131 protein-coding genes and 1 tRNA gene (1 of these 132 only partly in view) are annotated in these 113,103 nt (G+C 37.6%); 37 read left to right on the top strand and 95 right to left on the bottom strand.

The window, feature by feature from the left end; genetic code table 11:
- From ACI6PS_RS02630 to ACI6PS_RS02570, 13 genes are all read right to left on the bottom strand, one after another.
- Positions 1-555 carry the 5' portion of a phage tail tape measure protein gene (locus ACI6PS_RS02630; RefSeq protein WP_421010997.1) on the bottom strand. 3,738 nt of this gene lie to the left of the window's left edge, so only the first 555 of its 4,293 coding nucleotides appear in the window; its start codon is at positions 553-555; its stop codon lies off the left edge, out of view.
- 80 nt (positions 556-635) lie between these two features.
- Positions 636-950: a hypothetical protein gene (locus ACI6PS_RS02625; protein WP_421010996.1), complete on the bottom strand. Its 315-nt coding sequence runs from the start codon at positions 948-950 to the stop codon at positions 636-638.
- Between the two features lie 70 nt (positions 951-1,020).
- Positions 1,021-1,344 (bottom strand): hypothetical protein, encoded by a 324-nt coding sequence (locus ACI6PS_RS02620; RefSeq protein ID WP_421010995.1) that lies wholly within the window; start codon positions 1,342-1,344, stop codon positions 1,021-1,023.
- A 484-nt stretch (positions 1,345-1,828) separates the two neighbouring features.
- A complete protein-coding gene (locus ACI6PS_RS02615) occupies positions 1,829-1,978 on the bottom strand; it encodes a hypothetical protein (RefSeq protein WP_421010994.1) in 150 nt (49 codons plus the stop codon).
- A 115-nt stretch (positions 1,979-2,093) separates the two neighbouring features.
- Positions 2,094-2,486, bottom strand: coding sequence for a hypothetical protein (locus ACI6PS_RS02610; protein ID WP_421010993.1), 393 nt, complete (start codon positions 2,484-2,486; stop codon positions 2,094-2,096).
- Positions 2,476-2,661 (bottom strand): hypothetical protein, encoded by a 186-nt coding sequence (locus tag ACI6PS_RS02605; protein ID WP_421010992.1) that lies wholly within the window; start codon positions 2,659-2,661, stop codon positions 2,476-2,478. Before ACI6PS_RS02605 ends, ACI6PS_RS02610 begins: the two co-directional genes overlap by 11 nt.
- 2 nt (positions 2,662-2,663) lie before the next feature.
- Positions 2,664-2,975: a hypothetical protein gene (locus tag ACI6PS_RS02600; protein WP_421010991.1), complete on the bottom strand. Its 312-nt coding sequence runs from the start codon at positions 2,973-2,975 to the stop codon at positions 2,664-2,666.
- A 31-nt stretch (positions 2,976-3,006) separates the two neighbouring features.
- On the bottom strand, positions 3,007-3,465 hold the full coding sequence (locus ACI6PS_RS02595; protein ID WP_421010990.1) for a hypothetical protein: 459 nt from the start codon (positions 3,463-3,465) through the stop codon (positions 3,007-3,009).
- A complete protein-coding gene (locus ACI6PS_RS02590) occupies positions 3,462-4,334 on the bottom strand; it encodes a hypothetical protein (RefSeq protein WP_421010989.1) in 873 nt (290 codons plus the stop codon). Before ACI6PS_RS02590 ends, ACI6PS_RS02595 begins: the two co-directional genes overlap by 4 nt.
- On the bottom strand, positions 4,325-4,651 hold the full coding sequence (locus ACI6PS_RS02585) for a hypothetical protein (protein ID WP_421010988.1): 327 nt from the start codon (positions 4,649-4,651) through the stop codon (positions 4,325-4,327). The genes ACI6PS_RS02590 and ACI6PS_RS02585 overlap by 10 nt, the downstream gene beginning before the upstream one ends.
- 12 nt (positions 4,652-4,663) lie before the next feature.
- Positions 4,664-5,608: a DUF6712 family protein gene (locus ACI6PS_RS02580; RefSeq protein ID WP_421010987.1), complete on the bottom strand. Its 945-nt coding sequence runs from the start codon at positions 5,606-5,608 to the stop codon at positions 4,664-4,666.
- A gap of 2 nt (positions 5,609-5,610) precedes the next feature.
- Positions 5,611-6,972 carry a hypothetical protein gene (locus ACI6PS_RS02575; RefSeq protein ID WP_421010986.1) on the bottom strand — a complete coding sequence of 454 codons (1,362 nt, stop codon included), beginning with the start codon at positions 6,970-6,972 and terminating at the stop codon, positions 5,611-5,613.
- A complete protein-coding gene (locus ACI6PS_RS02570) occupies positions 6,969-7,256 on the bottom strand; it encodes a hypothetical protein (protein WP_421010985.1) in 288 nt (95 codons plus the stop codon). The genes ACI6PS_RS02575 and ACI6PS_RS02570 overlap by 4 nt, the downstream gene beginning before the upstream one ends.
- 447 nt (positions 7,257-7,703) lie before the next feature.
- On the opposite strand from ACI6PS_RS02570, the gene ACI6PS_RS02565 reads away from it, so the two are divergent.
- The 5 genes from ACI6PS_RS02565 (at position 7,704) to ACI6PS_RS02545 (ending at position 9,566) form a co-directional block, all read left to right on the top strand.
- The gene (locus tag ACI6PS_RS02565; RefSeq protein WP_421010984.1) at positions 7,704-8,135 is read left to right on the top strand and encodes a hypothetical protein; all 432 of its coding nucleotides are present in this window, start codon (positions 7,704-7,706) and stop codon (positions 8,133-8,135) included.
- Between the two features lie 63 nt (positions 8,136-8,198).
- On the top strand, positions 8,199-8,417 hold the full coding sequence (locus ACI6PS_RS02560; protein ID WP_421010983.1) for a hypothetical protein: 219 nt from the start codon (positions 8,199-8,201) through the stop codon (positions 8,415-8,417).
- Complete coding sequence (locus ACI6PS_RS02555; RefSeq protein WP_421010982.1) at positions 8,401-8,601, top strand: SymE family type I addiction module toxin; 201 nt, start codon at positions 8,401-8,403, stop codon at positions 8,599-8,601. The genes ACI6PS_RS02560 and ACI6PS_RS02555 overlap by 17 nt, the downstream gene beginning before the upstream one ends.
- Positions 8,582-8,923 carry a hypothetical protein gene (locus tag ACI6PS_RS02550; RefSeq protein ID WP_421010981.1) on the top strand — a complete coding sequence of 114 codons (342 nt, stop codon included), beginning with the start codon at positions 8,582-8,584 and terminating at the stop codon, positions 8,921-8,923. The genes ACI6PS_RS02555 and ACI6PS_RS02550 overlap by 20 nt, the downstream gene beginning before the upstream one ends.
- Positions 8,916-9,566, top strand: coding sequence for an N-6 DNA methylase (locus ACI6PS_RS02545; RefSeq protein ID WP_421010980.1), 651 nt, complete (start codon positions 8,916-8,918; stop codon positions 9,564-9,566). The genes ACI6PS_RS02550 and ACI6PS_RS02545 overlap by 8 nt, the downstream gene beginning before the upstream one ends.
- Before the next feature lie 101 nt (positions 9,567-9,667).
- Here the strand turns inward: ACI6PS_RS02545 and ACI6PS_RS02540 are convergent, their stop codons facing one another.
- The 18 genes from ACI6PS_RS02540 to ACI6PS_RS02455 form a co-directional block, all read right to left on the bottom strand.
- Positions 9,668-11,368, bottom strand: coding sequence for a hypothetical protein (locus tag ACI6PS_RS02540; protein WP_421010979.1), 1,701 nt, complete (start codon positions 11,366-11,368; stop codon positions 9,668-9,670).
- Positions 11,334-11,975, bottom strand: a complete 642-nt coding sequence (locus tag ACI6PS_RS02535; RefSeq protein WP_421010978.1) for a hypothetical protein — start codon at positions 11,973-11,975, stop codon at positions 11,334-11,336. Before ACI6PS_RS02535 ends, ACI6PS_RS02540 begins: the two co-directional genes overlap by 35 nt.
- A complete protein-coding gene (locus ACI6PS_RS02530; RefSeq protein ID WP_421010977.1) occupies positions 11,962-12,297 on the bottom strand; it encodes a hypothetical protein in 336 nt (111 codons plus the stop codon). The genes ACI6PS_RS02535 and ACI6PS_RS02530 overlap by 14 nt, the downstream gene beginning before the upstream one ends.
- Positions 12,269-12,577: a hypothetical protein gene (locus ACI6PS_RS02525; RefSeq protein ID WP_421010976.1), complete on the bottom strand. Its 309-nt coding sequence runs from the start codon at positions 12,575-12,577 to the stop codon at positions 12,269-12,271. The genes ACI6PS_RS02530 and ACI6PS_RS02525 overlap by 29 nt, the downstream gene beginning before the upstream one ends.
- On the bottom strand, positions 12,574-13,170 hold the full coding sequence (locus tag ACI6PS_RS02520) for a hypothetical protein (protein WP_421010975.1): 597 nt from the start codon (positions 13,168-13,170) through the stop codon (positions 12,574-12,576). The genes ACI6PS_RS02525 and ACI6PS_RS02520 overlap by 4 nt, the downstream gene beginning before the upstream one ends.
- On the bottom strand, positions 13,157-14,347 hold the full coding sequence (locus ACI6PS_RS02515; protein WP_421010974.1) for a hypothetical protein: 1,191 nt from the start codon (positions 14,345-14,347) through the stop codon (positions 13,157-13,159). Before ACI6PS_RS02515 ends, ACI6PS_RS02520 begins: the two co-directional genes overlap by 14 nt.
- Positions 14,348-14,456: 109 nt before the next feature.
- Positions 14,457-15,308, bottom strand: coding sequence for a hypothetical protein (locus tag ACI6PS_RS02510; protein ID WP_421010973.1), 852 nt, complete (start codon positions 15,306-15,308; stop codon positions 14,457-14,459).
- A 9-nt stretch (positions 15,309-15,317) separates the two neighbouring features.
- Entirely contained in the window at positions 15,318-17,465 is a 2,148-nt protein-coding gene (locus ACI6PS_RS02505) for a hypothetical protein (protein WP_421010972.1), read from the bottom strand.
- Between the two features lie 51 nt (positions 17,466-17,516).
- The gene (locus ACI6PS_RS02500) at positions 17,517-18,410 is read right to left on the bottom strand and encodes a S49 family peptidase (RefSeq protein ID WP_421010971.1); all 894 of its coding nucleotides are present in this window, start codon (positions 18,408-18,410) and stop codon (positions 17,517-17,519) included.
- Between the two features lie 6 nt (positions 18,411-18,416).
- On the bottom strand, positions 18,417-19,097 hold the full coding sequence (locus tag ACI6PS_RS02495; RefSeq protein WP_421010970.1) for a hypothetical protein: 681 nt from the start codon (positions 19,095-19,097) through the stop codon (positions 18,417-18,419).
- Positions 19,043-19,579 carry an N-acetylmuramoyl-L-alanine amidase gene (locus ACI6PS_RS02490; RefSeq protein ID WP_421010969.1) on the bottom strand — a complete coding sequence of 179 codons (537 nt, stop codon included), beginning with the start codon at positions 19,577-19,579 and terminating at the stop codon, positions 19,043-19,045. The genes ACI6PS_RS02495 and ACI6PS_RS02490 overlap by 55 nt, the downstream gene beginning before the upstream one ends.
- On the bottom strand, positions 19,569-19,781 hold the full coding sequence (locus tag ACI6PS_RS02485; RefSeq protein WP_421010968.1) for a hypothetical protein: 213 nt from the start codon (positions 19,779-19,781) through the stop codon (positions 19,569-19,571). Before ACI6PS_RS02485 ends, ACI6PS_RS02490 begins: the two co-directional genes overlap by 11 nt.
- Positions 19,778-20,095 carry a hypothetical protein gene (locus ACI6PS_RS02480; RefSeq protein ID WP_421010967.1) on the bottom strand — a complete coding sequence of 106 codons (318 nt, stop codon included), beginning with the start codon at positions 20,093-20,095 and terminating at the stop codon, positions 19,778-19,780. The genes ACI6PS_RS02485 and ACI6PS_RS02480 overlap by 4 nt, the downstream gene beginning before the upstream one ends.
- A gap of 65 nt (positions 20,096-20,160) precedes the next feature.
- Entirely contained in the window at positions 20,161-20,691 is a 531-nt protein-coding gene (locus tag ACI6PS_RS02475) for a hypothetical protein (RefSeq protein WP_421010966.1), read from the bottom strand.
- Between the two features lie 2 nt (positions 20,692-20,693).
- Positions 20,694-21,164 (bottom strand): hypothetical protein, encoded by a 471-nt coding sequence (locus ACI6PS_RS02470; RefSeq protein WP_421010965.1) that lies wholly within the window; start codon positions 21,162-21,164, stop codon positions 20,694-20,696.
- A gap of 2 nt (positions 21,165-21,166) precedes the next feature.
- Complete coding sequence (locus ACI6PS_RS02465; protein ID WP_421010964.1) at positions 21,167-21,742, bottom strand: hypothetical protein; 576 nt, start codon at positions 21,740-21,742, stop codon at positions 21,167-21,169.
- The gene (locus ACI6PS_RS02460) at positions 21,742-23,271 is read right to left on the bottom strand and encodes a hypothetical protein (protein WP_421010963.1); all 1,530 of its coding nucleotides are present in this window, start codon (positions 23,269-23,271) and stop codon (positions 21,742-21,744) included. Before ACI6PS_RS02460 ends, ACI6PS_RS02465 begins: the two co-directional genes overlap by 1 nt.
- On the bottom strand, positions 23,268-23,756 hold the full coding sequence (locus ACI6PS_RS02455; protein WP_421010962.1) for a hypothetical protein: 489 nt from the start codon (positions 23,754-23,756) through the stop codon (positions 23,268-23,270). The genes ACI6PS_RS02460 and ACI6PS_RS02455 overlap by 4 nt, the downstream gene beginning before the upstream one ends.
- 167 nt (positions 23,757-23,923) lie before the next feature.
- Here ACI6PS_RS02455 and ACI6PS_RS02450 point away from each other — a divergent pair, with 167 nt between their 5' ends.
- The gene (locus ACI6PS_RS02450; RefSeq protein ID WP_421010961.1) at positions 23,924-24,400 is read left to right on the top strand and encodes a hypothetical protein; all 477 of its coding nucleotides are present in this window, start codon (positions 23,924-23,926) and stop codon (positions 24,398-24,400) included.
- Here the strand turns inward: ACI6PS_RS02450 and ACI6PS_RS02445 are convergent.
- On the bottom strand, positions 24,392-25,021 hold the full coding sequence (locus tag ACI6PS_RS02445) for an SOS response-associated peptidase (RefSeq protein WP_421010960.1): 630 nt from the start codon (positions 25,019-25,021) through the stop codon (positions 24,392-24,394). The two genes, ACI6PS_RS02450 and ACI6PS_RS02445, sit on opposite strands and share 9 nt — an antisense overlap.
- 382 nt (positions 25,022-25,403) lie before the next feature.
- Here ACI6PS_RS02445 and ACI6PS_RS02440 point away from each other — a divergent pair, with 382 nt between their 5' ends.
- The 3 genes from ACI6PS_RS02440 to ACI6PS_RS02430 are packed head-to-tail and all read left to right on the top strand — an operon-like array spanning position 25,404 to position 27,622.
- On the top strand, positions 25,404-25,868 hold the full coding sequence (locus ACI6PS_RS02440; RefSeq protein ID WP_421010959.1) for a LexA family protein: 465 nt from the start codon (positions 25,404-25,406) through the stop codon (positions 25,866-25,868).
- Between the two features lie 2 nt (positions 25,869-25,870).
- Complete coding sequence (locus ACI6PS_RS02435; RefSeq protein WP_421010958.1) at positions 25,871-27,121, top strand: Y-family DNA polymerase; 1,251 nt, start codon at positions 25,871-25,873, stop codon at positions 27,119-27,121.
- A gap of 12 nt (positions 27,122-27,133) precedes the next feature.
- Positions 27,134-27,622, top strand: a complete 489-nt coding sequence (locus ACI6PS_RS02430) for a hypothetical protein (protein ID WP_421010957.1) — start codon at positions 27,134-27,136, stop codon at positions 27,620-27,622.
- 12 nt (positions 27,623-27,634) lie between these two features.
- Here ACI6PS_RS02430 and ACI6PS_RS02425 read toward each other — a convergent pair whose 3' ends face one another.
- From ACI6PS_RS02425 to ACI6PS_RS02350, 16 genes are all read right to left on the bottom strand, one after another.
- Positions 27,635-27,994: a hypothetical protein gene (locus tag ACI6PS_RS02425; RefSeq protein ID WP_421010956.1), complete on the bottom strand. Its 360-nt coding sequence runs from the start codon at positions 27,992-27,994 to the stop codon at positions 27,635-27,637.
- Entirely contained in the window at positions 27,966-28,733 is a 768-nt protein-coding gene (locus ACI6PS_RS02420) for a hypothetical protein (RefSeq protein WP_421010955.1), read from the bottom strand. The genes ACI6PS_RS02425 and ACI6PS_RS02420 overlap by 29 nt, the downstream gene beginning before the upstream one ends.
- A 1-nt stretch (position 28,734) precedes the next feature.
- Entirely contained in the window at positions 28,735-29,148 is a 414-nt protein-coding gene (locus ACI6PS_RS02415; RefSeq protein WP_421010954.1) for a hypothetical protein, read from the bottom strand.
- A 12-nt stretch (positions 29,149-29,160) separates the two neighbouring features.
- On the bottom strand, positions 29,161-29,385 hold the full coding sequence (locus ACI6PS_RS02410) for a hypothetical protein (RefSeq protein ID WP_421010953.1): 225 nt from the start codon (positions 29,383-29,385) through the stop codon (positions 29,161-29,163).
- Positions 29,386-29,525: 140 nt separating this feature from the next.
- Complete coding sequence (locus tag ACI6PS_RS02405; protein WP_421010952.1) at positions 29,526-30,182, bottom strand: hypothetical protein; 657 nt, start codon at positions 30,180-30,182, stop codon at positions 29,526-29,528.
- 2 nt (positions 30,183-30,184) lie between these two features.
- Positions 30,185-30,958 (bottom strand): hypothetical protein, encoded by a 774-nt coding sequence (locus ACI6PS_RS02400; RefSeq protein WP_421010951.1) that lies wholly within the window; start codon positions 30,956-30,958, stop codon positions 30,185-30,187.
- A gap of 24 nt (positions 30,959-30,982) precedes the next feature.
- Positions 30,983-31,237 carry a hypothetical protein gene (locus tag ACI6PS_RS02395; RefSeq protein WP_421010950.1) on the bottom strand — a complete coding sequence of 85 codons (255 nt, stop codon included), beginning with the start codon at positions 31,235-31,237 and terminating at the stop codon, positions 30,983-30,985.
- Complete coding sequence (locus ACI6PS_RS02390; protein ID WP_421010949.1) at positions 31,238-31,474, bottom strand: hypothetical protein; 237 nt, start codon at positions 31,472-31,474, stop codon at positions 31,238-31,240.
- A gap of 150 nt (positions 31,475-31,624) precedes the next feature.
- Complete coding sequence (locus ACI6PS_RS02385) at positions 31,625-32,047, bottom strand: hypothetical protein (protein WP_421010948.1); 423 nt, start codon at positions 32,045-32,047, stop codon at positions 31,625-31,627.
- A 19-nt stretch (positions 32,048-32,066) separates the two neighbouring features.
- Positions 32,067-32,255: a hypothetical protein gene (locus ACI6PS_RS02380; protein ID WP_421010947.1), complete on the bottom strand. Its 189-nt coding sequence runs from the start codon at positions 32,253-32,255 to the stop codon at positions 32,067-32,069.
- Positions 32,252-32,728: a hypothetical protein gene (locus tag ACI6PS_RS02375; protein WP_421010946.1), complete on the bottom strand. Its 477-nt coding sequence runs from the start codon at positions 32,726-32,728 to the stop codon at positions 32,252-32,254. Before ACI6PS_RS02375 ends, ACI6PS_RS02380 begins: the two co-directional genes overlap by 4 nt.
- A gap of 175 nt (positions 32,729-32,903) precedes the next feature.
- Positions 32,904-35,783 carry a primase-helicase family protein gene (locus tag ACI6PS_RS02370; RefSeq protein ID WP_421010945.1) on the bottom strand — a complete coding sequence of 960 codons (2,880 nt, stop codon included), beginning with the start codon at positions 35,781-35,783 and terminating at the stop codon, positions 32,904-32,906.
- Between the two features lie 27 nt (positions 35,784-35,810).
- Positions 35,811-36,059, bottom strand: coding sequence for a hypothetical protein (locus ACI6PS_RS02365; protein ID WP_421010944.1), 249 nt, complete (start codon positions 36,057-36,059; stop codon positions 35,811-35,813).
- Positions 36,060-36,163: 104 nt separating this feature from the next.
- On the bottom strand, positions 36,164-36,400 hold the full coding sequence (locus ACI6PS_RS02360) for a hypothetical protein (protein ID WP_421010943.1): 237 nt from the start codon (positions 36,398-36,400) through the stop codon (positions 36,164-36,166).
- Positions 36,401-36,490: 90 nt separating this feature from the next.
- Positions 36,491-37,057 carry a hypothetical protein gene (locus ACI6PS_RS02355; RefSeq protein ID WP_421010942.1) on the bottom strand — a complete coding sequence of 189 codons (567 nt, stop codon included), beginning with the start codon at positions 37,055-37,057 and terminating at the stop codon, positions 36,491-36,493.
- Between the two features lie 21 nt (positions 37,058-37,078).
- Positions 37,079-37,363 (bottom strand): hypothetical protein, encoded by a 285-nt coding sequence (locus tag ACI6PS_RS02350; protein WP_421010941.1) that lies wholly within the window; start codon positions 37,361-37,363, stop codon positions 37,079-37,081.
- A 109-nt stretch (positions 37,364-37,472) separates the two neighbouring features.
- Between ACI6PS_RS02350 and ACI6PS_RS02345 the strand changes: the two genes are divergently transcribed.
- Positions 37,473-37,784, top strand: coding sequence for a hypothetical protein (locus ACI6PS_RS02345; RefSeq protein WP_421010940.1), 312 nt, complete (start codon positions 37,473-37,475; stop codon positions 37,782-37,784).
- A gap of 248 nt (positions 37,785-38,032) precedes the next feature.
- On the opposite strand, the gene ACI6PS_RS02340 is transcribed toward ACI6PS_RS02345, so the two are convergent.
- Positions 38,033-39,031 (bottom strand): SDR family NAD(P)-dependent oxidoreductase, encoded by a 999-nt coding sequence (locus tag ACI6PS_RS02340; RefSeq protein ID WP_421010939.1) that lies wholly within the window; start codon positions 39,029-39,031, stop codon positions 38,033-38,035.
- A 313-nt stretch (positions 39,032-39,344) separates the two neighbouring features.
- Between ACI6PS_RS02340 and ACI6PS_RS02335 the strand changes: the two genes are divergently transcribed.
- Positions 39,345-39,758 carry a response regulator gene (locus ACI6PS_RS02335; RefSeq protein WP_421010938.1) on the top strand — a complete coding sequence of 138 codons (414 nt, stop codon included), beginning with the start codon at positions 39,345-39,347 and terminating at the stop codon, positions 39,756-39,758.
- Positions 39,759-40,130: 372 nt separating this feature from the next.
- Positions 40,131-40,604, top strand: coding sequence for a response regulator (locus tag ACI6PS_RS02330; protein WP_421010937.1), 474 nt, complete (start codon positions 40,131-40,133; stop codon positions 40,602-40,604).
- A 12-nt stretch (positions 40,605-40,616) separates the two neighbouring features.
- Here the strand turns inward: ACI6PS_RS02330 and ACI6PS_RS02325 are convergent, their stop codons facing one another.
- From ACI6PS_RS02325 to ACI6PS_RS02270, 12 genes are all read right to left on the bottom strand, one after another.
- Positions 40,617-42,242, bottom strand: a complete 1,626-nt coding sequence (locus ACI6PS_RS02325) for a sensor histidine kinase (RefSeq protein ID WP_421010936.1) — start codon at positions 42,240-42,242, stop codon at positions 40,617-40,619.
- A 1-nt stretch (position 42,243) separates the two neighbouring features.
- A complete protein-coding gene (locus ACI6PS_RS02320) occupies positions 42,244-43,260 on the bottom strand; it encodes a SpoIIE family protein phosphatase (RefSeq protein ID WP_421010935.1) in 1,017 nt (338 codons plus the stop codon).
- Positions 43,253-43,666 (bottom strand): anti-sigma regulatory factor, encoded by a 414-nt coding sequence (locus ACI6PS_RS02315; RefSeq protein ID WP_421010934.1) that lies wholly within the window; start codon positions 43,664-43,666, stop codon positions 43,253-43,255. The genes ACI6PS_RS02320 and ACI6PS_RS02315 overlap by 8 nt, the downstream gene beginning before the upstream one ends.
- Complete coding sequence (locus ACI6PS_RS02310; RefSeq protein WP_421010933.1) at positions 43,647-44,021, bottom strand: STAS domain-containing protein; 375 nt, start codon at positions 44,019-44,021, stop codon at positions 43,647-43,649. Before ACI6PS_RS02310 ends, ACI6PS_RS02315 begins: the two co-directional genes overlap by 20 nt.
- A 29-nt stretch (positions 44,022-44,050) precedes the next feature.
- Positions 44,051-44,893: an STAS domain-containing protein gene (locus tag ACI6PS_RS02305; protein WP_421010932.1), complete on the bottom strand. Its 843-nt coding sequence runs from the start codon at positions 44,891-44,893 to the stop codon at positions 44,051-44,053.
- Between the two features lie 309 nt (positions 44,894-45,202).
- Positions 45,203-45,961 carry a rhamnogalacturonan acetylesterase gene (locus ACI6PS_RS02300; protein ID WP_421010931.1) on the bottom strand — a complete coding sequence of 253 codons (759 nt, stop codon included), beginning with the start codon at positions 45,959-45,961 and terminating at the stop codon, positions 45,203-45,205.
- Complete coding sequence (locus ACI6PS_RS02295; protein WP_421010930.1) at positions 45,948-46,916, bottom strand: pectinesterase family protein; 969 nt, start codon at positions 46,914-46,916, stop codon at positions 45,948-45,950. Before ACI6PS_RS02295 ends, ACI6PS_RS02300 begins: the two co-directional genes overlap by 14 nt.
- Before the next feature lie 6 nt (positions 46,917-46,922).
- Positions 46,923-48,137, bottom strand: a complete 1,215-nt coding sequence (locus ACI6PS_RS02290) for a glycoside hydrolase family 88/105 protein (RefSeq protein ID WP_421010929.1) — start codon at positions 48,135-48,137, stop codon at positions 46,923-46,925.
- Position 48,138: 1 nt separating this feature from the next.
- Complete coding sequence (locus tag ACI6PS_RS02285; RefSeq protein ID WP_421010928.1) at positions 48,139-49,116, bottom strand: DUF4861 family protein; 978 nt, start codon at positions 49,114-49,116, stop codon at positions 48,139-48,141.
- Positions 49,117-49,228: 112 nt separating this feature from the next.
- Complete coding sequence (locus ACI6PS_RS02280) at positions 49,229-50,863, bottom strand: RagB/SusD family nutrient uptake outer membrane protein (protein ID WP_421010927.1); 1,635 nt, start codon at positions 50,861-50,863, stop codon at positions 49,229-49,231.
- 10 nt (positions 50,864-50,873) lie between these two features.
- A complete protein-coding gene (locus ACI6PS_RS02275) occupies positions 50,874-53,945 on the bottom strand; it encodes a SusC/RagA family TonB-linked outer membrane protein (protein WP_421010926.1) in 3,072 nt (1,023 codons plus the stop codon).
- A 114-nt stretch (positions 53,946-54,059) separates the two neighbouring features.
- Entirely contained in the window at positions 54,060-55,490 is a 1,431-nt protein-coding gene (locus ACI6PS_RS02270; RefSeq protein ID WP_421010925.1) for a glycoside hydrolase family 28 protein, read from the bottom strand.
- Between the two features lie 253 nt (positions 55,491-55,743).
- On the opposite strand from ACI6PS_RS02270, the gene ACI6PS_RS02265 reads away from it, so the two are divergent.
- On the top strand, positions 55,744-56,769 hold the full coding sequence (locus ACI6PS_RS02265; protein ID WP_421010924.1) for a LacI family DNA-binding transcriptional regulator: 1,026 nt from the start codon (positions 55,744-55,746) through the stop codon (positions 56,767-56,769).
- Between the two features lie 36 nt (positions 56,770-56,805).
- Here the strand turns inward: ACI6PS_RS02265 and ACI6PS_RS02260 are convergent, their stop codons facing one another.
- The 13 genes from ACI6PS_RS02260 to ACI6PS_RS02200 all read right to left on the bottom strand — a co-directional run bounded on the left by ACI6PS_RS02260 (position 56,806) and on the right by ACI6PS_RS02200 (position 69,344).
- Positions 56,806-58,413, bottom strand: coding sequence for a UxaA family hydrolase (locus ACI6PS_RS02260; RefSeq protein ID WP_421010923.1), 1,608 nt, complete (start codon positions 58,411-58,413; stop codon positions 56,806-56,808).
- Positions 58,414-58,424: 11 nt separating this feature from the next.
- A complete protein-coding gene (locus ACI6PS_RS02255) occupies positions 58,425-59,885 on the bottom strand; it encodes a tagaturonate reductase (protein WP_421010922.1) in 1,461 nt (486 codons plus the stop codon).
- A gap of 3 nt (positions 59,886-59,888) precedes the next feature.
- Positions 59,889-61,418 carry an MFS transporter gene (locus ACI6PS_RS02250; protein ID WP_421010921.1) on the bottom strand — a complete coding sequence of 510 codons (1,530 nt, stop codon included), beginning with the start codon at positions 61,416-61,418 and terminating at the stop codon, positions 59,889-59,891.
- 40 nt (positions 61,419-61,458) lie between these two features.
- Positions 61,459-62,127, bottom strand: coding sequence for a bifunctional 4-hydroxy-2-oxoglutarate aldolase/2-dehydro-3-deoxy-phosphogluconate aldolase (locus ACI6PS_RS02245; protein WP_421010920.1), 669 nt, complete (start codon positions 62,125-62,127; stop codon positions 61,459-61,461).
- 2 nt (positions 62,128-62,129) lie between these two features.
- Positions 62,130-62,645 (bottom strand): LacI family DNA-binding transcriptional regulator, encoded by a 516-nt coding sequence (locus ACI6PS_RS02240; RefSeq protein WP_421010919.1) that lies wholly within the window; start codon positions 62,643-62,645, stop codon positions 62,130-62,132.
- A gap of 16 nt (positions 62,646-62,661) precedes the next feature.
- A complete protein-coding gene (locus tag ACI6PS_RS02235; RefSeq protein ID WP_421010918.1) occupies positions 62,662-63,684 on the bottom strand; it encodes a PfkB family carbohydrate kinase in 1,023 nt (340 codons plus the stop codon).
- A 13-nt stretch (positions 63,685-63,697) separates the two neighbouring features.
- On the bottom strand, positions 63,698-64,051 hold the full coding sequence (locus tag ACI6PS_RS02230) for a cupin domain-containing protein (RefSeq protein ID WP_421010917.1): 354 nt from the start codon (positions 64,049-64,051) through the stop codon (positions 63,698-63,700).
- Complete coding sequence (gene uxaC / locus ACI6PS_RS02225; protein ID WP_421010916.1) at positions 64,026-65,426, bottom strand: glucuronate isomerase; 1,401 nt, start codon at positions 65,424-65,426, stop codon at positions 64,026-64,028. The genes ACI6PS_RS02230 and uxaC overlap by 26 nt, the downstream gene beginning before the upstream one ends.
- Before the next feature lie 11 nt (positions 65,427-65,437).
- On the bottom strand, positions 65,438-66,223 hold the full coding sequence (locus ACI6PS_RS02220) for a gluconate 5-dehydrogenase (protein ID WP_421010915.1): 786 nt from the start codon (positions 66,221-66,223) through the stop codon (positions 65,438-65,440).
- A 3-nt stretch (positions 66,224-66,226) separates the two neighbouring features.
- Positions 66,227-67,063 (bottom strand): 5-dehydro-4-deoxy-D-glucuronate isomerase, encoded by an 837-nt coding sequence (kduI, locus tag ACI6PS_RS02215; RefSeq protein WP_421010914.1) that lies wholly within the window; start codon positions 67,061-67,063, stop codon positions 66,227-66,229.
- 316 nt (positions 67,064-67,379) lie between these two features.
- On the bottom strand, positions 67,380-68,102 hold the full coding sequence (locus tag ACI6PS_RS02210) for a tRNA threonylcarbamoyladenosine dehydratase (RefSeq protein ID WP_421010913.1): 723 nt from the start codon (positions 68,100-68,102) through the stop codon (positions 67,380-67,382).
- Positions 68,086-68,742 carry a TatD family hydrolase gene (locus ACI6PS_RS02205; protein WP_421010912.1) on the bottom strand — a complete coding sequence of 219 codons (657 nt, stop codon included), beginning with the start codon at positions 68,740-68,742 and terminating at the stop codon, positions 68,086-68,088. Before ACI6PS_RS02205 ends, ACI6PS_RS02210 begins: the two co-directional genes overlap by 17 nt.
- A complete protein-coding gene (locus tag ACI6PS_RS02200) occupies positions 68,742-69,344 on the bottom strand; it encodes a DUF1684 domain-containing protein (protein WP_421010911.1) in 603 nt (200 codons plus the stop codon). The genes ACI6PS_RS02205 and ACI6PS_RS02200 overlap by 1 nt, the downstream gene beginning before the upstream one ends.
- A gap of 112 nt (positions 69,345-69,456) precedes the next feature.
- Between ACI6PS_RS02200 and ACI6PS_RS02195 the strand changes: the two genes are divergently transcribed.
- From ACI6PS_RS02195 to ACI6PS_RS02185, 3 genes are all read left to right on the top strand, one after another.
- Positions 69,457-70,686: an MDR family MFS transporter gene (locus ACI6PS_RS02195; protein WP_421010910.1), complete on the top strand. Its 1,230-nt coding sequence runs from the start codon at positions 69,457-69,459 to the stop codon at positions 70,684-70,686.
- Between the two features lie 80 nt (positions 70,687-70,766).
- The gene (locus tag ACI6PS_RS02190) at positions 70,767-71,126 is read left to right on the top strand and encodes a BlaI/MecI/CopY family transcriptional regulator (RefSeq protein ID WP_421010909.1); all 360 of its coding nucleotides are present in this window, start codon (positions 70,767-70,769) and stop codon (positions 71,124-71,126) included.
- Positions 71,127-71,132: 6 nt separating this feature from the next.
- A complete protein-coding gene (locus ACI6PS_RS02185) occupies positions 71,133-72,998 on the top strand; it encodes a M56 family metallopeptidase (protein WP_421010908.1) in 1,866 nt (621 codons plus the stop codon).
- A 39-nt stretch (positions 72,999-73,037) separates the two neighbouring features.
- Here the strand turns inward: ACI6PS_RS02185 and ACI6PS_RS02180 are convergent, their stop codons facing one another.
- On the bottom strand, positions 73,038-73,349 hold the full coding sequence (locus ACI6PS_RS02180; RefSeq protein WP_421011110.1) for a winged helix-turn-helix transcriptional regulator: 312 nt from the start codon (positions 73,347-73,349) through the stop codon (positions 73,038-73,040).
- Positions 73,350-73,555: 206 nt separating this feature from the next.
- On the opposite strand from ACI6PS_RS02180, the gene ACI6PS_RS02175 reads away from it, so the two are divergent.
- Positions 73,556-74,482: a ClpXP adapter SpxH family protein gene (locus tag ACI6PS_RS02175; protein ID WP_421011109.1), complete on the top strand. Its 927-nt coding sequence runs from the start codon at positions 73,556-73,558 to the stop codon at positions 74,480-74,482.
- A gap of 640 nt (positions 74,483-75,122) precedes the next feature.
- Here ACI6PS_RS02175 and ACI6PS_RS02170 read toward each other — a convergent pair.
- On the bottom strand, positions 75,123-75,806 hold the full coding sequence (locus ACI6PS_RS02170; RefSeq protein WP_421010907.1) for a hypothetical protein: 684 nt from the start codon (positions 75,804-75,806) through the stop codon (positions 75,123-75,125).
- 437 nt (positions 75,807-76,243) lie between these two features.
- Here ACI6PS_RS02170 and ACI6PS_RS02165 point away from each other — a divergent pair, with 437 nt between their 5' ends.
- The 7 genes from ACI6PS_RS02165 (at position 76,244) to ACI6PS_RS02135 (ending at position 81,456) form a co-directional block, all read left to right on the top strand.
- Positions 76,244-76,918: a hypothetical protein gene (locus tag ACI6PS_RS02165; protein WP_421010906.1), complete on the top strand. Its 675-nt coding sequence runs from the start codon at positions 76,244-76,246 to the stop codon at positions 76,916-76,918.
- 172 nt (positions 76,919-77,090) lie between these two features.
- On the top strand, positions 77,091-77,705 hold the full coding sequence (locus ACI6PS_RS02160; protein WP_421010905.1) for a phospholipase D-like domain-containing protein: 615 nt from the start codon (positions 77,091-77,093) through the stop codon (positions 77,703-77,705).
- 177 nt (positions 77,706-77,882) lie between these two features.
- Complete coding sequence (locus ACI6PS_RS02155; protein ID WP_421010904.1) at positions 77,883-78,281, top strand: hypothetical protein; 399 nt, start codon at positions 77,883-77,885, stop codon at positions 78,279-78,281.
- Between the two features lie 175 nt (positions 78,282-78,456).
- Positions 78,457-79,551 (top strand): DUF4238 domain-containing protein, encoded by a 1,095-nt coding sequence (locus ACI6PS_RS02150; RefSeq protein ID WP_421010903.1) that lies wholly within the window; start codon positions 78,457-78,459, stop codon positions 79,549-79,551.
- 167 nt (positions 79,552-79,718) lie between these two features.
- Positions 79,719-80,300 carry a hypothetical protein gene (locus tag ACI6PS_RS02145; protein WP_421010902.1) on the top strand — a complete coding sequence of 194 codons (582 nt, stop codon included), beginning with the start codon at positions 79,719-79,721 and terminating at the stop codon, positions 80,298-80,300.
- A gap of 158 nt (positions 80,301-80,458) precedes the next feature.
- Positions 80,459-80,815, top strand: coding sequence for a hypothetical protein (locus tag ACI6PS_RS02140; RefSeq protein WP_421010901.1), 357 nt, complete (start codon positions 80,459-80,461; stop codon positions 80,813-80,815).
- Positions 80,816-80,979: 164 nt separating this feature from the next.
- Complete coding sequence (locus tag ACI6PS_RS02135; protein ID WP_421010900.1) at positions 80,980-81,456, top strand: hypothetical protein; 477 nt, start codon at positions 80,980-80,982, stop codon at positions 81,454-81,456.
- 296 nt (positions 81,457-81,752) lie between these two features.
- Here the strand turns inward: ACI6PS_RS02135 and ACI6PS_RS02130 are convergent, their stop codons facing one another.
- The gene (locus ACI6PS_RS02130; protein WP_421010899.1) at positions 81,753-82,565 is read right to left on the bottom strand and encodes a sulfite exporter TauE/SafE family protein; all 813 of its coding nucleotides are present in this window, start codon (positions 82,563-82,565) and stop codon (positions 81,753-81,755) included.
- A 150-nt stretch (positions 82,566-82,715) separates the two neighbouring features.
- On the opposite strand from ACI6PS_RS02130, the gene ACI6PS_RS02125 reads away from it, so the two are divergent.
- Positions 82,716-85,559: a PAS domain S-box protein gene (locus ACI6PS_RS02125; RefSeq protein ID WP_421010898.1), complete on the top strand. Its 2,844-nt coding sequence runs from the start codon at positions 82,716-82,718 to the stop codon at positions 85,557-85,559.
- Here the strand turns inward: ACI6PS_RS02125 and ACI6PS_RS02120 are convergent, their stop codons facing one another.
- The 4 genes from ACI6PS_RS02120 to ACI6PS_RS02105 all read right to left on the bottom strand — a co-directional run bounded on the left by ACI6PS_RS02120 (position 85,560) and on the right by ACI6PS_RS02105 (position 87,764).
- Positions 85,560-86,015 (bottom strand): DUF1801 domain-containing protein, encoded by a 456-nt coding sequence (locus ACI6PS_RS02120; RefSeq protein WP_421010897.1) that lies wholly within the window; start codon positions 86,013-86,015, stop codon positions 85,560-85,562.
- Positions 86,016-86,027: 12 nt separating this feature from the next.
- Positions 86,028-86,471: a DUF6526 family protein gene (locus ACI6PS_RS02115; RefSeq protein WP_421010896.1), complete on the bottom strand. Its 444-nt coding sequence runs from the start codon at positions 86,469-86,471 to the stop codon at positions 86,028-86,030.
- Between the two features lie 395 nt (positions 86,472-86,866).
- The gene (locus ACI6PS_RS02110; protein ID WP_421010895.1) at positions 86,867-87,373 is read right to left on the bottom strand and encodes a pyridoxamine 5'-phosphate oxidase family protein; all 507 of its coding nucleotides are present in this window, start codon (positions 87,371-87,373) and stop codon (positions 86,867-86,869) included.
- Between the two features lie 16 nt (positions 87,374-87,389).
- Positions 87,390-87,764, bottom strand: a complete 375-nt coding sequence (locus tag ACI6PS_RS02105) for an STAS/SEC14 domain-containing protein (RefSeq protein WP_421010894.1) — start codon at positions 87,762-87,764, stop codon at positions 87,390-87,392.
- Between the two features lie 211 nt (positions 87,765-87,975).
- Here ACI6PS_RS02105 and ACI6PS_RS02100 point away from each other — a divergent pair, with 211 nt between their 5' ends.
- From ACI6PS_RS02100 to ACI6PS_RS02085, 4 genes are all read left to right on the top strand, one after another.
- On the top strand, positions 87,976-88,524 hold the full coding sequence (locus ACI6PS_RS02100; protein ID WP_421010893.1) for a type 1 glutamine amidotransferase domain-containing protein: 549 nt from the start codon (positions 87,976-87,978) through the stop codon (positions 88,522-88,524).
- 111 nt (positions 88,525-88,635) lie between these two features.
- Positions 88,636-89,397, top strand: a complete 762-nt coding sequence (locus ACI6PS_RS02095) for a dienelactone hydrolase family protein (protein ID WP_421010892.1) — start codon at positions 88,636-88,638, stop codon at positions 89,395-89,397.
- A 402-nt stretch (positions 89,398-89,799) separates the two neighbouring features.
- Positions 89,800-90,771 (top strand): DUF3667 domain-containing protein, encoded by a 972-nt coding sequence (locus tag ACI6PS_RS02090; RefSeq protein ID WP_421010891.1) that lies wholly within the window; start codon positions 89,800-89,802, stop codon positions 90,769-90,771.
- A gap of 13 nt (positions 90,772-90,784) precedes the next feature.
- Positions 90,785-91,816, top strand: coding sequence for a M28 family metallopeptidase (locus tag ACI6PS_RS02085; protein WP_421010890.1), 1,032 nt, complete (start codon positions 90,785-90,787; stop codon positions 91,814-91,816).
- A gap of 32 nt (positions 91,817-91,848) precedes the next feature.
- Here the strand turns inward: ACI6PS_RS02085 and ACI6PS_RS02080 are convergent, their stop codons facing one another.
- Positions 91,849-92,106, bottom strand: coding sequence for a hypothetical protein (locus ACI6PS_RS02080; protein ID WP_421010889.1), 258 nt, complete (start codon positions 92,104-92,106; stop codon positions 91,849-91,851).
- Between the two features lie 179 nt (positions 92,107-92,285).
- On the opposite strand from ACI6PS_RS02080, the gene ACI6PS_RS02075 reads away from it, so the two are divergent.
- Positions 92,286-92,663, top strand: coding sequence for a VOC family protein (locus ACI6PS_RS02075; protein WP_421010888.1), 378 nt, complete (start codon positions 92,286-92,288; stop codon positions 92,661-92,663).
- A 38-nt stretch (positions 92,664-92,701) separates the two neighbouring features.
- Entirely contained in the window at positions 92,702-93,142 is a 441-nt protein-coding gene (locus tag ACI6PS_RS02070) for a VOC family protein (protein WP_421010887.1), read from the top strand.
- A gap of 60 nt (positions 93,143-93,202) precedes the next feature.
- On the opposite strand, the gene ACI6PS_RS02065 is transcribed toward ACI6PS_RS02070, so the two are convergent.
- The 5 genes from ACI6PS_RS02065 to ACI6PS_RS02045 all read right to left on the bottom strand — a co-directional run bounded on the left by ACI6PS_RS02065 (position 93,203) and on the right by ACI6PS_RS02045 (position 96,030).
- On the bottom strand, positions 93,203-93,532 hold the full coding sequence (locus ACI6PS_RS02065) for a YegP family protein (protein ID WP_421010886.1): 330 nt from the start codon (positions 93,530-93,532) through the stop codon (positions 93,203-93,205).
- A 145-nt stretch (positions 93,533-93,677) separates the two neighbouring features.
- Positions 93,678-93,751: transfer RNA gene (locus ACI6PS_RS02060), tRNA-His, on the bottom strand.
- Positions 93,752-93,816: 65 nt separating this feature from the next.
- Positions 93,817-94,533: a bacillithiol biosynthesis deacetylase BshB1 gene (gene bshB1, locus ACI6PS_RS02055; RefSeq protein WP_421010885.1), complete on the bottom strand. Its 717-nt coding sequence runs from the start codon at positions 94,531-94,533 to the stop codon at positions 93,817-93,819.
- An 11-nt stretch (positions 94,534-94,544) separates the two neighbouring features.
- Entirely contained in the window at positions 94,545-95,603 is a 1,059-nt protein-coding gene (locus ACI6PS_RS02050) for an isochorismate synthase (RefSeq protein ID WP_421010884.1), read from the bottom strand.
- The gene (locus ACI6PS_RS02045; RefSeq protein WP_421010883.1) at positions 95,596-96,030 is read right to left on the bottom strand and encodes a PaaI family thioesterase; all 435 of its coding nucleotides are present in this window, start codon (positions 96,028-96,030) and stop codon (positions 95,596-95,598) included. The genes ACI6PS_RS02050 and ACI6PS_RS02045 overlap by 8 nt, the downstream gene beginning before the upstream one ends.
- A gap of 174 nt (positions 96,031-96,204) precedes the next feature.
- Between ACI6PS_RS02045 and ACI6PS_RS02040 the strand changes: the two genes are divergently transcribed.
- The 5 genes from ACI6PS_RS02040 (at position 96,205) to ACI6PS_RS02020 (ending at position 104,135) form a co-directional block, all read left to right on the top strand.
- Positions 96,205-97,779: a hypothetical protein gene (locus ACI6PS_RS02040; RefSeq protein ID WP_421010882.1), complete on the top strand. Its 1,575-nt coding sequence runs from the start codon at positions 96,205-96,207 to the stop codon at positions 97,777-97,779.
- A gap of 290 nt (positions 97,780-98,069) precedes the next feature.
- Positions 98,070-98,720, top strand: coding sequence for a DUF1579 domain-containing protein (locus ACI6PS_RS02035; protein ID WP_421010881.1), 651 nt, complete (start codon positions 98,070-98,072; stop codon positions 98,718-98,720).
- 159 nt (positions 98,721-98,879) lie between these two features.
- Positions 98,880-102,542, top strand: coding sequence for a phosphoribosylformylglycinamidine synthase (gene purL, locus ACI6PS_RS02030; protein WP_421010880.1), 3,663 nt, complete (start codon positions 98,880-98,882; stop codon positions 102,540-102,542).
- Between the two features lie 82 nt (positions 102,543-102,624).
- A complete protein-coding gene (locus ACI6PS_RS02025) occupies positions 102,625-103,383 on the top strand; it encodes a DUF3667 domain-containing protein (protein ID WP_421010879.1) in 759 nt (252 codons plus the stop codon).
- The gene (locus ACI6PS_RS02020; protein WP_421010878.1) at positions 103,380-104,135 is read left to right on the top strand and encodes a DUF3667 domain-containing protein; all 756 of its coding nucleotides are present in this window, start codon (positions 103,380-103,382) and stop codon (positions 104,133-104,135) included. Before ACI6PS_RS02025 ends, ACI6PS_RS02020 begins: the two co-directional genes overlap by 4 nt.
- Here the strand turns inward: ACI6PS_RS02020 and ACI6PS_RS02015 are convergent.
- The 8 genes from ACI6PS_RS02015 to ACI6PS_RS01980 form a co-directional block, all read right to left on the bottom strand.
- Entirely contained in the window at positions 104,104-105,174 is a 1,071-nt protein-coding gene (locus ACI6PS_RS02015; protein WP_421011108.1) for an o-succinylbenzoate synthase, read from the bottom strand. The two genes, ACI6PS_RS02020 and ACI6PS_RS02015, sit on opposite strands and share 32 nt — an antisense overlap.
- Before the next feature lie 25 nt (positions 105,175-105,199).
- Entirely contained in the window at positions 105,200-105,457 is a 258-nt protein-coding gene (locus tag ACI6PS_RS02010) for a hypothetical protein (protein ID WP_421010877.1), read from the bottom strand.
- 10 nt (positions 105,458-105,467) lie between these two features.
- Positions 105,468-106,676, bottom strand: a complete 1,209-nt coding sequence (locus tag ACI6PS_RS02005; RefSeq protein WP_421010876.1) for a tetratricopeptide repeat protein — start codon at positions 106,674-106,676, stop codon at positions 105,468-105,470.
- Between the two features lie 170 nt (positions 106,677-106,846).
- Positions 106,847-107,524: a metal-dependent hydrolase gene (locus tag ACI6PS_RS02000; RefSeq protein WP_421010875.1), complete on the bottom strand. Its 678-nt coding sequence runs from the start codon at positions 107,522-107,524 to the stop codon at positions 106,847-106,849.
- Positions 107,525-107,550: 26 nt separating this feature from the next.
- Positions 107,551-108,525, bottom strand: coding sequence for a 1,4-dihydroxy-2-naphthoate octaprenyltransferase (menA, locus tag ACI6PS_RS01995; protein WP_421010874.1), 975 nt, complete (start codon positions 108,523-108,525; stop codon positions 107,551-107,553).
- Positions 108,526-108,606: 81 nt separating this feature from the next.
- Positions 108,607-110,115, bottom strand: coding sequence for a PH domain-containing protein (locus ACI6PS_RS01990; RefSeq protein ID WP_421010873.1), 1,509 nt, complete (start codon positions 110,113-110,115; stop codon positions 108,607-108,609).
- Positions 110,112-110,627, bottom strand: coding sequence for a PH domain-containing protein (locus ACI6PS_RS01985; protein ID WP_421010872.1), 516 nt, complete (start codon positions 110,625-110,627; stop codon positions 110,112-110,114). Before ACI6PS_RS01985 ends, ACI6PS_RS01990 begins: the two co-directional genes overlap by 4 nt.
- A gap of 101 nt (positions 110,628-110,728) precedes the next feature.
- Positions 110,729-111,571 carry a 1,4-dihydroxy-2-naphthoyl-CoA synthase gene (locus ACI6PS_RS01980; protein WP_421010871.1) on the bottom strand — a complete coding sequence of 281 codons (843 nt, stop codon included), beginning with the start codon at positions 111,569-111,571 and terminating at the stop codon, positions 110,729-110,731.
- Positions 111,572-111,627: 56 nt separating this feature from the next.
- Here ACI6PS_RS01980 and ACI6PS_RS01975 point away from each other — a divergent pair, with 56 nt between their 5' ends.
- Positions 111,628-112,734 (top strand): C1 family peptidase, encoded by a 1,107-nt coding sequence (locus tag ACI6PS_RS01975; protein WP_421010870.1) that lies wholly within the window; start codon positions 111,628-111,630, stop codon positions 112,732-112,734.
- Positions 112,735-113,103: the final 369 nt, after the last annotated feature.

Below are 113,103 nucleotides of genomic sequence, written 5' to 3'. Positions count from 1 at the left end.
TAACTTGGCATTAAAATCTATTGCTTTTTGGAGCGATAAGACAACTCCGGTAAACATGGCAATTATAGAAGCGCCCAAAGCGGCATACCTGTTGAATCCATCGGCAATTGAGCCTATTGACACACCTGCACCTTCTGCCTCACTAGAAAGCTCACTTATACGGTTTTTGACTTCCTCAAGTTCTTTCTTGTATTTTTTGTAAGCCTCACCGTTGGGAATTGCATTTCGCAATTTCATTTTTAAAAGATTGGCACGATCACCGAGCTGCTTCATTGTTAATCCGGTTATCCCGATTTCCCTTTGAAGCTCAATCATACGTGCCTTATTGGCATTGATTGCTTTTGAGTTTTCCTTTATGGTGGCGGTAAGCTTCTTATACTCCTCAGTTTCTTCCTTACCTTGTTTCTGTAGTAGTTTTTTGCGAAGAAGAAGTGCTTTATTTTCTTCACTGAGCTTTCGAGTAGATTTTTCTAAATCTAATAATTCCTTTTGCGCATCATTACCATTGATAATAATGTTTAATTTAATATCCTCGTCAGTAATAACTTTGCCCATTGGTACATTTTTGCCCAATGTTACGAATGGAATATCGCGTTTTTAAGACATGAAAAAAGCCACTATAAAGTGGCTTTTCTTTAAACTTCAATCCAGTTATCGGAGTCGAAATCTGAAACATAATAATAATCATTGTCGAGGAGCTCTACCATCTTGCCTTTTTTTTTCCATAATGAACCGGAATCGATAATTGCCTTTCCCGCCTTCATCTGATGGTGGTTTCTAAAAATACCCTCGCATTCGGTTGCCTCTATTAAATCCTTTATTTCAATTTCACCCTTAAGATAAGCATTAAACAAATCTCTCTCTGCACAAAGCAATTTTCCTGTAGATGGTATTAGAATCTTAAGAGGCGTCAAATCCTTGTAAACTGTAGAATTCCATAAAAGTTCCATGATTGAAAAAAAAGGTTTATCCTTTATTGTGGTAACTTCCCCATTGAGAAATGTTACCACCACCGTTACCTTATTCACGGGTAGCGCTGACTTCGATTTGATTGACCATCTGCATCTGGATATTGGTAATATCGAGAGGCGTGATGTCTTTGGTCGATTTCTTTAGCGCTTCCAGCATCAGGATAATGCTTTGCATGTCTTTACGGTCATCGAGATCATCCATGTACTCGGTACTGAGCAAAACATTAAAATAGAATATCAACCTTTTGAGGTTCCGGTTGATTTCTTTTGGTGAATACTCATAGAAGAATGATAGCAACTGGACAGCATTCTCCCAATTTTCTTGAGGCACAGCATTTTTGCCGTTACCTTTTTTCTTTTTTCCTTTTTGCATGTCGAAAAAAATGTTTGTATGCGGAAGCGGCCTTTAGGGTTGCAAAAATACTCGGAGAGTAGACTTACAGCCTTTCGGTTTAATCTGCGACCTCTTAGGTAAATACCTTGGACCGCTTCCTATCGTTAAAATTTTTTTCTGGATTGCTCCAGAGTATTTTTGCACGACAAACGTACAAATATAAAATGGAAGGGCAAAAAAAAAGATGTGCATTTGCACATCTCTTAACCCTAAAGCACTTGAAATTATTTTGCCAATAAAAATAACCACCCTATCAGTCCTGCAATTATAAAGTAGAAAAAGAAAAGTACATTCATCCGAATGCTCCTGGTGTTGTTTGCAATTTCCCGTAACAAACTTTCTTCGTTTGTCAAGGGTGAATCTTTTTCTTTTCTTTCAAAGTACTCTTTTTCCGAATCAGTTTTTCCATACATATCTTTATAGTATTTTTGGTTATAAGAAATAAATATAAAAAAAAAGAGGCTTACACCTCTCTTTTCTTTGCTAAATTTTCAACGACCAATAATGCCGATTGGAAATCTTTGCGGTTATCGATATCGTCCATGTGCTCTGTTTCTAACAAAATTCGGTACCAGAACCTAAACACTTTTTTTGCTCTCTTGAGAGCTCTCATTTCAGGAGTTTTTACTTTCATATTTGTTTTTGTTTTATCGGAATATGATTAAACACAATATGTAGTATAAATATTATGGTTTTAGTCAAAATACTTTTGAAAGCCTCGTATTTCTTTATGAATTGTTATCTATTTCAAGTGATTTCATATCCTCAATAACCGTTTCAGTAAAACCAAATGACAGCTCCCGTACAAGATTGTTCAAACTACCGTAAACTTTCCTATTATGGGTCATTGAACTCTTCTTTCTTATTTTACCTTCCTTCGTATTCCTAGTTCTCATGTCGGCAAACCTATGTTGCTTTTTATGCCGGTACTCAAGATTGTTGCCGGAACCGATTATGGTCATGCTCTTATCTTTCCAAAAGTCCGAGGAATAACCTCCCGCAGAAATTGTTTGATCAATGCGTTTGTTTAATTCAGCGCTTTCTCTCTCGAGAACAGATCTTATAAACCTCCCTTCAAGAACAGCTCGAGCAGTTTCATTTCTATTTTGCCTAAGATTCATTCTTAACTACCTTTATTGCACCAATTTTCATTAAAAAAACTATTTTCTCCCCAACAGATAAGCGCGGGCGGTTTCTATAATTATAGATTACCTGCGTGGTGATACCGGCTTTTTTCTCAATACCCTTAATTTGAATTTGTTCTTGGAACAAAATGTCGATTTCTTGTTCGTTCATTATCATAAAAAACAATAATAACCATAGTTGGCCGTTAAAAGATTTCCTCTGTTTTCTAAATCATAAACCACCTCATATCTGTGCAACAAAAATGGCTTTCCATGTACTGAATAAATTCGTTCTTTATGCTCAATATTATCAATTACAGAACAATTTTCTTTGACGAAGCTTTCGAGTTCGCTATTATCTTGAAATTCAAACCCTTTTCTTTTTAATCCTTCTATTGCTATTTCATCAAATGTTTTAGACATTTTTGAAATTAATGTTTCTGCAAACATTCTGTTTAACGATTCAATGGCATTTAGTGAGCTCATATTTTTTTTATATAAACAAAAATACGATAAATTAGTACAATCCGGTTTTAAGTGAGTAGTTTATTTCATATCCATCACATCCATTTAGGGACCAAACAGGATCGGCTTTTATTGTTGGTATTTGAAGAAACTTCATAATTCCGCAACTACCGCCAAAGCCTGGTTTATCTTCCAGCATCTGTTTTATTACATCCTTGGTGATTTTTTGCGCGAGCTTCATCTTTATCATAAAATGGTCGGTGCCCTCATTCCTGTCAATCTTATTAAGCACAAGCCAAAGCATGTGGTCAGAACTCATGGCGTTATCAGCATTTGTGCCATCTAATTGGTGTGAGGGGATGAAACCCACCAGAAAACAATCTCCGATAGAGAAATCAGCCAAGCATTTTGAAAGCTGCGTATCGTCAATTACAATTAACGTGCTGGTTATTTCCGGTATTTTAGATTTCAATTCTTCGGCATACGCCTCTACTTTTGCTATATCTATCATTTTGTATTTTCATTTGCCTTCTGATCGGCGTTACGTTTGACAATATCATATAATCTTAGAAGCACATCCCACATTGATGCTTTTCGGGTTTCTTCTAAATTTCCAAATATTCCACTTTCAGCCATCGAAAATAAAACAGACCTCATTCCTAAGCCAGGTAATTTACTTTCCTTCTGTTTCTGTCCATCATTTGAAAAAAGGACCGATAAATCAATTTCCTTTCCTTCGATATAAAGGATAGCGGTAGCTAAGTATTTTTGAAAAGAAGCAAACCAAAGGTAGCAACCGTAAATTATTCCTTTGTCCTGGAATCGTATAGCCCTCATTCTTCTTTCTACTTTTTTAGGATCGTAATCCTGCCTGATGTCAAAGTCCTTTTTAAAAAGAACCCTTTTTCTATAAAGAATCGCAAGCAATCTTAATAGATAATCGGTTTCTCCAGTATCATTAAAATCATTAAAAGCCTCCAAAGCATCAAAATATTCACCAAACGAAACATTATTGAATTCGTCTGCAGGACCGTAATAATAACGAAGACATCCTCGAAATTTAGGTATGGGATTATGGATGTAATGCTGTTTTATCTTTTTTTCTTTTGTTCTGGTATCTTCTTCGAAGAAAGTATCGATGAGCTGTGAATATTGGTTTATATTGGAAAATTTTTCTAAATCATACTTACCTATATTCACTGCTTTCATTTCAAGAAGTCTGTAAAAAGCCGTTATTCGAAAGTCCTTATAGCTAAGCCCCTCAAATTGATACTGAAATATCAAGGAAGACATTTCAATGTATTGAGTGGTGTCACATTCCGACAGTTCTGCCGGAATATACTTTCGGATCCCTTTTTCTGCAAATTCTATTATATGCATACCAATCTTAGGTCTTCGGTTAATGTCATATCAAGTTTATCCATTCGGAACTTAAACTTAATATGGATTTTATTCCTTAAATCTGCATTATTATATCCTGATTTTGGTATAAATTTCGAATCTGAATCGTAGCCTAGCCTTTCCAGCATGTACTTATCGATTTCTTCCTTAAGCTTTTTTTGATCATTCTTTTTCTTATCGACTAAAGGTGCCAATTTTTCAATAGCGTCATCGTAAACCTCCTGACGCTTTTTAAACTCTTTTCGTCTGAAGAATCTTAATATCCAATTTTTGAATAGCTTGAACGGGTTTTTCATTGTAGTTTGGTTTTAGCAGGAGACGAAATTATCTCCAGGATTAAAGTTTGGTTTTATTGGTTTAATATCAACTGCCGGCACTATTTCCGCCTTAAGATGATTCTCTATTTTTAAGTAAGCCTTAGCTGCATCCTCTTCGAATCTTTGCGCCAAAGCTTCCGCTGTATTTTTAATCGCTGCAGTTCTTGCAGCTGTGGTTAATCTCGATGCATCAGATACCTGAAGAACCCCTTCAGGGAACAGCTGGGCACTCATACGAGGAATCGCCCAGGACAATGACTCATAAACCAAAGCTTCGCGAATAAATGAAAGCAGCTGCTGATCCAACCCAGTTGCATTTTCTTTTAACCCTTCCTTCAACGTTAAAAATGCTTCTTTACCTATTCTTGGGAGGATTTCTTCTGTTTCGGCTTTCTTAATTCCCGGAGCCAATTTGATAAATAGAAGCCTGGAAGAATCAATAATAAATGATTCTTCAAATTCAGCCACCGTACGGATGAATAAGTTGTGAGTAAGTTTGTAAGCATCGGAACTTTTCCAACCGCTTACCTTTTTATCCATGAAATTGATTAATGCATCAATTGATCGATAGTATTTTCGCTCCAAATCACGATCCGACCGGTCTATCTGCCATTCAAAAGCAATCTTTTGATGCTCTTCTATCCGATTATTCCTTCCGTTGGGTGTATGGCCTAAATCACCTCCTTTGGCCGAATTACGATAAGCATCTAAAGCTATAGTGTATTGAACGCGTTCAAGAAAAAACTTGTCGTCTTCACTGGATGAATCAGATTCAAAAATACCTACCAGACTATCATAAATTGGGTCACCAATAATCTTGACAAGATCTTCAGTCGCAGTAATTAAATTTTGCTTCAACGCCTTGAAAGGATAATCGCCATCGAGAAATCCTAAAATGTCCCTAAACTTTGTCGTTTCATTAAATAATAATTTCATAACTATTGCTCTTTTAGACGATTAGACGGTGATATATCTGATTCTTTTTGCGTAGTGGTTTGGTGGAATCCAATCTTTAATTTTTTATTAGGAAAATTAACTTTCAAGGCATAGTTGATTGCTTTACAGATTATGTACTCTGGAATTTCAGTTCCTGAATTGACAAAATTCTGATAGGCATACAATTGTTCAGATCCGGAATCGCTTTTCCCTGAATCTCCAACATTGCCAATTGATCCATGAACTCCAAAATTAGTACTCAAGGCTCTGTCAGCTCTTTGAGAAATCAATATTTGAGAAGACACGAAGTCTTTTATCTTCTGGTCAATTACAGTAATTTTCCAGCCGTGTTCCAAAATATTATTGCCTTGGACTTCAAGAATCTTACGCGTATGCCATACTTTTCCAGTATTCTCTTCCGAGGCAAGTACTTTAAGTAAATCACGCATGAATGCAGTACGATAATCTACAAGCATTTGCTCTTCATAAGTTTCGCCCTTTGCCTTGCAATTGTTTTTTATTCTTTCCTCTTCTTGATCCCAGAACTCTTGCGGGCTTTCGACATGGTACTTGATGTTGATGGCATTCTTTGATAACGCCTTAAAGATTATCGGGATGGCTGTAGATCTCTTAAGCCATTCGAGCGAGCCGAATATTGGAGGTGTGGTGTAATGCTTATTTCCAAAAGAATATTGATTCGAGTAATATGCTGACGTAGGATGTTTGAATGGATCTAGTAAATCAAAAATTGGATAAACCTTCATATTCGTGATCGAATGCAGTTCCTGAAGGCTGAAGTCAGTTACAATGATGTGAGTAGGTACTTTATCTACAGCATCAGTACGCCTGGCCAATCGAGCCTCTTTCATCTCTATATGCTCAAGCTTTACAATCTTTCCGTCACCCCCTACGCGTGGTGCTCTATTCCTATGGAACTTTGTGAAATGCCCTTTCATATAGTCGTAATCCACACAACACTTCATTAGGTAATCCTCGTAGAACCATGAGTCTAACCACTTCTGTACCTCTGTATCTTCAACCAAAGTTTTAATTGGTTGATTGTCCTTAATCTCTTGTCTGTATAAGAATGGTCCTTGACCATAAACCATCATCATCTTCTTTTCCAACATACCAGGTGCAGTTGGATTCTCCTGTACTGTCTTCTGGATGATATCTGGCAAATTGTCGTTGCTACCATATGTCATTATAGTCCACTCACCGATATGATAGGTAGTGTCCTCGTAATCCTGTTCCTCACGCTTTTCTTTGAAAGTATCGAACTCCCTTGGGTTAGACGATATCTGATAAGTTAAAGCACAATATTCATCAGATACTATTCCTTCTCTTACATCTAGCTCTCTCATGGTATAACTTGGAATTCATTGAAGGTCATCAAAAGCGCAACATTGAATTGTCTATTCGATTCCTTGTTATCAAAATTAGTATAGGCAATCAGTCTCTCACTGTAAACTGATTGATCACTTCTATAACCTGGACGAAGCAGTCCTTGGCTTACTTGCTTGTATCCATCAGATGATTGATTCTCTTCTGAGTAGCTAATAAACGTGAAAGAGAAGGGAACATTGATTTCTGTTAACTGTCGCATTCTTTTTAATGCGTCCCTTAGCTTGATGGTGGGTCTTGACATGTTTACTTTTTTAATTGCACGTACAAGATTACACAACAACAACTATTGGTTTAAGACATGAGAAGTATTCAGCTATATCAAGGTATACCAACCGTTGGTTGGTTGTGCTAGATGGTTGAAAACACTGTCGCTCACGTCCAAATTCTGTCATATATCCCTTTTTTATCGCCCTTTGCACGTGCAACAACGCGGTTGAGCGTGGCGGGATTCGGTGACACACCAAAAATCAATAAAAAAAACCTTTTAAGGTTTGTTTATTGATTTTGAGCGCTTTACCTTTTTATATATTTTTTTAAAGCCTTGAAACCTCCCTTTTAGAAAGTATCTTCTACCTATTTAAAATGGTTCTTAATTACTAAAATTAATGAAAATCGTTAGTAAAAAAGTCGTCATTTTGTTTACTTTTTTGTATCTTTAAGTATTGATAATCACTTAAATAAGTACAAAATGAACACAAAAAACACAATCCAAAAAGAGGAGAAAACACAAAAAAATGAAAGCTTGCACATAGTGGCAAAAGAGCAAAAACCTACCGAAGTTGTACAGAAATCTCCCGAAGTTAAAAAAGAGGAAGTTTTTAAAATGATTGAGGGATTTAAACCCGAACCGCTAACAGCTGAGGAACGCATTCAAAGGATTCCACTGTTTGAAGAACTTTCAAAAAGATTTAAGCACCTTAAAGAGAAATCGAACGATTTAAAACTCTTCAAGGCAGGAAACGACAAGACAAATGCAAAAATCACTTTTCAAAATTCCCAGGGTTTCAATTTTGAGATTAAAAACTCCCACGTAATTGAAAGATTGACAAAGGAAGCACAGGAAGAACTTGACATTTTATTAGCTGAAGCCAATGCAGAAATTTTGGCTTTTGAAATGTAATCAAACAAAAAGCCCTATCTGGTCGAGGGATAGGGCTTAATCACTTAAATAAACGCCACGCAAATGACACTTACTTACAGCAAAGGTAACGCTTATAAATTGAGCGACCAAGTTAAAACATTACTACACGAAAAAGGACTTTCCGCAGTCTTCAATTATGAAGATTTTAAATACTTCAAAGGGAAAGCAAAAACGGCATTCAATAAGGCTCAAGCCATAACAGAGCTATTTATTGAGGAAAACATTAACGTAAATTCTGATTTTGATGAGTACGTTTTTTAGCTCCCGAAAATTGACCGTATCTGCCTTTTTAGCAAAGGCACAATTTAAAAGAAGCCTAAAACCAAAACTTACTATTTCGGGGGATTGGATGCAAAAGGCAGGTTTCGGAATCGGCGAAAAGGTAAAAATTGAAGTATTTGAAAATAAACTAATAATTACAAAAAATGAGCAGCGAAGCATATAGAGAAAAAAGAAAGGTTTTAAGAGGATTATCCGAAGCGGCGAGAGAACTGCAGGAAAGTGAACATTCCGAAATGACAATAAACGAAATACTAATCGAGTATTTCTACACCACAAAAGAGCATCAAATATTTGAAACGCTTTTCAATTGGAATCGCAAAGGCTACAAAGTTAAAAAGGGTGAAACCGCATTTGTGATTTGGGGAAGCAAAAAACAAGCTGCAAAAGCAGATGAAAAAAAGGAGGATATCGAAGAAAATGAAAATGACTTCTACCCGCTTTGCTATCTATTTTCTAACGCTCAAGTAATAAAAAAAGATGCTTAAAACGAGAGATGTTCCACAGGCGTTGAAAGAGTTCAACGCCTTATTTTATGCTTTGGATAAGCACCATTTAAGCACTGTCTTTGATGATTTGCTCACAATGATCATTTGCGCAATGGGCAGAGGAACTGCAGAAAGCCTATATTTTGAAACCATCAAACGATATGACCGCAAGGAACTTGATATTTTTTGCAGATTGTTTGCCGAGCTCGTGAGCATATACCGCCAAGGAACAAAAGAAAACGGCATTTGCGACCCTTTAGGCGATTACTACGAATGTTTAGCCAGCAACTACAAAAAATCGAATTTTGGGCAATTTTTCACTCCTTTTCCAATCTGCAAACTTATTGCAGGACTGACCAACACCGAAAAAGATTTTGGTTTAAAGATAAATGAACCTTGCAGCGGTAGCGGCCGTATGGTTTTGGCGATGAATCAAATTGCAAAGGGCAATTATTATATTTGTGAAGATTTGGACCCGATTTGCTGCAAGATGACCGCAATTAATTTATGCTTTCACGAAATTAAAGCCGAAATACATTGCCGAGATACTTTAAAGCAGACAGAACCACGCTTTTCGATGGCTACAAATTACGAATTTTGGAAGAACAACATCAATACCATTTTTTATTATCCAAGCGCTTAAAACGTCTTATTTAAAGGCGTTTTTCGTTTTAAAAAAAAATCCGCCCAGCTGGGCGGATTTGGAGTTTCTTTTTCTTTTTGTGGATTTATTTTATAAATCTTCTAGATTCCTTCAGGAGCTGTCGAAGAAGTACGCTTTTTACGTTTAGATGAGATTTTTACCCATCCTGGTCTGAAGAAAAAGTATTTTCCTGCATCGCTCATATTGGTCGAAAACATAGGAAGACGAGCTTTAGGAATCTTCTCGGAAGTTTTATCCTTATGGATCTTCTTATTTCCATCCTTGTCTGTTTTTACTAATGTTTTTGCTACTCCCATCGAGCTTTTCAATTCCCGGCATCCAAACTGACATATCTTTACATTTGGAAGTTCCGGATTATCTCCAGCCAATAAATTTTTCATAAGATTGTATTCTTCTTCCTGGTAAATATTCTGCTGACCCTTGCTTTTAAGATTCACGGTCCAACCAGTAGATACTCCTTCATAGTATTCAATATGGCTTTGCAATTCCGTAGCCCAATCTTTTCTAATTTCTGCATAATTATTTCCAGACCGGTCAAAATACATCTCTAGCGTTTTGGTTGGATGATGCTCATAAAAGTCTAAAAATTGCTTCGCCAATTCCTTTGTGCTTTCCGGAGGGAGAGTGTAGAAATTTTTAAACAAGTAAACCGAATCACCTTGATCCTGTCCTGTGACCATAGAACACATGTTTCCAAAATCGACTCCACACTCTATTGCCCTAAAATTGTCAATATACCTTTGAGCCAGGGAACTTTCCTTTACTGCCTCCCCAATTGCATATCGCTTGTAGAATTCTGTATTAATTCCATTTTCATAAAAATGGTGATCACCCAGATTGATATAAAACTTGTCTCCTTTTTTAAGCGTAGGCTGGAAAGAACCTATTGCCGTCTTGAATTCTTCAGGACCAAGAGCCATATAAGAATCTGCAAAATAATCTTCGGTAAGAAAATCAACATTTACATAGGAAGATACAATCTTGAAAAAAGTACTGTTTTTTCTGGCCTTTTCCCATCGTTTTTCCCAACGCTCAATCTGTTTCTGAAGATTCCTAACCTTTTTCGTATCTCCAGCTTTCTGCTCATTCATCATTTCGATCCTGAGCTCATTCAAAACAAATCCTGCTCTTAAAGCCAATCTGATTTGCTCAAGATCCATGTCCTTTTCTCGGTCTAGAATCCAATCGTATTCACCATCGGCAATATTTGGCATATCCGTAGTGAAAGTCATTCCTCGATAGAATACTGATTTTGCAAACTTCTTGTAACCCCTTAAAGCCGGTGTCAATTTTTTTACTTTGTCAAAATCCAGGTACTTTGTTTCATCCCCAAAAATATGCTGATAGGAGTTACCAGCAGAACCCGAAGGCTGATCCATTGATATCAGATTGACAAAACAGCCATTGAATACCGATATCGTATGCTTATAACTCTGAGGTGGCTTATAAGGTTTTGCAAAATGCGAAGGCGGAGCTTTGTCTACTACATAGTGAATTCCTTCAATCCATCCTTTTCGTTCCAATCCCTCTATGAGTGCCGGCACAATGTTTTTTAAGGCATTTACATAGGTATCTGAAACAAAAGCAAGATAGGCACCTGGCATATCATGACAGACATCAATAAATCTTTCCGCAATGATATCGGAAGTCTTAGAAGTTGCACGCCCGGCAACTAGCCAGAGAAATTTTGGAGCAATGAGGTCAATTGCCATCTTTATCCAGGTGGCAAATCTTTTTTCAATACGTTTATCGTTCTTGTCTACGCTTGTTTTCCGACTCATCAGGAAGAAGTGTTATTTGGGTGATTGCTGCGTCTTGTTTCAGGATTTCCTTTTCGATTACGGAAAGATCCTCGAGCTCGTCGATTTGTTTAGCCAATGAAATTCTATTGATTTTTGTTTCTCCCAAAAATTCAGGATCCATTGCATAAACCTTGATAGGCTTTTCGAACAATTCTTTTGGAAACACTGGTGGTTCTGGAACATCTAGCTGACGCATCGCACCGGCCCTTTGCGTCATTCTTGTAATTTTATCCAGGTCTGCAACATCCTTGGCCATCAAAGTCGCAGCTGTGGCCAGATTATCAATTTTACTTGCATAGATATTTCTCCATGCATTTTTGGATATTTTTGAATCACGATAAAAATACTCTAGCGCTTCATCGTAAATCAATGATGCCTTGTATCTGGTAAGATCCTCCGTAAGAATTAAATGTTTGATAATACTTTCACGGGTTCCAAAATCTAAAATTCGGAGGTGCATGCCATGAATCTTATCCAAAAGTTCAAGATAACGGACAACATCTTCCGGAGCATCCTTAACATTTCCGGTCTGCATAAATTCATAGATATCCTGGATATCTATTTCGTCAATATTAATCTTCGCCATATAATATTCTACGTTTTATCGACTCAACATCATTTTTCTCTCGAGCTTGATTAAAAATCATAACTGCAGTAAGATTACCGGTCTTGGCATTCTGAAGCACTTTTTCATTCACCAAAAAATCAGACTCTAACTTTCCTTTGTTTATATGGAATTGGATGATACTGTTAGAGACTGACATAGCCCTTAGAAATCTAACTGGGTCCTGGTCTAAAAAAGTGGCCATCTGCAGAGGAGTATAATTCAATCCAGCCAAATGCTCGATCGATTCCAATTCTTCTTGAGAAAAGCCAATATTATCTATTAGAGCTAAGTTTCTTTCCATTTCTAACCATAAAATAAATTCCTAGAATAAAAATGAAATCAGAAGCAAATATCAAAGTATCTCTATCCAAACTCACCGGAGCATAACCAAGAAATATCTTGATTATTTGAGAAAGCAGCAGTAATGTAAGGGCAAATTTCAATTTGCTAGATTTTATGAGAATACCAACAGTAAACAGACACAAGGCCATTATTAAAATAATTGAAAATGCAGACAAGAATATTGAGACAGCAATTCCCAACATAAAAAAAGCAACAATAATCCCTATAAAATTCTTCATTTGTTTCTAAGTTTTGAATGAGTAAATAATTCTTTTCTAAATTCGTAAGCATGTTTTGAATTGATAAACAGATATTGTTCAATCAAGGCGTTTTCCGACCAGTTTCCAGAGCCTTCGACAACATAATGTGCAAATTCAGTTTTCATCAGACAGACCTTGCTGTGGTTCCAACTGAAGAGGATATTTATGTTTGGCCGAGTGCTCGCAAGTGAGCTGATCAAATCTATCGTCGTCGGATTTCGCTTTATCATGCTGTCACTAATCATCAATGTAATCTGCTCTACAATTCCCTGATCATGAAGCGTAACCAGTGCTTCAATAACTCTTATATTTATTGAATAGGTAGAAGCATATAATTCTTTTATTCCTTGGTGTTTAGCTATCAGAGGTATGAACGTAAAAGCGTTAAACGACGATTCTGTCTGTAAAAAGAAAATCTCCTCTTCTGTTGGCAATCTCACTAAATCCTCTGGGAGCGATTTTATCTTCTGATAGTGCATCGAAAGATATTTTGAGATGAACAACTCCGAGGAGTTTTCTTCAGTATCGGCTGATTCCTCAACCGGCACTTGAAAATATTTATTTCGGAGCAACGTTGCCAAGTTTCACATTCACCAAGGCGAGCTCATATTCCCAATCCAAAACCTTATCTGCAAATTTGGTTTTATCCGCATCTGTCTTAGCTTTTTCTCCATTTGCCCTATCTCTTCGGATATAGTTTTCAAGATTACCTGCTCTTTTAGCCAATTCACCAGCAGTCATAAGATTAACTGATTCTTGCACCTTTCTTTGCTTGAAAATTGGATGCGCTCCAAGAACCTTGTTATTTTCCTTGTAGTAAACAAATTCATCCCGGATCAATTGGTCCATTTCAAAATTCACAACTGCCTTTTTAGCCAGGGCGAAAATTTCTTCATTGCTCAATACTTTGTCCTGGATTTGATTCCCTTGTGGATCCACTAAATGAGAAAGTGATTTGTGCGTTTCTGCAAAAGCATGATAGTGGGAAAATTTATCCGTAACCAATTGCTTAAGTTCTGGAGCCAAATTAGGATCATTGATAAACGGAAACTCATCCCTGAATCTGATTTCATTTTTCACTTCGTCCGAAGCAGTCTCGAAAGCCTGAAATACTTTTTCGGATGCAATTTCAATTTCTTGTGATAAATCTATTGAATCTGTCACAACAGTATTCAAATTTTCATCTACTGGATTTGGCCCGATTGAAGCCCTAAGATTAATTATCTCCTGCGCCATACCTTCTGGATAATCCAAAACAGCTAATTCTTCCTTGAACGAATTTTCAAATTCTTCCGGAGTAGGTTTTCCAACTTTTTCAATAAAATCAAAAAACAACTTTCCAGTATGAGTGATGTATTCCTTGATGGTATCACTTTTAGCTTCTTCAGGCGCATAATCAAATTCAGTCATAAACTTGAAAAATACCAGGATAGAATTGCGGACAGCAACATCTAGTTCCGAAAATGCTTCACGTAAAGAATTTACTGAGTTGATTACTTTTGCAGTTGCTCCTTCTGAATGCTTTTCTTTTCTGATATCTCGATCGGAAATTGAATGAAGTTTCTTGAGCTCGTAAATCAATGAATTCAAAGTTGTCGGGGTATTGCCTGATTTATTGAAATGGTTCAATAGATTGGGATTATTGTTGGCTGATTTATTGTATAAATCAAAAGCAACATTAAACTGTTCCTGTGAGGAAGATGGAAGATTGGCTAAAAACGCCAAAACTTGTTCTTTTTTAGTTTTCATAAATATCTTTTAAAAGTTACCCAAAGATTGCACGTGCAAAATTTTAATTTAAGACATGAAAAAAAGGCCTGCTTTCGCAGACCTTTCTCACCAAACTAAACAAAACAAACTACGATCTAGAAACTTCAATTAAATGATATGGATTTGGCGCTCCAGGTGTATGCAGGATTCTAAAATTAATCACCGCATCTTTTAAGGCAATCCAAGGCGCACCGCCCTTAAGAAGTATCTGAGCCCCAGTTACAGCTTCAATACTCTCAATAGACGCTGGTTCAGTTCCTCCATTTCCTCTAACAGTAATCACTTTGTTGTACAGCTCATCAGAACCGGCACTTACAGTGATTGTTATTGGAGTATCCGCTACTGCCGATTCCGGCAATTGATAAATAGCTCCAGAAGCATTCAAAACCGGAACTGCAAAATTCGCCACGTCTGTAACCAGTGCGGTAGGCACGACACCATCATAAACTTTCGCAACCAATTTATCCCTTCTTCTTTGAGAGAATGTTATTAAATGGTTTAATCCATCCTTATCGTCTTTGAATTCGGCACCAGTAACGTATAAAGGATTACATTTTGTACCTAAAATTTTATGCCTTAAACCATCACAATCTATAGGATAAAGAATAATGAAAGGTTCTCCCAATGAATTTTGAAGCCATTCATTAACATCTATTTCATCACCAGGATGCGAAGCCTCCATCTTTTTCAAGAAGCCTTCAGCATCTGGATCACCCTCAAGCGCATGAGAAGGCTTGATTGTATCATCCGTTGCATAGAAGTCAACAGGAGCCATACCAGGCTTTAGGATAATATTTCCCTCAGTCTTTACTCCATTTTCATCTGAAGCAGGAAAAACAAGTAAATCATCAACATAGATTACTTTCAATATTGGACTTTTCCCTCTCGGGGCCCCAGCGCCAGGACCTGGCTTTGGGACTGATTTTCTTAAATTTGACATATTCTTATATTATGAAGTTACACTTATAGTTTTTCTCCAAATCCCATCTACTTTCACAAGCTCGATGTAATGCGCTGATGTTCCCAGAACCACGCTTGTTCCTACAACAATTTGATCTGCAACGTTAGCTACAGTGAAATCGACACCTGAAGCATCGGTTCCATAAATTCTGATAACCTTCCCTTCTGAACCACCGGAAATTGAATCAAGCGTTTCGCTTGCGCCACCCGTATATCTGAATAGATTTCCTAAAGAAGCATTGATATCATCTGAGGAAAAATCAATATCACTAGTTGTAGCACCTGCAGGCAAACCTTTTCTTGATAGTTCCAGCAATGTGAAATCAGCTTTAACATAGAAAGTAATGGTTCCTCCGTCTTTCAAGTCAAAAGCACCGCCAGTCAATGTGATTTTTGAACCAGAAGAAATATTTTTAGAAGCTATCATTCCCACATTTCCTCTAACCTTGATAGTTTGACCAGCTTTCAGATTCGTAAATTCAGTGATATTGGTAGCCCATTCTTCATCAACTTGGATGTTTTTGTAATCGACGCTCACTTTGCCTGTTGTATTGTCAAAAACCGGAATAAACTTATCCTCCAAGAAAATTGGCTGATCATTGGACCAAACTGATTGCACTTTGAATTCTTCAGGATCGTTTGGATTTACCTCACGTCCAATGTGAATGATTCTCACGCCCAATTTATAATCTGCCAACATATAGATCATTCTTAAAAGAGTCTGGAATCTGAAAGCGGCTTTTTCGGATGGAATGTTTTCCAAAATTTCAATGTTGTCATCAAAAGTTGCGAAGAAGAAAGATGGATTTTCTTGATCCACAAAAGTTTCAACCCTCACATTTGGATAATTTTCAAAATGATCTGGCAATCCCTTATAATCCATATTGGTGCCATTCAATTGCTTATATTTAGCTTTGTACCAGTCCCAAACTTTATAATGCAGGTAAACCACCAAATTTGGAGATTTGACTACATCTTGAGGCAACCTTTTCAATACACCCAAATTAGCTTCATCATCAGAATGAAAATAGTCATACACATTTGTTGGAGAAATCTCACCCATTTCAAAGGCACGGAATTTTTTATTTACATCCCTTGCTTTCCATAATTGATAAAATACCCCATTTTGTCTATTGATGTATCTACCCGCCTTTTTTGCTCCTTTTGGTGTTTGGACAAAAATTCCATTCAAAGTTGAAATTCTATCCTCGATACGAGCTCTCTTCATTAATTCTCCCACCAAGAATTTCACGAATGACATTTTCTCTGGTTGAGAACCTTCCTTATTTAAATAGTTTAACCAAGACGCTTCAATTTCCTGTAATTGAGCACCATTCCATTCGGCGTCAATTTGTACTGGATAAATTTTTCCTTCTTCAGCTTCAATTTCTTGAATGTTTTTAGGCAACCATCCAAACTTTCTGCCTTGTGTAATTTCAGCCGTCAAGATGGTTCCGGAAGCAACCTTATCATCAACATTTAGACGCTTTGGCCAAAAATCGGGTAAATTAAAATTATCCCTGTGCAAGGATTTCAATTCAGTAGGATTTTCACGGAAATACAACGTCGCATCACCATTAAGTCTATTGACCGTTACTGGGTCAGTGTAGTCAACTGAAGAGACAGAAAGACCTTTCGCCGCGGCAGCATTCCAACCTCTATCATTATCAATTGCATCATACTCTTTTTTAGACCCAAAAAGATGTGTTGCCGTATGTTTCCATTTTGCTCCCATAGCTGTCTTCTTTAAAATTTCTTCTGGTGTATCATCTTCAGCACTTTCGAGTAATTGTTGAATTTTTGCTTTCTGAGCTACCATTTTGGATTCAATTGCCTGTAATACTGCTAAAGTATCTTCCTTTCCTTCTTTCTTGGCGTCGGCCAAAATCTGATCCAGTTCTTCCGCTGAAATATCCGTCTCAGCCAAAAGGGCTTCAATAGAAGCTTTAATTTCTCCAGCAGTAGTTTCTTCGGCCAGATCCTTATTAAAAGCTTCGATAAGCTTTGTAGCCGTCGCCTCTGTTAAGTGGTCCTTTAACTTGGTCGACTGTGCGTCGTCCAAGCTAACCTTGCCATCTGCAATGGGCATTTCGGACAACCCTAAAAAGGTCATCACCATTGCAGCAGCTTGTTGCATTTTTGCACTTTTAAATTTCATAATGAATTAAAAATTAAGTTAGTATATAGATTAAATTAAACTCTTTATTTTATATTGGTCTGCAAATTGACGGGCTTTTTCCATAGCCAAATCGACACCTCCTATTGCATCGATCATTCCAAGACCCAAAGCCTTATCAGCATAAAAAGTCTTACCAGTAAGCACCCCAATCTCTTCTTTCAAATTTGGTCTACCCGCCCTTACACCTGCTTGAAATTTCAAGGCCATTGGAGATAATTGTTCCGTCTTGATCAATTCATATTTTCCTTGGCGAGCTAATTTGTATACATCATTTTTATGCTCGCTTTCGTCAGGATATATCTCGTGAAATTTTATACCCAGCTTTTCCAACGCTTCTTGGTTATCCCTGAAAGAACAAACAACGCCAACAGAACCAAATCGGGCTGAAACATCATTTGCTGCGATTATATAATCACACACGGAAACAGCAGTCCAATAGTGAAGTGATAAAGCATCTTCAACTAACCCGATGATTGGTTTTCTTTTTCTATTCTTTGCAAAATCCTGAAAAGGACCGATTGCTTTGACAGTCCCTCCTGGTCCATCAATCTTAAAAATCGTAGCATCCACATTGCTTAATGACTGGGCCGCATCTAATTGTTCTACCACTTCATCTGCACCTGTAATACACCAATCACCATATCTGGCGATTTCTCCAATCATCTTAACTTGAGCTATACTATTTTCAGGTACTTGCAAAGGTTGACCGGATGTAGACCTTAGCGGATTGCCCCTATCGTCTAGGATTTGAAGTGCCGTAGGTTCTGGTTGATATTTCGAATCGAACTGCATTTTTTTACCATTGTACAAACCTTCGATGATTGGATAATAATTCTCAATTGAATTATGATCCAATAGCCAGTGGCCTCTAAAAATTTCCGATAAAAATGGATTAACCTTCATGGTGATTTATTTTGAAGCTAAATTATTTGGACCGGAAAATAGATTTAAGACATGCTTTTTAATATTGGCAAATGACTTAAAGCGATTCTTTAAGTAGATTATGAAACTAACTGCGATAACAATTAGTATCAGCCAAAACCAACCGCAGAATCCAAGATTAAAACCTGTTTTATTTTTTTCTACTGAAGACTTTGCGCTGGAGTAATTTTCCGCCGAAACTTTACCAACCGAAGTTTGGGACCAGGAATCGAAATCGTAATACTGCAGGGATTCTTTTTTAATTGCTGAAGACTTTTCAGTTTCTTTAATTTTCACTTTTCCTTTTCCTTTGATTACCGTCTGAGAAAGGATCTTCCCGTCTTGTCCTTTTTGCGTAATTGCGATTGAATCGCCCTCGCATCCATCGTATTCAATTTCTAAATGCTTTGAATTTTGCTTGGTTTCTTCAGACGATACGGCATCATTCTTAATGTTTGTTTTTGAAGCGACAACTGAATCAGAAGAAACTTCTTTTTTCGATTCAATTTTCTCTCTCGATGCGCTCTTCTTTTTAGATCCGCATCCAACAAATAATAACACCAAACCTATTGTAAAAGCCAAGAGCATTAGTCTGGCCACTATCCTTGTAAATCTCATGCTGCTCTGTTTTTTGGAAGTTTTAATAAATGATAATTCTTGTTGTTGCAATCCATCAAATGCGTGTACTCTTTGTAAGCATCGAACGATGGGCAAAGCTTGATTCTTTCCCATTCTTCAATCGCACCGTTCTTATTTTTATCGTTTGAAAAATGATAATGACCTATAATCATGACATCCTGAAGATCGTTTCCATTCTCAAAAAGCCAATTGATCATTAATAGAATTTCTTTAATCAGAGCATCTTTCTGAGCCTGTGTACGCGTATCTTTTGCTTTATTTACATTATCATGCTCTACACCGCCACGATAGCTAATATGAAGCGCTTCATTATTAAATCCTGCAACTCCATTAGTAATTGCATTGTAATCGGCTAATCGATGAGGCGTACCGTCGTAATCTATCCAGGTGTTGTAACCAGGAGAATTCCATTTTAAAGAATTTTTCCAGAACGCCTGCATACTTTGCAAAGTGCCATGACCCGCTTGACAGTGGACCACTATGTATTTAATTTTTTTTGCCCTATTGTTCATCTTGTAGCGGAGTTGAGATTATACTATCAATTGCAAGCTCATATTCGATTTTATCGATTGTGCGATTAATGGCTTCTTTTTGCAGAGCAATTTCCCTTCGTTGCTCCAGAACTGGAGGCGGTGGATATTTCTTAGGTGTAACCGGAGCCATCACCAATGCACTAAATGCGAAGACTGCTAATACAGAGAATATCGTTTTCATTTTTCTGAATTTATTTTTTCCGATCCCTTATCCGACAGGATAAGTTTCTCAAGAAGATTATTGAATTTGTCCGTATAAAACTCCAGCGATTTTTTATAGCCCTCCTGCTCTTTGGCACGCAAATCATTAACAGTGTCAACTCGAGCAGAAAGGATATTATAATTATCACGGTGCCGTTTATCATTGTAGTATGCTGCTGCTATTATCGCGACAAGAAGCACGATGTAATTGAATTGAATTCTTTTAAGCTGTGGTAAGCGAAAATACCAGTCAAACAACTGAGGTATCTTTTCGAAGTATGCTAGTATTTTCATCAGAGCGTAATAAAAAATTATGCTCCAAACCTACAGCTTCAGAAAAGCATGTTTAAGACATGGTTTTAATACCCAAATACTCTGTTGGATATTTTATTTTGAAGTCGAGACATTTTGAATTTATCACCGCGATTAAGTATGCGGCGAAGGCTTTCCAAATCGAATCCGGATTCATCCAATTCGTATTCTACCATAAATTCTGATATTGCATCACGAACAAGTAGGTCCGGCGATGCTTTGAGCATTCCACGAGTATGAAATACAAATGCAATTCTAAATTGATCCTCTATCAGATTATTGATTTTGATATTTACTTCTTCCGGAACCCTGAGGAAGTGGTTCCGACCTTTCTCGACCTTGTAGATCTTCGCTTCGGTTTGCGTATCAGAGAAAGTGATGTAAACATAATATTTATCCGGTTTGATTGGATTTTCAGTTTTTTGAAGTGATGTAAGGAGCATAAATCCCAATGAAGACTCAGCTGTAATCTTACAGGCCTTGACTTTCATATTTAGATATTGACCATCAACGCCTTCAAACTCTTTCAAAAAGAAAGGTATCAAATGCTGACGAATCTTCACTGGGACAATGTTCATTATCAACTCTTAATTAAAATATTATAATCAATCTGAATTCTATCTTTATTTTCTCGAGTAATTTTTCCTCGTTTAATTAGCGCATAAGGAACAAATCCGATACCAACCAGGGTAAGCCCCACAAAACGAGAAAAAGAGCTGTACTGGCCTTTTCCTTTGCGCTCCTGTCCTTTTGCATAGATCCAATCGGATTTCCATTTTGTGATGAAATTTGTCGCAGCTTGATAATTTAAATAATGATAATCGTGCAACATCGCATCGAGATCCAAGCCAGGTAAATCAGTCAAATCTTTCACGATTGTAGCGCCATCAAACTTTGATGGACTATTACAGAAATAATCGAATGCTTTGATGTAAATCCGTGCTTCTTCTAACGTGTATCCTTTTAGCGACAGATACTCAACAAGATTTTTTCTTATTACAAATAATTCTCCTGGAGAACGATGAAAGTAATGTGATTTTGAGCCCAGCATAATTATAAATTTAAAATGTTAGCCATAAGTTCCGGTGCTTGTGCCTGATCGTTCAGAGTATCAATTAAAGCAAAGGCTTGGTCAACTTTTGTCCAATTTGCATTTTCAATCAACGTCTGGATGAAAGTCCTACATCTCTCGATCATAAACAAAAACACCTGATATTGTGATTCGGCGCTTTCATACATGTAAATAATCAACTCCTGGAATTGTTGCAAACTCATTTCAACTCCAATAGAAAGACCAAATTCAACAGCTTCTTCAGATAAAAGCTGAAGCATGTATGAATCATTTATTAATCCCATAGCAAGCCTATATTTAAGTTCATACATTTCAACTTGTGCAAAAATGTAATCACGCTCACCTTTTTTTCCAATGGCGGCGGCCTTTGCCCTGATCCTAAGGTCGGTTGAATAATACTGAAGACGTTGTATGTAATTATTTGTAATCTCAATATTCTCATCCTCAATTTCGATTTCATACTCTAAAACTTCCCATCCTTCAGGTATATCTTCAATTTTAAATGATTCACTTGACCCTCCATCCGGATTGATACCTTTGTAAACTATTTTTTTCATTAGAAATATTTTAAGTAATGTGGCTTTTTTGGATATGTTGCGAATCTACCTATCTGCACTAAATTGTCAGCAGAAGCGATTGTGGTTACTGCACCTAGATACAATCTTAATTGCGCCCATTTAGAGCCAGTAACACTAATAGGTAAATTTGTACTTAGAGCTTGATTAAAAACTAAAGGACCGTTTAATCCTAATCTTACTTTACATCTTATTGAAGTTGCGCTTTCAACCTCAATCATGACATATAACCATTGAGGCGATGTTATTGTGTAGGCTATAGTTGTACTTACATTCGAGTCTGAAGCTTTAAAAGTCAATTGGTCGTTATTTATTTCTATGCAAATAGCAGTTGAACCAACTAAACTATTCAAAGGAGATACAACGTTACTAATTAGTCCATATCTTTGAATTGTATTTGTTAACCTTAATGGGTTAATAACCATAAATAATGTGGATTCTAGATACATCGGGTTTTGGCTTGAATATCCAACCATATAACCAGAGTTCGCATTTGCAGCACTTCCTCTCAACGTCCAGCATTCTCCAATATCACTAGGTCTATCATATCTTAATCCTACTGGGGATAAACTATCAGATTGAGTTATTATCGTCCCTCCAGATATTGCAGTATTTGAAAATCCAGCAACAGAAGTTGTGTTAAATTTAAAATCAATTAAATTTTCTTGCTTGTAATCATCCATTTTTTGTGATGCAGAAACGAACCGCAATAAATTGTTTGGGACATCCCACATAAAGATTAAAATATAATCTTGATATACGATGAAATCCTTCTTATCCGGAAAGAAGAACTTTGTCCCACTTCCCACCAGCGTATCATTATGCTTGATTAAGAAAGAACCTGGTTGCAAAGATTGGACAATGAAAGGTTGTCCGTCATGAAAATCGGATGAATAAATTTTTGAAATACCAGAAAGTTGAGTAATACTGGCGGTAAATGATATACAAAGTCGGCTTTGCTTGGTATTCATACCAACTATACCAACAACTCCTGAAGTATTTAAAATCCTTGCGGAACGCTCTTCTTTTTCAATATAATTTGTAACCGGAACCGGCACTGTCGGCGTATCTATACTATTATCCCTCACAATGTAACTTGAAAGTGCAATTGTATTCATCGGAATATCTGGAAAGGCAGTAACAGTTGAACTCTCAGGAGCGGCAATTCTTATAAATGTATTTTCTGTCGTTGCCACAATTGTTTCTCCACGCGTTTTACCCGTTGCGGCAAAAGGAACATTCAATGTCACCTGCATCACATTTGAATAAGGTATTTGATCAATAATCCATTTGAACAGAGGTTCAATAACATAATTGTTACCTGTAAATCCGTGATTTTTCTTTACCACAAACCCATTGTTATCAATTGACTTACCTAGATAATTAATTGCGTCACGAAAAGAATTCAGCTCTTCTGCAGTTACAAATGTTTCGGGGCCGAATTGTTGCAGGTATGCCAACAAAGCCGGACTGTTAACCTTGTCTTCAAAATTTATCAAATTAGTGCTCATAGTTCTACTGGAATTAATGATGGTAGGCCAAAGCTCGCTGACGGAACATAACCCGATGGTGTTATACTGGAAGATTCTATCGAAACTTCACAAAGATGATGGTCGGTTTTTATTGTGATTTTAGGAGCCGTATTTTGGAAGAAATCATTTCGCCCGACAACTATGCTTAATCCGGAAGTTAGATTAAGCTTTACGAATTTTGTCTTTTTCAGCAATACCAATCTTTCAGCCCGATACTGATCTGTTGCCGGAAAGCGAAAAACTATCTTTTGCTTGTAGCTGTCACCTGCGGCAGATTCTACTGATTCTTCTGCAAAATCCAAGGTTGACAGTGTGGAATAGATTTTTTCGAAGTCCGTGTCTTCAAATGTGGAATTATAAAACGGTTGCCACCCTTCGATTGCTGACGGAATTGAAGTACCGCTAAACGCAATTTCGACAGAACAGATGTTGGATCTTGTTTTGACTTTATCGAGGATTCCCATTACAATTTTGTTTGCAACGAAATTATGCAAAAGTTTTAGTAAATGCTATAACTTTTCAAATAATGTTTTATTTAATACTATAACTTTAATTATTTGATTACAAGAAGAGTTATCTATTGGATACTGAAGTTTTAAATTTGCTTATTTTTAAGCAAAAATATACTCTCATGGAAACTGCTTTGGAAGGCTATAAGGTACAATTTAAGATTTTAAAAAAGAATTTTCCCAAATTTAAGGATGAAGAATTACAGATCGACGCTGTAAAAAAAATGATCATGTCGGGAAAAGCGGACATGACACTTTTGGAGCAAACAGATGATTATTTTGAATATCCCGAGGGAAAAGGAAATTTTCCTGGATGGAACAATAAAATAAATGTGGATCTATTGATTGAATTTGAAATGCTCCTCACCAAAGAATCTGCAGTTGATCCGGAGGTAATCCGTGAAAAGGCCGTAAAAAAGATCACTGAATCAAATATGATTGACTATTTATATGAGGATGAAGCTGGACGCCATATTGCATTCAATTATTTGAGTGTGGCCGGAATAGATTATAAGGTTCCTGTATCTAAGATCAAAATTCACGACGAAACTTCTAAAAAGACGATGGATCTATTCAATAAAAAAGGAAAATCAAAATAGTTGCAAAGGTAAATCGTCCAGAGGTTTCGCTAAAAGTTCAATTCCTTTCCTATTATGGTATATTTCAAATGGTTCGCCTTTAAGCCACAATTCCTCTTCTTCCTTTTGGAGTATTACAGGCATACGCTTTTTGCTATTATGAATAGTTGCCATCAGCTCATTTGCTTCTGTTGTAAGTATTGTATAGGTTACTTTATCTTCAAATTCCGCGTACAACCCCGCCATTGCAAAAAGTTCGTCTCCAGTAGCAGATATTTGATGTTTTATTTTCAATTTACCTTTTGCATCATTCCACTTCCATTCATAGAAACTAGAAGCAATCACTAGGCATCTATTATCGACGTAGTTCCTAAATGACGGCAATTTTTCTACCGTTTCAATCTTCGCATTCAACAAATTAGTTTTATTACGGAAACTATTTACATCCTTCACAAATGAAGGAAGCAAGCCCCACTCAGCTTTTTTTATAAGTCCTAGATTATCATTCATAATAATGGGAGTAAGGGGATGTGCGAATCCATTATATGATTCAGGCAAAAAATCATCAAGATCTTCTAATGTTGCATTAAATCGTAACTGAACCTGTTTTGAATTTTTATGTTGTTGAAAATGGTAGCACATAATTGTCTTTTTAGGAAGAAAACTATCTCTAAGTTAATTCAAAAAACACAAAAAACGTACTTTAAAAATGTAATAATGTAATTTCAATCGAAATTAGATCGTGAAGGCTTATAAATTCTGGTTTTTTTTATTACAGTCATTTTGTAATTGATGGACTTTTAAAATTTTCAATTTTGTACGCTTCTTTTTAATTACATTTTTTTTGTAATTATTATTACAATATTAAAGTAAAAATGTAATTAAATATCCTAAGAATTTCGCCACCTTACGGCGTATATTACAAAATTACACTTTTAAAGTGACTTTCAGTAAATGAGGGGGTAGGGAGAAAATATGTACCTTTGCGGGAGGCCTGCCTGCAGGTTCGCTAAAAGAAAGAATTATGATAGAGAAAAGCGTGGCCAAAGACGGCCAATTTAAAGAACTGGAACTGTTTCAACCTGAAATCAACCCAACAGAGCTTCCATTGATTGAAGATGGTATACAGGCTGGATTTCCTTCCCCGGCCACCGACCACCTCGAGAGACTGTTGGATATTAATGAATATCTTATAAAAAATCGCCCCGCCACCTTTTACGCAAGGGTGAAAGGGAAATCGATGTTAGGCGCTGGTTTCAACGTTGGGGATATAATGGTTATTGATCGTAGCCTGGAACCGGGAGACGGAAAAATAGCAATATGTTATCTTGATGGGGAATTTACTGTGAAACGGCTCAAGGTAGAAAAGAAAAGGAACCTTGTATGGCTTATGCCGGAGAATGAAGAATTTGAACCCATATTGATAACACCGGAGAATGAAGGATTCCTGGTATGGGGAATTGTTACTTTCATAATAAAAAAAGTATAATTATGTACGCGTTAATTGACGGCAATAATTTTTTCGCAAGTTGTGAAAGAGTGGGCAATCCTGGATTAGTCGGAAAGCCGGTCATTGTTTTGTCAAATAACGACGGTAATGCTATTGCAAGAAGCAATGAAGCTAAAGCGATAGGTATAAAAATGGGCGATCCCCTTTTTAAAATTAAAGATATTGTAAAGCAACACGATGTTAAGGTATATTCTTCAAATTATGGATTGTATGGAGACATGAGCAATCGAATGCTCGATATCATCCGGATGCAAATTCCGTATGTTGAGCCCTATTCAATTGACGAAGCCTTCGGTATGATGCATGGAATCAGTAAACAATACGAAATCTGCGTACAGCTCAGGCACAACATTTATAAGTGGATTGGAATCCCAACAAGTATTGGTTTAGCACCAACAAAATCCCTGGCTAAAGTGGCCAACAAGATTGCTAAAAAATTTCCGGAACGGACCGGAAGCGTATACGCCATAGATTCTGAGGAAAAAAGAATCAAAGCTTTGAAGTGGACTGAAATTGATGACGTCTGGGGAATCGGCAGGGCTTATGCCAATAAACTAAAGAGCAAGGGTATCTTTACTGCTTATGACTTTGTTACGAAAGTCTCCGGCGACTGGGTTAAGAAAAACATGACGATAGTTGGCTATAGATTGCAACTTGACCTGCAGGGAATTTCGACGCTTTTTTTTGAAGACATTCAGGACAAGCAGAACATAGCCTGTACAAGGTCTTTCGAAAGAAACATTCAAGACAAAAAATACCTGGAGGAAAGAATCTGTACCTTTTCTGCAAACGTGGCCGAGAAGCTTCGTGGCCAGAAAACACATTGTTCGATGATTTATGTTTTTCTAAACACCAACAGGTTCCGGCCAGACCTCCCCTCCTATAATCCTGGTGTTTATTTTGCAACCGATTATCCAACCAATTCAACTTTTGAAATTACACGAGCGGCGCTCAAAGGGTTGAGCTCTATCTTCAGGGAAGGATTCGATTATAAAAAGGCGGGAATAATCGTTTCCGGAATTACACCGGAAAGCAGCTATCAATTAAGTTTTTTTGGAAGTGAAAAACCAAAAGACCAGGACGCGATGAAGGCCATTGACCTATTGAATAAAAAATACGGCCGACATAAAATCGCATTTGGAGGCCAGGACATAACAAGAATTATGAAAATGAGACAACATAATGTTTCAAGAAACTTTGCAGGAAATTGGAATGAACTAATAGAACTATAAATTATGGCTGATTTGACACAATTACAAATACGAATCCTAGAGGATTTGAAAACCAAATTCAACATTAAAGAATTGGATACAAAGACTAACGATAAAATATTATTGTTAGACAGTTTGATACTTTATTTATATCAGCAGTTTTTTTCTCCAAAAACCGATGAGCTGGACTTGTTTGAGATTATCGATAATGTGCAGTATTATATACTGCAGAATATGAATGAAGCTTTTACTGGAGAAAAAGCAATCGATACGCTTTTTGATTACGCCAACAAGCTTGCAGGAACCGACTCTTTAGCATCATTGGAACCGATAGCTTTAAAAAACTATTTGTCATTGATTACTGAAGGGATGAAATTTTATCACGGGTTTGGTTTTGGCGATGAAATTTCAGAAGAAGAAGGCTTGGATTGGCAGATGGATATCGTCAACTTTTCAAATAAAAAATTAAAGCTTCAGGGTTATGAAATTTCTTGGGATTTGGTTATAAAAAAAGCCGACTAGTGTCGGCTTTTTCTATTCTTTTAATGATTTTTCCCAATCTCGAAATTCTTTTTCAAAAACTAATTTACCAAGATTAGCCATACAATCTCCTACGTTCGTAAAGCCTTTGTAAATAGAAAACTCTACTTTTCTTTGATAAGCATCTTCAGGAAGTTCCGGAGTATTTCCCTGATGTAATACACCAAACATTTTTGCTTGAGCTCCGAAACCACGAGTAGCTTTAAAAGCATCGAGTTGAACCTTGGCATTATTAATTATTGTTCCTGCTATTTCATTTATAGCTTTAGCGTCTTCGCGCTTGATATCTCCTTTTGATAGACGATCTAAGGTATCAAAAAGTTTATCATTTAGTGAATTCAGATTTGTTTCCATTTTCTATTTGTTTTTTTATTTTATTAATTAACCTGGTTGCTTTTCTTATATCATCAGGGTATTGCATTCTTCTTTCAAGATTTCTTCTTTGGTGTTCCAATCTATCAATAATCTCTAGGTCCTGGAGTAAATAAAGATTTTTATACTCTGTGCCGATTTTTACCACTACATATTCATTCGAAGATAAAACACCAAATTCCTGTTCCCAAAGCCACCGATAATAAGGAAGATAACCAATTACTGTTTTAATATATGGTACCTTATTATCTGGGTACTTTTTTGATTGTCTCCAAAAAACTATTGTTCCAATTGGATTACTTCCCACAGCCTCCCACCTTTTGACGGGACAATCTTTAAATCGACCGTTTTCAAGATTGCGCTGAAATATTAATTGGATTTCATTTACAGATCGTTTCAACTTAAGATATTTCCTTTTTTTCTCAATATGCTTTAATGTCCATTTTTTATTTTTTGGCCACTTGCTTTCAAAAATCTCTGCTAGCTCTACATCACCAATTTGTTGAAAATTATCCTTCAGAAAATTTACTTGTTCAACTGTCCAATACGCGAGCTCCATTCTTTTTAATCCCATAGAATAAAGCAACTGCCTGGTTACATTAAGATGAATACCAAAGTGAGATGCAATCTCTCTATTTGTCATTTTATCATAATTTGCACGAATGAATTTTTCTTCTTCAGGTGTAAATATGATTTTCGCATGTTTACCTAATACTGGCATATCAATCAGAATTATTGAAATTATCGGAAATTTCTGGAATTATTTGGGGAGACGAAACCAAACTTTTTATTCTCAAACGTTCCAATTTTTGAAATTCAGGCATTAGCGTAATAATATCTGAAGGTGAAAGATTAACCAACTCTACAATTTTCGCTATAATGTTTGAAGCTTCAACTTTGTTTTGGGGAAATACGATCGACATTTGATTCAGGATTGAATTTGGACGATCATGCGGAATTAAAACAGGTCGAGGTCCATCGGAATTATCGGAATTCCGATAATTCCGGCCCATCTTTATCTGGAACTCCGACCTGTTCAATAACAGATCGGTTTCCTGAAGCTCATTACTTGAGCATGCATTTAGAAATTGCTCTGGAGTAATTTCTAATTTGAAGTATTTGTTTAGTTCTGGCATAGGATCTCTTTTTTATTTCACCAATTCTAGGTCTTCGTGAGATACACGATATACATGTATTCTATCTTTACTTACTACATCGAAGTAAACTTTGAGTTCTCGAGATTTACATATAATTGTTACCTCGCTACCGGAACATATTTTTTCATCTGCTCCATTTACCAATTCTCTTAATGTTATTGCTTTCTTTTCTTTAAAAAAGCTATTCGGCTTATTGTATGCAAAATTGAATTCCATAATTTTTTATTTAAAATGATTAAAAAGAAAGAAAATAATACCGCCTCCGGAAACCAACCCAATGCAGAACCACAAGATCCTGGCAACACGCAGATTCATTTTATGCTCCAACCTGCACTCGTAAACACACACTTTGTTTTTCATGATAAGAAGTTTTCTGGTTGCTCTATTTTTTCAAACTTGATTACCCACACCCAAGGATTTTTTAGCCAGGATCCACGTCCGTAAATTGATTCCCAAAGTGTCCCAAAACTCCAAACGGCATCAATATCAGTAACCGCCTCATGTGGACTTAGGTAATTAACATATCCTGTAGATCCATAATCAGAATGCTTTACAACTCCTTCGGCTATTGCGTCTTCTTCAGTAATGTTTTGTAATCTTTCTACATGAATGCTTGTTATTTTATAGAAGAGACGTGCAGCTTCTTTTGGCATGTGGATAGAAGGTTTCCATCTGTCATAGTCAGTAAGCAAAGTTCCATTTGGCGCTTTGTACACATAATTTCCTTCGAAACCTTCTTCGTAGAAAGTTTCTCTTACCCAGAGCACATCTCCTACTTCTCCGTAGGGGCATTTAATTACATCGAAAATTTCATAGCGTTCCTCTACAGTTTCCAATCTTGATCGGGAAATCCATTTTCCTTCGAAAGGAAATTGATTGTCCTTAACAATTTCGTTAGCTCTTGGATCAATATTTTCTAATCCCTGCAGACGACGGGTTTGAGACTTTCTATTTTCGAGTAATGATTGCACTACCGAAGTAGCGCAAATCATTGGGATGAATTTAAAGCTCATAGCTAGTACCTTTTTATGTAGAAATAATCTTCACCATCGTAAGCAACTTCTTCTCCATGAATTTTGGAAAAAAGATCTACAATTAAACTAAAATCAAAAACATCTGGATCCGCATCACAATTATAAATAGTCCTTGATACTTCCATGTATTCTTCAACATTGTTTACCAATTGCTCAAGGAAACCTCTATTGACTGAAATTGATACATCAAACGTATTAAAACCATCTTTTGCCCGAATGAAATCTAATATGCCAGAATCCCGCATTATTATTTCGTTCATCACACCAACAAGCTGTGATTTATGCTCAATAACAGCATTGGTTAAGAGTTCAGCATTTTTAATTACCGGTTTTACCTGAAGCTCCACAGATGGTTTGCCGTCCATCTTTGAACGAACTTTATCATGAGAAAGACTAGCGTAATGGTCCAGGTTCTTACCACGGTTCAAAGCAATGATGTTTAGGTAGTACAAAACATCTGCAACCTCTAAATCGAATTTTTCAAAACTTTCATCGTTTACGTAAACTTGATAATCTTTTTCAGGATTTTTACGCAGTTTCTTTTTCAGATCATCAATCATCTCCGCTGAATTGATCGCGATACCGAAAAGATTCTGTTGAATTGGAACAAATTCCTCCCTTGTATGGATGAAGGTCTCATTAAGCACTTCTCCAGCTTCACCGAAAAGTCCTAGTAATGCGACTGGAGAAATTTCTGTATTCTCCTTGTATCCTAATTCTTTTTGTAATTGTGTTAATTGTTCAATTGCGTTCATAATGCGTATTTATTTAAGTGATTATTAATTTTTTTTCTTTGATGCTTTAAGCCTGATTTCGAAATTTCTATTGCCAAGCATTACAGGCTTGCTTTCCAAACCTTCGTAAACTTTAATTTTGAATTCCTCAAATTGGTCCATTCTATCCGGACCGACAACCTCTTTTAATTTAGCTTCAAGAAGTTCCGTGAATATTTCTTCTGAAACTTTTTCGAAGTTGAATACGAAATTAAAACCTTGACTTTTTGCCGCTTTTGCAACGTGATATGATTTTTCCATTTAATTATTAGTTAGTGATTTATACTCCAATCCAAAAACAACTTCTACACCAGCTCTAAACTTAAGAGAAGCTGCATCAAAACCATAGACTGCAACATCCTGATTCTGACTGATTTTTGAGAATGTTATGTAAATTGCTTTACATGCCTTGAATTGGGAATTAAGCTCATTGATATCCTCAATGATTTTATTTTTAAATTTTTCAATTTCAGAAGCCGGAAAAATAATCCGATCCATCTTTTTGAAATATTCCAGGACCGCTTTCTGGAGTCGGTTCTTGGTTGAATAAGTGTGCTCGACCGCGAAGAGATAATGTGAGTGATTCATATGCGTATTTATTTAAGAGACTAAAAATTTAAATTTATCTTCTTACTTCAGTTGTATTTTTTAAGATTTCAAATCAATCAAATTGCCATCTTCATCAAGAGCTTGAGTAATTGGTTTTATTGAACTCAAGACTTCACAATCAATTAGATTTGATTCAATAGAAATTATCTCATTACGCTTGCACATAAAAGGATGGTATTTCAAATCTGATTCTGAAAATTTAGTTTTAATTTCAGAGTCCATTAATGACAAAGCTTCAAATCCAAGTGACAGAATAGAATTAATATCGGCACCCAATCCCATCGCGAATGAAGGATGAATAGTTACTGGTTTATCTGTTCCATTGGCCGTGAGATTTTTGTAAGCAAAGAGATGCTCATAATTATCATCTCCTGCATATTCACACAAAAATTTTAGTTGCTGCTCTGAAAGGTCGATTTCAATATTGAATCTATATTTTTCTCCTTCAATGATGGTTTTCATTTTCGTGTTTTTAAGTGATTTATAATTGTTCCACATCCTGTGGATGGTATTTTTCTGGTTTATCAGTTCCTTTAATTTGCACCAGGATCAGATAAACAAATCTTTGTCCGGCTAAAACATAATCACGAGTTCCGGTTATGGTACCTTCCTGAAGCAATGCCAGAACCCGGGTTCCCTTTTTCATCCAAGGTTGTTTTCTTAAACTCATGCTGATTTTAATATTTTATATATTTCGAAAGTCTGCTGCCTATTCGGCACGTATAGTATTCCATCGGCCAATCCTTTGTTTATTGCTTCCATATCTGAACTACTACTTAAAATCAAAGGGCCTGTTATAGTATCTGGCGTGTTTTTTGAATAGTAGACCACATCATCCTTCAGCATTCTGGGATTCCAAAAAAGGTCGTAATCATCTGCAGGGCGGAGAATTAATTCAAAAGTAAAGCCCCCTTCGTCATGGGTCTCTGATAACCGATATAAGAACTTTTCATAAAGGGCTACAGCTAGATAATAAGTTGCATACATGCTCGTAGAATTTATCACATGAGTGCTTGTGAATTTTCCAGTGAGCATATCTCTAATGAATAAGATTTTGTTTTCCCTTGGAATTTCATCCTGAGTAAAAACATCATTCTTTGAGGCTCTAACCAACGTTGCTTTAACTTTAATTAATTTTTCCATAATTGAGATTTTTAGATCACTCTCCGGAATGCAAGATGACTTGCTACATAAAGTATTTTTGAACGCTGTATGAATTTGTAATCAATGAGCCAGGCGAAAATGCTCGCTATCTGATACAGCTCCTCAAGCGTTTTTACTTCGGAGAATATTTTTAATCTTTCTTTATTTGTATACATTAGTCCCTGTCAAATACTGTTAAACCATCGTCTTCTTTTACTTCTTCTTGGATAATTTTCTCAACCAATCCTGTCTGTTGTGACTTTTGGGTATCGATATAAATTACTTCCTGGCTTTTATTATTTATTGTCTTTATGATCCTGTTAGCCGAATTGAGCATATCCTTGGGATTCATGACCCAACCGTTCCATTTACAATAAGCTTTTATACATTTTTTGAACTTTGTGGTGGTCCATTTTGTAACCTTGGCATCTTTTTGGAACAGATCGAAGGCATCTTCTTTTGAAAAATCCTTGTCCAGGTACAGATATTCTCCAAAAACATCTCTCTGCAGGAAGAAAGCATCCGCCCATCCAATAAAAGCTTCACCCATTTCAGCCTGCAATGTCCTTTTAGTAACATTATCCATTGGAGGATTTATCTTTTCTTCGGTTGACAAGTAGAACTGCAGACATTGAGCACAGAAATTGTAATAATGATTGTACTGGTCCCATCCGAAATCAGTGAAAAGATTTTGTCCATCGAAATCGTCTGAAACTTTTCTGACTTGCTTATATTCTTCCTCATTCAAACCGTGATAGTAATCTGAAAACACTGTTATCAGAAGCCGTCGAGCTGTCGATGGATCGACATTTCTTAAAGCAAAGTTTGAGGTGAAAATAAACTTTGGCGACTTTTCGAAAGGAATTTCAAAAGGCGACCCATTTTTAGGATTTACTTTCAGTGAACCTGTTATTTCAGAAAAGAAGAAATCAAAATTTAAATGCTGTGTGGCATCATCAATCAGGATATAATCAGTATCCTCAGATACCTCATGATAGATGAAGTCGTTTGTTGTAAGCTTTGGGTCACGACCCTTTAGGTATACCCTTCTTTTCAGTATTTTGTTTAAGAACCCATAACCAAGAGACTTACCAGAACCACCATGGCTTTCTCCTAAATCAGAAACTTTATTGTCCATTGCAAAAATGGCCCAAGGCTTATTGTAATTCTTATACTTATGGAGTGCATAGCCAATTGAAAACATCTTATTTATTAAGTGAAGTTTCTGCTCCAAAATTTCATCTGCAGATAAATTCTCACCATCAATTTTGAATTTATTTGCTTTGAAATATTCTTCCTCTTCCTTCGGAGGTCGACCTTCAAAATGATCTTCAAGTTCTTTTTTCCAATGTACTCTCGAGGTGTTAATCAGATAGTTGAAAAACATATTGTCTTTTCTATGAATTTCTATATCAAAATCGCCATCGCTATCTTTAGATATTGTAAAATGAGGTTCCTCTTTTTTAATATCAAAATCGATAATCTTATCTTCCCACACATATTTTTCAACGTCACCTTGCTTGTACTCGATGATTTCATTGCCAGTTATTTTCCAAACTTTTTTTGTAAAAAATAAATATTGGGAATTTCTATCTGCAGACTGAAAATCTATTTTAACACTTGGAAGCTTTGATAAACTTCTTTCACCTAATTGTGGCGATTTGTATATGTAATCTCTTAAATCCGGACTCATTCCTCGTTCCTCAAGAAATGAATGAACAAAGTTTTCGATTTGATATGGCTCCAAGATTCTTATAATTGAACCTTCCTTTTTAATGAAAATATACCCTTCCTTTTCTGTTTCACTTTCATAACGTCCAAAACCTAGCATCGACAAAAAATGATATAACCTGGTATTTGAGAGGTTGTAATTTAATTTCCCTTGTGCATTTGTATATTCGGTCCAGAATTGAAGAGGCAATGCATTGGCGACAAGTTTTTTGAAGCCGTTGATAAAAGACATATTGTCTTCTTTATTGAAAACCTCCACATAATCTTTAAAATCCTTTCTGGGATTTCCTCTTTTGTCCCTGTACTCTTTCAGCTTTTCTGGAAGCCAAAGCATTTTTATATCAAGGTATTTTAGGCCTACACTAAGGGCTTGTTTTACTCCAGTTGAATCTAGATCGGCGATGTAGATGATTTCTTTCGCACATTTCTTTAATTCCTTGTAATCGTCCCAAGTCAAATGCTCACTTTCAGAATTGAACCAGACTCCATAATATCCAAATGACCTTAAATTCAAGCCATCACTACCGCCGGAAACCATAAATACTCTTTCCAGCCTTGGATCAGTTTTTTTCCTCTTACTTTTTTTCCCATCTTCTTCATCATCTTCTTCGTAATCATCATATCCATCTTCTTCCTGTTTCTTCTTAATTTTCTTAAATTCCTTTTGGATAATATCCAATCCCCAAACGTGATGCTTTGGTTTGTCTCCGGCATAACGGAATCTATATTGTTTTTCATAAGACATTGGCTGATAAATCTTTTGCCAGTCTCCGAAATCAAACACGAATATTGGATAGTCTTCGGTAGCAATAGTAGTTACTGCTTCATTTTCTTTGAAAAATGTAAAGCTTTTACAGTTTTTTAATTTGTATTCCGTACAATGAACTTCGTTGATTCTTGGGCCAAGCATTTTTAATTGATCATGGGTGAAAACTTTGAAATATTCAAATTTGTATTTTCCTTTTTCTTCATCGTTTTCAAGAGGCCGTTTCTCAATGATAGGCATATGAACCTGAAATTTTGCACCCTTAATTTTATATTTTGCACCTAGAAAAGTGCAAGCTTTTCCATAATCTAATCCTTCTTCAAGCATACAAACTTGGATGCCGTTTCTGGAAACCTGATCACCTCCAAAATCAGTCACTACCCAAATACCATCCTTTAATTGTTTGATAGATGCTGAAGCGGTCTTTTCGCTTTCTCGAATTTTAAATTGTTTTGCCGACTTTTCTAAGACATTTCGAGCATTCGGGTAATAATCTAAGATAATGTCTAAGCCTCCATTTGTGGCATCAAATATATCAGTGTCTTTTACGTAACTCATTTATGTTTTGAGTGTTTTTGGTTTTGGTTACATTTTATCTTTTCTGTCTTCAGGGAATGTTGACCGAATTGCTCCAGCAATTGCAGCTTCAAATTTTGAGATAATCTTTTCGGGATTATTTACCTCGATATCTGCTTTCTGCAGAAGTAACTGCTCCAGTTCCAGTTCTGCCTTTGGTAGCAGTTTCTGCCTATCGGCTTCAGTAAAAAGTTCTGAATCTTTCAACTGCTGAATTCGGGCTTCAGCTGCATTGATTTTTGATTGTAGTGGATCCATAATTTTGAATGTATTACCAATGTTTTTTGAGAATGTTTTTATTGCTGAAGACCAATGCTATCCTAAAAATTAAATTTCTAATTTTCGTATTGGTGGCTCTTCGCCTATTCATTTACTTTATTTTGAAACTTGACATTCACACCATTTCCGGAACGCTTCATAGTGTAATTGAGTCCTGTTAGCTCTAATTGATAAATATCGTCTCGAGTAATTTCTCTATTGACTACAGCTGAGACTGATAACACGTTACCGCTCATTCCGTTTTTTACTATTGGATTTTGTTTGAAAACGGTCTGTAAGGTTGCTGAGGCCAAATTGCCTTCGTTTTTTGTAAAATTCATAATGTTTAAAGTATTGGTTAAAAACCACCCACGGCTGGGTGGTTTGTGAAGCATGTGTAAGCACACATAAAAAAGGGTAAGAACGTATATCTAGTCTTTCGACCAAATGAGGGAGAAACGGATTCCAATCTTGGTAAGCTCCTGCTTAGTCTGGACGGCAACCTTTTCGTGTAAATATTTTTTAAGCTGATGGAAAGTGCCCAGGGCAAGATTCATTTCTTCAGCAATAACTTCGTTTGTCTTGTTCGTTGCAGATAGCTGAATGAGCTTCACCTCGTTCATGTTTAATCTTTGACCATTGATTATGGGCAACTTGCAAAGTATTCCTTCGTGTTTGCAGAAACCGTGATTAGGACATGGCCAATATTCACCATCCTGCAATACATTGTCTTTAATATCTGGCTGAAAGTCCAAACCACCGAATCTACATTTGGCAAACTGCTCAATTCTTTTAATTCTTGAGTTGGGATGCATTTCAGTCAGGGCATTTTCAATTTCGGAATGATTCGCAATGTGCTCTTCTAACAGCTGGCTGACTTGGTATGGGATCTCGTTGAAATTTTTGACGGACCCATTCTGGATTATTTTGAATTCATTGTCCAGGAGAAAAAATTCCAATCCGTGACAATTCATTCCAGGATAAATTCTAATGTTCATTTGCGTAATTGTTTAAGTGATTTACTCAGATAAGTTTTCTATCAGCTTTTCTTTTTGCAGTTTATTATGTTTGGCTACCTCGACCATAGCGTTTACAATTGCAAAATGATTAGATCTGATTTCCTCCGGCTTTTTAATTCGGACGTTTCGAATTACGTTAGCGGAAAATTTGTCGCCAGAAGCCGTTAGTTTTTCCTTCACCAAAGCCACGTAACTTTCAGGAAGATGCTCTTCGATAATCTCGAAAGCTTTGACGATATGTAAACGCATATCGCTCTTGTTCTTTTTTTCTGTTATATTTGTCATAGTTTCTTATTTCTGTGTCAAACTTAATAAAAGTTTAAGTACCTGATTAAACTTTTAATCATAAAGTTTAAGTGTTTACTTTAATTTATACTCATTATAAATAATAATTATGGGATTTTCGGCTAAAATAAAGGCCTTTTTTGAAGCCAAAGGCTTAAATAACAGGGATGTAAGCAAGATAATGGACGGCTATAGCGAAGTCATGATCTCAAATTATAATAATTCGGATAATTGGAAAGACAATTATATTAAGCGTTTACTAAAACACTTTCCGGATATGGATTTGAACGCCCTACTGAAAGACGAAGAAGATCTACAGGTAGTTTCTGATATGAGAAATGAGCATAAAAAAGAAAGCCTCCAAATCATAGAAGATCTAGAGGCGAAATTAAAATCACTTAAAGAGAATTTGTCACAATAGTGACACAAGTATATATTTTAACCAGTCATAACGGGTGTGTTTGAATCCAGTCGAGGTCACAAATTTAAATCCTTAAACTCTTTATTATAAAGGTTTAAGGATTTTTTTTTGTCTAATAATTTTAGCTTCCTCCAGATAGCTTCATTAATGTTAACATTATTAAATAAACAGTTGACATTGAAATTACAATAATTATCCGTCAAAGAGATATTTTCTTTAACTAAAAAATTCCCGATTAAGGCTGGTGTTTAATCACTGCTGCGTGATAATTTCCCCACCGCCGTAAGCACCAATCCAATCCCCAATCCTGCCAATACTGCGATTCCTATATTCCTGTTCCGTGCGGGCATCTTCTCATTTCCATAGACACGCATTAGTCCTTTTGAGTTATCCAGAACATTTCCAGGATTGCCATCCTTATCCAAATTGGCTTTCATTTTTATCCTTACGGCAGCGGATGCCGTATTGATGATGGGTTTCGGAAACAGCCTGTAGATATTGGCAAGGGTGGCCGCCCTGTAATCGGGAAACAGGTCCTTTTGTGGCTGCAAAGCCAGCTCAACCATCTTTGCCGCGGTATCCCGTGGGTCGGATGCGATGGGCGGAATTGACATCGAAAAGCCCGAATACTTGGCCGAGTGAAGGTTGCCGGTAGAGTTCTGCAACTGCGGATAAAGATTGCAAATGTGTATATCCCTCCTATTTGAAATTTCCCCCTGCAGGCATTCCATCATCCCCCTTATGCCATATTTCGTAGCGGAATATACCGCGCTGTAAGGCGCCGGCATGAAGCCGCCAATGGATACATTGTTGATCAGGATGCCTTTATCCTGCGCCTTGAAAATCCTGAGCGCATTGTATGCGCCGTGCATGTACCCGAAGAGATTGGTCCTTATGACCTGCTCGTGGATCTCCATTGGAATCTCTTCGAATTTCCCGCTGGCCATTACGCCCGCATTGTTGACCCAAACGTCAATCCTGCCATTGATCCTCTGGGCTTCCCCAGCCACCCTTTGCACATCTTCGGCTACCGACATGTCCGCCCGTATTCCAACGGCCGTAACATTGAACGCCTGGCAACGCGATACCGCTTCCCTTATACCTGCCTCTCCCCTGGCAACTATCACTACGTTCGCTCCCTCTTGGGCGAATGCCTCAGCAGCCGCAAGTCCTACGCCGCTGCTTGCTCCGGTAATGACAATGGTCTTGCCCTGCAGGCGCTTTTCTTCGTTTTCACTAATTTTCACGGATAAATTCTTTAAGTTAGCAATTCTTTTTATTTATAGGGTGTCTATAATTTAGACCTACCCAGTTGGTACAACAGTTTAAATTACTAATAATTATAGCTCCGAGGCTTGACTTTAGTAAAATTTTAGGACACTGCCACCGCTCGAATAGATCCGCAAAACGAAGATCCTCATGATAACAGCCTTTTTGCTGATTCAAGAAAATGCAATTGACGTTGCGCACCACAGATAGAAATTGCGTAAGTTCAAATTGCAATTGTATAAGGAGTTTATAGAACACATTTTGGAAATTTACTGACCGTAACATCCTAAAATGAAAACAAGCAAACCCTTAAAGATCATCATCGCAGACGACGATACCGATGACCTACAGTATCTAAATTTCCTGTTCAAAAACCACAAGGGATTTGAGATCATCGGATGCCTCACTTCTGGAAAGTCGGTTCTGGATACAATTGAACATTCCGGTAATGTGCCGGATGTATTATTGGTCGACATGCACATGCCAATCATGACAGGGTCGGAAGTAGCAAATATACTCCTGGACGACTCAACCTTTTCAAACATGGCCATCTTCATTATTTCCGGTGTGATAAACCGTACCGAAGAAGAGCGACTGAAAGGCAGGGTTCACTTCCTGGAAAAGCCCACTACGCTGGTCCAAATTACCGACCTCCCTGAAGTCATATTGGAAAAAATGAAGGTCGGAAATGTAAACTGGATCTAGGCAAATCCGTATTCCAGTAGTTCCCTTAAAATTATTTCTCAACTATTTTTCCCATCACTTTAGGGAACTGAATATGCTTTTTTAACGCATTCCAAAAAGAATCATTTAGCTTATTACGATTGCAAATGAGGCCACGGAAAGAAACGCTCTACCTTTCAGCGGAAGGATACAGCAAGCTGTTTCCAAAAAAAAAAAAATTGGAAGCAACAAGCGCAACATATCAAGCAATTGAAATCTGCAAATTCGCATTGCCGAAATTGTGACTATTTAAGCCAATAGGACTCCATCAGTGCATTTGAAATCATCATACTTCGTCCATTCCCACAAGAAAACAAGATACTTTTAAGTTCCACGCCAGCATTTTTTCTATATTTGACGAAATTTTATAATATGATGCCGGAACACAAGCGAAAATTTAAGATTGCGATAGCGGATGATGATGCGGAGGACCGCGAATTCTTTCAGGAAGTACTTGAAACCATTACTTCTGAAGTAGAGCTGTCTGTATATATGAATGGAATGGAATTATTGAAGGGCCTTCTAGACAGCAAAGATGATCTACCCGACCTGGTGTTCCTTGACCTCAATATGCCTGTAATGAACGGTATTGCAGCCTTAACTGAAATTCGCAATATTGATGTCTTCAAAAAAATTCCAGTAATCGCTATCTATTCGACCTCCACATCCCCTAAAGACCAGATTGATACTTTTAACCTAGGTGCGGATGCCTACATCAGCAAGCCTAACGATTATGGAGTCCTAAAGAGGGTACTACAGAAAGTACTCGAGATTGATTGGACTACCTGGAACAAGGATAAGGATAATTTCATCATCGATAGCAACTAGGACGTATCCTGCTTAAGAAACCGGAAGATAGATCTTAAAGGTGGTACCTTCGCCAGGAACACTCGTAAAGTCAATGAAACCATTATGGTTTTCGATGATCCTTTTGCAAAGTGCCAATCCAATACCATTTCCTTCAAAATGCTCACGTGCGTGCAGGCGTTGGAACATCTCAAAGATACGACCGGAATAATCCGCATCCATGCCGATACCATTGTCGGTCACTTCTATCAGGTGGAAGTCACCTGCGCGATTGACCATGGCGGGACTTTGCCTGTCGGATACCGTTTTGGCGGTGATTGTAATTACAGGCGTATTGGCATTGAATTTTAGTGCGTTGCTAATTAGATTATAAAACAGTTGCTGCAACTGCGTTTCAAGTCCGTTTAATTTTGGAAGCTCATCGGAAAGTACAACCGCCCCTTTCTCTTCAATTATAAAACTGAGATCCGACTGGGCTTGCATAAGAACATCATTCAAGTCAATTTCTTTGCGCAGCAGTGCATTGTAATCTGCACGGGAGTAATTTAACAAATCTGCAATGAGGGCTGACAATCGCTGTGCAGACGCGGAGATCCGTCCAAAATAATAGCGCTCCCTCTCCTCTTCGCTCAGGTGTTCGCCCGCACGCGAAAGCATGATCATTATCTTCCGCAATGGTTCTTGCAGATCATGACTTGCCACATACGCAAACTGTTCCAATTCCTTATTTTTAAAAGAAAGCTTTGCATTACTGCCTTCCAATTCGCGCTGTATCCTTTTAAGTTCGGAATTGTCCTTCAGGGTGGCCTCCACTATCTTTTGCGCATTGATGTCAAAAAATGATACCAGCCAATTTGAAAAGCTGCCGTCTTCCAGCTTATTGGGTACGATCGATACAATGTGCCACACATAGTCGGCCTTATGCTTGATGCGGAGCTCACCATGATAGCTGGATGCGGATTTTTTTGCCATATCCCAACCGGTGAGCAGACGATCCAGATCTTCAGGAGCAATGAAACCTGACAGTACACTCCGATCAAATGCAAGCAATGGAAGACCCACATAGTTTTTCAACCAATCATTGGTCAGCAATACCTTATTGCGGTCATCCACCACGCAAATCAATACCGGCAGCGTATTCGAAAGCTGGCGGTAGCGGTTTTCACTTTCACCCAACTTCTCCGAAAGCGCAATCAACTCGATATTCTTCTTACGGATCTCATCATAAGGCGATAGCGGCGGTTCAAATTTGAAGTAGTCGACCAGCCCTTTCATCTTTTGCTCCGACAGCAGGCCCGGCTGCAAGATTGATTGGGTGAGCTGTGTGGTAGACTGATTATTGGAATAATCATAGGAAATTGTTCCTGAAATTTTTGATGCATACCGATACGCTTCGGGACTGCATTGCTTCAGATCAATTGCATCGGTCAGCACCGCTGTGATTTCTTTATGGGTTGGCCGGATAGTCGTTATCCCCAAGACCAGCACACTGTCCTTCCCGTTCGCGATACAGCATCTTGCAATTTCAGAAACGGCAGTTGAAAAACGCGTCTGTGCAGAGGAGGGCAGCCCGCACATCTCCGCAATCTTCATTGACCGCTTATGCGCCAATATGAGATCCATCTCATTATCCAGATTTATCTTGACTATTTCCCTCATATTATTGATTTAATTTGGCCACCATTATCGTAGCGTCATCATTTCCCCTCCAATTATCCTTATAAAGTGCCGCCGCTACCAGAGCCGAGTCCTGCTTGATGATGGATTTGAGGTCATTTAAGTTCCATCGTGTGCGGAGCCCGTCACTGTGCATGATGAGGATTTGGTGCCTGCTGTAGGGGACTGTCGTATTGTTGAGCGTGCGGGGTATGTTGTGGCCGATGATGCCGTTGTAAGGCGTATAGGTCTTATTTTCCATACCCATGTAAAGTCTTGTGCTGATGTTGCCCACCCCGCAGATGGTCCAAATTCCGGATGCATAATCTACCGAAGCCACCGTGGCCACCAGACCGCGGGTCTTCTTCACCCTTTCGTGTATTTCCCTGATGATGGCCGTTGGGTCTTTTTCCATCGAACCCTTGAAGACGCTTATTGCGTTTTGTACCGCTTCGAACGCATTCGGTCCATGTCCCAGGCCATCCCCTACAAAAATCTGAAGTCCGCCCGGCAAGTATTTTATATGATACCCATCGCCACAGACCTTTTCTCCAGGGCAATTGGTTGCAATGACCGCATGTGGAAGAAGCTGGGTAACTACTGGTGGTTCGCTGGTCACGCTTTCACAAATTTCTACATATTGAACGGTACCCCACCCTTTCATCGAGTAGATCTGGAACGTATTACTGAGCCGCCTGATGGCTCCCAATCCCTGACCCAATGTGTTACTGGAGGAATAGCCGTCATGCATAATCTTTGCAATGTTGTCGATTCCAATTCCTTTGTCCAGCACATAGAGTTCTATTTTCCATTTCCCTTGATGAGGGACCGCCCTGTAAAGCAGCTCCCCGCTTCCGGCAAACTTAATAAGGTTTGAAGCCAGCTCTGCTATGATTATGTCGGTTTCTCCGGCCCTGTGCGCTGTAAAACCGCACTGTAGGGCCAAATTATGGATTTCCCGTTTTATAAAAGCAACCAGGCTTCGGTCTTCAATACGGTAGGAAGTAAATGTCTTATCCATTCTTCCATTTTGTTATAGTCACTGTTGTACCCACTCCCAGTTCAGATTGCAGATCAAATTCATTCACAAGGCGCTTGGTTCCCGGCAGGCCAAGACCAAGGCTCCGTCCTGTGCTGTAACCGTCCTTCATGGCAAGGCTGAGATCGGCAATTCCTGGCCCCTTATCTATAAAGGTCAGGCGCACGCCATTATCCCTGCCGTTGTTCACTGATTCCAGAATCACAATTCCGCCACCGCCATATTTAAGCAGGTTACGGACTAGCTCGCTGCATGCCGTAATCAATTTGGTCTGATTCAATATGCTCATGCCAAGCTGTACGCCATAATCGCGCACGCGGTTACGCAATGGTACCACGTCCTGTTCACGAACAACAGCTATTTCCTCTTTATTCGTTATCGTAATCATCTACTTGCTCCTCCGTTCCGCCATTATACATTTTTGCACGGAGCAGGTCCATCCCACGCTCTACGTTAAGAGCACTGATGACACCATTCAGGGGAAGGCCGAGTTCAACCAAGGTGATGGCAACAGCGGGCTGCATGCCTACCACGACGGTCTGGGCGTCCATGATTTTTGACATTATTGCAATATTTCCTAAAATTCGACCCATAAATGAATCGATGATCGATACGGCAGAAATGTCAATCAGCACACCTTTCGAGCTGTGTTTCTTGATCGTATGGATCAGATCTGATTCCAGATTTTCTGCAAGCTGATCATACAGATCAACCTGTATGGTCACCAATAGAAAATCGCCCATCTTGAGTATAGGTATCCTATCCATCCTATTTACTGGTTACCTATTAATTTCTTTTTAACCACCGTCAGTTGGAGCATTGCAAAGGCTGTCTGAAGGGCACTTGCCAATGATGCTTTAGTGATTATGCCATTAAGGTCGATTCCCAAATGTACAACGGTTTGTGCAATCTCTGGACGAATGCCACTGATGATGCATTCCGCGCCCATCAGTCGGGTAGCGCTTACCGTCTTGATCAGATGCTGAGCAACCAACGAATCTACCGCCGGAACCCCCGAGATATCAAGTATGGCAATAGAACTTCCTGTGTCTACAATTTGCTGCAACAGGTTTTCCATCACGACCTGGGTCCTGGAGCTGTCCAACGTTCCGATGATCGGCAAAGCCACCACTCCCTCCCATACTTGTATGACTGGAGTCGATATTTCACTTATTTCATCTGTCTGCCTGTTGATGATATCTTCCCTGCTTTTCATATACGCTTCAAAAGTCATGATGCTCATCTCATCCACCATACTGCTTAATTTGAGATTGGCATTGTAAAGCTGTATAGGATCCTTCTCTGCCTTCGATATCAACTGGCTGGCCGCTTCCTTGAAAAAAAGCAAGTATTGTGCATTCTCACGAGGAGAAAATCCACGTTTTGCCCTAGAGCTTGAAATTCCAACTAAAAGTTCTTTGACCTTCTCGAATTCGGCACGTTGTCCATCAGGTTGTTCATTGGTCAAAGCCTCTAGAAAAAGAGTTGAAAATTCCTTCGATTCCCTTTCCTCTGTAAGACTGTCGGTTGCTCCACTGTTGGCCAACAGATTAGACCAAATCGAAAGCAATTCCGATTCGTTACTTTTCAAGTTATTAAAAACTGCGTGTTGCATGAAATATTTTTTTAAATTTGTTAAACAAATGTAATTAAAACTATTCGAAGTAAACTAATGTTTGAAACGAAATAAAATGTCAATAATGCAACACGGAGAGTATTAAAAAATAAAGCCTTGCTGTCTGGGGTTCGAAGAGCTTATGGAAGATAAGAAAGTTATTAAATTATTACGAATGTAGTCTGTGACGAGTTGCTTTTTGTTAGCTTTTTAGAGGCTCACATAGCTGTTTCTATAAAAACACCTAGTCTGCTACACTAACAAACTAATCGCCAATTAATGGGCAGAAATTTGATTCCAAATAAATTTCTATTTTAAATATTTCGCCAGCGGATGATTTTGTCTCTTTAACTCCTGAACAAAAATCTTAGAAATTTCTGTCGCTCCTAAAATTGACAAATGCGTATTATCATCGATTCCTTTTGGGATGTAAGCATTTTCATTTGGAGCAAAGTGTAAATGTAGTTTAGCGGAACCTTCTTTTCCATAAGATTCTTCCAGAAGCTCCGTCAAGTACTGCATATCAAAGAAAGGAACGTTCATTTCTTGCGCAACCAAACGAGCCTGCAAGGTGTAATTTCCATGGGAATCCAATAAAACGCCCTGTTCATTAAATTTTCTTCTGGCGATTGAGGAGAACAAAATTGGGATGGCGCCTTTTGAACGAGTTTCTTCCACATAACGAATTAGATTGTGACGGTAAGCCGTCTGTGGATTAGTGTATCGTGTGGGATCAGTATCCTTTCCGTCGTTATGGCCAAACTGGATAAAGACATAATTTCCGGGTTTCAAAGAATCTAAAACCAGTTGCCAATGCTTTAAATCCCTGAAACTTCTCGTACTTCTTCCGTTTACTGCGTGGTTTTTAATCGTCACCTTATCGTTGAAAAATGGCGAGAGCACTTGTACCCAGCCTCTTTCTGGATTTTCATTCGGATTTGGCTTGTTTGCCATTGTCGAATCTCCGATGGTGTAAATTACGACAGGATTATTTCCGTCGGCTGTTTGGGCACTTTTGCATCCAAAAGCTAAAATTAAAACTAAAAATAAAGCCTTATAAATTTTCATACCAATGTATTTTTGATTTGGATTTTTCACCTAAAATATTTTTTTTCGTATAACTCTTCGCTTCTTTTTTTGAAAGCTGGTGCGACCATTTTACTCTTGAATTTGCATTTGAGCCTTCTCCTGTACTTTGAAATTCTCCATAAAATGCCGATTTTTCTGCTTCTGGTTTTGACCAATTATGCCAGCCTTCCGGGAGAATATGTTTTCCTAAATCGCAGTTCAAGAAAACGGTTTTGGCATAAATCCGCCAAGGTCTTCCGAGATAGACTTTTGAAGCTTTATCATTTGAAGTTAGCTTACATTTATCGAAAACAAACCCAAATTCTACATCTTTCGGTGTAGAAGAAGCTGTAATAAACGAGTCGCTTTTACTGTGAAGCTGGCAATTTTCAAAGTAGGCCGTTGCGCTACCGAAGATAAAATCAACGGTTCCTTCGATGTAACAATCCTTGTAAAACTGTTTCCCAATTCCTGATGCATAAAGCGTGTCTTGGTTTCCCAAAAGTTTGCAATTTACGACGGAAACTCGCGTTGAAGTAACCGAAAGTGCAATTGCCTGCCCAACTTCTCCTAAAGAATTTTCGATCGTGAGGTTTTTCAACAGCACATCATTTGCTTCCACCAACATTGTGTAGGTAAAAAAAGTGCTGTTTCTTCCTAAGTTTATTTTCTTGAAGTGATCGTCAAAAGTAATAATCGTTTTTTCTTGGCTTTCGCCGATTAATTGCAGGTTGGAATTCCACTCGTGGACTTTAATTTTCTCTTTATAGACTCCGTTTTTGATGAAAATCGTAAATTTTTCATACGGAAAAGACTGGCATTGATTGATGGCTTCCTGGATCGATTTAAAATCTCCAGAACCATCCAAAGCGACTGTAAATGTTGACTTTTCAGAAGTAACCGCATTTGGATTTAATCCAAAAACCAGAATTGAAAGAAAAATTAAAAGTCTCATTAATTCTTATTTATTTAATTCCAAAGCCGCCAAAATAAAAGGTCCTGTGGCTTTCGGGTCATTGTCTTTTTTACGTTCGTTGATGTAATATTCAAACGAACCATCACGATTTTCTTTCCCGCCCAAACCAGCAACGGCGCAAGCTTCGGTGATAATCACATAACCTTCTGGAGTTACTTTTACCAAATCTCTTGTCAATCCGTTGAAGGCTTTTTCTGCTAAAGTTTTGTAGCTTTTTGGAAGATAACCTTTGTTTGCTCCTTTTGCAAAAGCATACGCAAACATAGCAGAACCAGAAGCTTCTAGGTAATTTCCCTCTCTGTTTCCTTGGTCCGTGACTTGATACCACAATCCTGACGAATGTTGGTATTTTGCCAAAGCTTCTGATAATTGGTTTAAATACGTCACCAATTCTTTGTGTTTTGGATGATTTTCTGGCATGTAATCTAATACATCGACTAACGCCATTGCATACCAACCCAATGATCTGGACCAGAAATTTGGTGATGTTCCTGTTTGTTTATTGGCCCAAGCCATTTGCTTGCTTTCGTCCCAACCGTGGTATAAAAGTCCCGTTTTTTTATCCAGCAAGTGCTTTTGAATCAACTCAAATTGTTTCGCCACATCGTTCAGATTTTTTCCGTTTTCAAATTTTACAGTGTAATGTGCGTAAAATGGCGAGCCCATGTACAATCCGTCCAGCCACATTTGGTTCGGATAGATTTTCTTGTGCCAGAATCCGCCTTCGGTAGTTCTTGGATGGGTTTCCAATTGTCCTTTCAAGACTTGCATTGCTTTTAAATACTTCTCGTCTTTTGTTTTTTCATACAGATAAAACAGTGAATTTCCGGCTGGAATCATGTCAATATTATAGCTATCTACCTTAAAACTTGGAATGCTTCCGTCTGATTGAATTGTCGTATCTGCATATCCTTTGAAATAATCGTAATAGGCTTTATTATTTGTTTTTTTGTACAATTCTTCGAAAGATGTCATCACCAAACCGTGAACATAGTCCCATTTTGGTTCGGTTTTATCGTCAATTTGATAAGCTTCCGGATGCTTGATCATCAGCGTTTGCGCCAATCTTTCTGACCATTTTAATTTATCTGAAACTTCTAATTTTGAAGTACTTTTTACTTCTTTACTCGATTTACAACTTGTAAATAAAATTGCAGCCGAAAAGAATAAAACACCAATGTTTTTTAGCTTCTTTTTCATCTTATTTCAATTCATTATTTTGGTTCAGCTTGTTCAAATTAGCATCTAAATATCGGATAAATTCTTCTTTGTTTTTGATTCCGTTTGGTTCTTTTTCCCAAGCTCCTAAAAAGTAAAACGTAATTTTATCTTTAGAAGGCTTGAATTGTATCAAATGATCGTGCGGACCTTCAAATGGTTTTTCAGCCGTTTCTACTTCATAAAATACGGCCATTCCCAGATTGTCTTTGAACAAAGTTTGCTCGCCATAAGTGGCAATATAGCCCCATTTTTTGTTTTCGCTTACTTTTTCAATGACTGGTAGGTTGTTTAATTTTACGATTCCGGTACAGATTCCATCCAACAATTCAGAAGATTGGATGATATGCTTTGTATAACGCTCGTCAGGAAAAATGGTCAGATTTGACTCTAAATTCGTTTTCTGATTGTTCGTTTTCCAGCCCGTGTAATTTACTTTTACTTCCGATCTGTCCTTGTGGTTGGAGACTTTGGCATTGGTAGCTTCGACTTCCTTGAAATGATACATTTCATTGTTGATGATTCTTCCGATGGAACCGACGCCCATTCCCTTAGCCACTTTCAAGATATCAGCACCCCAATTGTCCATCTTGTGATAAGAATCAAATCCGTCTTGGCCCACTTGCGGCAAAACCAAAGTATCCGTCAGTTTTCCGTAGATATCGATGGCGTTTCTCCAATCCAAGTACAATCTGTAACCAACTTTGTTGCTTTCCCAACCTGGACCTTCGTAACGGATGTACCACGAATGATCAGTGTGATTTGCAGGAACATTCAAACTTTCGACGTTTTTAAAAGTGCCGCCTTCGTATTTTCTTCCGTTCCATTTTCCGCCTTCCTTTATTGAAATTTCGGCGTATGTTTTTTGATTTTTGGATTGCAGACTTGAAAGTTTCGCGGAACTGCAACTTGCCAAAAGACAAACTGATGCTGTGACTAAAAGTGATTTTGATAAATTCATATTCCTTTTTTTATTCTGGTTTTATAACTTAATTCTTAATGAAAAAATAGGCTCGATATACCATCAAGCCTATTTAAACTAACTAAACCAAACTATTATATAAACTCTAAAATTAATTGTATGCTGGGTTTTGTGGGAAATCCCTGTTTTGATTCAAATCGATAGCCGCTTGAGGGATAGGTCTTAAAATTTTAAGCTGTCCGTTTGCTCCATTGAAGTTTGCTTCATCAATCAAATAATTATGTGCAGAAGCTCTTTCTACCAACTTTCCTGTACGCTTCAAATCAAACCATCTATGGTATTCCCCGAATAATTCCCTTGCTCTCTCGTCCAATAAAACATCGATGTTATAAGAAGTCAGTGGCGTTGTGATTCCTGCTCTGGTTCTTACTGCATTCAATCTCTCCAAACCTAAGGCTGGATTTGAGTTTAGATAAGCTTCGGCTGCAATCAAATACGTTTCAGAAAGTCTTGACAATATAATATCCCTTGAGCTTGGACCACCTGAATTTCCTCCTCCTGTTACAAAAGCGGCCTTTGGATCATCAAACTTCTTCGTTGGAATTGTTTGGAAATCGGCACTTACCACACCTGCACCATAAGTTCCCCAAGCGTGCGTGACAACACCTGGATGTGCCGCTACATAAGCAGCAGTTTCTGCCGGCGTTTCCCACTGCGGTACATAATAATGCTTTACTGTCAGGTTTCCGTGATTGGCAACGGGAACATCAAAAAAGTCATAATACCTATCGAAAACCTGATACATGAAAGTAGCATTGTAGCGCTGGTCTTCTTCTGTAAACAATCCCAAAGCGAACTGCGTAGGCAACAATGTGTAGCTTCTCCATGGTGCCTTACCCGCAACTTCTGGCCCTCCCAAATATGAGCTGTACCAGTTTGCCTGCTTGTTCCCCGTATTTCTTGGATCAAAGCTTATAGATCCTGGTGAATACTGTACGGAAAAAATAGTTTCCGGATTCATTTCGCTTCCCGGTTTCCATAAATCTGCAAAAGGGATTGTCAATGCCTGTCCAGCTATAGCCTCATCTGCATAAGTTGCCGCTGTTGCAAAATCTGTAGCGCCACCAAAAGTTTCATAAGCTCTTGTCAAATGTACTTTTGCCAATAAATGCTGTACTGCTCTTTTGTTTACCCTTCCGTTGTAATTTCCAGTTCCAACAGCATTCAAGGCATCCTCAAGATCCGCGATGATAAAGTCATAAACTTCTTCAGCAGAATTCCTGTCGAAACTCAATTTAGGCCCTTGGATGTATTCATCAACAATACTTACCCCTCCAAACGATTGCACCAAAACAAAATAAGCATTGGCTCTAAGGTATTTTACTTCCCCTACCAATTGAGGTAGATTAGGAGTCTGTTCTGTTAAATCAGCGTAATAAATGGCCATGTTGGCTTTCTGAATCGCCTCATAACAGCTGGCATACAATTCTTCAATTCCTCCATCGGATGCTGGATTCAATTGAGAATACCTCGACAGACCTTCCGGTTCTGTACCCCTGCCCGAACCTACGGCATATAAATCAGTACCTGCACAAAATACATAAGCATCACCACCGTAAATACTTCTCAACAATGAGTAATTTGAATTGACCAACAAATTAAAGCCAGAAGCGGTTTTATAGGTTGTTTCAGCATCTGCATTTCCTAGATTTTCTTCTTCAATAAAATTATCTGAACAAGAGGCCATGGCAACTACCATCAGCCCCAATAAAACTATTTTTTTCATGTTGCTTTTTTTATAAATTTAAACTTAAACCAAACTGATATGTAATTGAACTCACACGACCAGTGCTGAACGGAGCCGTAGCCCATTCTGGATCATATCCATCATAATCCGTAAATACGAATGGATTCAATACGTTGGCATAAATTCTTAATTTCTTGATTTTTAATCTTTCTGTCAATTCCTTGTTGAATGTATATCCAACTGAAATATTTTTCACTTTCACGAAAGATGCATCTCTGTACATACCCATTTTTTGACCTTGAGCATTTCCTGCAGTGTTCCAAAAAGCACCTTCGTTTCTTGGCATCGGATAAGTATTTGAAGCCTGTGCTGGAATACCTGCACTGTTTTCTGGAATATACCAATTGGCAATATCCAATCTTTGACGTCCACGGTCTTGCAAATCAAGAAAGTTTTCGTGGAAAGGGCTGTACGCCATAGCGCCTTGGCTGGTAAAAACTGAGAATGAAAAATCAAAATCGCCAACTGTCAAGGTAGAATTCACACTTCCAGTCCAATCTGGATCAGAATTTCCAATTACCTGCCTGTCGTTTACAGCATCAATAGCACCATCACCATTCAAGTCTTTTACTCTTGCCTGACCTGGAGTCTGATTGTAAGTTGCCGCCTCAGCTCTTTCACTTTCCTGCCAAACACCATCAAAAACATAGTTGTAATAGGAATTCAAGCTCTGTCCCAGATGTAAGTTATTACCAACATCACTCACATCACTCTGACCATAAATAGATTCTAATTTATTAGTGTTTTTTGAAAATACAAAAGTTGTTGACCAGGAAACTTTCTCCCCTACAATATTTTTCGTCGTCAAGCCAACTTCTACTCCTTTGTTGCTTACGGAACCAACATTTGAATAAATTCTTGGCCAGCCTGATTCAAGAGGCATTCTTTGTTCATATAGCAAATCTTTTGACAATCTATCGTATACATCTATGGTTCCTGAAATTCTGTTATTGAAGAATCCAAAATCCAAACCAACGTTTAATTCTCTTGTTTTTTCCCATGTTAACTCTTTATTGGCCAAGGTAGCTGGTACGAAACCATTTGCTGTTGTCGCATTAAAATCATAATACAACTGACTATTAAGTCCGTTTAATGTAGTGTAAGGCTGTACATTACTATTTCCTGTATAACCAAAACTTACCCTTGGTTTAAGTACGCTTACCACTTTACTGTCTTTCAAGAAGTTTTCCTGATCTAATTTCCAAGCAAATGCTGCCGAAGGAAATGATTCCCATTTATTGCCTTCAGCCAAAACAGATGATCCATCCCATCTGATAGAAGCTGTCAATAAATATTTGTCTTTAAAGGTATAATTCAAACGTGCTGCGTATGAATTTAATGTTCTCTTAGTATAAGTTGAATTTACATTAAATGTACTTTGAGGACCTGAACCAATATTGTGAAATCCTGTATCAAACGGTTGCAAACGAGAGTTTAACTCACTGGTTTCAAATGTATTTATGTTGATACTTTGCAGTCCTAAGAAGCTAAAAGCGTGGTTTTCATTTTGAAAATTCACATTTACCTGGTTGTCCCAAGTCTGATCATATCCATCTGTATTTACCAATGATGAAGAAGGAAGCTGTGGATTTCCTCCGGTAGCATTCGCTACACCTGTGTTCGTTAAAGCACCCCAGTATTTTCCTCTTTTTGATGTATTGAAATTTCCAGAGTAAGATGTTCTAAAAGACAACCACTCATAAGGATCGTATTGAAAATAAACATTTCCAATAGCTCTCCATCTTTTGATTTGATCTGATGTATTGGCAATTTCTAGCAATGGATTGTAAGTACTGGTTTTGTCAGTAGCAGCAGTACCGTTTGGATAAAATAATTTACCAGGAACTGGAGCCAAATCGCCCACAATTTCGTTACCATCTGCATCTATTTTCCAAGGTGACAAGAATGGATTTAATCTGAAAGCATCCCTCATTGCCACATCACTTCCCAATTGCTCGTCTGTCTTTACAACGGTCAAATTAACACCTGTAGAGAATTTGTCGCTCACCTTATGGTTAAGCCCTGCTTTCAAAGTGTACTTATCGAGCGATTCATTTTCTATTGTACCTGTTTCATTTTGAACACCCAAACCTAAGTTGTACGACATCCCACCTTCGGAACGCCCTGTTATGTTCAAATAATTATTTTGCTGGATACCATTCTGCAAAACAGCATCGTACCAATCAAATGTCTTACCGCTGTTCACCCTTTCCATAAAAACAGGATTGGCTGCATTTCCTACTGCTCCTTGGATCTGTTCAGGTGTCGTAGTTGTATAATTACCTCCGTTTACAGTGGCAAGGAAAGCCGATTGATGGTAGTAGAACCATTTATCTCCATTCATCATTTTTGGCAGACGCGCTACTTCTTTTGTTCCGAAGGATGATTCAAAATTTACATTGAATCCTGACTTGGAAGCTGATCCACTTTTTGTAGTAATGATTACCACTCCACTTGCTCCTCTCGATCCGTAGATTGCCGCTGAAGAAGCATCTTTCAACACGTCCATCCTTTCGATATCCTGAGGATTTAGGAAACTGATATCATCAACAGGCGCTCCATCTACAATAAACAAAGGTTTTGAATCCAATAAGATAGAGTTCTTACCACGGATCGTGATATTAAATCCATCTCCCAATCTACCAGAGTTCGAACTGATCTGTACCCCGGCAACATTTCCTTGAATTGCTTCCAAGGCACTGGTTGTATTCCTTTCGGTAACATCTTTTGCACTGATGGTACTTACGGTTCCTGTCAAATCTCTTTTTTTAACGGTTCCATATCCAACAACTACAACTTCTTCCAATGTCTTTTCATCGGCAGCCATTACAACAGTTAATGTTTGTTTTCCATTTAATGGAATCTCTTGTGTTTGATAGCCCATTGAACTGATAACGATTACTGCATTAGGACCAGCCACTCTTAACGAGAAACTACCATCAATATCAGTAGATGTTCCATTTGTTGTTCCTTTCTCCATTACAGTCACGCCTGGAATAGACATACTGTCTGAAGCATCGGTTACTACACCTGTTATATTTGTTCCGCCTTGTGCATACATATTTTGCCCTTGAAACAGGGACAAAAACAGAAATAGAGTAAAAATAAATTTTAGCCTACTTAAAATTAAACATTTGATTTTCATAATTACATTGTTTGTTAAGATTGGTTTGTTTTAAGGTTGTGCAACTTTTTCATTATTAATATATGTATCGATTACCTGAAGATTTGAAACATCCTTCAATTTGAATGCTTGCTTTACTTTGTCAATTTTTATGTTCTTAAAAATTATATTGTCAATTTTTGATTTTTCCAAGCCATCAGCAAAAATGGCATAGTCACCTGCATCTTTGACTGTGAAGTTTTCCAAAAAGACATTACGGATTTGCGGAATGAAGTTTCCAGTTTGGTTTCCGTAAACAGAATAATGCATTGTGATGTGCAAAACTGCTTCCTTTACTTTTCCAACTTTGATATTTCGAACATACACTCCATCGACTACACCGCCTCTTTTACTGTTTGTTTTAAGCCTGATTGCTCGGTCTAAATTCGGACTGTCCATCGTACAATCTTCTACAAAAACGTTCTTTACTCCAGCCGACATTTCACTGCCAATCACAACACCACCGTGACCATCAATCATGTGACAGTTTCTCACGATGATGTTTTCGCTCATGATCCCTACTCTTCTACCTTCATCATCACGTCCAGCCTTGATTGCAATACAATCATCACCTGTGTTGAAAGTACAATTCTTGATCAGGACATTTTTGGAATATTCAGGATCACAGCCGTCATTATTTGGTCCATGGCTTTGAATATTTACACCATCCACAATTACATTAGTACATTTAATAGGATGAAGAATCCAGAAAGGCGCGTCCACAATCTTTACGCCTTGAATCATTACATTCGTACATCCAAAAGGCTCAAAGAAATTAGGTCTCAAGTAATGTCCTTTTCCAAAAACTCTTTTTTCAATCGGCACATCTTTTTCGGCCATATCCATCAATGCCGGAAGATTTCCTTTGTCTTTTTGAGACGGCTGTCCTTCCACAAAACCATAAATATGTCCTTCAGAAGTACTTCCTTTCCACGGCCACCAATTGGTTTCATTTGCCTGACCGTTTAAAATTCCTTTTCCTGTTACCGCAATATTTGTCTTTTTGTAAGCATATATTAAAGGAGAGTAATTCATCAATTCCAAACCTTCAAATGAAGTATGAACAATTGGATAATCTTCTGGATTTGTACTGAAAAGAATTTCTGCACCTTCTTCCAAATGGAGGTTTACATTATCTTCCAAATGAATAGCTCCTGTCAAATATTTACCTTTTGGGACAATTACTTTTCCTCCACCTTCTTTTGAACAAGTTTCGATGGCTCTTTTGAAATTTTGTGTACAGTAGGTCTTCCCATCTGCCACAGCTCCAAAAGCTATAACGTTATAGTTTGCTTTTCTAAAAAAAGGCTCTTTAATAGCCTGCTCAATTTGTTTTAGATTTTCCCAAGGTTCCTTCATTTGCTTGGAGAGAACTGCGTTTTGCTCCGTTTTGCAAGAAGTCAAAACCAGTGCTCCAATCAAGAGCGTCCACTTGGCTTTCATAATACATTTTAGGTAATTTGACATTTTAAAAACTTTAAATTAATGTAATCGATTACCAAAAATAATTAATCTTATAATAATAGCAAAGTTTTTTTTCAGAAACTTTAAAAAAAACTTAAAAAAAATATGCATATCATAGTTTAGAACTAAAATAATCCTAATAAAACAAGGGAATTACTGGCCAATTATAAAATAAAAAAGTATACATTTGTGCAACAAAATGCAACTCGATTAATTTCACCTGAATACCTTTATGCGAAAGAAAATTACCATTTATGACATTGCTACCAAGCTGAATATCACGGCTGCAACTGTTTCCAGAGCATTAAACAACAATCCAAATATCAGCAGTTCTACCAAAGAGCTTGTTCTTGAAACAGCTGAAAAAATGGGCTATGAGCAGAATAAATTGGCGCTAGCTTTAAAAAGTGGCAAGAGCAATAATGTAGGAGTTGTAGTTCCAAGGATTGATACTAATTTCTTTGGATCAGTAATCAGAGGAATTGAAGAAGAACTGACTCCTTTTGGTTACCATGTAATCATTTGCCAGACAAATAATGACCAAGAAAAGGAAAATGCCAATATTGATGCGCTTTTAAACTCGCAAGTAGATGGTATCTTTATATCCACTTCAAGCAATGATATTAAGTCGTTTGAAAGAATTTTAAAGAAAGATGTCCCACTGATATTTTTCGATAGAAAAAAGACGATGAACAACGTCAGTTCAGTAACCATCAATGATTTCGAAGGAGGATATAAGGCAACACAGCATTTAATAGATAACGGATGTGAACGAATTGCACACTTTTCGGGTGACTTAAATATTGAAATTTTTAGCGATCGTTTTGCAGGTTACAAGCAAGCCTTGAGCGATAATGGAATCGATTACATTGAAGAGTATGTCATAAAGACCCGAAGTAATATTGAAGATGGAAAAAAAGCAATAAAAAAGCTATTGAAGTTAAAGAATCCGCCCGATGCCATCTTCTCTTCAAGTGACTGGGATGCTTTGGGAGCCATTCAAGAATTAAAATCAAAAAACCTTAAAGTACCCGAAGATGTTTCTGTAATCGGTTTCAGTAACGAACCCTTTACAAAGTTCATGGAATTGTCCATCAGTACAATCGACCAGTTTCCTTTAGAAATGGGAAGAATCGCTGCAAAAGTATTCTTGGAACAGGTCAATAATTCGGAGAAAGTCAAGATTGAAAAGAAAGTGGTTCTTGATCCTGAGCTCATCATCAGAAAATCAACAAAGAAGACAACTTCGAAAGTATAAAAAAAACCGTTTAGAAATTCTAAACGGTTTTTTGTTTTACAATGATACTCCCCTTTTCCACGGAATAAAATCATCTTGCTCGAGCAGATCGGCTTTCGTTTTGATCCTTCCGCTGGCTACCTCAATGATATAATCAATAATGTCTTCGCCAACTTCAGCAATCGTTTTGGTTCCGCTGATTACATCTCCTGCATCAATATCAATGATATCGCTCATTTTCTGAGCCAAATGCGTATTTGAAGAAATCTTTACAACCGGTGCAATCGGATTCCCCATCGGCGTTCCCAAACCTGTTGTAAACAAAACAACCGTTGCTCCTGAACCTACCAAACCTGTCGTACATTCTGCGTCGTTTCCTGGTGTATTCAATAAATTCAAACCTGGTTTTGTAACGTATTCGGCATAATCCAATACGTCTGAAACGGGTGCCGCACCTCCCTTTTTAGAGGCTCCGGCCGATTTCATAGCGTCCGTAATCAAGCCGTCCTTGATATTTCCCGGTGACGGGTTCATGTCAAACCCCGAACCTGCATCAACCACAGATTTTTCAAAAGCCTTCATCAACGAAAGGAATTTGTTGGCTTTTTCTTCGTCCACACAACGGTTCATCAGCTCCTGCTCTACACCGCAAAGTTCTGGGAATTCAGCCAAGATCGTCTTTCCGCCCAAAGCCACCATAATATCCGAAACCACGCCAAGTGCTGGATTTGCAGAGATTCCAGAAAAACCATCAGAACCTCCGCATTCCAAACCAACAACTAATTTTGACAATGGCGCAGGCTTTCTTTCAATGGCATTGGCTTTTAAAATAGCCGCATACGAATCTTTGATAATCGTTCGTAACATATTGTCAACCGTTCCCATCTGCTGTTGCTCATAAATCAGGATTTCTTTGTTGAAATCTGGATTCATATCCTTCAAAACCTTCTTGAAAATATCAATCTGTAGATTTTGACAACCCAAACTCAAAACCGTAGCTCCAGCCACATTCGGATTGTTTACATATCCTGCCAAAAGCTTCGCCAACACTTCAGAATCCTGACGGATACCGCCACAACCGCCCGCGTGCGTGATAAATTTTACTTCTATATTGTTTAATTCCGGCCTTCCGTCAGTTGATTTTGGAGCTTCCACTTCCTCATTTCCCATCAACGAACGCAAAAGCATCTGATAATCGTCCTGCTTTTTTGGAAGCAATTCGTTTTCAAAAACTTCTTTTAGCTTTTCAATGTTCTTGTTTTCACAGAAAACCAATGGAAAAAACAGCCATACATTTTCAGTTCCCACTTGCCCATCTTCCCTGTGGTATCCCATGAACGTCTTGTCGTCCCATTTTGAAACATCAGGCGCCGTCCAAGGCAAAGTCATCGTCTTGTGGCTAACTTCTTCGCTTTGATGCTTTACGTTTACGGTTGTCAGCACTTCGCCTTTTTGAATGAACTGCGTTGCTTTTCCAACCAGGACACCATACATATTGATGCTGTCGCCTATATTCAAATCATGCTCTGCAATCTTGTGCTTCGCCTTGACATCTGTGGCAAGAATAACGGTATTTCCTTCGAATTCCACACGGTCTCCTTGTACCAGATCGGTCAAAGCTACAATCACATTATCTGCAGGATTTACTTTTATTAGTTTTTTCATCTCAATTTTAATTAAAATTGTTTTTTAAAATTCTCGAAACCTTTTTCAATTCCGTTGGATTCAATTTCATTCAAGGCCAAAATCACAGCTTCTGTCAGACCTTTTACTTCGTTCAAATCTTCATCCCAGAATTCTGTATTGGCTAATATTTCCTTCGTTACTTTTTCAGAATTATTTGAACTCCAAGCTTCTTTGAAAGCATCCGCAATCTCTTGGTTGTCTTTTATCGGAAGTGCATTCCCATTCCATTCTCCTTGGTAGAAACGAATCGTACAAGCCAAAGAAAACGTCAAATAAATTGGGAGTTTTTGGTTCAATTCTACATATTTCAGTAAACTTGGCAATACACGTACTTTGAACTTTGAAATTGAATTCAGTGCAATATCAGACAGTTGGTGCTTGATAAACGGATTCCTGAAACGGTCTAAAACTTCTTCTGCAAATTGATTCAATTCTGATTGATCCATATCCAAAGTCGGATTGATTTCGTCAAAAATTACCTTGTTTACAAAATCACCAGTAAACTCATCGTCAACACTTTCCTTTACCGTTTCATTTCCGTATAAGATTGAAAACGGAACCATAGCCGTGTGTGCTCCGTTTAGAATTCGCACTTTTCGGGTACGATACGGTTGCATGTCGGAAACGATTTTTACATCCAGATTGGTCTTATCGAAAGGCAATTTTGCTTTCAATTTTTCATCGCCTTCAATCACCCAAAGGAAAAATGGCTCGGCTGTCACAATCAGATTATCTTCATAATCAATCTTGCTGTTATATTCTTCAATTTCATTTCTCGGATAACCCGGAACGATCCTGTCCACCAATGTGTTATGGAACGTACAAGCTGTTTCTAGCCAATTTTTAAAACCTTCCTCCAACTTCCATAAATCAGCATATTGCAACAGAATCGATTTTAAAGTATCAGCATTATAATTGATCAATTCGCACGGAATGATTGTCAATCCTTTAGCATTATCTCCGTTAAAATGATGGTAACGCTCGTGCAATAAAACAGCCAATCGCGCTGGAAAAGCCTTTGGAGGCGTCATATCCATAGTATCAGAATCAATGAATTCAATTCCAGCTTCTGTTGTATTTGAAATCACAAATTCCAATTCTTCTTCTTTGGCCAATGCCAGAAATTGGTCGAATTCTGTATAAGGATTGATTCCTTTTACAATATTATCAATGACTTCAATCTCTTGGATCTTTTCACCTTTTTTAATTCCGTTTAAGAACAAAGTATACAATCCGTCCTGTTCGTTCAGCAGGTGGACCAGACCGCCTTCAAGCGGTTGCACAACGGCAACTCCTGCATTAAAATCTACTTTTTTATTCAATACTTGGAAAGCATAATCTACGAAAGCACGCAAAAAATTCCCCTCTCCAAATTGCACTACTTTTATAGGCAACTTTGCTCCTTTTCCTAGATTCTCCCTATTTAATTTTTGTTTTGTCTGAGTACTCATTTCTTAATTTTTGATGACTTTATAAGTTGGAACCAACGATTTCATAACTGCCCACGCAATCAAATACGCAACAGCACAAACCGAAAAAATAATCATATATCCTTTGTCAATACCGTCTACAACAACGGCTCCTGATTTTTCTAATTCTGCAAAGAAGCCTTCCGGCAAACGCTCATTTACAAACTGTGGGAATTTTTCCAAAAACGGAACGCCGTCAACCGTAGTCCATGTCTTATGTGAATAATCGAATAAAACTCCAGAACTTTTGTTGATGATGAAAGAACCGATTCCTCCTGCCATTCCGCCTATTCCTGTGATGGTTGCAATGGCCCTTTTTGGAAACATATCGCCCACCGTCGAGAAAATATTCGCCGACCAGGCCTGATGCGCCGCTCCTGCAACTCCAATAATCAATACCGGAATCCAATAGCTGATTTCACCTCCAGGTTGTGCCAACAAAGCCAACAGCGGGAAAAAGGCAAAAATCAACATCGCTCGCATCCTTCCAGCATAAGGATTCATTCCCTTGCTGTCCACGAAATATCTTGGCAACCAGCCTCCAATGATTGATAAAAGTGTAATCACATACAACACAACCAATGGAATTGCGCTTTCCGTACTGTCCATTCCGTAAACGGAACTCAAATAGGCCGGTGTCCAGAATAGATAGAACCACCAAACTCCGTCGGTCATGAACTTTCCGAAAATGAATGCCCATGTCTGTCTGTATTTAAAGCATTGTTTTAAGGTGAATTTTGTATCTACTCCGGTTGTGGCGTTTACTACAGAATCTTCGATATCTTGCTGAATATAAGCCAATTCCTCTGCGTTTACTTTTGGATGCGCTTCGGGTTTTTTATAGTAGAAAATCCACAATCCCATCCACACAAATCCCAAACCACCGATAATGATAAAGGCCATTTCCCAACCCATTGCCTTTGCAATAAACGGAATCGTAAGTGGTGCCGCCAAGGCTCCAACGGTTGCTCCGGCATTGAAAATACTGGTTGACAACGCCCTGTCCTTTTTAGGAAAATATTCAGCCGTAGCCTTGATGGCTGCAGGAAAGTTTCCTGCTTCTCCAACTGCCAAAACAAAACGGGCAAAAATGAACAACGTAACACTGGTGCTGATTACAAGCGAAACATCGTTGATATTACTGATAATTTCCTTAGATTCTTCAAAACCTACAAACCAATTTCCTGTGATGATTCCTGATGTTGCAATACCGCAAAAAGCGTGTAAAACCGCACCAATCGACCAAATGAAGATTGCCCAAAGGAAACCTTTTTTGGTATCCATCCAATCGACAAATTTTCCTGCGAAAAGCATGCTTACCGCATAAAAAATGGAGAATAGTGCCGTGATGTTTCCGTAATCATTGTTGTTCCAATGGAATTCCGGCTGTATGTAATCTTTCCAAGTAAGTGAAAGTACTTGACGATCCAGGTAGTTTATGGTCGTGGCAATGAAGAGTAATCCGCAGATGCTCCACCTGAAATTGGTTGCCTTTTTTGGTGTTTCTTGATTCATATTTTAATGGTTTCTTGGTTGGTTTTGGTTGATCAGAAAATTACTTTCTAACCGATTTGATAATAGATAGGGCTTTTTGGGTGTCTGAAGTCAAAGCCGAGAAATTCTTTTCTGAAATGATTTTCTCACTGATCAATTTGCTTCCCATTCCTACACAGACAACGCCTGCATCAAACCATTGCTTCAGGCTTTCTTCGGTTGGAGAAACACCACCCGTTGGCATGATTGACGTCCACGGCTGTGGTGCCAAGACCCCTTTTACAAATTGTGGTCCGTACACATCGCCTGGAAATAATTTTATGATTTCACAGCCCATTTCTTCTGCTTTTGCAATTTCTGTCAATGAACCGCAACCTGGCGACCATAGCACTTTTCTTCGGTTGCAAACGATTGCGATGTCTTCCCTAAAAACAGGCGTCACAATGAAATTGGCTCCCAATTGCAAGTATAACGAAGCCGCTGCCGCATCTGTAACAGAACCTACGCCCAAAATCATTTCTGGCATTTCCTTGATCGAATATTTCACCAATTCGGCAAAAACCTCGTGGGCAAAATCGCCTCTTGCCGTGAATTCAAAAAGTCTTGCACCACCGTCATAACAAGCTTTCACAACATTTTTGCACAATTCAATATCTTGATTGTAATACAAAGGAACCAATCCGGTTTCCTTCATTTTTTGTGCGACTTCTATTCTTGTAAATTGTGCCATTCCTAATTAATTTGGTTTAATAGATTTCCGAAAATTGCCATACAATCTGCTTTCAAGACATCTAAATTCTGACTTTTTGTAATCTGCACAGACTCGATCGGAATCGTATTTATTTTATTATAATTTGCTTTAAATTCATTTCTGTTTGTAGAAAGGACAATGGCTCCGTCCACACTTCCGTCGTTGATTTCGTCTAAATAAACGACCTCTTTTGCGGTACTTTCAAACGATTGGAAAAACATGATCCGGTAACCCGACTTGGATGCCATTTTCTGGATGTTGCACAATGTTTCACTGTAGAAAGCATCGTTTACTTGAGGTAGAATCACTGCAATGATAAACGATTTGCTTTTTCGCAATGAAATGGCATTCTTGTTTGGAACGTAATTTCTCTGGTAGGCAAATTCCTGAATCCTTTTCTTGGTTTCCACATTGATGTCCTGCTTGTTGTTCAAGGCTTTGGAAACCGTTGAAACCGAGAAACCAGTCAGATGCGATATTTTTTTCAATGTTATCATACTCTAAAATTCACTATTATCTCGAAACTTTTCCGGAAGAATCTCCGCTAACAATATTTTCTATTTCTTGCAAAGTCGCCAAATTATAATCGCCCACAATTGTGTGTTTCAAGCAACAGGCGGCCACTGCAAAATCAATGTTTCGTTGTAAATTATCAGGTGTTGTAATCAGGCTGTAAACCAATCCGCCCATAAAGGCATCGCCCGTCCCTACCCGATCCACAACCGGAGTTACTTCTTTTACAACTGCCTTATAGATTGAATTTCCATCGTATAAAACACCGCCAATTCTTTGGTGCGAAGCACTCACCGAATAGCGTAAAGTGGTTGCCGCGATTTTCAAGTTTGGACTCCTTTCAAATAGCTTTGAATAAAATCCTTTCAAGGCCACTTCATCCGTATAATCTGGATCTACCTTTTCCATTCCCAGCATGAAATTAGCCGTATCGATATCACCTAAGATTACATTGCAATAGCTTAACATTTCCGGCATGACCTCGCTTGGCTGTTTGCCGTATTTCCATAATTTAGAACGGTAATTCAAATCGCAGGAAATGGTCAAGCCCAGTTTATGTGCAGTTTTTATCGCAATCAGACATTCTTCGGCCGCATTTTCTGAAATCGCCGCCGTAATACCGCTGAAATGGAACCACGTTTTTCCTTCGAAGATTTTTTCCCAGTCAAACGCTCCTTTTTCAATCGATGCAATCGCACTGTTGGAACGGTCGTAAACCACATTGCTTCCTCTGTTTCCAGAACCTGTCTCCAAGAAATAAATCCCCAAACGGTCACCACCAAAAATCACATTATTGGTATTGACTTTCATTTTTCGCATTTCCTTCAAGGCACATTCTCCAATTTCATTTTCTGGCAAACGCGTTACAAATTCGGCTTCGATGCCATAATTTGCAAGAGAAACCGCGACATTGAATTCGCCTCCGCCATAAGTTGCCGAGAAGTTTTTCGACTGTGAAAAACGCAAATATTTTTCGGTCGAAAGACGCAACATGATTTCTCCAAAAGTGACTACCTTACTCATTATTTTTCTTGTATTATTTTATAAAATCTTCGCGCATCGGACTGAACGATTCAATCAAAGTACCTTCTTCCAGACAAACAACGCCGTGCATTAAATTGGTTGGAATAAAAAACGAATCACCTGTCTTTAATACTCTTTTTTCTTCTTCAATCTGAACTTCAAATGATCCGGAGGCAATGTAAGCGACCTGGGAATGGATATGCTGATGAAGATAGCCGATACCACCTTTTTTGAAACGCACAATCGTCAGCATCAGCGAGGCATCAAAACCAACGACTGCCCGGTCTAAATTCTCATCGATTTTTTCCCAATTGTAATTGCTGCTTTCTAAAAACATCTGACTAAAACTTAAAGTATTCTTTTGCATTGTTGTAACTGATGTCGGTAACCATTTTTCCGATCCATTCCATATCGTTTGGCAATTCGCCACGCTTGATTTCATCTCCCAAAAGATTGCACAAAACACGTCTGAAATATTCGTGTCTAGGAAACGATAAAAAACTTCTTGAATCGGTCAACATTCCGATAAAACAACTGATCAATCCCATATTTGACAGGGCATTCATCTGTTTTGTCATTCCGTCTTTCTGGTCTAAAAACCACCATCCTGATCCAAACTGTACTTTTCCTTTGATGCTTCCATCGTTGAAGTTTCCAATCATCGTCGCCATCACTTCATTATCCGCAGGATTCAAGTTGTAAATGATGGTCTTTGTCAATTTATCTTTGGTATCCAAAGCATTTAAAAACGCAGACAGGTTCTTAGCTTGAGAAAAATCTCCAATGGAATCCCAACCTGTATCTGGCCCTAAAATACTGTGCATTCTCGCGTTATTGTTACGAAGAGCACCTAAATGAAATTGTTGTACCCAACCAAATTGGTGATACGCTTCCGATAAAAACAACAAAATGGCACTTTGAAATTTTAAAGCTTCCAAAGGCGTAATTCCTTCTTTTTTTCTTTTTCTCTTAAAAATCGATTTGATTTCGCTTTCTGTAAAATCTTCGAAATAAATCTGATCCAAGCCATGATCAGAAAGCTTGCATCCGTTTTCATTGAAATATGCAATTCTCTTGGAAAGTGCCTGGCGTAAATCATCATACGTATTGATTTCCAAATCAGCTGCTTTAGCCAATGAATCGATGTAGTCGTTATACGTTTCGCTTGAAATCAAAATCGCTTTATCAGGACGGAAAGCCGTACTCACTTTCACTGAAAAATCACTGTTTTTTAGCGCTTGGTGGTATTCTAAATTATCTATTGGATCTTCCGTCGTGCACACCAACTCAGCATTTGCCTTCTTTAATAGATTCTGGCAAGAGAACTCCGGAGTGGCCAATTTTCGGGAAGTTTCTTCGTAAATCGCTTCCGCCGATTTTTCATTCAATAAATCATAAATGTCAAAATAACGCGCCAATTCCAAGTGTGTCCAATGGTACAAAGGATTTCGCATCGTGTACGGAACTGTTTTTCCCCATTGTAAAAACTTGTCCTTATCTGAAGCATCGCCTGTAATAAATTTTTCTTTTACACCCAGCGTTCGCATTGCTCTCCATTTGTAATGGTCGCCGTTGATCCAAACATCCGTAATATTCTTAAAGATGTTGTTTTCTGCGATTAACTTTGGAGATAAATGATTATGGTAATCTATAATAGGCTGGTTTTTAGAATAGTTGTGATACAATTCTTCAGCATATTTATTTTCTAATAAAAAGTTGTCGTGGATAAATGTCGTACTCATCTTTATCGTTTTTATTCTTCGTTTGAAGGTTTTCCGATGGTTGCCAAAATTCCTCCATCGACATAAATTATCTGTCCGTTTACAAAATCGCTTGCTTTTGAAGCCAAGAACACTGCAGTTCCAGCCAAATCTTCAGGATCTCCCCAACGTGCCGCTGGTGTTCTGCTGATGATAAACTCATTGAAAGGATGACCGTCAATCCTGATCGGTTCTGTTTGTGAAGTTGCAAAATATCCCGGACCGATTCCGTTGACTTGAATGTTGTGTTTTGCCCATTCCGTCGCCAGGTTTTTCGTCAGCATTTTCAAGCCCCCTTTTGCTGCTGCATAAGCCGAAACACTGATTCTGCCCAATTCGCTCATCATGGAACAGATGTTGATGATTTTTCCTTCCTTGCGTTCAATCATTTGTTTTGCAACCAATTGCGACATAATAAAAGGTCCAACCAAATCCACATCAATGACTTTTCTGAAATCGGCAACCGGCATTGTGATAGCCAATTCTCTTTTGATGATTCCGGCGTTGTTTACCAAGATGTGGATATCGCCTACTTCTTTTGTAATTTTTGCTATGTTTTCTGCAGCCGCATTTTCATCGGTTACATCAAACAGATAGCCTTTTACCTGATAGCCTTTTGAAGTATAGTAAGCAATCGCTTCCTCCATTTTTGAAGGCGTTGTTCCCGTAATGATCAATTGTGCTCCGGCACTTGCCAAACCTTCGGCGATTGCCATCCCCAAACCGTGCGTTCCACCAGTTATCAGGGCATTCTTATTGGTTAAATTGAATAATTGCATAGCTTATCTTAATTCGTTTGGTGGACAAATATCCATGTCGCTGTAATCTAAATTTTCACCCGCCATTCCCCAAATAAAGGAATAGTTGGCCGTTCCTGCTCCTGAATGGATTGACCATTCTGGCGATAAAACTGCCTGATGGTTCTGCATAAAGATGTGTCTTGTATTTTGCGGTTCGCCCATGAAATGACAGATGGTCTGCCCTTCTTCCAAATCAAAGTAGAAATAGGCTTCCATCCTTCTGTTGTGTGTGTGTGCTGGCATGGTGTTCCAGATGTTTCCAGGCAAAAGCTCAGTCAATCCCATCTGCAATTGGCATGTTTCAACAACACTGTTTACAATCAATTTATTGATGATCCTTTTGTTGGCATATTTATCTTCCCCTAAATGCACGATTTCTGCATTTTCTTTCGTCACTTTCTTATTTGGAAAATGCGAATGTGCCGGAGCCGAATTGATGTAAAACAAAGCCGAATTTTCTTCCATGCTAGAGAAAAATACTTCTTTAGCACCGCTTCCTACGTACAGCGCTTCCTTTTTGCTCAATTCAAAAATTTCTCCATCAACGCTTACCTGGCCTTTTCCGCCAACATTGATGATCCCCAATTCCCTTCTGTCCAAAAAGTTTTCTGATTTCAAGTAAGGAATGGTTTCTAATTTCAATTTCTCTTTCACTGGCATAATTCCCCCCACGATGTAACGATCGTACATGGAATAAACCAAATGAATGTCTTCTGGAGTGAATAATTGGTCAATTAAAAAGTTCTCCCTAATTTTTTGCGTATCATACCCAACTACGTCGGAAGGATTTGTTGCGTAACGGAAACTGAAATGTATCATGTTGTAATTTTATTGTAATCGATTACACAAATGTAATAATTATTTTTTACCAAACTATAATATACATAATTTTTATAGCATAAAAATAAGGAATATGAAAAAAAGACAGGATTTTAATCCATTTATGAAGGACAAATTGCACTATTTGGTATCGAATAAAGTACCCAAATTTAACCTAGCTGCATTTAAAGGATTTGAAGTTCCTGTTAACTTCTAGAGTCAGCAATCAAAAAAAAGCGGACCTCGATGAATGATCGGGTCCGCTTTTTACTATTGAAATAAATCTATTTTGTTTGAAGAAGATAAGTTACAATTATTACTCCTTATCTTTTAAGAGATGCCTTATTACGGTTTCGGCTGCATAGAGACCGAAAAGACCCGGCATATAACTGTTTGTTCCGTAGAAGGATTTCTTGAAGTTTTTTCCATCCGTAGTTTTCAAGCTGCTTTCGTCCTGGATTTCGGTAGAATATACCACTTTCACTCCCTTGTCAATTTTCACTTCTCTCAGACGTTTTCTGATGACTCTTGCAAGGAAACAGCTCTTGGTATTACTGATATCGTCCACTTTTACTTTGGAAGCCTCCATCTTGCCTCCTGCTCCCATACAGCTGATGATTTTTACCTTCTTACGCTTTGCTCCTACAATCAGATTGAACTTTGGGGTAACACTGTCTATACAATCCATTACATAATCAAACTCATCGGTAACAATTTCGAAGGCTCTTTCTGGCGAAAGAAACTCCTTGATTCTTGTAAGCTTTAATTCTGGGTTGATGTCCATCAAACGGTTGCCTACTACGTCTATTTTTGGCATTCCAACGGTTGAGTGCAATGCTGGCAATTGTCGGTTGATGTTGGTTATATCGACAACATCACCATCCACTATGGTCATCTTTCCAACACCCGCCCTTGTGATGAATTCGGCTGCAAACGAGCCAACGCCACCCAATCCGATGATTAATACATTTGCATTTTTCAATTTATTCAAGCCTTCTTCTTTAAATAAAAGTGCGGCTCTTTCAGTCCATTCTGCCATTTTTAAAAACGATATTAAAATTTTGTATGATTGTATTCTTTAATTCTTCTTGACTTATATTTTTATACTTTCCCGCCAACTCGTAAACCTTCTTGATCCCTTCGCTTATGGTATCGGTCTCCAAGAAAAAACGGTCGTTAGGAATGGTTTTAAGAACTGCTTCCAATTCTGGTTTTTGCATTAAATATTTTCCGAAGGAGATATAAAAACCATTGTCCAGCAGTTGTTTTGCCAACTGTTGGTTCTTCGAAAATCCGTGGATGATCATCGGGACTTTTATGTCCAGCCTTTTTTTTATTTCGATTAGTTCCTGAAATGCGGCAACACAATGCAGCACAACGGGAAGCTTTTGTTTTTCGGCCAAGGCCAATTGCTTTTCGAATACTTCAACCTGCAAATCAAAAGGCACTTCTATTCGCTTATCCAACCCGCATTCGCCAATTGCAAGACAATCTTTCAGTTGTATCTTGTCTTCTATAATCCTTAATTCTTCCTCAATATCTTCTTCCTTAATGTACCAGGGATGAATTCCAACAGAAAAACAAGGAATGGCATCGTCAAACGATTTTGGATATTGATTGACCAATTCCAATACCTCATCATCATTGGTAAACCTGTGCGTATGGAGATTGAAGTACATTAATCGTGGAATTTTTTCACTCCTGCCTTGATCTCAATGTTTAAATCATTCTGCAAAGGTACAATTGGGCAGGAATATTTATAATTATAGGCACAATAAGGGTTGTATGCTTTATTGAAATCAATCAAGACCGTCTTTCCTTTTGGTTTTTTCATATCGATGTATCTTCCGCCGATGTAACTATCGCTACCAGACGTAAGGTCGGAAAAAGGCAAAAACAAATGATCCTTGAAGCCTTTCTTCTTGATTAAATCCAAATTTTGGAATACATCCAATTTAAACGCTTTCCCTTCAATTGTAAAATGGAGTTCACCATATTTTATATATAAAGGTAATCTTTCGGTGGTGGTTTTCATCTCAAATGACTTTTCTCCTTTTGACTTTACAAACGTTGCCGTTACTGCCAATGCTTCGTTTATCGGGAAAAAATCAAGTGTTTTAAATTCTTTTCTGTCTTCCTCCATCAGCGGTGAATGTTCCGGATCTGCAAACTTGGTGTTGAGTTCCTGCTGGAAGGCTTCAACCGAAGAACGGTCGAAGGATTCTTGTGCGAAACCAGTATAAAAAACAAAAAGGGATATAAATGCGGATAGGAATTTCATCTGAAAAAATTTTTTGTAAAAATAATAAAATTATAATGGATGGATTATCGTTAGAAACACAGATTTTTAAGAACTTTGTAACCACTCACTGCTCATTTTACACCAATAACAAATGCTTTCAGCTGCCTTCAACCGCTACATCAATAATTTCAGAGGTTTTTCGAGAGAAATCTGGATCCTGACGCTTATCACTTTTATCAATCGGGCGGGAATGATGGTACTGCCTTTCCTATCCAAATATTTAAAGGAAGATTTGCACTTCACCTATAACCAAGTGGGATGGGTTATGGTATGTTTTGGTTTGGGTTCGATGGCTGGGTCGTGGCTTGGAGGGAAGTTATCCGACAAGATAGGCTTCTACAAAATTATGATCTTTAGTCTCTTCACGAGTGGATTGATGCTGTTCTTCATTCAATACATCACCACCTTCTGGGGATTGTGTTTGGCGATGTTTTCGATCATGACCATTGCCGATATGTTTCGTCCTGCCATGTTTGTATCGTTAGGCACTTATGCAAAGCCTGAAAACAGAGCCCGTGCCTTTACTTTAGTTCGATTGGCCGTGAATCTAGGTTTTGCGGCGGGTCCTGCACTTGGTGGTTTGATTATTATGGGAATCGGCTATCAGGGATTGTTTTGGGTAGATGGTTCTTCGTGCATAGTGTCCATCTTAATTTTTGCGATGCTGGTAAAGGAGAAAAAGAAACCCGTACTCGAAGGCATGCAAGAGCATCAGGAAATGGTAGTAACCTCTGTGTTCAAAGACCGTATCTTTTGGCTGTTCTTGTTTGTAAGTTTTGCCACCGCCATGATCTTCTTCCAGATCTTTACAACCCTTCCTATTTACCACAGTGAGATGTATGGTCTAACGGAATTCCAAACAGGATTACTAATGACAATGAACGGTCTGCTGATATTCTTTTTAGAAATGCCCCTTGTGAGCATCTTCGAACGGAACAGTGTCAACAAGATCAAGCTTATCTTTTGGGGCTCGCTGATGATGATGTTTAGTTTTGTGGTTCTGTTGATGAACGCATGGGTGGGCGTTTTAATAATCAGCATGATTTTGATGACGTTTGGGGAAATCTTTATCTTCCCTTTCTCCAATTCGTTTGCATTGAGCAGGGCTCCAAAGGGTCATGAAGGCCGTTATATGGGTTTCTTTACGATGAGTTTTAGCCTCGCCCATATTGGCAGTTCAAAAGTGGGGATGGAAATTATTGCCCGCTTTGGCTATCAGAATAACTGGATCTTTATGGGGAGTTTGGGTGCTTTCGCGGTTCTATGCTGTATCTATCTTCAAAAACTTTTACGAAAAGAAGCCAGTAAAATCAGCTACTAACTAATTTTATCGTTATTAAACTGCTTTTTTAGTTGCGTAACTAAAAAACTAGTTGTATGTTTGCTTCAAAGATTACAACTATGCAAAAGTTAACCAATAAGGAAGAAGAAATCATGCATATTTTATGGAAGCTTGAAAAAGCATTCGTAAAAGAAGTCATGGCAGAAATTACCGATGAGCAACCGCACTATAACACGCTCTCGACAACCATTAGGAATCTTGAAGAAAAAGGTTTCGTGTCCCACAATGCTTTTGGGAACACCCATCAATATTTTCCTATTGTTAAGAAGGAAGACTACCGTAAAAAATTTATGAATACGGCCATCGACAATTATTTTAATAGCTCGTATAAGAATATGGTATCCTTTTTTGCAAAAGAGGAAAAGATTTCTGCCGATGAGTTAAGGGAAATTCTGGACATGATCGAAAAAAATAAATAACCTACTATGGAACCAATCATTTTATACTTCATCAAGTCGGGGGCATTGATCGTATTGTTCCTGTCGGCCTATTATTTCTTCTTAAGAAAAGAAACTTTTTTTAAAAGTAACCGATGGTTTCTATTATTTGGATTAGTTATCTCCGTGTTATTGCCTGTGGTTACTTTTAAAAAAACAGTCTGGGTAGAGCCTACCCCGATAGTGGAATATACACCAGCTCCTAGCTCAAACGTGGTTCCTGCGTATGCCTACCAAGCGGGTGACTCCCCTGCCGAAGCCATTGTAACTGTGGTTCCCGAAAAAAGTTTTGAAATCGATTGGTTTTGGGTTGGTTTAGCGGTCTATGCACTTGGCATCTTGGCTTTGCTTGTGAAATTTGCACTGGATTATTATGCGCTCAAGAAAGTCTTGAAAGGAAAGGCCATCTATCAGCAAGAAGACTATAAGTTTGTGAACGTTGAGGACAACATTGCTCCTTTCTCCTACTTTAATTATATTGTTTACAACCCACAGCTGTACAGCGCGACCGAAATGGAAAACATTTTGGAGCACGAAAAGGTACATTGTGCCCAAAACCATACACTAGACGTATTGATCGCACGTGTGTTTTGTATTGTTTTTTGGTGGAATCCCTTTGTTTGGTTCTACAAGAAGGCCATCGTACAGAATTTAGAGTTTATTGCAGACAGCGATGCCTCTAAAAATATCTCCGATAAGAAGGCGTATCAGTTTACGCTCTTGAAAATAACAACACACGAGAGCTGTGTTGCCATCAGTAATCATTTTTTTCAATCATTAATCAAAAAACGAATCGTTATGTTAAACAAAAATCAATCGAAGCGATGGAACTCCTGGAAGTATGCCATCATTGTTCCTGCATTGGCCGTATTCATGTGGCAGTTTCAGGTAAAAGTTGTAGCACAGGAGAAGAAGAACTCCATTGTAGAGCAATCTACCTCAACAACCATCCGTAAAGAAGTTACCGCCAAGACTACGGATGCTGAACTAAAGGAACTGGAAACCTTGTTCAAGGAACAGCACAATGCAACACTAAAATTTTCCAAAGTAAAACGAAACAAGGCCGGAGAAATCATTTCGCTTAAAGCGGTAATGGAATCCAAAGGAAAAAGCAACAACGAAGCTGTGTTTCAGGTTTCGGGGAATGATCCTATTAAGGCGTTTACCATAATCAAGTACAACGACTCTAATGGAAAGGAACTTATAGCTTTTGGAGAATCAAATAAAGCTGTGGTAACGCAAGTTCGCACTAACACTGATGACGACGAAGTTGCGGTTGTAGCAGAAGAAATTGAAGGTGTTGCCTATGCAACCGCATACAGCAACCACGACATTACACCGCCTACGCCGCCAACCCCACCGATGCCACCAGCAGTTCCTAACTATCCTACGCCGCCAAATGTACCAAATTTCCCTACTCCGCCTATGCCTCCAGCAGTTCCGAATACGGAAGGGAACAAAAAGGCTTGGAAAAAATTTGAAGAGCAGATGAAGAAGTTTGAAGAGAAGATGAACTCTGCTGAAATGAAGAAATGGCAGCAGGATATGGAGGAATACGGCAAAAAAATGGACGGCATGAATCCTGAAAGCGTAGCTTTTGACAAGGAAATGCAGGCCTTTGACAAGGAAATGCAAGCTTTTGATGCCGAAATGAAGGTGTTTGAAAAAGAGATGCAGGAGTTTACACGACAAATACAGGAGGAAGTTCGCGAGGACCTGCAAACAGAGCGTGAAGAGTTCAAAAAAGAGCGTGAAGCTGCACAAAAAGAGCGCGCACTGGAAAGAGAGCGAGCGAAGAAAGAAAGAGAAAAGGCAAAAAAGGAACGCGACGCCGCAATCAAGAATAAAAAATAATTTACACTACAAAAACCGGTCTAATCAGCCGGTTTTTTTTTAGGACAATCCCTCCAATTGTTTGAATACCGTTATCAAAGCTTTCCCCTTGTCCGTCAGATAATATTCGATGTGCAGGGGTTTTTGTTTGATGGTTACCTTCTCCAGCAACCCCACCTCTTCGAGTTCCCTTAGCGCTACCGATAACGACTGCTTGTTGGCTTCGGGAATCTGCCGCAACAGAGTGTTGAAGCGCAGGGGGGCTTCGGTGGCCAAACGGAATAGCTCGGGTTTCCATTTGCCTGAGAGCATTTTCAAGAGGCCTTGTGCAGGGCAGGTTTCGTTTTCTTCGGGTGTCTTTTGGGTGGTCATATATTTCTGACTTATTGTGCAAAACAAAATTAGGTTGCAAATTTGTACAAAAATAAACATTAATTGCCGTAAACGAAACCGAACCTTGCAGTTCGCTCTATCGGCAGGACGGTACATCCTTAATAATGAAACAACTCACAATTTATACACTAATCACGTTCCTGACACTCATTGAAGGCTGTCAGGGGCAAACAAACAATCGAGATATGAACAACGATGCCTCAAAAAACAATCCGCTATTGTGTGATCCTGCCGAAGGAGCCTGTGCGATTCCCGACGGAACCTCTGCCGGCAAGGTGGTGCTTCAAAAAAATGAAAAACCTATAAAGGTAATCTACTTTACTGACCCTATCTGTTCCTCCTGCTGGGGTATCGAACCGCAGTTGCGCAAACTGAAGCTCGAATACGGCAACAGCATCGAGATTGAATATAGAATGGGCGGCTTATTGCCCAATTGGAGCTACAACAGTGGCGGTATCAGCAAGCCATCGGACGTGGCACACCACTGGGACGAGGTGAGCGGGTATTATGACATGCCTATTGATGGCGATGTATGGCTCGAAGATCCGTTGGACTCCTCCTACCCGCCTTCTATTGCCTTCAAGGCGGCGCAACTGCAGGACAAGGAAAAGGCGGTGCTGTTTATGAGGGAAATTAGGGAGATGGTGTTTTTACAGAAGAAAAACATCACCAAATGGGAACATTTGGAAACGGCGGCACATACTGTTGGACTCAACACCGTACAACTCAAGGCTGATTATGAAAGCAAAGCAAAGGTTTTGTTTGAAGAAGATTTGGCACTGGCCAGACAAATGGGCGTTAGGGGCTTCCCTACCATGATTTTCATGGATGGCGCAGGAAAACAGGAAACCGTTTATGGTTCCAAGCCCTATGCGTTTTATGAAGTTTCGGTATTGAACCTCAACGATAAGGCTGTAAAGCAGGAATATGCCAAGAATTGGGAAATGCTCTTTGCAAAATACAATTCGCTTACGGCAAAAGAGTTTTCGGTGCTTTCTGGTATGGGAAGAAAAGAAAGTGAGGAATTGCTTAACTCTTTATCCAATAAAAAGTCGTTGGGAAAATACAGGAGTAAGAATGGTTCGATTTGGAGGTTGAAGGTTGGGAATTGATTCTTATTTTTTATTATTATTTCTGCTTGATTGTAAAAGAAACTGGATGAATTGTCCGGTTTTTTTTTTTACCACTGATGTAACAGGTTTTACGGATTTTTTTATAGCTGTTTTTGGTTGGAATGGCGTATTTAGTGACGGGGAAAGGCGTTAAGCGTTCGGGAAGGACGTTAAGCGATTGCAATTTGAAATTAAGCGTTCGGAAAAGGCATTAAGCGTTCGGGAAGGACGTTAAGCGATTGCGATTTGAAATTAAGCGTTCGGGAAAGGCGTTAAGCGTTCGGGAAGGACGTTAAGTGATTGCAATTTGAAATTAAGCGTTCGGGAAAGGCATTAAGTGTTCGGGAAGGACGTTAAGTGATTGCAATTTGAAATTAAGCGTTCGGGAAGAGCATTTTGGTTTTGAGATTGGGGATTTTTTAAAGGTTTTGGCCTTTTGATTGAGGATATGGATTGCTGTCCCTCGACTGCGCTCGGGATGACACCTAGATTGGGGATATGGATTGGGGATATGGATTGGGGAGTTTGATTGGGGAGTTTGATTGGGATTCCTTGACTGCGCTCGGAATGACAACAGGATTGGGGAAGGTGGTTGGGGTATTATATGTATTAAAAAGCCCAGATGTACTGGGCTTTTGGTTTATTCTGGTGTGTCGTTATCATCGTCTTTCTTTCCTTGATTGAAGGACCGCATCCTTTGGACTAGATCGGACATGGTGTAGTGTTTTCTTCGTTTGTCTTCGAAAGTTAGTCTTCCTGCATTCATGATGTAGCTGATCATTTTTCGGAGTTTCTTGTACTCTTTTTGGTTTGCCTCGGTTAGTTTTTCGCCTTGGGTGATTAGGCTGTTTTGGACACCATTTAGAAATAAGAGCTTTTCGGCTTCGTCGGTAATGGCATCTGGGAAGTCATTTTGCACTCCTACTGGGCCAAGGACTTCGATGTTGTCCTTTACGAATTTTGCAAGGTTTAGAAGGTCTTGATGTGCTCCTTCCATATCGAGGTTATGTAGTTTTTTCTTGATTGTGGTGATGAGCCCGGTTTGTACTCCTGCCCTTTTGCATTTTAGGCTGAGGACGTTTAATTGTTTGTGTATTCCATCGGAATGGTTGTAGAGTTTTTGTGAAGCGGCGGTTTGCTGTTTGGTTTTGGCATACTTGCTGTCGAGTTTCTTTACTGTTGCGGTTTGGGCAATGAAGTCGGTTTCATACTTTTTGTTGATTTCTGGAAAGAGTACTTCGATTTCGGCTCTGTCGTTTACTAAATCGTTTGTGATAAACGTTGCTGCTGTGATGAGTTCGTCATCTTTTAATCTGTAGTTCATGATAATGGTTTTTAATGTTAGTAATTGGCTCTTATTGGGGATCAAGCACGTTTTTCTTTTTATTTTTGTTTTTTAAAGGTTAATGATTCTTTTATTTTTTTTAAACTTAACATTGACTAAATTAATATTTTTAACAATACGGTGGTTTATTTGGTATATTTTTTTTTAATTTTTTTTTGGATAGGTTTGTTTTTTTAAGGTTTGCTCAAGAACTTTAGTTTTATAGTGGTATTAACACGACAGAGATTTATATGCATGTTAGTAAAACATATAGCAGCTTAGGAGTCTATTTTGAGGATTTGTAAACTTTTTGATTATATTTGGCTGTAATCAATTTGTATGGTTTTATGATACATATCTATCTGTTTTTAGGTGTGTATGTATTGTTTTATGATACATATAATGAGTTAGCAGACATTGAACCAAAAGACACCGATATGAAAAATAAAACCCTATTGATTTTGATGTGGTCATCAAGTTTTTTAATAATTGTCGCAACTGCGTTAGCATATATCCTAAAGTTTTTTGAAAAAGAAGCATCCAATGATCCTGAAAAATGGGGACAATTTGGTGATTATTTTGGAGGAATTTGTAATCCATTATTGTCAATGATTAACCTAATAATTTTAGCTTACATTTCTATTCGTTTAGCTAAAATTGATGACGATCGTAATCATTTTACATTGCAAGAATTAGCAAGACCGTTCGGCGATTTAGGATATGATACGCACACAAATAAAGTCACGCTAACATTATACAATCATGGATTAGGACCAATGGTAGTTAAGAGTATAAAAATATTAAATAATCGTGGCGACATTTATAAAGATTTTATTCCACTTATCAAGACGAATGACAGTTCAATAAAATTTTCAGTAAGAGGTTTTCATATTATTGGAGAATATTGCGTTATCGGTAAAGAAAAATCGTTAGAAATTTTTTCTCTTGAAGGTGAACAAGATGATCCAAAATACATGATGCATTTCGAAAAATGCCGGAGAAAAATATCAGAATTTTCAATAGAAATTGAATATAGTGATATGTATGGTCGAGTTATGCCGAAGTTATCAGAAAAATTGAATATAATTGATATAGCCGCTGAGTTTGATTGAAAATTAATATTTATAACGAGTCACAACGTCTGCTAACAGCGGCTTCGATGCAATTGCTACTTTCATTGTAAAATGTTACAGCTTTTTCCATAACTTCGTTCTGTCCAGCCGAGAGTACTCAGTTCCATAAGCCACAACTGACGTGAAGCCGCCGGACGTTAGCAGTCATTTTATGAAAACACACTTCTTAAAACCAGGCGATAATAAAATAATAATAGAAAACTTATCAAATTTATTTTTGGAAGATTCTGACTTACATATTGCTGTCGCATATTTTAATAGTGAATACTTTGCTGACTTAATAATTGAGAGAGCTAAAAAAAAGCAAAAAACCTTATTAATATTAAATACATCTGACTTAATAAGACCAAAAGAAGCTGGTAAATCTGAAATCGTCATAAGCAAAGCTCTTATTAAAATATTAAAGCATGAAGGAAATTATATTTTTTGCAAATCTTTAGGTTTAAGAGTACTTGGAAATTATCAAAACATGCATCATAAATTTATATTTACTAAAAATAAATTGTTTTTTGGCTCATTAAATTTAACTGATGCCGCAATTAATAGAAATTTCGAATCTCTTTTAGAAACAGATAATAAATTCCTTATAAAAGATTTTTATTCTGAATTTGGAAAATTATGGAATATTGGTTCAGAACTTTACAGCGATAGAGATGGAAAATTACGAAGTATAATGTGTCCAAAATGCGAAAATAGTGACGGTGTTGATTTTGAAAGCTTTGGCCCAATCTGTCATATGTGTGGCTATAATTTTATTGTCGACTAAAAATAAAAACGTCTGCTAACAGGCGTTTGGCAAGATTGCGAATTTTGTAGTAAATTCACGTTTATTTCTCTCAAGAAATTTTATCTTTAACAGAAAATAATTAGTTCCGAAGTTCGCAACCTCGCCAAGCGCCGGAACGTTAGCGGTAAGCCTGCTCCACAAAAAAACTTAAAAATTATGCCTTTAATTAGAATTACAAACAGAAACTTTCACATCGACATTCCACCTAGACCAGGTATTTACAGAATCTACTCATTAGACGAAAATGATAATCCAAGACATTTACAAAGATTACTTGGAATTGACGAAGAGGGTGTTTTATATATTGGAAAATCGGAAAATCTTAATGATAGAGTTAGAATGCTTTGGAGAGTTTTACAACCAACTTATAGAGCTACAGCACATACATTTGGAGTGAATTATAAATCATTACAAGTTATTCAAGACGCTTTCCCATTAGATACTTTAGCAATTGAGTTTGAAGAAAACGCTACGGCAAAAATTTATGAGAGATCATTAATTGAAAATTACAGACAATTATACGGAGAAGTTCCACCGCTAAATGGAAGTAAATAAAAGGCCTACCGCTAACAACGCTACAAGCAATTTGGGCATTTGGCTTAATGGAAAGATTGGTTTGTATTTGGAAGATTTGGCAAATCCGAAGAATAGGCTTAATTTAATCCCAAACTGCTTGTAGCGCCAGAACGTTGGTTGCAATTCGTAACCGTACGGAATATCTACATCAAATATGAAGAAACCACACCAACATTTTATTCCTCAAACATACCTGAGAAAATTTGCTCATACCAAAGATGACAAAAATTATTTTGTAGCAGTTTACGATAAGCAAGCTGGAAAATATATTTCGGATATTAATGTTTCAAAAATTTGTGCGGAATCTGATTTTTATACATTAAAACATTTAGAAGGAGACGAGCAATATTCCATAGAAAACTTTTTTGCGGATAACATAGAAAATAGATATAACGAAATTTATAGCTTACTTGTTGAAAAGAGAAAACAAATTATAACTCCAGAAGAAAAAACATTCATTTTATACAATACACTTAGTATGTATTTTAGGACTCCTAAAGTATTAAATCAATTTGTAGAGTTTACAGGACAATTACTTCTTGATGTTCAACAAAATACTAATGAAAAAACAATTGATTTTTTGGGGTATAAAATTTCGTTAGAAGAAAAATCATTTAAAGATATTAAGAAAGAAATTAGAGAAACCAATAGAGTAAATTATATTTCTACACAATTAGCTTTGCTAGATGAATTTGTAAAATATAAATTTCTTGATGGATTAGTTGTAATTGAACTTGTTGGAGAACAAGAATTTATAACAAGTGATAATCCTGTAGAAATTAGAAATTCTACTGAAAATGGATTTAATTTATTTAGTAATAGTAATGTAATTTATATTCCTTTAGATCCAAAACATGCTTTATTTATTGCGCCTAAAAATAATGGTTCAATAGTAAATGAAATATTTTACCAAAAAGATAATTTCGTTCAACATATTACATCTAATTATGTTTCTTACGAAAATGCAGAACGCTGGATTATTGGAACAAAAAAAGGTGTTGAGCAGTCACTCTTGGATTACAAAAATTATACAGAAGCTGTTGAAGATAATCATCCACTACTTTTAAAATTTAGAATAAAGCTTGAGTTGATGCAGGAAATATTAAACTTTGCAGAAAAGGGAGTTACTAATTCAAATTCAGAATTAATCGAAAGCTTAAAAGCATTAAAATCTCATGAGTATTTTGAAGAAAGTGCTGATCTTGTAGAAATGTATAATAAGTTTAAAAGCGCTGGTCTAAATTTATAAAAACTCTCGAACTGCATCCAACAGCGGTTTGGCGCAATTGCTATTTCAGTTGTAAAAGTTCGTTTTTATTTTCATAACTTCGTTTTATCCGGCCGAGCGAACTCAGTTCCAATTTCCGCAACTGTCGCCAAGCCACAGGACGTTACCTGCTATATCACATAACCAAAATGAGAAAAACACTTCTAAAATTTCATATAATTTCAGTTTCGTTCTTAATTGTAAATTTTTTATGTGGAATTACTTTTGACATAAGCTTAAATTATAGAATAACATTACTTGTCAAAATATTATTTTATTTATCCGGAATAGTTTTGTTTTTCCTTTATCTTAAACCATTTAAGAAGATTGCGCTTTATTTTTTATTTTATCTCATTTCTCCCCTTTTACTTTTTCTTTCAATACTAATTGATGGAATTCTTGGCGGAATTTTGATTTCATTTTTTGTGTTTTTCATCTCACCGCCTGACGTTAGATTTCAAGATGAAAATATTAAAATTTATAAAGTTCATAGTGGATTGCTAGCAGGTTGTTGTCAATATGAAATTACTCAAAATGAATTCTTGCTTTTTGAGAAAAAAATTGGAGAATTTAGATTTGAGGAAAACCTACAATTCGAAAAGAGCAAAATAAACTATAACGACAAAAAACTAACTATAAAAATGTTACTGAAAGAATACAACGTAGAAACTGAAAATTACTATGCTAAAGATTCTGTAATTAACATTCCGTTGAAAAGATACAGCAGGTAACAGCTACTACAACGGATTTGGGCAATAGGCTTAATGGAAAGTTGGTTTTGTACTTGGGATGATTTGGCAAATCCGAAAATAGAGCTTAATTTAGTCCCAAACCCGCTGTAGTACCAGAACGTTAGAAGCAAGTTTTTAAATCCGTACTTAAAAAACAAATGAAGAAAAAAGTAATCTATATTTTTATTGTCCTATTAGGGATTTATGTATTCAATAGTTTTTTTACTAACTCAATGGTCACAGGTGTTTATGTAAATAGAAATTATGAAAATGATTTTATAGCTGAAAATCCTCATGTTGCTGATACATTAATCATAAAAGAAAATTATCAAATAGAAAGCTCATATTGGGGAAATGGAAGTTATAAATTAGAATATACTCCTGAAGGAACAAACATCACTTTAAAAGGTAACGGTAATAGCATTCACACATATATTAGACGCAAATACTTTTTTGGAAATCCAAAGATTATACTTTTTGAAGATTTAGATCAGTATTACGAAAAGATTGAATAAAAACCAGCCACTAACAGCACCTACCCAAAAGTGGCGGTTCAGTGTTTAAATCAAGCTTTGTGCATCTATCAAAGTTCGTGCTTGGCTGACAGTGAAGTGCCCCGAAATCGCCACCTTCGGGTAGCTTCAAACCGTTAGCTGTAACTTTGTTTAAATCCTAAATCATGAGAGCGTTTTTTATAATATTGGTTTCATTCACTTTGATTTGTTGCAATGATAGAGGCAAAGAATTTGAATATTTTGAGATAAGTTATGCCAATGGTTGGTTAGGAGATTATTCATTTGCAATCAAAAAAAATCGCGAGTATTATTTAGAAAAAGAAATGAAAGTTTTAAAAGGGAAATTGTCCGAGGAAGAATTTGAAAAACTTAATGAGCAAATTTTTGAAATTGAGAACGCAAACTTAAAATCTTATGAAGCTTGTTGTGATGTAAATGCTTTTTGTATAATTATTAAAAAGGATTCCAAAACTATAAGAATTGTTCAGCAAGGAGAAGTAGATAATAGAATTCTTGAATTGTCAAAAAATGTAAAAGAAATACTTTCATATGATTCTAATCAAGCATCGGATTCTTTGTACCATTTTAAAACCAAATCCGGCGTAATTGCGATGCCTAAATACGTACCAATTTCCAAATAAAGCTACAGCTAACAGCGGTTTTGCGTGATTGCTGTTTTTGTTATAAAAGTTCGTTCAGTTTTTCATAACTTCGTTCTGTCCAGCCGAGAGTACGCAGTTCCAATTTCCGCAACCAGCGCAAAGCCACAGGACGTTTTTCCCTATAACCAACCTGTTTCTTTCAAAGGTTATTTATTATTTATTTATAAAAGGAATAACAAATAATATATTGAATATTATAGGGTTGAAGTATTTCTAGTTGACTGGGAAACTCAGCGAGTTTTATCAGCCTAAACTAAAAAAAATGATTTGATTTTTTACTCCTCTTTTAAAAACAACTCCTTTACAATAATATAAATCCCCATCACCAAAACAAACCATCCGAAACCTTTTTTGAGTTTATCTCCTGATATCTTTTTGGAAAGATAGGTTCCGATAAAGATGCCCATTACAGAACACAATGTAAAAAGTATCAATAGATTCCAATCCATTGCATCGTTTTGAAGCAAGTCGCCAACGAACCCAATAAGCGATTGCAAGGCAACAATAAAGAGTGAGGTGCCAATGGCAATTTTCATAGGCATCCTTACCAATAAAACCAGCGCAGGAATAATCAAGAATCCTCCTCCTGCCCCAACGGTTCCGGCTACAAGACCTATGATCAAACCTTGAAAGACAATCTTTAGATATTTGTATCTGATGGTAGCTGTCTGTTCCTTTTTTTCACCACTGACCTGAATCATCTTTAGTGCCGACATGATCATTACGATGGCAAAAAGCAACATGATAGCAATTGGTTTTGTTACCACAAATGTCCGTATTGAGAACAAAACTTCTGGAATATTAGGTACCAAATAGCTTCTTGTTAGGAAAACTGCTATGATGGATGGAATTCCAAAAATGAATACCGTCTTGAAATTAACTTCTTTAATGACTGCTTTTTTTATACCCCCAATTAAAGCCGACGTGCCTACTATGAACAACGAATAGGCTGTTGCAAATATTGGGTTTACCGCCATAATATAGACCAAAATGGGTACAGAAAGTATTGAACCCCCGCTTCCTATCAATCCTAAAGAAATACCAACCAACACTGCCAGGCAATAACCTACAATTTCGAGAACCTCCATCTAACAAAATTAAGAGCATAAAAGTACAACTAATATCAGAAATGATTTGGAATAAAATTCAATTGGCTTTTAAAATAATGTAGGCTTTTTTATAAATAAAGTATTAAAATGCTACCTTTATTGCGAATACTCTTGTACCCCAAATCAAAGATGAAATTCAAAAATAACTACGCCAACCTAACTGGTTGGTTTTTAGAAAATCCTAAAAGGACGGGTTATCTCGTGTTCCTTTGTTTGTTCTTGGTCTGTCTTTTCATTTTTAACCTCAACTATCGCATCAATAAAGAGGAGCAAAAACGTGAAATGGTATCGACATTGAGCAATGTTCGAAAAAATATTGAACAGACTCTAAAAAACAGCCATACCACGGCACTGACATTGGCACTGACCATCAATGATAATGGTATTCCAGAAAATTTCGATTCCATCGCGAATCAACTTATTCGGAATAATCAAGATATTGATGTTGTACAATTGGTTCCTGATGGCATCATCAAATATGTCTATCCTCTTGAGGGAAATGAAGCAATTATTGGCTATGATGTTTTGAACAACAATCAACTGCATCAGGAAACGCAAAGAGCTGTAGTTTTAAACACCATGTATTTTGCAGGGCCTATAAATCTAAAACAAGGCGGTGTTGGCATCGTTGGAAGATATCCTGTATACCAAAAAAATAAGTTTTGGGGATTCTCGGCTGTTGTATTAAAAATGAAAACTTTTCTTGAAGCTTCGGGAATTAATGCCGCCGACAATCCTTTGTATTATTTTCAATTTTCCAAGATTAATCCAGACACTCACAAAGAAGATTTTTTCCTTTCTGGAAATAAAGAATTTGCCGATAAGGAATTTGAAGAAGCTTCTTTTCCCGAAGGAAACTGGAAACTCTACCTTATTGAAAAAGATAATTATCATGTGCTTAAAGGACTCATCCCCTATTCTCTCTTAAGCTTTTCTTCGTGTATCTTAATTTCTTTATTGATTACGATAATTTTAAAAAGGCCCTCGGAGTTGGAATCTTTAACAAAAAGGCAAGCACACAATCTTGTTAGAAGTGAGGTGAAATACAAAACCATTTTTAATCAGGCGGCTGTAGGGATTGCCAAAATCAACTTCCATACAAACGAATATGTAGAAGTAAACGATCAATATTGCAAGCTTTTAGGTTATACTTATGAAGAACTGTCAGGAATAAATTTTAAAATCATCACGCATCCTGATGATCTGCAAGAAACCGTTGAAGGACTTAAAAAAGTTATATCTGGAGAAGTAAAAAAAATTGTTTTAGAAAAACGATACATTCACAAAAATGGCGAAACAGTGTGGGCAAGGGTAACGGTTTCTCCTCTTTGGATCGCTGGTGAAAAGCCTAGAACCGTAATTTCAGTAGTAGAAGATATCACCGAAAAAAAGAAGGCTGAGGAAACAATTAAAAAAAGTGAACAACAATACAAAACTCTTTTTAACGACTCTCCTATTGCCTTATGGGAAGAAGATCTATCGGCAGTAAAAGATTATTTGTCAGAACTTGGACTTTTCAATAAGGAAAAAAGCTATGTGATCAATTATTTGATGGGAAAGCCTGAAGTTATTGACAAGTGTATTGAATTGATTAAGATTATAAACGTCAACAAGGAATGCCTTATTCTTCACAATGCAAAAAGCAAGGAAGAACTCATTGCTAATTTTCCCGATATCATCAGGTATGGATCTTTTGATGCCATTGTTGATATCATCATTGGCGTTACACAACAAAAAAAGAAAGGCAAAATTGAAAGCAGAATTATTTTTCCGAATGGCAAAAGCAAAAATATTTCGCTTACTTGGAATATCATCAAGGAATTTGAAAATACTCTCGAGCGTGTAATCGTTTCAACAGAAGACATCACCCAGCGAAAGGAAGCTCAACGGAAAATTATTGATTCTCAAACACGAATCGAATCGCTTATCAACACCATTGATGGTATTGTTTGGGAATGCGATGCTAGAACTTTTGTTTTCTCATTCGTAAGTAAAAAAGTAGAGGATATTTTAGGCTACACACCAGAAGAATGGATTGCGAGCAATACTTTCTGGGCTGATCATATTCATCCGGACGATCGGGAATTTGCCATAGAGCATTGTGCGGCACAAAGTCTAGACAAAAAGCAACATGATTTTGAATACCGCATGATTGCCAAAGACGGCAGGACTGTTTGGCTTCGTGACATTGTAAACTTAATTACCCAAGCAGATGGGTCAGCCAGCTTAAGGGGAATTATGATTGACATTACCGAGATGAAGGATACTGAAATTGCCCTGAATAATTCCTTTTCGTTGGTAACCGAACAAAATAAACGCCTTCTTAACTTTTCGTATATTATTTCGCACAACCTCCGTTCTCATACAAGCAACCTGCAATCACTATCTACATTGATTCAAAATGCAGAATCAAATAAAGAAAGGGAAGAACTCCTGCCTTTGTTGGGTTCTGTTTCAAATGCATTAAACGAAACGATGCATAATTTGAATGAAGTTGTGAACATACAATCCAACATAAACTTGAATGTACAACCCTTGAATCTTAGAAAATATATTGAGAAGACACTATCAGACCTTCATAATGAAATACGCCAACGAAATATTACGATAAATTGTCATGTAAAGAAAGATACTACCGTAATTTACAATCCTGCCTATCTCGAAAACATTCTCATCAATTGTATTTCAAACGGAATCCGTTATAGTGATCCCGAAAAAGACTCCTATATCAATATTGACAGTTATGTAGAAAATTCCAAGACCGTTCTAGAAATTTCAGATAATGGAATTGGAATTGATATGCAGAAAAACAAAGACAAGATTTTTGGGATGTACAAAACATTCCATGACAATCCCGATGCTAAGGGTGTAGGGCTTTTTATCACCAAAAATCAAATTGATGCAATGGGTGGCCAAATTACCGTAGATAGCGAACTCAATGAAGGCTCTACCTTCAAGATTTATTTCAAATAATTATTTGCTAAAAGCTGTTTCATAAGTTGATATCCAATCCTGGACTGTCATCTTCGTAGCCAAGTCTGCCAACAGTTCATACGGAATATCATTCATCTTCTTGAATCGGATGCAACTTTTTCCCATGTCTAATTTTGCCTTGCAATGCTTTGGATATTCTGCTACAAACCAATCAAAGAGTTCCTTATTTGCATAAATTCCCATGTGGTAAACCGCGATGAAATTCTTTTGGGAAGCTATTGCTAAAAAAGGCAATGGCTGTTTTGGATCGCAATGATAGCCTTTTGGATAAATTGAATGCGGAACATTAAACCCCATCATTCCATACCCCATTCCTTCCACAAAACCTTCTGGAAGATTTTCTAAAAAATTTGCTCTTAATTTTGACATTACTTCCTTCCTGTCCTCTGGAAGTGAATCAATATATACCTGTACTGATTTAGCTTTATCCTGCATTTTACAATGATTTTAAACCCTGTTGTTATCAGGTATCCAATTTACAATGCTTTTTTTGATTCTCCTGCTTGACAAGCCTTCTTTTATAGCACGGTGCACTAATTGTGGTAATTCTTCATCCGATGCAAAGCGCAAGGCAAAGATTTGGCTGTCTCGTAAGTGATGTTCAATCAACTCAAGACGCTCATTTGTCAAAACAAAATAACGATAACGTACTTCCAACCTTATGATTCTATTTTGGAGGATTAGGGAGTAATGCTGTCTTAACATATAGCTCACCCATATTATCAATACTATTATTGCCGCTATAAATCCCCACAGCAATTTATCTTCTTGTATGAAAACCATACTAATACTTAAAATCAGTAGCAATATTGCCAACGGATAGAACACAAAATGGTGTGCCGGATAAAATTGTATATGATTTGTATAACTCTGTCTTTTTTTAGTATTCATATTTAATAATTTAATTTGTCAGAAGTTAAATATCAGTTAATTAGAATTCAATTCTAACTGATAATAATTCATTTTTGTATCTTTATACTAGTTCTAAAATACAATATATTTTATAATTTTAAAGGTTAGATACTAAGGCAAAAAGAAGCTAAATTAGGAATTCAGCATCCTTCTTTTTAAACGTAAACCTTTTTCATAGGTTTGTTTTTTTTGTTTTAGTAAATGTGAGAGGTCTTACTGTAAAGTGGGACCTCTTTTTTTGCCTTAATTTGGAAGTGGGGGTAGTAAAAATAGTTTTTATTTTCAATAAATAAAATCTTTAAGAACTTTTTCAGCATAAAAAAAGCTTCCTATTAAAGAAGCTTTTCAAACAATTTCATAAAACCTATTGTGTCTTAAACAGATAGCTTGCCCTCTACTCCTCCATCCATTGTTTTTCCAATGATGGCGCCCACGGCAATTTTTAACATCGTCACCATCTTTCCGTTTTTGGTATCCCAATAGTAAACATACTCTGGTTGTACTCTCAAAACCGTCAAATTTGGATCATCCTTGCCTTCCGTAAACCAAGTTTTTGCCATCGGGCTCCACTTTTCTTCAATAGTAGTTCTGTCTTTGTAGATAAAAGCTTTCCCATAGACACTCAGGTATTCCGCATCGCCTACATTGGAAAAAAGCAATTGCGCTTGTTCATCTTGGCGAATTTCGAAATTCTTATTACTGTCAGACGAACTCAAAAACCAAAGATTTCCTTCTTCATCAACTTCCTGAACACTCATTGGTCGGGTTGAAAAGGGCGTATGCGACAAATCGGTACAAAACATACAAATCCTGGTAGCCTCAGCAATCTTTTTCAGTTTTGCAACAGCTTCTTCATTGGTTAAATTCTTTAAATCTCCCATAGCATTTTATTTTTTATTATTCGATGTTTACTTTTTCAGATGTCCAATTTATGGCCGTTTGATAATCGGCTTTTGGGAATACTTTAAATTCTCCCGGCATCAGCACGCTGAATACTTTCGTGAAATTATCCACCATATCCGAATCGGAAATGATAGCGGCACGGTTCCATTTTGTCAAGTTTTTAATTCCTAATAACGCATCTTGTGCCCACGCTCCTAATGTAAAGTCAGCTGGAGAATTCTCCAAATACAATAGATAATTGAGCTTATCTGTTTCTTCGACCAACTCGGCAACTTTCTGTTGAACGATATCAAAATCGTCTTTTGTAACTTCTCCTGAAGAGTGAAATCCTACCATATTGGTTGGTAAATCGTGAATCTGTTGTATCATAGCATTTTTATTTTTTCGGGTTATGCTCAAAGTTAATATGGCGCTTTTGCAATAAGTTATAGCTTTATTCTAAAAAAATATAAGATATCAATAATTGCCCTTTTTTGCTTAACAAACATTAAGACAACTTTAATAGTGTTTTAAACAGCTGTCGTTTTATTAAAACCTAACTTTATACAAACCAATTATTTACCCCAAAAAATAAAATGCTATGAGTAAAAGAATCGCCATTCTGGCTACAAACGGATTTGAAGAAAGCGAATTAAAATCGCCAAAAGAGTATTTAGAACAGCAAGGCTGGACAGCCGATATTGTAAGCCTGAAAGAGGGCACAATCAAAAGTTGGAAAGACGGAAATTGGGGATCAGAATTTAAAGTAGACCATACTTTGGATCAGGTATCTTCTAAAGATTATAGCGCATTGGTTTTACCAGGAGGCGTTATCAATCCAGACCAGTTGCGACGTGAAGAAAAGGCAGTTTCCTTTGTTAAAGATTTTTTCAACGAAAATAAGCCTGTTGCAGCCATCTGTCATGGACCACAAATTTTGGTTGATGCAGCTGTTTTGGAAGGCAGGACTATCACTTCCTTCTCCTCTGTAAAAAACGACATGATCAATGCAGGAGCAGTTTGGAAAGACGAAGAAGTTGTGGTAGACAATGGTCTTGTGACGAGTAGAACACCGGACGATCTTCCTGCCTTCAACAAAAAAATGGTTGAAGAAATCAAGGAAGGCAAACATGAATTACAATCACGTTAGTTACAAAGGTTGGTGATTGATGGGCAGGGTTTAGATGTATTTATTGCATCGAACCCTGTTTTTTTTATAACACTTTTGAACGATATTTGTATCAACTCCAATTTTTACTTTATGAAAAAATATTGCTTATTACTTTTGATGACAACCTTTATGTCGAACGCACAGCTCAAAGCCGTTTCTTATAAAGATGGCGAACAAAAACTGAATGGTTTTGCCATTTCACCCGATAAAAAAAACAAGACCAATCCCGGAATTCTAATCCTGCCTGCTTGGAAAGGAATCGACGATCATTCGAAGGAAGTGGCCGAAAATCTTTCTAAACTGGGCTATCATGCTTTTGTAGCCGATATTTATGGCGAAGGCAATTATCCGAAAGATGCCAAAGAAGCCGGTGAAAAATCGGGATTCTACAAGAAGAACTTTAAGGAATATCAAAAAAGGATTCGGGTGGCTTTAGAAGAATTGATAAAATCGGGAGCCAATCCAGATAATATTGTAGTGATTGGGTATTGTTTTGGAGGAACCGGCGCTTTGGAAGCTGTTCGAGGAAGCATGCCTGTTAAGGGAGTTGTTTCGTTTCACGGCGGTTTAGGAAAAGATCCTGCACGGTTTAATAACCCGATTGAAGAAAAAGTGCTCGTCCTTCACGGAGCCGACGATACTTTTGTGCCTCAAAAGGATATTGAAGCTTTCCAGAAAGAAATGCGCGATGGAAATGCCGATTGGCAGATGATTTATTATGCAGATGCCGTTCATGCCTTTACCGAAAAAAGCGCCGGAAACGACAAGTCGAAAGGCGTTGCTTATAACGAAAAGGCCGATAAACGCTCGTGGCAACACCTGCTTCTCTTCCTTAAAGAAGTTTTGAAATAATTTAGAAAAAAGCCTTTTTCAAGAAAAAGCGCTCCCGCCAAACCTCTTTGAGCAAAGCAACTTTCCAGAAGCGCTCCAAGGGGTTGGATGGAGTGCGCCAGACGGATTTAGACTTTCCAAGGCCTTGGTTGGAGTGCGCCAAGCGAATTTAGAACTTCCAAGTGGTTGGCCAGAGTGCGCCAAACGATTTTAGACTTTTCAAGGCCTTGGTTGGCTTCCGCCAAGCGAATTTACACTTTCCAAGTACTTGAAGAAGCTCCTCAGAACTTTTTACACAAAAAAAACGCTGGCATCACTTTATTTCTTCTAAAAGTTTTAAAATTAATTTCCTACAAATCGGCTTAATTTAGGTTTTTTCGTTAGTTTTAGCATCTTATTTAAAACTTCAAAAATCTTAAAATAATGGGACACGGTCACGTTAGAACTGATAAAACCTGTTTGAATTGCAACTATGTTGTAGAGAATCGTTTCTGTCCGAATTGTGGTCAAGAAAATGTAGATACCCGAAAAACCTTCCACCATCTTTTTGTTCATTTCTTTGAAGATTTGACGCATTATGAGAATTCTTTCTGGAAAACCATTCGGAATTTAATTCTAAAACCGGCTTCGCTTACAAATGAATATCTTTCCGGCAAAAGAATGTCTTACCTGGCTCCTGTTCGTTTATACATCTTCATCAGTTTTGCCACTTTCTTGACTATTTCGCTCACGCCCGATCGTGAATTGGAAGACGGTCCTGTAAAAGTAAACTTAGATGACGAAGTAGAAAAAATTGATTCAATAGCAGGTAAAAAAGACAAACCTGAATTCGTTTTCTTGGATTATAAAAGTGTAGCGCATTTGGATTCCCTACAAAATAATGGTAGTGAAGACGATAAGCTTCCAACTTTCGTTTACAATACATTTAGAAAAGCAATACATGTTTCAGAAGTCAATACATGGGAAGAGATTGAAGAGAAATTCAAAGAATCCTTCATCCATAATTTTCCAAAGGTTTTGTTTATCTATATGCCAATATTTGCTTTTTTCTTATGGCTTTTTCACAGCAAAAAGAAATGGTATTATTTCGACCACGGCATATTCACGTTACACTATTTTTCGTTTCTGCTGCTCTCCTACTTGATTGTGGCTTTAGTGGAGGAGATCTTATATATTTTCGGCGAAAATATGGTTTCCAATGTGCTATCGGGAATTATTGGTTTTATCGCTTTCGTTTGGGCATTCTACTATTTCTTTCCCGCCCATCACCGGTTTTATGGCTGTAGCCGAAGAAAATCAGTTCTAAAAGGTGTCATTTTATTTTTTATCAATGGCTTTTTTATCTCACTGCTATTGACCGCTTATGCTTTTTATACTTTTATCAATATTCATTAAAATATATTCGATTATGAAAAAGATAGTATTTATAGTTGCTTCAACAATGCTACTCTCCTGCGGAAGCTCGGAAAGTGTGGCCCAAAAGAAAGACTATTCCAAAGCCGATGTTTCAAAATACATGAAAACCATCACGGCCAATGATTTAAAGAAACACCTTTATATTGTAGCTTCAGATGAAATGGAAGGCAGGAATACTGGAACCGAAGGCCAGAAAAAAGCCGGTAAATATCTTATTGAAGAATACAAGAAAAATAAAATTTCGTTTCCTAAGAAAGCCGACGGATTCTATCAAAAAGTACCTTCAGAATACATGTCGAAAGGTTTCAGTCCTAGATTAGGCGATTCAGAAAACATTTGGGCCTTTATCGAAGGTTCTGAAAAACCAGAAGAGATTTTGGTAATTTCAGCACACTATGATCACGTTGGAATGAAAAATGGCGAAGTTTATAATGGTGCCGATGATGATGGTTCCGGAACTGTGGCGCTGTTAGAAATCGCACAAGCTTTTATGCAAGCCAAAAAAGACGGTTATGGCCCAAAGCGCTCCATCTTATTCCTACACGTAACAGGAGAAGAGCACGGTTTGCACGGCTCGCGTTATTATTCTGACAATCCGCTTTTTCCAATTGAAAATACCATTGCCGATATTAATATTGACATGATTGGCCGTCGTGACGAAGACCATAAGAACACTAATAATTATGTTTACGTAATTGGCTCTGACCGACTTTCAACTGATTTGCACAACATCAACGAAGAGGCCAACAAGAAATATGTAAACCTCTATTTGGATTATCGCTACAACGATTTGAATGATCCCAACCGATTCTACTACCGTTCCGATCATTACAATTTTGCTAAAAAAGGAATCCCGTCTATCTTTTATTTTAATGGTGTCCACGAAGATTACCATAAACCTGGCGACACTCCAGACAAGATTGAATATGATGCTTTGACAAAAAGAACCCAATTGGCTTTTGTAACAGCTTGGGAATTGGCCAATAGAGATAAAAGGCCTGTTGTTGACAAAGATGGAAAATAAAAAAAAGCGCTGAAATTCAGCGCTTTTTTTTGCTATTGTAGTGGTTCGTTCTTTATAATCTGGACTTTACCTAACTCTACAGAATCAGAAGTATCCTTTACAATCAAAACTCCGAATACATTGAAAGGAATATCAATTGGTTCGTCGGAATTTTTGACTTCCTCAACAATATGCTCATAATTCTGAGGATGAATGGCGATAGTATCTCCTTTTTCTAACTTATGCACAAAAATATAATCCCTCAACGATTTGAAGGAAATGTCGCTACCGATAAAAACTTGCTGTCCCATAACTTTTTTATTTAAATTTAGATAAAAGTATTCACCTAGCATATCAATTTATGCTTTCGTTAAGGAATTCATGATGATTTAAAACATTTTACCGCCAAACAATCATCCTATAATAAAACCGACAAATCATTGCGTTATTTTAAAATATATTATACTTTAGAACTTCTAAAATAGGTAAAATGAGTACAATAAATCTAGGTGCATTTTGCATCAGCCTTGCCGTGAAAGACATTCACGCTTCAAAAGCGTTCTACGAAAAATTAGGTTTCGCGCAAACCGGCGGCAACATCGACCAGAATTGGGTGGTTTTGCGCAACGAAGAAAAAGTAATTGGACTTTTCCAAGGAATGTTCGAAAAGAACATGCTCACTTTCAATCCAGGATGGAACCAATTGGCACAACCTGTTGATGAATTTACAGATGTTCGAGAAATTGCCCAACAACTTTCAGCAAATGGTTTGCAATTGGAAAGCACACCAAAGGGCGAAAGCGGTCCGGCCTACATTACATTGACAGATCCAGATGGAAATCCGGTTTTGATTGACCAACATCGATAAACATCAAACAAAAATCAATAACAATTAAAAACAAAAAAATGGCTACAACAAACACGTATTTAAACTTCAACGGTAATTGCGAAGAAGCATTCAATTTTTACAAATCTGTTTTCGGAGGAGAATTTACTTATATCGGTAAATTCGGTGACATGCCCGAAAGTGATGAATTTAAAGTTTCAGAAGGCGACAAAAACAAAATAATGCACGTTTCATTACCAACGGGTTCCTCTGTATTGATGGGAAGTGATAACGGCGAGCAATATGAAGCATCATTCGTAAAAGGCAACAACTTTTCTGTTTCGATAAATGCTGATAGCAAAGACGAAGCCGATAAGCTTTTCAATGGCCTATCAGCTGGAGGACAAACTACTATGCCAATGAGTGATACTTTTTGGGGAGCTTATTTCGGAATGTTTACGGATAAATTTGGCATCAATTGGATGGTAAATTATGATGATCCTGCTAAAATGCAGCAATAGTAATGCTATAAAAAAAGCTTCAGATTCCTCTGAAGCTTTTTAAATTTGATTTCAATGAAATTATAGTTCATATTTAATTTCAGCATCTGGAGCATTATTTGCAACCGATTCTATACCGTTATCTCTGGAAGAAGCTGATTCATACATCTGACTAGTTCCAATGATTTGACCATTTGTAGCTTTAAGATTGAAATAAAACTTTCCGTTTTTAGATTCTAATTTATCAAATCTCGTGGCTACTTGAGAGTTTGTTTTTACAGATGCAATACCATTCTCGCAATTAGCTTTAGTCGTGTAACCTTCACTTGATAAAATAACTTGACCGTTTCCAGCCTTAAGCACAAATTGAAACTCTCCGTTTGTTCTTGTAGTAATTAAAAATGTTCCCATAACTTATTTTTGTTTTGTTTAGTACAAATATGCTAAATCCAATAATATAAATCACAAAAAAACAAACAAAAATTATCAAGATTGCGGATTTTTTTTTTCTAAAACAAAAAAAGCTTCAGATTTCTCTGAAGCTTTTACCCTTTTGGGTGGCTGACCGGGTTCGAACCGGCGACCCGCGGCACCACAAACCGCTACTCTAACCAGCTGAGCTACAACCACCGTTTGTTTTAACGAGTGCAAATATACTGCAAAACTTGATTACTGCAAATAAAAATTTGAAAAAATTACATCAAATCTCCTAAACTATTGACAGCCACGTATCTTTCAACCGTAAAACCTTCGCCATAATCGGTACCGATGAGTCTTCCCAGGTCTTGAGCGCGGTAATGCAGGCTGTCCAGGAAGTTTTTTGTAGCGATTGGTGTTGTCGGTTCCTTAGTATCCGGGTTATAAAATTGTGAACTGTAAGCCATAATCGATTCAATTTTTTTATCTGTAAAACCTGTAATGTCCACCACAAAATCCGGCTCGATGTTTTTCCATTGGATATAATGATACACTAACTTTGGTCGCCAAGCTTCTTGGTTTTCATTTTCAAGTGATGTTTCAATTCTTCTTAAGCCTGATAAAAAACAAGCATCCGAAACTAGTTTACTTCCTTTTGCATGATCAATATGTCTATCGTCAACCGCATTGCACAACACAATTTCAGGTTTGTATTTTCGTATCATTTTGATGATTTCCAATTGATGTTCTTCGTCATTCTTGAAAAAACCATCACGCATCCTTAGATTTTCTCTGACAACTACTCCAAGAATTTTTGCCGCATCACTGGCTTCTTTATCCCTGATTTCAGCCGAACCACGCGTTCCTAATTCTCCCCTGGTCAAATCTACAATTCCTACTTTCTTTCCAAGGCTGATTTCCTTTGCTAATGTTCCTCCACAACCCAATTCCACATCGTCTGGATGTGCTCCGAAGGCTAAAATATCTAATTTCATAATGTATTCTTTTATGCTAAAATCCTTTTCATCGTCAAGGATTTATTGACTGTTTCTATATATTCTTTTTCTGGAACGCTGTCCTTTGTAATACCGCATCCAATGTATAAATGGGTCTGATTTTCTTTTATCTGCATGCATCTCAAATTCACAAACAAATCCGACTTTTCTTCATCGGTTTCAAAATCCTTATTCAATTCGCCTAAAAATCCGGAGTAATATTCCCTATCATAACCTTCATTCTTCAAAATAAAACCCTTGGAAAGCATCTTTGGCAAACCACAAACAGCTGGCGTTGGATGCAAAATGGAAATTACTTTCTTCAAATTATTTTCAGGTTTTAAAACAGCTTCAATATCCGTTTTAATATGAAGAATGTTGCCTGCTTTCAAAGTATACGGTTCAGAAATTGATAATTTGGATGTAATATCCTTCAAATTATCTGCAATAAAATCCGTTACAAATTTTTGCTCTTCTATTTCCTTTTCGCCCCAGATTACTTCTTGGTTTTCTACATATTTTTGAGTTCCAGCCAAAGCAACCGTCTTGATTTTAGAACCATCGGCTTTTAGCAATTGTTCAGGTGTCGCCCCCATCCACATCCCTACTTTCGGATGAAACCAGCAATATTTGAAAGCCGTTGGATAAGTTTGCAACAATCTTTCGAAAATTAAAGCGAAATCTAAATTTTCAACTGCTACAATTTCCTTTCTTGATAAAACTACCTTTTGAAAACTGTTATTGTTAATGGCATCAATTCCTTTCTGAACCAGCTTTTCAAAAGCTTCCTTTCCACTTTCGTCATCTGAAATTGGATGGTTATTGGAATTATTTCCTTCAAAAATAAAATCAGAAATCTTTACTTCTGATTTTTCTTCGGGAATTAAAACCTGTTCATTTCCTTCAAAGGGAGCCAAGATAAATCCAGCTTCCTGCAAATTTTCAGAATGATACAATTCATCATTTTCTTGAAAAAGTCCAATTACTTTGCGTTGATTCGGTTTTGAATAAAGCACAAAAGGCAACTTCTTTGCAAAATGGTTTCTTGCTGTATTAAGTACATCAATCATTTGTATTTCGCTTTGGCAGAATCATATTCGTCAGCTTGCAAAGTGAAATCAGGTTGTCGTTTTCATCCGTAATCCTGATTTCCCATAAATGGATGCTTCTGCCTTTGTGGACAATCCTTGCCGTTCCGTAAACAATTCCGTTTCTTTTGCTTTTTAAATGATTGGCCGAAATTTCAATACCGCGAACTTCCTGCTTTTCAGAATTCACATACAGCATCGAAGCCGCACTCCCCACACTTTCTGCCAATGCAACAGTTGCTCCGCCATGAAGTAATCCCATCGGTTGATGAACGTTAGGATTTACAGGCATTTTCGCCACCAGAAAATCTTCTCCGGCATCAATATATTCTATTTCTAAAGTCTGCATAAGCGTATTTTTCGAGAAATTACGGCACAGATTCAGTATTTTTTCCTTATCGAATTCCATTTTTTATAAAAGTTTACTGCAAAAATAACCATTATTTGCGAACTCTTGAAGTTTGCCACTGATTCACTGATTTAGCATCAATAATTAATCTGTAAATCTGTGGCTATTTGATAGTACCAAAGTATATTTGAAGCGAACCAACATTTTTACTATTTTTACCAAAATTCATCAATAATGCGTAATTCTATTTTTATCCTTTTTATAGGAATATTGGTTTCATTGACTTCCTGCCGAAACGATTTCGATTTTGAAACCCGAACAGGCGGTTTGGAATTTTCAAGAGATACCGTTTACCTCGATACTGTTTTCACGAATGTAGGTTCGAGTACTTATACTTTAAAAGTGTACAACAAAAGCGACAAGGACATCAAGATCCCAACCATCGAATTCGCAAAGAAAGAAACTTCAAAATACCGCATGACGGTTGACGGAATGACCGGCGAAAATAACTGCGTTTTCAAAAATGTAGAACTTCTTGCAAAAGACAGTTTGTATATCTTTATCGAGACTACAGCGGGAATCATCGATGCAAACCCAACCGATTTCCTTTATACCGACCAGATTTTGTTTGGGGAAGGCACCAACCAGCAAAAAGTAGAATTGGTGACTTTGATTCAAGATGCTTACTTTATTTTCCCGAAAAAGAACGGCGACGTATATGATCTGGTAGATTATGGCTTTAACGAGGAAGGCGAAGTAACACAAGTAAGAGGTCGAAACCTCGAAGAAGCCCATCCTGATAATGGAAATGAATATGTTTGGGGCAATGACAAGCCGTATGTTGTATATGGTTTTGCATCAGTTCCGGAAAATAAAACGCTGAATGTAAATCCGGGGGCGAGAATTCATTTTCATGCCGATTCGGGTATCATTGTGCAGGAAGGCGGTACCATAAAAGTTAACGGAACACTATCGACAACCGAAGCCATGGAAAATGAAGTGATTTTTGAGGGCGATCGACTGGAACCTGGTTTTGCTGATGTTCCAGGGCAATGGTCAACCATTTATTTGCGTGAGGGAAGCAAAAATCATACGTTCAATCATCTTACCATCAAGAATGCGCTTATCGGAATCATGGCGATTAACAATTTTGAAAATCCGATACAAATCAATAATACACAAATCTACAATTCAGGTGCTTATGGAATTTTAGGGCAGCACGCCAAAATCGATGCGACAAACGTTGTCATTAATTCTAATTCCAGAGGTGTTGCGAGTTTGGCTTGTATTTTGGGAGGTGCTTATAACTTTACGCATTGTACCATTAATAACGAACGTACTACTTCCAGCCACGTTGCATTATTATTGAGCAACTTTGTTTTAGACGGTAACAACCAACCTGTAACCTATGATTTGACGGAAGCCAACTTCAACAACTGCATCTTCTATGGTTCGAACAGCAGGCAGATTTCAGTGAACAAAGACTTTACAAAACAATTTGAGTTCAAATTTGAAAATTGTCTTATCAAATTTGACAAGGCAGGAAACTCTCAACTCATCAATCATCCAGAATATCAATTTGAAGACGGCGTGCATTATGTTGGAAATCTTATTGCAAGAAATTCTAGCGAGTTCAATCCTGATTTCTTGGATACGGCAAATAACAAACTTAATATTGGGGCTGATTCGGCTGCAAAAGGTGCCGCTAATTTCAATTTTTCAACTGGAACTTTTGATATTTTAGGAAATGTGAGAACAAATCCATCGGATATTGGAGCTTATAACTTTGCTGTTTTTACGGAAGAATAAACAATTTTAAGTACATAAATCGGAAATCGGAATGGCCTAAAGCTGTTCCGATTTTTTTATGGATATCGATTCAAAAGTTTAAAGAATGCCTAAAGATTTTATATAGCCCCGACTGGAGGGAAAATCCTTTTGTTCCGATTTTTTTCGGGACAAAAGATTGGAAGGAAGGCGGGAAAATGGTTTACTTTCTTCCCCAATATCCGCTTCTAACAAAACATGTTTTTTAATTATTTTTAATTTTAACTGTTTTTTTTGCTAATTTTATAAGGATAAACCAAAAAATCATCCTTATGAAAACAAACTTTATTTATTTAGGAGTACTAATGCTTTGCTTCGCTTCTTGCAAAAAAGAAGAAACAAAAGTAGAAAAAACAGTTATCGAAACCGATACTACAGCAGTTGAAGAAACAGCTCCGCCCGTAGCAATGGACACTGCAGCGATGAACAAGGCTTGGCAGGAATATGCAACTGTTGGCGAGCCACACAAAATTCTTGCCGGCGATGTAGGAACTTGGACGGAAGATTTGACATTTTGGATGGGGCCGGAAGACAAAAACCCACAGAAACATACGGCAACAGCTGATATCAAAATGATTTTAGGCGGACGATACCAGGAACAACGCCACAAGGGAAAAATGATGGGAATGGATTTTGAAGGAATCTCTACAATGGCCTACAACAACGCTTCGGGCGAATATACTTCGACCTGGATTGACAATATGGGAACGGGAATGATGATTGCTTCTGGAACATACGACGAATCGACAAAAACGATTAATCTTTCGGGAGAAATGGTAGATCCGTTGACGAAAAAAATGAAGAAATTCAGAGAGATTATGACCATCGTTGATGCTGATACTCGAAAAATGGAATCCTTTGATACTTCACCTGATGGCAAGGAATTCAAATCGATGGAAATCGTGATGAAGCGTAAAAAATAAACCCAAACTTAAAGAGAAGACTGCCAAAAGGCGGTCTTTTTTTTGAGCTAAAATGTTCTCAGAAATTCAACTTTATGACTTTTCACTTTATGACTTTAAAACTTTTGACATTAAGACTTTTTGAACTAAATTTGCACCACACAACACAAACTACACACAATGATTCATTTCTTCGGAAACCAAACCAACACGGTTTTTGCAGTCCAAACGCAAAGCGAAATTTCGGCTGAAAACATCTCAAAATTAAACTGGCTTTTTGGCAACACCCATAAAATAGAAAAATCCGTATTAGCGGATTTTTTTGTTGGTCCTCGTGCCGCCATGATTACGCCTTGGAGTACAAATGCTGTTGAGATTACTCAAAATATGGCCATCGAAGGCATCATCAGGATTGAAGAATTTCAGAAAGTTAATGAAGCTTTTTCTGATTTTGATCCGATGCTGTCGCAAAAATATTCCGAGCTAAACCAAGAAATTTATACCATTAACATTCAACCAGAACCGATTCTTGAAATTGAAGACATTGCGGCTTTCAATTCAAAAGAAGGTTTGGCTTTGAGTCAAGACGAAGTAGACTATTTAGAAAACTTATCTAAAAAATTAGGTAGAAAACTTACCGATTCTGAAGTATTTGGATTTTCCCAAGTCAATTCAGAACATTGCCGCCATAAGATTTTCAACGGAACTTTTGTGATTGACGGAGAAGAAAAACCTTCTTCCCTATTCAAATTGATCAAGAAAACATCTTCTGAAAATCCAAACGGTATTGTTTCGGCTTATAAAGACAATGTGGCATTTGTAAAAGGTCCGAGAGTGCAGCAATTTGCACCAAAATCAGCCGACAAGCCTGATTTTTACGAAACAAAAGATTTTGATTCGGTTATTTCGCTTAAAGCGGAAACACATAATTTTCCAACAACGGTAGAGCCTTTCAATGGTGCTGCAACAGGTTCTGGCGGAGAAATCCGTGACCGTTTGGCGGGCGGACAAGGTTCTTTGCCTTTGGCTGGAACTGCGGTTTACATGACTTCGTATTCTCGTTTGGAAGAAAATCGTCCTTGGGAAGAAGCCATGAACGAAAGAAAATGGTTGTATCAAACGCCGATGGATATTTTAATCAAGGCTTCAAACGGAGCATCTGATTTCGGAAACAAATTCGGTCAGCCGTTGATTACAGGTTCGGTTTTGACTTTTGAACACGAAGAAGATGCTCGAAAATTAGGGTTTGACAAAGTGATCATGCTTGCCGGTGGAATTGGTTATGGAAAAGAAAGCCAGGCTATCAAGCAAAAACCAAAAGTAGGCGATAAAGTCGTTATTTTAGGAGGAGAAAATTATAGAATTGGAATGGGTGGTGCAGCGGTTTCTTCAGCAGATACCGGTGCATTCAGCTCTGGAATCGAATTGAATGCTATTCAACGTTCGAATCCTGAGATGCAGAAACGTGCCGCAAATGCCATCCGTGGATTGGTGGAAAGCGACGAAAACCCGATTGTTTCGATTCACGATCACGGTGCTGGTGGACATTTGAATTGTCTTTCAGAATTGGTGGAAGAAACAGGCGGTTTGATTGATTTGGATAAATTGCCTGTTGGCGACCCAACGCTTTCTGCAAAGGAAATCATCGGAAACGAATCCCAAGAAAGAATGGGATTGGTTATCGGCCAGAAAGATATCGAGACTTTACAGAAAATTGCTGATCGTGAACGTTCGCCGATGTATCGAGTTGGTGACGTAACTGGAAATCACCGTTTTACTTTTGAATCAAAAACCACTGGTGCAAAACCTATGGATTTTGCGTTGGAAGACATGTTCGGAAGTTCTCCAAAAGTGGTGATGAACGATACTACAATTGATAGAAAATATACAGATTTAGACTATACTCAAGAAAACTTCAAAAAGTATCTTGACCAAGTGTTGCAATTGGAAGCTGTTGCCTGCAAAGACTGGCTGACAAACAAAGTCGACCGTTGTGTTGGCGGAAAAGTTGCCAAACAGCAATGTGCCGGACCGTTGCAATTGCCTTTGAACAATGTTGGTGTGATGGCGTTGGATTATTTAGGAAAAGAAGGTGTTGCCACAACCGTGGGCCACTCGCCTATCGCTTCGCTGATTGATCCTGTTGCTGGAAGCCGCACTGCGATTGCAGAATCGTTGTCGAACATCATCTGGGCTCCGATTAAAGATGGCTTGAAAGGTGTTTCACTTTCTGCCAACTGGATGTGGGCTTGTAAAAATGAAGGGGAAGATGCGCGTTTGTATGAAGCGGTTCAAGGTTGTTCTGATTTTGCAATAGAGTTGGGAATTAATATTCCGACAGGAAAAGACTCGCTTTCGATGAAACAGAAATATCCTGATGGAGACGTAATTGCTCCAGGAACGGTGATTATTTCTGCAGGCGGAAATTGTACGGATATTCAAAAAGTGGTGGAACCAGTTTTGAAGAAAAAAGCCGGTAATATTTATTACATCAACCTTTCAGAAGACGATTTCAAATTAGGAGGCTCGTCTTTTGCTCAGGTATTGAATAAAATTGGGACGGAAGTTCCTACGATTAAGAGCGGAGCAAATTTCAAGACTACTTTCAACGTAATTCAAGATTTGATAAAAGCCGATAAAATCCAAGCAGGACACGACATCGGAAGCGGTGGTTTGATTACCACTTTATTGGAAATGTGCTTCGCTGATGTGAATTTAGTTGCTGATTATGATTTGAGTGCTTTACGCGAAAGCGACACTATAAAAGTTTTGTTTTCTGAAAATATCGGAATTGTTTTCCAAGCTGATGCTTCGGTTGAAACCGTTTTGAATGAAAATAATGTGGCATTCTTCAACATCGGAAAAGTAAAAGAAGGCGATACCGTTACGATTAAAAACGGTGACCAAAATCTTTCGATTAATGTAGCTGAAGCTAGAGATACTTGGTACAAAACTTCATATTTATTAGACCGCAAACAATCGGGTGAGTTGAAAGCGAAGGAACGTTTTGATAATTTCAAAAACCAACCTTTGCAGTTTAATTTCCCTGCGCATTTTACAGGGAAAAAACCAGTTGTAGATTTTTCTAAACCAAGACCGAAAGCAGCAATTATTCGTGAAAAAGGAAGCAATTCCGAGCGAGAAATGGCAAATGCAATGTATTTGGCAGGTTTTGATGTAAAAGACGTTCACATGACCGATTTGATTTCTGGTCGTGAAACTTTGGAGGATATCCAGTTTATCGGAGCCGTTGGAGGTTTCTCTAACTCAGATGTTTTGGGTTCTGCAAAAGGTTGGGCTGGAGCATTTTTATACAATGAAAAAGCAAAAACGGCTTTGGATAATTTCTTTAAAAGAGAAGATACATTATCAGTTGGAATTTGCAACGGAGCGCAATTGTTTATGGAGTTGGAATTGATCAATCCAGAGCATGAAGTACACGGAAAATTACGCCATAACGATTCCCATAAGCACGAAAGTGGGTTTACTTCGGTAACAATCCAAGAAAATAATTCGGTAATGCTAAATACTTTGGCAGGAAGCACTTTAGGTGTTTGGATTTCGCACGGAGAAGGAAAATTCGACTTGCCTTACACGGAAGATAAATACAATGTGGTTGGAAAGTACGGTTATGAAAATTATCCAGCCAATCCTAATGGCTCGTTCTTCAACATTGCTATGATGTGTGATAAAACTGGAAGACATTTGGCGATGATGCCCCACATTGAGCGTTCAACCTTCCAATGGAACTGGGCGAATTACCCAGAAGGCAGAAACGATGAGGTTTCGCCTTGGCATGAAGCGTTTGTAAATGCTAGAAAATGGGTGGAGAATAAAAAATAGATTATTTTTTAACTATTTAAGAAAAGGCTTTCAGAAAATGAAAGCCTTTTTCTATTTTAGCGAGACCAAAAACCAAACTTTTATGAAAAGCCCTATCTGCTTAAATTGCAATGAAGCAACTGAACGGAATTATTGTTCCAATTGTGGACAAAAAACAGATACGCATCGCATAAATTTCAAGCATTTTTTAGTACACGACATTCTGCATGGTGTTTGGCACATGGAAAAAGGCATCTTATTCACGATGAAAGAAGCCTTAACAAGGCCCGGAAAAGCAGCATTGGATTATATCAGTGGAAAGCGAATAAAATATTACAATGTATTCTATTTGACAGTCTTGCTTGTCGGTCTTCAACTTTTTTTAGCCAATTATTACGAACATCTTCAAACCATTTATTTTCCTGAAAAACTTGAAGAAACTGAAAAGATAGCACAAAAAAATTATGCTTTTTTGTCTGATTACGGTAAAATATTGATTCTTTCATTAATTCCATTATTTGCTTTCAACAGTTTTATCGTTTTTCGAAGAAAAAGATTAAATCTCAGTGAGCATTTTATAATTTCTGGAATGGTTTTTTTAGGAGTAATGATCATCACTTTGGTCAGTACAATACTTTCTTTTTTAGATTTTTTAGAAAATTTTTCTACAATTGCTCTCATTATCGACCGTTCAACTCCTGTAATTCTGTTATTATTCATTAGTTATGGCTATTACAAGGCCTTTCAGTCAGTTTACAGCAAGTCGGGACTTTTTTTAAGAGTGATTGTTTTTGATATATTACTTCTTTTCCTTCTGTTACTTATAAGTTTTTTTCTTATCATACTAACAAAAAGCCTATGAAACCAATCAAATGCTTAAACTGTAACACTCCGGTCGACAATAAATTTTGTCCAAATTGTGGGCAAAAAACCGATACACACCGCATTACTCTAAAGCACTTCTTATTCCACGACATCGTTCACGGCGTTTGGCACATGGAAAAAGGAATTCTCTTTACCCTCAAACAGGCCTTAATACGTCCCGGAAAAGCTTCCTTGGAATATATCGAAGGAAAACGCATCCGGTATTACAATGTGTTCTATTTGATACTTTTACTTACGGCATTAGGCATTTTTATTGATAATATCTATGCCACAGCGTTTGAAAATTACGTATCCTACATCGAACCGATTCCATCAAGTGCCACTTCTGACTTCTTGACAAAGTATGTAAAATTTTTCCTTTTATTAGCAATACCCGTATATGCTTTAAACAGTTTTGTTTTATTCAACAAAAAGAAACTTTTATACAGTGAGCATTTAATTATCTTTGGAATGCATTTCTTGGGTATCATCGTAATTACGCAGTTTCAAAGTCTCATTGTGTTTACTGAGTTTGTAGAAAGCCTATCTTTTATTGCTGACTGGAGCAATGCATACATTACGCTACTTTTGCTGGTGTATATAATCAATGGGCTGTACGGTGCTTTTGGAAAGGATTACAAGCTGTACAACTTTATTATTAGGATCATAATCTACATCGGGGTATGCCTGCTCGAATTTAGATTGTTGAGCTTAATTATTAAGTATTACTTGGAGCATTATCAGGTATAATATCTAAAGAGGCGACATCCCATCCCAAAGTTTTATCATACCACAATTGCCCTTCTGAAACCAATAAAGGACAATCAAAATTGTTAGTATAAAGCGCTCCAGTTCCTAATCCTTGAGGCATCGGATTTTGTTGTAAAAAAGTCCATTGTGCGATGGCATTCAAACCAATATTACTTTCCAAAGCAGAGGTAATCCACCAACCAATGTTGTATTTTTCAGCCAAAGAAATCCACTCTTTCGAACCTCGAAAACCACCTATCAAACTGGGTTTTAAAATGATGTATTGAGGCTGTGTTTTTTGCAATAAAGCTTCTTTTTCTTCGTATGAAAACACACCGATAAGCTCTTCATCCAAAGCAATTGGAATTGGAGTCGTTTTACAGAGTTCTGACATCCTGTCAGTATTATTTTTTTGAATAGGTTGTTCAATACTATGCAACTCAAATTCAGCTAATTGATTTATTTTACTTAAAGCCTCATCTAAAGTAAATGCACCGTTAGCATCTACTCGGATTTCAATAGTTTTGGAGTCGTAATTTTTACGAATAAAGCGTAATAAAGCGAGTTCTTTTTCGAAATCTATGGCGCCAATTTTAAGTTTGATGCAGTTAAAACCTTGCGCTAATTTTTCCTCGATTTGTTCCTTCATAAACGAAGGTTCTCCCATCCAAACCAGACCGTTAATGGGGATGCTTTTTTGACTGTTTGTGAACTCGGATGGAAAGAGTAAAAAAGGAGTTTCACTTGCCAAAGATTGGAACGCCATTTCCACCCCAAACTGAATCGAAGGAAACTCAATTAAAGCTTCCCAAAGCGCTTTTTCTCCTAGATGGATATTCTCACACGTCCATCGTAATTTACCTTCATAATCGGGACGATCATCGATGCTCAAGGTTCGAAGAATACCGCACTCTCCTATTCCTTTTTTACCGTCTTGCTCCAAGAGGATAAACCAAGTTTCCTTTTCGATTAAAACGCCTCTCGAAGTCCCTGAAGGCCTTTTGAAGTTTAATACGTATTTGTGATAAGTTGCTTTCAAGGGCATTAAAAATCGAAGTTAATCTCTATTTTAGATTTCTAGATTTAATTTCCTTGTTGAGCAAGCCTACATGGATATAAATTGGAGTCAAAGTAATTGGAAGGATAAATATCGGAAGGAAAACCACAAATGATTTATCGATGGGTTTGATTGTTAAATAGTAGATTGCAAACGCCATCATAAACAACCAAACGATTGCACTGCCAATTAAAAACCCTTTGAACAGACCTCTTCTTTTCAGAAGTTTCTCATTGCTATATTCCGACAAGTTGTTATTTTTCATTTATTCCTATTTAATCATTAAAAAGTTTCAAAATCCTTTCGAAATCATTCGATTTGAAACCTGCTTTTTTAAGGTCTTCAAAATCCCTAATCGTTTTGGTTTTCCAATCCACAAGTGCCGAAATATTTTCCAATTGGTATTTCTTGTGAATGGCTTTTGCTTCCGCATAATTGTTACTCAGCAAATAGGCATGTGCCAGATTCAATTGTATTTGTAACTCCGAATCATCAAGCTTCTCGCCTTCTTTCAGGTATTTTATGGCTTTTCCGAATTGTTTTAAGTACAAATAATAGGTTCCCAAAGCATCGTAATCCAATACTTTTCCGTTTCCGTTGTCAATTATTCCGGCGTGTAAAAGTCGGATGGCTTCGTCGTAACGTTTGTTTTTGAAATGCTGGAAAGCATCCAGTCGGATAGCGTTATGAATCGCTTCGTTTGCAGGATTCTTGCTCAAACATTCCGCACCAAAATCCTTGAATGCTTTAGATTTCTCTGAAGCCAATAGTTTTTGATATTCTTGAAATTTATATTTCGTTTGAAACTTATCTAGAATACAGACACAAAAATCATCTGAATTAATCATCAATTGTGCGATGTTAGAAGTCTTGCACAATTCGATGATGGATTTGCGGTTTTCTGGACTCCAGCCCTTGCTCAGCTTATAATCCACCCACGGCACAACTTCCAAGACAATCTTTTGCTTCATCAGCCAATTGTCGCTTTCGAAGGCAAAAAACATATTGGTGGTATTGGTTTTCAAGCAAGCCGACTTGTCAAAGGAAAGCAGTTTAGCATCCTTGTTTACGGGTGTATTCTGTACGATACAAGCTTTTTCTGCTTTTCCGGACTCTTTGTATGCGTTGGCCAATTCTTGACTTGAAAAGATAGCATACTTGCATTTATCATCACCGGAAATCTTAGAAACGATAAAAACCGCTCCAGCAGAACCTTGACTGATTCCGGATGGGTCGGGAATGGATTTCAAAAGAGAAACCAGGCTTCCCGCCAATTGTTGGTTGTCGTCTAGCGTGGTGATGCGGTACACTACTTCCGTGGTTCCTTTTGGAAAATCTTCGGTTTTAACTACGATTCGGTCGCCTGCTCCGAGGATTATTTCCTTGGTTGTAGCACGATTCTTATCCCAAAAGCCGTCTTGCTGTGCAAAAACAGTTTGCATCGTGGCAAAAACCAATAAGAGAAGTATTCCTTTTTTGTTCATTTTCTATGGAATGAAAATTTTTATATTTAAGCCTTGCGTTCTGGAAAATGGAATGCTGTCTAGCCCCGACTGGAGGGAAAATCCTTTTATTTTTTTTTCTTTAAAAAAATAAAAGATTGGAAGGAAGGCGGGAAAATGGATTATTCTCTGCCCTAACCTTTCGCTCCTAATTACAAATCGATTGAAGCTCCAATTTCTAGCAACATCAGGTCTTTTCCAACATCGAAGAACTTTTTGATGGCTTCTTCGTGGTTGATTTCAATGTAACCGAACGTATCGAAATGATAGCCCAAAACCTTGTCGCATTCTACAAAATCCGAAGCAACAATGGCATCATCGACATCCATTGTAAAATTGTCGCCGATTGGAAAAATCGCCAAATCGAGCTTGGTACGCATCGGGATGAGTTGCATATCGAACGTCAAAGCCGTATCACCAGCGATGTAGATGTTCTTGCGTTCGCCTTCGATAACAAATCCGCCAGGATTTCCGCCGTAGCTTCCGTCGGGAAACGAACTTGAATGGATAGCGTTGACATACTTTACGTTTCCGAAATCGAAATCCCAGCTTCCGCCGTGGTTCATTGGATGTGTTCTGAACCCTTTCTTTTCGTAATATCCTGCGATTTCTGCATTGGAAACAATTAAGGCGTTGGTTCTTTGCGCAATGCTTTCTACATCGGCAATATGGTCGCCATGAGCGTGTGTCAAAAGAATATAATCGGCTTCAAGCGCATCAACATCGATGTGTGACGCTTTTGGATTTGGAGAAATATAGGGGTCGACAATGATGTTTTTTCCACCGACTTCGATTCCTAATGAGGCGTGTCCGTAAAATGTAATTTTCATATTTTGAAAGCTTTAAACAGTTAAACTTATGAATTAACAACCAAATCTGAAAGCAAATAAATCAAACTTAACGACAATAAAATGGATAATAAAAACGTGCAGATGGCCAATTTTTTCAACTCTGGGTCGAGTAATTTTGGATTTTTGTTTTTATAAACCCGTATCAAATGACTCGTTAGTGGAAAATAGATGACCAAAAAGAAATAGGTGTCGAAATTTAGTTTTTCAGGCTCAATGTCCTTTACAAAATCTACATAGATGGCAAATGCCAAAACCAATAGCATTGCAGAAATAACCAAGAAGAAATGGTATTTTTTAGCTACAGCGCCACCCACTTTTACGACGATGGTGTTTTTTCCTGATTTTCGGTCGGATTCTTCGTCACGCATGTTGTTCAGGTTTAAAACACCTACACTTAAAAATCCTATGGCGATGGCTGGAAGGCACAATTCCCAATCTACCTGTTTTGAATAGAGAAAATTAACGCCTAACGTACTTACCAATCCGAAGAAAATAAATACGAACACATCGCCATAACCACTGTAACCATAGGCTGTGTTACCAACGGTATAGCGAATTGCAGAGATTATCGCCAATATCCCAAGGATTAGAAAGATGACAGAATACAAAATATAATCTTGTCCAAAAGCGAAATAAATCAAGAGAACTGCAGAAATAAAAGTCAATACTGATGTGATAATCATTGCTCGTTTCATTGCTTCAGGCGAAATCACGCCACTTTGAATGGCACGTTTTGGTCCCACCCTGTCTTCGTTGTCGGTTCCTTTTATTCCGTCGCCATAATCATTGGCAAAATTGGAAAGAATCTGTAATCCCAAAGTGGTCAAGATTGCAAAACCGAACAATTGCCAGTTGAAGACTTCGGTTGGCGTTAGCACATTGTCGGTTGGATACGCTAACGCGTACATGCTTCCTACAATGATTCCTGATACCGAAAGTGGTAATGTTCTTACTCTTGCTGCTTCAATCCAATGTCTCATTTTAATATTTTTTGTTCTAGGTTGTGGGTTGTATGTTTTAGGTTTCTAAATAACTTAGAACCTATAACGTACAACATTTTTTTACATCCAATTGCTATCTGATGTTTCAATTTCGTACAACCAAAGGTTGACGTAATTTTTTATTCTGCTGAAATCGCCCAATTGAAAAGCTACATTTCCTCCCGCTGTATGCAAAATGATTGATCCGATGTTGGCTTTTTTGTGCCAAAACAATTGTGACGTTGAAATGGCCTGTATCTTTCCTGGCTCAATGATTTCATTCTCGATGTCCCAAGCACCGTGCTGTTTGATAATGAAATTGTCACTCACAAACAATCGGTAATTTCTGAAACTGAAATACAAAATCAATCCTATGAAAACTGCGTAAACCGGAACGAGGTAGATAAACTCGAAAGCTTTTGGCTCAATCCATTTGGCAAAGCCAAAATACACAGACAAAGGTAAAACTATTGTCGTGAATATCGAGAAAACAAGCTTGCGAAAATTAGGCTTCAGCATTACGCCTTTTTCGGGGATGGATTTAAACAGTAATTTCAATATTTGGTCGCGTTCTACTTCGGAACAACCCGGAATTTCTATCGCAGATTTCTTTTCTTCGGGTTCGCCACTGGTTGCCTGCTTGATTTTTATCTCCAGAATATCCATCTTCTTTTGGAAATAATTTCGGGTGACGGTTGTAATCTGTACTTTTTCAGGTTTGATAATCGTGCTTTTCGTATTCAACAATCCGTATGAAAGCAACAACGAACCTTTTTGCTTGGCAATCTTATAATCGAAATATTTGAAGACCACTCGAACCAGATTGATGATTAAAACAATCAGAAACAAAAGGGTGGCAAGAATCAAAACACCTCTAAAGATAGCGGTTTCATCAAAATAATTTTCAATGCTTTGGTCGTCAATAAAATCGTCTTCGGTAAAATTACTCAGGTTTTCGAAAATCGTACTTACAAAAAGCAACAACAAACCAAAGCTTCTCAAGTAATTTGAAGTAATGCCTACTTTAAGCAAGGTCAGAAAACTGATTTTAATAAACGGATGCTCTTCAGGGCTTGTTTCAACAATTGATGGTTCTGATCCAAAAACTGACGAAACTATTTTTCGTTCGTTTTCCAGTAATCTTGCTTTTAATTCTAATGCCAAATTATGGGAAATGGCTTTTATAGAACCTTCTTTCTTACTACTTCCAGCCGTATCAACATCCAAGGCATATACTCCTACAAAATTCTGAATCAATGATTGATTGATGTTTACCTGTTGGATTTTATCGAGCTGGATAGTTGTTTTTGATTTGTTTAAAATTCCTTCGGTTATGATGAATTCTTGGTTTTCTTCATCCAAAAAGAACGTAAAATTGAGGTATTTTAGATAGGAAATAACCGCTATAAGTGCAATCACAGCAAAAGTTCCCAAACCAAGATATAGCTTATTTACTTCATCAAATTTAAAAATCCAGATGACAGCGATAGGCCAAAACGCTCTTAGATACTGCTGAAGCGTATAAAAAAACATGACCAAGACCCCTACTTTGGATTGCCTTTGAGGTTTCGTGAAATCGGCCCTAATCATAATTGCTTTTGAATTTTACCCATCAATAATTGCTTGATGTTTTCGGCCTGTTCTTTTTCGATTCCAGGAATTTCTATATCGCTTGAACTTCCTCCTGCCGTGAAAACTTCTACTTTGGCCAAACCAAAATACCTCGAAGCTAAACCTTCATGCAAAGCGACGTGTTGTACTCTATTGTAAGGTATTACGATAGTTTTAGTTGCAATAACACCACTTTGAAAAAGCACATCGTGTTCTCTGAATGCAAAGCCTCTTTTCTTGAAACCGATTCTTGAAAATAGCACAGTAATTACAATCAAAACTGCAAAACCAATAGCCACATAAAGTCCCGCATCTGCAATCTCTTCATTGAAATAAAACAAAAAACCTGTTGCGATTCCAAAAATAACAAAGGTTATTGCGGTATTGATTAGTATTACCTTCCAATAATTCGGATGCAATTTAGAAAACTGAACTTCCTCAAATCTAGGAAGCTGTGTAGTATCAATGGTCGTATTTGTAAAATTTTCCAAAAGTTATGAATTATAAGTTATGAATTATAAATGCTTCTGAAGCCTAGGATAAAAATCGAATACTCTACGCTATTGTCTCTTGACTTTTTACTTTTCCTTAATTAAGGAATCCACTTGTTTTTCCCGAAGTTAGGCTTTCTTTTCTCTAAAAAGGCATTTCTGCCCTCAATCGCTTCATCTGTCATGTATGCCAAACGTGTTGCTTCACCTGCAAAAACTTGTTGTCCCACCATTCCGTCGTCCGTCAGGTTCATGGCAAATTTCAACATCTTGATTGACGTTGGCGATTTCTCTAATATTTCCTGAGCCCATTGATAAGCAGTGTCTTCCAGTTCATCGTGTGGAATCACAGCATTCACCATTCCCATATCCATAGCTTCTTGAGCAGAGTAATTTCTACCCAAAAAGAAAATCTCACGTGCTTTTTTCTGTCCGACCATCTTGGCTAGATAAGCAGATCCATATCCACCATCAAAACTCGTTACATCGGCATCTGTTTGTTTAAAAATGGCATGTTCCTTGCTGGCCAAAGTCAGATCACAAACTACATGCAAACTGTGTCCCCCACCAACAGCCCAACCCGGAACTACGGCAATAACTACCTTTGGCATAAAGCGAATTAAACGCTGTACTTCCAAGATGTTCAAACGGTGATAACCATCTTCGCCTACATAGCCTTGATGACCTCTTGCCTTTTGATCACCTCCACTGCAAAACGACCAAATGCCATCTTTGGTAGAAGGTCCTTCAGCCGAAAGCAAAACCACTCCAATGGAAGTATCTTCCATCGCATCATAAAACGCCTGGTACAATTCACTGGTCGTTTTTGGACGGAAAGCATTCCGAACATTCGGACGGTTAAAAGCAATTCGGGCAACGCCATTGCATTTCTTATACGTTATATCTTCAAAATCTTTAACAGTTTTCCAGTCTATTGTCGCCATTTTATTTTATTTTAGCGTAAAAATAATACTTTTACCCCTTATTAAATACAAATAAAATGAAAAGAAATATATTCAGCATTGCCCTTTTAACATTCGCTTTTTCAGCCTATTCCCAAAAGTATGAATTCCAAACCGTTAAAGATATTGAGGCAACCCCTGTAATTTCTCAAGGTCAAACTGGTACTTGCTGGAGTTTTTCATCCGCTTCCTTTTTGGAGGCCGAAATCATCCGTATTTCCGGAAAGCAGATTGATTTGTCGGAAATGTACAATGTGCGTCATACCTATCCAAAGAAAGCATGGAATTATGTGATGCGCCAAGGAAAGGCACAATTCAGCGAAGGCGGATTGAACCACGATGTTATCAACAGTGCTCAAAAATTCGGGATTGTTCCTGTTTCTACCTATTCAGGTCTGGTTGGAAATGCAACTACTTTCGATCATTCGAAAATGGTGGCAGAATTAGAAACTTTATTGAAGCCTTATACAGACGCTTCTAAAAAACTAGATCCGAAATGGAAAAAAGAAGTTTCAGATATTCTGGACAAGCACATGGGTGCCGATGTTTCTGAATTTACTTTTGAAGGAAAAAAATATACACCGAAGAGCTTTTTGGAGATGACGAAATTGAAACTTGACGATTATTTAACAATTTCTTCCTTTACACATGAACCTTTTTACAAAAGTTTTATTCTTGATGTTCCTGATAATTTTGCTTACGGAAGTTTCTATAATCTTCCTTTGGAGGAATTTATTCAAAATATTGATAATGCACTAGATAACGGTTATACTTTAGCTTTGGATGCCGATGTTAGTGAAGCAACTTTTTCGGCTAAAAATGGTATTGCTGTTGTTCCTGAAAACGAAGCCGACAACAAGACGATTTTAAAAGAAATCAAAAAAGAGAAGAACATCACGGCCGAGTTTCGTCAGCAGGAATTTGAAAATTTCAATACAACGGATGATCACTTGATGCACATTGTTGGAAAATTAAAAGATCAAAAAGGAAACATTTATTACAAAGTAAAAAATTCCTGGGGAACCGATAATGGAAACGGCGGTTATGTATATATGAGCGTTCCCTATATGAAATTGAAAGCGATTTCGGTTTTGGTTAACAAAAATGCATTGACCAGCAAGACAAAGAAAGAATTGGGATTATAAAATCTTAATATCTTCAAAAAAGAAAGGGTAAGTTGCTTAAGCAACTTACCCTTTCTTTTTTAAATATAATCATTAAAGCTAATAACACTTAGATCATCTACACAATCTCCCTAAACACTAAACACCTGTCTGTAAGTCTTTTGAATTTCCTCTATACTCGCTTTGCATAGACCTTGAAGCAAAAATTATGCTTTACATTCCTGTTTTATGAGGTAGACTAACTTAGCTCAGCTACTGAGAAAAATAATCTTAAAACCTCTGAATATTCCTAAAAACAAAAAACCCCTCATCGATTGATGAAGGGTTTTCAAAAGAAAGGCGACGACATACTCTCCCACAAACTGCAGTACCATCTGCGCAGGCGGGCTT

The sequence above is a fragment of the Flavobacterium sp. PLA-1-15 genome (assembly GCF_049060005.1).
GTDB lineage: Bacteria > Bacteroidota > Bacteroidia > Flavobacteriales > Flavobacteriaceae > Flavobacterium.
This window is presented reverse-complemented; position numbering and strand designations above follow the sequence as displayed.

Coding starts and splice junctions, on each gene's coding strand:
- ACI6PS_RS02625 (WP_421010996.1), bottom strand. CDS start 950: ATGGAACTTTTATGGAATTCTACAGTTTACAAGGATTTGACGCCTCTT.
- ACI6PS_RS02620 (WP_421010995.1), bottom strand. CDS start 1,344: ATGCAAAAAGGAAAAAAGAAAAAAGGTAACGGCAAAAATGCTGTGCCT.
- ACI6PS_RS02615 (WP_421010994.1), bottom strand. CDS start 1,978: ATGAGAGCTCTCAAGAGAGCAAAAAAAGTGTTTAGGTTCTGGTACCGA.
- ACI6PS_RS02610 (WP_421010993.1), bottom strand. CDS start 2,486: ATGAATCTTAGGCAAAATAGAAATGAAACTGCTCGAGCTGTTCTTGAA.
- ACI6PS_RS02605 (WP_421010992.1), bottom strand. CDS start 2,661: ATGAACGAACAAGAAATCGACATTTTGTTCCAAGAACAAATTCAAATT.
- ACI6PS_RS02600 (WP_421010991.1), bottom strand. CDS start 2,975: ATGAGCTCACTAAATGCCATTGAATCGTTAAACAGAATGTTTGCAGAA.
- ACI6PS_RS02595 (WP_421010990.1), bottom strand. CDS start 3,465: ATGATAGATATAGCAAAAGTAGAGGCGTATGCCGAAGAATTGAAATCT.
- ACI6PS_RS02590 (WP_421010989.1), bottom strand. CDS start 4,334: ATGCATATAATAGAATTTGCAGAAAAAGGGATCCGAAAGTATATTCCG.
- ACI6PS_RS02585 (WP_421010988.1), bottom strand. CDS start 4,651: ATGAAAAACCCGTTCAAGCTATTCAAAAATTGGATATTAAGATTCTTC.
- ACI6PS_RS02580 (WP_421010987.1), bottom strand. CDS start 5,608: ATGAAATTATTATTTAATGAAACGACAAAGTTTAGGGACATTTTAGGA.
- ACI6PS_RS02575 (WP_421010986.1), bottom strand. CDS start 6,972: ATGAGAGAGCTAGATGTAAGAGAAGGAATAGTATCTGATGAATATTGT.
- ACI6PS_RS02570 (WP_421010985.1), bottom strand. CDS start 7,256: ATGTCAAGACCCACCATCAAGCTAAGGGACGCATTAAAAAGAATGCGA.
- ACI6PS_RS02565 (WP_421010984.1), top strand. CDS start 7,704: ATGAACACAAAAAACACAATCCAAAAAGAGGAGAAAACACAAAAAAAT.
- ACI6PS_RS02560 (WP_421010983.1), top strand. CDS start 8,199: ATGACACTTACTTACAGCAAAGGTAACGCTTATAAATTGAGCGACCAA.
- ACI6PS_RS02555 (WP_421010982.1), top strand. CDS start 8,401: ATGAGTACGTTTTTTAGCTCCCGAAAATTGACCGTATCTGCCTTTTTA.
- ACI6PS_RS02550 (WP_421010981.1), top strand. CDS start 8,582: ATGAGCAGCGAAGCATATAGAGAAAAAAGAAAGGTTTTAAGAGGATTA.
- ACI6PS_RS02545 (WP_421010980.1), top strand. CDS start 8,916: ATGCTTAAAACGAGAGATGTTCCACAGGCGTTGAAAGAGTTCAACGCC.
- ACI6PS_RS02540 (WP_421010979.1), bottom strand. CDS start 11,368: ATGAGTCGGAAAACAAGCGTAGACAAGAACGATAAACGTATTGAAAAA.
- ACI6PS_RS02535 (WP_421010978.1), bottom strand. CDS start 11,975: ATGGCGAAGATTAATATTGACGAAATAGATATCCAGGATATCTATGAA.
- ACI6PS_RS02530 (WP_421010977.1), bottom strand. CDS start 12,297: ATGGAAAGAAACTTAGCTCTAATAGATAATATTGGCTTTTCTCAAGAA.
- ACI6PS_RS02525 (WP_421010976.1), bottom strand. CDS start 12,577: ATGAAGAATTTTATAGGGATTATTGTTGCTTTTTTTATGTTGGGAATT.
- ACI6PS_RS02515 (WP_421010974.1), bottom strand. CDS start 14,347: ATGAAAACTAAAAAAGAACAAGTTTTGGCGTTTTTAGCCAATCTTCCA.
- ACI6PS_RS02510 (WP_421010973.1), bottom strand. CDS start 15,308: ATGTCAAATTTAAGAAAATCAGTCCCAAAGCCAGGTCCTGGCGCTGGG.
- ACI6PS_RS02505 (WP_421010972.1), bottom strand. CDS start 17,465: ATGCAACAAGCTGCTGCAATGGTGATGACCTTTTTAGGGTTGTCCGAA.
- ACI6PS_RS02500 (WP_421010971.1), bottom strand. CDS start 18,410: ATGAAGGTTAATCCATTTTTATCGGAAATTTTTAGAGGCCACTGGCTA.
- ACI6PS_RS02490 (WP_421010969.1), bottom strand. CDS start 19,579: ATGAACAATAGGGCAAAAAAAATTAAATACATAGTGGTCCACTGTCAA.
- ACI6PS_RS02485 (WP_421010968.1), bottom strand. CDS start 19,781: ATGAAAACGATATTCTCTGTATTAGCAGTCTTCGCATTTAGTGCATTG.
- ACI6PS_RS02480 (WP_421010967.1), bottom strand. CDS start 20,095: ATGAAAATACTAGCATACTTCGAAAAGATACCTCAGTTGTTTGACTGG.
- ACI6PS_RS02475 (WP_421010966.1), bottom strand. CDS start 20,691: ATGAACATTGTCCCAGTGAAGATTCGTCAGCATTTGATACCTTTCTTT.
- ACI6PS_RS02470 (WP_421010965.1), bottom strand. CDS start 21,164: ATGCTGGGCTCAAAATCACATTACTTTCATCGTTCTCCAGGAGAATTA.
- ACI6PS_RS02465 (WP_421010964.1), bottom strand. CDS start 21,742: ATGAAAAAAATAGTTTACAAAGGTATCAATCCGGATGGAGGGTCAAGT.
- ACI6PS_RS02460 (WP_421010963.1), bottom strand. CDS start 23,271: ATGAGCACTAATTTGATAAATTTTGAAGACAAGGTTAACAGTCCGGCT.
- ACI6PS_RS02455 (WP_421010962.1), bottom strand. CDS start 23,756: ATGGGAATCCTCGATAAAGTCAAAACAAGATCCAACATCTGTTCTGTC.
- ACI6PS_RS02450 (WP_421010961.1), top strand. CDS start 23,924: ATGGAAACTGCTTTGGAAGGCTATAAGGTACAATTTAAGATTTTAAAA.
- ACI6PS_RS02445 (WP_421010960.1), bottom strand. CDS start 25,021: ATGTGCTACCATTTTCAACAACATAAAAATTCAAAACAGGTTCAGTTA.
- ACI6PS_RS02440 (WP_421010959.1), top strand. CDS start 25,404: ATGATAGAGAAAAGCGTGGCCAAAGACGGCCAATTTAAAGAACTGGAA.
- ACI6PS_RS02435 (WP_421010958.1), top strand. CDS start 25,871: ATGTACGCGTTAATTGACGGCAATAATTTTTTCGCAAGTTGTGAAAGA.
- ACI6PS_RS02425 (WP_421010956.1), bottom strand. CDS start 27,994: ATGGAAACAAATCTGAATTCACTAAATGATAAACTTTTTGATACCTTA.
- ACI6PS_RS02420 (WP_421010955.1), bottom strand. CDS start 28,733: ATGCCAGTATTAGGTAAACATGCGAAAATCATATTTACACCTGAAGAA.
- ACI6PS_RS02415 (WP_421010954.1), bottom strand. CDS start 29,148: ATGCCAGAACTAAACAAATACTTCAAATTAGAAATTACTCCAGAGCAA.
- ACI6PS_RS02410 (WP_421010953.1), bottom strand. CDS start 29,385: ATGGAATTCAATTTTGCATACAATAAGCCGAATAGCTTTTTTAAAGAA.
- ACI6PS_RS02405 (WP_421010952.1), bottom strand. CDS start 30,182: ATGAGCTTTAAATTCATCCCAATGATTTGCGCTACTTCGGTAGTGCAA.
- ACI6PS_RS02400 (WP_421010951.1), bottom strand. CDS start 30,958: ATGAACGCAATTGAACAATTAACACAATTACAAAAAGAATTAGGATAC.
- ACI6PS_RS02395 (WP_421010950.1), bottom strand. CDS start 31,237: ATGGAAAAATCATATCACGTTGCAAAAGCGGCAAAAAGTCAAGGTTTT.
- ACI6PS_RS02390 (WP_421010949.1), bottom strand. CDS start 31,474: ATGGATCGGATTATTTTTCCGGCTTCTGAAATTGAAAAATTTAAAAAT.
- ACI6PS_RS02385 (WP_421010948.1), bottom strand. CDS start 32,047: ATGAAAACCATCATTGAAGGAGAAAAATATAGATTCAATATTGAAATC.
- ACI6PS_RS02380 (WP_421010947.1), bottom strand. CDS start 32,255: ATGAGTTTAAGAAAACAACCTTGGATGAAAAAGGGAACCCGGGTTCTG.
- ACI6PS_RS02375 (WP_421010946.1), bottom strand. CDS start 32,728: ATGGAAAAATTAATTAAAGTTAAAGCAACGTTGGTTAGAGCCTCAAAG.
- ACI6PS_RS02370 (WP_421010945.1), bottom strand. CDS start 35,783: ATGAGTTACGTAAAAGACACTGATATATTTGATGCCACAAATGGAGGC.
- ACI6PS_RS02365 (WP_421010944.1), bottom strand. CDS start 36,059: ATGGATCCACTACAATCAAAAATCAATGCAGCTGAAGCCCGAATTCAG.
- ACI6PS_RS02360 (WP_421010943.1), bottom strand. CDS start 36,400: ATGAATTTTACAAAAAACGAAGGCAATTTGGCCTCAGCAACCTTACAG.
- ACI6PS_RS02355 (WP_421010942.1), bottom strand. CDS start 37,057: ATGAACATTAGAATTTATCCTGGAATGAATTGTCACGGATTGGAATTT.
- ACI6PS_RS02350 (WP_421010941.1), bottom strand. CDS start 37,363: ATGACAAATATAACAGAAAAAAAGAACAAGAGCGATATGCGTTTACAT.
- ACI6PS_RS02345 (WP_421010940.1), top strand. CDS start 37,473: ATGGGATTTTCGGCTAAAATAAAGGCCTTTTTTGAAGCCAAAGGCTTA.
- ACI6PS_RS02335 (WP_421010938.1), top strand. CDS start 39,345: ATGAAAACAAGCAAACCCTTAAAGATCATCATCGCAGACGACGATACC.
- ACI6PS_RS02325 (WP_421010936.1), bottom strand. CDS start 42,242: ATGAGGGAAATAGTCAAGATAAATCTGGATAATGAGATGGATCTCATA.
- ACI6PS_RS02320 (WP_421010935.1), bottom strand. CDS start 43,260: ATGGATAAGACATTTACTTCCTACCGTATTGAAGACCGAAGCCTGGTT.
- ACI6PS_RS02315 (WP_421010934.1), bottom strand. CDS start 43,666: ATGATTACGATAACGAATAAAGAGGAAATAGCTGTTGTTCGTGAACAG.
- ACI6PS_RS02310 (WP_421010933.1), bottom strand. CDS start 44,021: ATGGGCGATTTTCTATTGGTGACCATACAGGTTGATCTGTATGATCAG.
- ACI6PS_RS02305 (WP_421010932.1), bottom strand. CDS start 44,893: ATGCAACACGCAGTTTTTAATAACTTGAAAAGTAACGAATCGGAATTG.
- ACI6PS_RS02300 (WP_421010931.1), bottom strand. CDS start 45,961: ATGAAAATTTATAAGGCTTTATTTTTAGTTTTAATTTTAGCTTTTGGA.
- ACI6PS_RS02295 (WP_421010930.1), bottom strand. CDS start 46,916: ATGAGACTTTTAATTTTTCTTTCAATTCTGGTTTTTGGATTAAATCCA.
- ACI6PS_RS02290 (WP_421010929.1), bottom strand. CDS start 48,137: ATGAAAAAGAAGCTAAAAAACATTGGTGTTTTATTCTTTTCGGCTGCA.
- ACI6PS_RS02285 (WP_421010928.1), bottom strand. CDS start 49,116: ATGAATTTATCAAAATCACTTTTAGTCACAGCATCAGTTTGTCTTTTG.
- ACI6PS_RS02280 (WP_421010927.1), bottom strand. CDS start 50,863: ATGAAAAAAATAGTTTTATTGGGGCTGATGGTAGTTGCCATGGCCTCT.
- ACI6PS_RS02275 (WP_421010926.1), bottom strand. CDS start 53,945: ATGTATGCACAAGGCGGAACAAATATAACAGGTGTAGTAACCGATGCT.
- ACI6PS_RS02270 (WP_421010925.1), bottom strand. CDS start 55,490: ATGAAAGCCAAGTGGACGCTCTTGATTGGAGCACTGGTTTTGACTTCT.
- ACI6PS_RS02265 (WP_421010924.1), top strand. CDS start 55,744: ATGCGAAAGAAAATTACCATTTATGACATTGCTACCAAGCTGAATATC.
- ACI6PS_RS02260 (WP_421010923.1), bottom strand. CDS start 58,413: ATGAAAAAACTAATAAAAGTAAATCCTGCAGATAATGTGATTGTAGCT.
- ACI6PS_RS02255 (WP_421010922.1), bottom strand. CDS start 59,885: ATGAGTACTCAGACAAAACAAAAATTAAATAGGGAGAATCTAGGAAAA.
- ACI6PS_RS02250 (WP_421010921.1), bottom strand. CDS start 61,418: ATGAATCAAGAAACACCAAAAAAGGCAACCAATTTCAGGTGGAGCATC.
- ACI6PS_RS02245 (WP_421010920.1), bottom strand. CDS start 62,127: ATGGCACAATTTACAAGAATAGAAGTCGCACAAAAAATGAAGGAAACC.
- ACI6PS_RS02240 (WP_421010919.1), bottom strand. CDS start 62,645: ATGATAACATTGAAAAAAATATCGCATCTGACTGGTTTCTCGGTTTCA.
- ACI6PS_RS02235 (WP_421010918.1), bottom strand. CDS start 63,684: ATGAGTAAGGTAGTCACTTTTGGAGAAATCATGTTGCGTCTTTCGACC.
- ACI6PS_RS02230 (WP_421010917.1), bottom strand. CDS start 64,051: ATGCAAAAGAATACTTTAAGTTTTAGTCAGATGTTTTTAGAAAGCAGC.
- uxaC (WP_421010916.1), bottom strand. CDS start 65,426: ATGAGTACGACATTTATCCACGACAACTTTTTATTAGAAAATAAATAT.
- ACI6PS_RS02220 (WP_421010915.1), bottom strand. CDS start 66,223: ATGCAATTATTCAATTTAACCAATAAGAATGCCCTGATAACTGGTGGA.
- kduI (WP_421010914.1), bottom strand. CDS start 67,063: ATGATACATTTCAGTTTCCGTTACGCAACAAATCCTTCCGACGTAGTT.
- ACI6PS_RS02210 (WP_421010913.1), bottom strand. CDS start 68,102: ATGGCAGAATGGACTGAAAGAGCCGCACTTTTATTTAAAGAAGAAGGC.
- ACI6PS_RS02205 (WP_421010912.1), bottom strand. CDS start 68,742: ATGTACTTCAATCTCCATACGCACAGGTTTACCAATGATGATGAGGTA.
- ACI6PS_RS02200 (WP_421010911.1), bottom strand. CDS start 69,344: ATGAAATTCCTATCCGCATTTATATCCCTTTTTGTTTTTTATACTGGT.
- ACI6PS_RS02195 (WP_421010910.1), top strand. CDS start 69,457: ATGCTTTCAGCTGCCTTCAACCGCTACATCAATAATTTCAGAGGTTTT.
- ACI6PS_RS02190 (WP_421010909.1), top strand. CDS start 70,767: ATGCAAAAGTTAACCAATAAGGAAGAAGAAATCATGCATATTTTATGG.
- ACI6PS_RS02185 (WP_421010908.1), top strand. CDS start 71,133: ATGGAACCAATCATTTTATACTTCATCAAGTCGGGGGCATTGATCGTA.
- ACI6PS_RS02180 (WP_421011110.1), bottom strand. CDS start 73,349: ATGACCACCCAAAAGACACCCGAAGAAAACGAAACCTGCCCTGCACAA.
- ACI6PS_RS02175 (WP_421011109.1), top strand. CDS start 73,556: ATGAACAACGATGCCTCAAAAAACAATCCGCTATTGTGTGATCCTGCC.
- ACI6PS_RS02170 (WP_421010907.1), bottom strand. CDS start 75,806: ATGAACTACAGATTAAAAGATGACGAACTCATCACAGCAGCAACGTTT.
- ACI6PS_RS02165 (WP_421010906.1), top strand. CDS start 76,244: ATGAAAAATAAAACCCTATTGATTTTGATGTGGTCATCAAGTTTTTTA.
- ACI6PS_RS02160 (WP_421010905.1), top strand. CDS start 77,091: ATGAAAACACACTTCTTAAAACCAGGCGATAATAAAATAATAATAGAA.
- ACI6PS_RS02155 (WP_421010904.1), top strand. CDS start 77,883: ATGCCTTTAATTAGAATTACAAACAGAAACTTTCACATCGACATTCCA.
- ACI6PS_RS02150 (WP_421010903.1), top strand. CDS start 78,457: ATGAAGAAACCACACCAACATTTTATTCCTCAAACATACCTGAGAAAA.
- ACI6PS_RS02145 (WP_421010902.1), top strand. CDS start 79,719: ATGAGAAAAACACTTCTAAAATTTCATATAATTTCAGTTTCGTTCTTA.
- ACI6PS_RS02140 (WP_421010901.1), top strand. CDS start 80,459: ATGAAGAAAAAAGTAATCTATATTTTTATTGTCCTATTAGGGATTTAT.
- ACI6PS_RS02135 (WP_421010900.1), top strand. CDS start 80,980: ATGAGAGCGTTTTTTATAATATTGGTTTCATTCACTTTGATTTGTTGC.
- ACI6PS_RS02130 (WP_421010899.1), bottom strand. CDS start 82,565: ATGGAGGTTCTCGAAATTGTAGGTTATTGCCTGGCAGTGTTGGTTGGT.
- ACI6PS_RS02125 (WP_421010898.1), top strand. CDS start 82,716: ATGAAATTCAAAAATAACTACGCCAACCTAACTGGTTGGTTTTTAGAA.
- ACI6PS_RS02120 (WP_421010897.1), bottom strand. CDS start 86,015: ATGCAGGATAAAGCTAAATCAGTACAGGTATATATTGATTCACTTCCA.
- ACI6PS_RS02115 (WP_421010896.1), bottom strand. CDS start 86,471: ATGAATACTAAAAAAAGACAGAGTTATACAAATCATATACAATTTTAT.
- ACI6PS_RS02110 (WP_421010895.1), bottom strand. CDS start 87,373: ATGGGAGATTTAAAGAATTTAACCAATGAAGAAGCTGTTGCAAAACTG.
- ACI6PS_RS02105 (WP_421010894.1), bottom strand. CDS start 87,764: ATGATACAACAGATTCACGATTTACCAACCAATATGGTAGGATTTCAC.
- ACI6PS_RS02100 (WP_421010893.1), top strand. CDS start 87,976: ATGAGTAAAAGAATCGCCATTCTGGCTACAAACGGATTTGAAGAAAGC.
- ACI6PS_RS02095 (WP_421010892.1), top strand. CDS start 88,636: ATGAAAAAATATTGCTTATTACTTTTGATGACAACCTTTATGTCGAAC.
- ACI6PS_RS02090 (WP_421010891.1), top strand. CDS start 89,800: ATGGGACACGGTCACGTTAGAACTGATAAAACCTGTTTGAATTGCAAC.
- ACI6PS_RS02085 (WP_421010890.1), top strand. CDS start 90,785: ATGAAAAAGATAGTATTTATAGTTGCTTCAACAATGCTACTCTCCTGC.
- ACI6PS_RS02080 (WP_421010889.1), bottom strand. CDS start 92,106: ATGGGACAGCAAGTTTTTATCGGTAGCGACATTTCCTTCAAATCGTTG.
- ACI6PS_RS02075 (WP_421010888.1), top strand. CDS start 92,286: ATGAGTACAATAAATCTAGGTGCATTTTGCATCAGCCTTGCCGTGAAA.
- ACI6PS_RS02070 (WP_421010887.1), top strand. CDS start 92,702: ATGGCTACAACAAACACGTATTTAAACTTCAACGGTAATTGCGAAGAA.
- ACI6PS_RS02065 (WP_421010886.1), bottom strand. CDS start 93,532: ATGGGAACATTTTTAATTACTACAAGAACAAACGGAGAGTTTCAATTT.
- bshB1 (WP_421010885.1), bottom strand. CDS start 94,533: ATGAAATTAGATATTTTAGCCTTCGGAGCACATCCAGACGATGTGGAA.
- ACI6PS_RS02050 (WP_421010884.1), bottom strand. CDS start 95,603: ATGATTGATGTACTTAATACAGCAAGAAACCATTTTGCAAAGAAGTTG.
- ACI6PS_RS02045 (WP_421010883.1), bottom strand. CDS start 96,030: ATGGAATTCGATAAGGAAAAAATACTGAATCTGTGCCGTAATTTCTCG.
- ACI6PS_RS02040 (WP_421010882.1), top strand. CDS start 96,205: ATGCGTAATTCTATTTTTATCCTTTTTATAGGAATATTGGTTTCATTG.
- ACI6PS_RS02035 (WP_421010881.1), top strand. CDS start 98,070: ATGAAAACAAACTTTATTTATTTAGGAGTACTAATGCTTTGCTTCGCT.
- purL (WP_421010880.1), top strand. CDS start 98,880: ATGATTCATTTCTTCGGAAACCAAACCAACACGGTTTTTGCAGTCCAA.
- ACI6PS_RS02025 (WP_421010879.1), top strand. CDS start 102,625: ATGAAAAGCCCTATCTGCTTAAATTGCAATGAAGCAACTGAACGGAAT.
- ACI6PS_RS02020 (WP_421010878.1), top strand. CDS start 103,380: ATGAAACCAATCAAATGCTTAAACTGTAACACTCCGGTCGACAATAAA.
- ACI6PS_RS02010 (WP_421010877.1), bottom strand. CDS start 105,457: ATGAAAAATAACAACTTGTCGGAATATAGCAATGAGAAACTTCTGAAA.
- ACI6PS_RS02005 (WP_421010876.1), bottom strand. CDS start 106,676: ATGAACAAAAAAGGAATACTTCTCTTATTGGTTTTTGCCACGATGCAA.
- ACI6PS_RS02000 (WP_421010875.1), bottom strand. CDS start 107,524: ATGAAAATTACATTTTACGGACACGCCTCATTAGGAATCGAAGTCGGT.
- menA (WP_421010874.1), bottom strand. CDS start 108,525: ATGAGACATTGGATTGAAGCAGCAAGAGTAAGAACATTACCACTTTCG.
- ACI6PS_RS01990 (WP_421010873.1), bottom strand. CDS start 110,115: ATGATTAGGGCCGATTTCACGAAACCTCAAAGGCAATCCAAAGTAGGG.
- ACI6PS_RS01980 (WP_421010871.1), bottom strand. CDS start 111,571: ATGGCGACAATAGACTGGAAAACTGTTAAAGATTTTGAAGATATAACG.
- ACI6PS_RS01975 (WP_421010870.1), top strand. CDS start 111,628: ATGAAAAGAAATATATTCAGCATTGCCCTTTTAACATTCGCTTTTTCA.